General features: G+C 34.9%; 115 protein-coding genes, 1 pseudogene, 1 riboswitch and 1 other annotated feature (2 of these 118 only partly in view). Of the genes and pseudogenes, 71 read left to right on the top strand and 45 right to left on the bottom strand.

Translation table 11 applies throughout. The annotated features are described in order from the left end of the window. The 7 genes from msrA (C7437_RS03370) to C7437_RS03340 all read left to right on the top strand — a co-directional run. Positions 1-161 carry the end of a peptide-methionine (S)-S-oxide reductase MsrA gene (gene msrA / locus C7437_RS03370; protein WP_245909199.1) on the top strand. It extends 364 nt beyond the left edge of the window, so the window shows 161 of its 525 coding nt (coding positions 365-525); its start codon lies beyond the left edge, outside the window; the stop codon is at positions 159-161. Then, positions 158-568 (top strand): peptide-methionine (R)-S-oxide reductase MsrB, encoded by a 411-nt coding sequence (gene msrB, locus C7437_RS03365; protein WP_111438216.1) that lies wholly within the window; start codon positions 158-160, stop codon positions 566-568. Before msrA (C7437_RS03370) ends, msrB begins: the two co-directional genes overlap by 4 nt. 88 nt (positions 569-656) lie before the next feature. Next, complete coding sequence (locus tag C7437_RS03360) at positions 657-878, top strand: YozE family protein (protein WP_111438215.1); 222 nt, start codon at positions 657-659, stop codon at positions 876-878. A 70-nt stretch (positions 879-948) separates the two neighbouring features. After that, a complete protein-coding gene (deoD, locus tag C7437_RS03355) occupies positions 949-1,653 on the top strand; it encodes a purine-nucleoside phosphorylase (protein WP_111438214.1) in 705 nt (234 codons plus the stop codon). Positions 1,654-1,748: 95 nt separating this feature from the next. After that, entirely contained in the window at positions 1,749-3,221 is a 1,473-nt protein-coding gene (locus tag C7437_RS03350) for a lmo1851 family serine protease (RefSeq protein ID WP_425450548.1), read from the top strand. Positions 3,222-3,338: 117 nt separating this feature from the next. Next, a complete protein-coding gene (locus C7437_RS03345) occupies positions 3,339-4,241 on the top strand; it encodes a CobW family GTP-binding protein (RefSeq protein WP_111438212.1) in 903 nt (300 codons plus the stop codon). A 215-nt stretch (positions 4,242-4,456) separates the two neighbouring features. Continuing rightward, on the top strand, positions 4,457-5,350 hold the full coding sequence (locus tag C7437_RS03340) for a CAP domain-containing protein (protein ID WP_425450547.1): 894 nt from the start codon (positions 4,457-4,459) through the stop codon (positions 5,348-5,350). A gap of 28 nt (positions 5,351-5,378) precedes the next feature. Here the strand turns inward: C7437_RS03340 and C7437_RS03335 are convergent, their stop codons facing one another. Next, positions 5,379-6,734 carry an MATE family efflux transporter gene (locus C7437_RS03335; RefSeq protein WP_111438211.1) on the bottom strand — a complete coding sequence of 452 codons (1,356 nt, stop codon included), beginning with the start codon at positions 6,732-6,734 and terminating at the stop codon, positions 5,379-5,381. 44 nt (positions 6,735-6,778) lie between these two features. On the opposite strand from C7437_RS03335, the gene C7437_RS03330 reads away from it, so the two are divergent. After that, positions 6,779-7,855 carry an undecaprenyldiphospho-muramoylpentapeptide beta-N-acetylglucosaminyltransferase gene (locus tag C7437_RS03330; RefSeq protein ID WP_111438210.1) on the top strand — a complete coding sequence of 359 codons (1,077 nt, stop codon included), beginning with the start codon at positions 6,779-6,781 and terminating at the stop codon, positions 7,853-7,855. A gap of 129 nt (positions 7,856-7,984) precedes the next feature. On the opposite strand, the gene C7437_RS03325 is transcribed toward C7437_RS03330, so the two are convergent. After that, a complete protein-coding gene (locus C7437_RS03325) occupies positions 7,985-8,530 on the bottom strand; it encodes a GNAT family N-acetyltransferase (RefSeq protein WP_111438209.1) in 546 nt (181 codons plus the stop codon). Between the two features lie 721 nt (positions 8,531-9,251). Here C7437_RS03325 and C7437_RS03320 point away from each other — a divergent pair. From C7437_RS03320 to C7437_RS03290, 7 genes are all read left to right on the top strand, one after another. Further along, a complete protein-coding gene (locus C7437_RS03320; RefSeq protein ID WP_111438208.1) occupies positions 9,252-9,926 on the top strand; it encodes a response regulator transcription factor in 675 nt (224 codons plus the stop codon). After that, on the top strand, positions 9,923-11,296 hold the full coding sequence (locus C7437_RS03315) for a sensor histidine kinase (protein ID WP_111438207.1): 1,374 nt from the start codon (positions 9,923-9,925) through the stop codon (positions 11,294-11,296). The genes C7437_RS03320 and C7437_RS03315 overlap by 4 nt, the downstream gene beginning before the upstream one ends. 262 nt (positions 11,297-11,558) lie before the next feature. Continuing rightward, positions 11,559-14,357 (top strand): 2-oxoglutarate dehydrogenase E1 component, encoded by a 2,799-nt coding sequence (locus C7437_RS03310; RefSeq protein ID WP_111438206.1) that lies wholly within the window; start codon positions 11,559-11,561, stop codon positions 14,355-14,357. A 62-nt stretch (positions 14,358-14,419) separates the two neighbouring features. Beyond that, the gene (gene odhB, locus C7437_RS03305) at positions 14,420-15,646 is read left to right on the top strand and encodes a 2-oxoglutarate dehydrogenase complex dihydrolipoyllysine-residue succinyltransferase (RefSeq protein WP_111438205.1); all 1,227 of its coding nucleotides are present in this window, start codon (positions 14,420-14,422) and stop codon (positions 15,644-15,646) included. Between the two features lie 106 nt (positions 15,647-15,752). Next, complete coding sequence (locus tag C7437_RS03300) at positions 15,753-15,950, top strand: DUF6501 family protein (RefSeq protein WP_111438204.1); 198 nt, start codon at positions 15,753-15,755, stop codon at positions 15,948-15,950. 46 nt (positions 15,951-15,996) lie between these two features. Next, a complete protein-coding gene (locus tag C7437_RS03295; protein ID WP_111438203.1) occupies positions 15,997-16,860 on the top strand; it encodes an AAA family ATPase in 864 nt (287 codons plus the stop codon). Between the two features lie 9 nt (positions 16,861-16,869). After that, positions 16,870-18,753 (top strand): vWA domain-containing protein, encoded by a 1,884-nt coding sequence (locus C7437_RS03290; RefSeq protein ID WP_111438202.1) that lies wholly within the window; start codon positions 16,870-16,872, stop codon positions 18,751-18,753. Positions 18,754-18,769: 16 nt separating this feature from the next. On the opposite strand, the gene C7437_RS03285 is transcribed toward C7437_RS03290, so the two are convergent. After that, positions 18,770-19,960 carry a toxic anion resistance protein gene (locus tag C7437_RS03285; RefSeq protein WP_111438201.1) on the bottom strand — a complete coding sequence of 397 codons (1,191 nt, stop codon included), beginning with the start codon at positions 19,958-19,960 and terminating at the stop codon, positions 18,770-18,772. After that, complete coding sequence (locus tag C7437_RS03280) at positions 19,932-20,609, bottom strand: 5-bromo-4-chloroindolyl phosphate hydrolysis family protein (RefSeq protein WP_111438200.1); 678 nt, start codon at positions 20,607-20,609, stop codon at positions 19,932-19,934. The genes C7437_RS03285 and C7437_RS03280 overlap by 29 nt, the downstream gene beginning before the upstream one ends. Before the next feature lie 520 nt (positions 20,610-21,129). On the opposite strand from C7437_RS03280, the gene C7437_RS03275 reads away from it, so the two are divergent. Together C7437_RS03275 and C7437_RS03270 are read left to right on the top strand one after the other, a co-directional pair. After that, positions 21,130-21,408: a DUF1033 family protein gene (locus C7437_RS03275; protein WP_111438199.1), complete on the top strand. Its 279-nt coding sequence runs from the start codon at positions 21,130-21,132 to the stop codon at positions 21,406-21,408. 190 nt (positions 21,409-21,598) lie between these two features. Then, on the top strand, positions 21,599-21,799 hold the full coding sequence (locus tag C7437_RS03270) for a cold-shock protein (RefSeq protein ID WP_111438198.1): 201 nt from the start codon (positions 21,599-21,601) through the stop codon (positions 21,797-21,799). 50 nt (positions 21,800-21,849) lie between these two features. Here the strand turns inward: C7437_RS03270 and C7437_RS03265 are convergent, their stop codons facing one another. Then, positions 21,850-22,509, bottom strand: a complete 660-nt coding sequence (locus C7437_RS03265) for a hypothetical protein (protein WP_111438197.1) — start codon at positions 22,507-22,509, stop codon at positions 21,850-21,852. 110 nt (positions 22,510-22,619) lie between these two features. Here C7437_RS03265 and C7437_RS03260 point away from each other — a divergent pair, with 110 nt between their 5' ends. Further along, positions 22,620-23,108, top strand: a complete 489-nt coding sequence (locus C7437_RS03260) for a YkvA family protein (protein ID WP_111438196.1) — start codon at positions 22,620-22,622, stop codon at positions 23,106-23,108. 30 nt (positions 23,109-23,138) lie between these two features. Here C7437_RS03260 and C7437_RS03255 read toward each other — a convergent pair whose 3' ends face one another. Continuing rightward, positions 23,139-24,734 (bottom strand): ABC-F family ATP-binding cassette domain-containing protein, encoded by a 1,596-nt coding sequence (locus C7437_RS03255; protein WP_111438195.1) that lies wholly within the window; start codon positions 24,732-24,734, stop codon positions 23,139-23,141. 237 nt (positions 24,735-24,971) lie between these two features. On the opposite strand from C7437_RS03255, the gene C7437_RS03250 reads away from it, so the two are divergent. The 3 genes from C7437_RS03250 (at position 24,972) to nadD (ending at position 27,104) form a co-directional block, all read left to right on the top strand. After that, complete coding sequence (locus C7437_RS03250) at positions 24,972-25,772, top strand: NUDIX domain-containing protein (RefSeq protein ID WP_170122301.1); 801 nt, start codon at positions 24,972-24,974, stop codon at positions 25,770-25,772. Between the two features lie 40 nt (positions 25,773-25,812). Next, entirely contained in the window at positions 25,813-26,361 is a 549-nt protein-coding gene (locus C7437_RS03245) for a cysteine hydrolase family protein (RefSeq protein ID WP_111438977.1), read from the top strand. Between the two features lie 98 nt (positions 26,362-26,459). Further along, positions 26,460-27,104: a nicotinate (nicotinamide) nucleotide adenylyltransferase gene (gene nadD, locus C7437_RS03240; RefSeq protein WP_111438194.1), complete on the top strand. Its 645-nt coding sequence runs from the start codon at positions 26,460-26,462 to the stop codon at positions 27,102-27,104. Positions 27,105-27,499: 395 nt separating this feature from the next. Here nadD and msrA (C7437_RS03235) read toward each other — a convergent pair whose 3' ends face one another. Beyond that, complete coding sequence (gene msrA, locus C7437_RS03235) at positions 27,500-28,018, bottom strand: peptide-methionine (S)-S-oxide reductase MsrA (RefSeq protein ID WP_111438193.1); 519 nt, start codon at positions 28,016-28,018, stop codon at positions 27,500-27,502. 117 nt (positions 28,019-28,135) lie between these two features. Between msrA (C7437_RS03235) and C7437_RS03230 the strand changes: the two genes are divergently transcribed. The 7 genes from C7437_RS03230 (at position 28,136) to C7437_RS03200 (ending at position 33,330) form a co-directional block, all read left to right on the top strand. Continuing rightward, positions 28,136-29,077 carry an LCP family protein gene (locus C7437_RS03230; RefSeq protein WP_111438192.1) on the top strand — a complete coding sequence of 314 codons (942 nt, stop codon included), beginning with the start codon at positions 28,136-28,138 and terminating at the stop codon, positions 29,075-29,077. A 73-nt stretch (positions 29,078-29,150) separates the two neighbouring features. Further along, positions 29,151-30,347 carry an AI-2E family transporter gene (locus C7437_RS03225; RefSeq protein ID WP_111438191.1) on the top strand — a complete coding sequence of 399 codons (1,197 nt, stop codon included), beginning with the start codon at positions 29,151-29,153 and terminating at the stop codon, positions 30,345-30,347. 5 nt (positions 30,348-30,352) lie between these two features. Next, positions 30,353-30,748 (top strand): sporulation protein, encoded by a 396-nt coding sequence (locus C7437_RS03220; RefSeq protein WP_111438190.1) that lies wholly within the window; start codon positions 30,353-30,355, stop codon positions 30,746-30,748. Positions 30,749-30,852: 104 nt separating this feature from the next. Further along, positions 30,853-31,074, top strand: coding sequence for a hypothetical protein (locus C7437_RS03215; protein WP_111438189.1), 222 nt, complete (start codon positions 30,853-30,855; stop codon positions 31,072-31,074). A 160-nt stretch (positions 31,075-31,234) separates the two neighbouring features. Then, a riboswitch (SAM riboswitch) is annotated at positions 31,235-31,342 on the top strand. A gap of 82 nt (positions 31,343-31,424) precedes the next feature. After that, positions 31,425-32,333: a homoserine O-acetyltransferase MetA gene (metA, locus tag C7437_RS03210; protein ID WP_111438188.1), complete on the top strand. Its 909-nt coding sequence runs from the start codon at positions 31,425-31,427 to the stop codon at positions 32,331-32,333. Positions 32,334-32,492: 159 nt separating this feature from the next. Then, entirely contained in the window at positions 32,493-33,068 is a 576-nt protein-coding gene (locus C7437_RS03205; RefSeq protein ID WP_211309982.1) for a DNA-3-methyladenine glycosylase I, read from the top strand. 49 nt (positions 33,069-33,117) lie between these two features. Then, positions 33,118-33,330: a hypothetical protein gene (locus C7437_RS03200; protein ID WP_111438186.1), complete on the top strand. Its 213-nt coding sequence runs from the start codon at positions 33,118-33,120 to the stop codon at positions 33,328-33,330. Between the two features lie 237 nt (positions 33,331-33,567). On the opposite strand, the gene C7437_RS16860 is transcribed toward C7437_RS03200, so the two are convergent. The 3 genes from C7437_RS16860 to C7437_RS03190 all read right to left on the bottom strand — a co-directional run bounded on the left by C7437_RS16860 (position 33,568) and on the right by C7437_RS03190 (position 34,654). Beyond that, entirely contained in the window at positions 33,568-33,744 is a 177-nt protein-coding gene (locus C7437_RS16860; RefSeq protein ID WP_170122283.1) for a hypothetical protein, read from the bottom strand. 231 nt (positions 33,745-33,975) lie between these two features. Beyond that, positions 33,976-34,248, bottom strand: coding sequence for a hypothetical protein (locus C7437_RS03195; RefSeq protein WP_111438185.1), 273 nt, complete (start codon positions 34,246-34,248; stop codon positions 33,976-33,978). Between the two features lie 127 nt (positions 34,249-34,375). After that, positions 34,376-34,654 carry a hypothetical protein gene (locus C7437_RS03190; protein WP_245909197.1) on the bottom strand — a complete coding sequence of 93 codons (279 nt, stop codon included), beginning with the start codon at positions 34,652-34,654 and terminating at the stop codon, positions 34,376-34,378. A gap of 285 nt (positions 34,655-34,939) precedes the next feature. Between C7437_RS03190 and C7437_RS03185 the strand changes: the two genes are divergently transcribed. The 13 genes from C7437_RS03185 (at position 34,940) to trpA (ending at position 44,576) form a co-directional block, all read left to right on the top strand. Then, on the top strand, positions 34,940-35,146 hold the full coding sequence (locus C7437_RS03185; RefSeq protein ID WP_111438184.1) for a DUF1657 domain-containing protein: 207 nt from the start codon (positions 34,940-34,942) through the stop codon (positions 35,144-35,146). A gap of 79 nt (positions 35,147-35,225) precedes the next feature. Then, complete coding sequence (locus C7437_RS03180) at positions 35,226-35,687, top strand: YhcN/YlaJ family sporulation lipoprotein (protein WP_111438183.1); 462 nt, start codon at positions 35,226-35,228, stop codon at positions 35,685-35,687. Between the two features lie 20 nt (positions 35,688-35,707). After that, positions 35,708-36,187 (top strand): stage V sporulation protein AC, encoded by a 480-nt coding sequence (gene spoVAC / locus C7437_RS03175; RefSeq protein WP_111438182.1) that lies wholly within the window; start codon positions 35,708-35,710, stop codon positions 36,185-36,187. After that, entirely contained in the window at positions 36,187-37,200 is a 1,014-nt protein-coding gene (spoVAD, locus tag C7437_RS03170; RefSeq protein WP_111438181.1) for a stage V sporulation protein AD, read from the top strand. Before spoVAC ends, spoVAD begins: the two co-directional genes overlap by 1 nt. A 2-nt stretch (positions 37,201-37,202) precedes the next feature. Beyond that, positions 37,203-37,553, top strand: coding sequence for a stage V sporulation protein AE (spoVAE, locus tag C7437_RS03165; protein WP_111438180.1), 351 nt, complete (start codon positions 37,203-37,205; stop codon positions 37,551-37,553). Positions 37,554-37,565: 12 nt separating this feature from the next. Further along, complete coding sequence (locus C7437_RS03160) at positions 37,566-37,772, top strand: DUF1657 domain-containing protein (protein ID WP_111438179.1); 207 nt, start codon at positions 37,566-37,568, stop codon at positions 37,770-37,772. 211 nt (positions 37,773-37,983) lie between these two features. Beyond that, positions 37,984-38,844, top strand: coding sequence for a DUF421 domain-containing protein (locus C7437_RS03155; RefSeq protein WP_111438178.1), 861 nt, complete (start codon positions 37,984-37,986; stop codon positions 38,842-38,844). A 215-nt stretch (positions 38,845-39,059) separates the two neighbouring features. Further along, positions 39,060-39,704, top strand: coding sequence for an alpha/beta hydrolase (locus C7437_RS03150; RefSeq protein WP_111438177.1), 645 nt, complete (start codon positions 39,060-39,062; stop codon positions 39,702-39,704). A gap of 153 nt (positions 39,705-39,857) precedes the next feature. Further along, positions 39,858-40,076, top strand: a binding site (T-box leader). A gap of 78 nt (positions 40,077-40,154) precedes the next feature. After that, positions 40,155-41,183: an anthranilate phosphoribosyltransferase gene (trpD, locus tag C7437_RS03145; protein ID WP_111438975.1), complete on the top strand. Its 1,029-nt coding sequence runs from the start codon at positions 40,155-40,157 to the stop codon at positions 41,181-41,183. Further along, on the top strand, positions 41,183-41,974 hold the full coding sequence (gene trpC / locus C7437_RS03140) for an indole-3-glycerol phosphate synthase TrpC (RefSeq protein WP_111438176.1): 792 nt from the start codon (positions 41,183-41,185) through the stop codon (positions 41,972-41,974). The genes trpD and trpC overlap by 1 nt, the downstream gene beginning before the upstream one ends. Next, the gene (locus C7437_RS03135; protein ID WP_111438175.1) at positions 41,971-42,573 is read left to right on the top strand and encodes a phosphoribosylanthranilate isomerase; all 603 of its coding nucleotides are present in this window, start codon (positions 41,971-41,973) and stop codon (positions 42,571-42,573) included. The genes trpC and C7437_RS03135 overlap by 4 nt, the downstream gene beginning before the upstream one ends. Positions 42,574-42,589: 16 nt before the next feature. Then, on the top strand, positions 42,590-43,795 hold the full coding sequence (gene trpB / locus C7437_RS03130; protein WP_111438174.1) for a tryptophan synthase subunit beta: 1,206 nt from the start codon (positions 42,590-42,592) through the stop codon (positions 43,793-43,795). Beyond that, positions 43,788-44,576, top strand: a complete 789-nt coding sequence (gene trpA, locus C7437_RS03125; protein WP_111438173.1) for a tryptophan synthase subunit alpha — start codon at positions 43,788-43,790, stop codon at positions 44,574-44,576. The genes trpB and trpA overlap by 8 nt, the downstream gene beginning before the upstream one ends. A 60-nt stretch (positions 44,577-44,636) precedes the next feature. Here trpA and C7437_RS03120 read toward each other — a convergent pair whose 3' ends face one another. Both C7437_RS03120 and C7437_RS03115 read right to left on the bottom strand, forming a co-directional pair. Then, entirely contained in the window at positions 44,637-45,878 is a 1,242-nt protein-coding gene (locus tag C7437_RS03120) for an MFS transporter (protein WP_111438172.1), read from the bottom strand. 76 nt (positions 45,879-45,954) lie between these two features. Further along, a complete protein-coding gene (locus C7437_RS03115) occupies positions 45,955-46,581 on the bottom strand; it encodes a LysE family transporter (RefSeq protein WP_111438171.1) in 627 nt (208 codons plus the stop codon). Between the two features lie 169 nt (positions 46,582-46,750). Between C7437_RS03115 and C7437_RS03110 the strand changes: the two genes are divergently transcribed. Continuing rightward, the gene (locus C7437_RS03110; RefSeq protein WP_111438170.1) at positions 46,751-47,119 is read left to right on the top strand and encodes a cytochrome-c oxidase; all 369 of its coding nucleotides are present in this window, start codon (positions 46,751-46,753) and stop codon (positions 47,117-47,119) included. 127 nt (positions 47,120-47,246) lie between these two features. Here the strand turns inward: C7437_RS03110 and C7437_RS03105 are convergent, their stop codons facing one another. After that, the gene (locus tag C7437_RS03105; protein ID WP_111438169.1) at positions 47,247-48,662 is read right to left on the bottom strand and encodes a DHA2 family efflux MFS transporter permease subunit; all 1,416 of its coding nucleotides are present in this window, start codon (positions 48,660-48,662) and stop codon (positions 47,247-47,249) included. A 292-nt stretch (positions 48,663-48,954) separates the two neighbouring features. Between C7437_RS03105 and C7437_RS03100 the strand changes: the two genes are divergently transcribed. The 3 genes from C7437_RS03100 (at position 48,955) to C7437_RS03090 (ending at position 51,021) form a co-directional block, all read left to right on the top strand. Continuing rightward, the gene (locus C7437_RS03100) at positions 48,955-49,758 is read left to right on the top strand and encodes a DUF4097 family beta strand repeat-containing protein (RefSeq protein WP_111438168.1); all 804 of its coding nucleotides are present in this window, start codon (positions 48,955-48,957) and stop codon (positions 49,756-49,758) included. 144 nt (positions 49,759-49,902) lie between these two features. Continuing rightward, positions 49,903-50,712 (top strand): YitT family protein, encoded by an 810-nt coding sequence (locus tag C7437_RS03095; RefSeq protein ID WP_111438167.1) that lies wholly within the window; start codon positions 49,903-49,905, stop codon positions 50,710-50,712. A gap of 135 nt (positions 50,713-50,847) precedes the next feature. Beyond that, positions 50,848-51,021: a transcriptional regulator gene (locus tag C7437_RS03090; RefSeq protein ID WP_111438166.1), complete on the top strand. Its 174-nt coding sequence runs from the start codon at positions 50,848-50,850 to the stop codon at positions 51,019-51,021. A gap of 57 nt (positions 51,022-51,078) precedes the next feature. Here C7437_RS03090 and C7437_RS03085 read toward each other — a convergent pair whose 3' ends face one another. The 3 genes from C7437_RS03085 to C7437_RS03075 form a co-directional block, all read right to left on the bottom strand. After that, complete coding sequence (locus tag C7437_RS03085; protein WP_111438165.1) at positions 51,079-51,498, bottom strand: universal stress protein; 420 nt, start codon at positions 51,496-51,498, stop codon at positions 51,079-51,081. Positions 51,499-51,667: 169 nt separating this feature from the next. Then, positions 51,668-53,119 carry a SulP family inorganic anion transporter gene (locus C7437_RS03080; protein WP_425450553.1) on the bottom strand — a complete coding sequence of 484 codons (1,452 nt, stop codon included), beginning with the start codon at positions 53,117-53,119 and terminating at the stop codon, positions 51,668-51,670. A gap of 453 nt (positions 53,120-53,572) precedes the next feature. Further along, the gene (locus C7437_RS03075) at positions 53,573-54,769 is read right to left on the bottom strand and encodes an acyl-CoA dehydrogenase family protein (protein WP_111438163.1); all 1,197 of its coding nucleotides are present in this window, start codon (positions 54,767-54,769) and stop codon (positions 53,573-53,575) included. Positions 54,770-55,179: 410 nt separating this feature from the next. On the opposite strand from C7437_RS03075, the gene C7437_RS03070 reads away from it, so the two are divergent. The 10 genes from C7437_RS03070 to C7437_RS03025 all read left to right on the top strand — a co-directional run bounded on the left by C7437_RS03070 (position 55,180) and on the right by C7437_RS03025 (position 65,862). Next, complete coding sequence (locus tag C7437_RS03070) at positions 55,180-56,130, top strand: VOC family protein (protein ID WP_111438162.1); 951 nt, start codon at positions 55,180-55,182, stop codon at positions 56,128-56,130. Positions 56,131-56,190: 60 nt separating this feature from the next. Further along, positions 56,191-57,054 carry an alpha/beta fold hydrolase gene (locus tag C7437_RS03065; RefSeq protein ID WP_111438161.1) on the top strand — a complete coding sequence of 288 codons (864 nt, stop codon included), beginning with the start codon at positions 56,191-56,193 and terminating at the stop codon, positions 57,052-57,054. A 45-nt stretch (positions 57,055-57,099) separates the two neighbouring features. Then, a complete protein-coding gene (tcuA, locus tag C7437_RS03060) occupies positions 57,100-58,602 on the top strand; it encodes an FAD-dependent tricarballylate dehydrogenase TcuA (RefSeq protein ID WP_245909196.1) in 1,503 nt (500 codons plus the stop codon). Beyond that, positions 58,599-59,612 carry a TRAP transporter substrate-binding protein gene (locus C7437_RS03055; RefSeq protein WP_111438160.1) on the top strand — a complete coding sequence of 338 codons (1,014 nt, stop codon included), beginning with the start codon at positions 58,599-58,601 and terminating at the stop codon, positions 59,610-59,612. Before tcuA ends, C7437_RS03055 begins: the two co-directional genes overlap by 4 nt. 164 nt (positions 59,613-59,776) lie before the next feature. Beyond that, on the top strand, positions 59,777-60,271 hold the full coding sequence (locus tag C7437_RS03050) for a TRAP transporter small permease (RefSeq protein ID WP_111438159.1): 495 nt from the start codon (positions 59,777-59,779) through the stop codon (positions 60,269-60,271). Next, entirely contained in the window at positions 60,268-61,542 is a 1,275-nt protein-coding gene (locus C7437_RS03045; protein ID WP_111438158.1) for a TRAP transporter large permease, read from the top strand. The genes C7437_RS03050 and C7437_RS03045 overlap by 4 nt, the downstream gene beginning before the upstream one ends. 169 nt (positions 61,543-61,711) lie before the next feature. Further along, positions 61,712-63,241: a spore germination protein gene (locus C7437_RS03040; RefSeq protein WP_425450546.1), complete on the top strand. Its 1,530-nt coding sequence runs from the start codon at positions 61,712-61,714 to the stop codon at positions 63,239-63,241. Between the two features lie 2 nt (positions 63,242-63,243). Then, entirely contained in the window at positions 63,244-64,434 is a 1,191-nt protein-coding gene (locus C7437_RS03035) for a Ger(x)C family spore germination protein (RefSeq protein WP_111438156.1), read from the top strand. A gap of 5 nt (positions 64,435-64,439) precedes the next feature. Continuing rightward, entirely contained in the window at positions 64,440-64,664 is a 225-nt protein-coding gene (locus tag C7437_RS03030; protein ID WP_111438155.1) for a hypothetical protein, read from the top strand. Between the two features lie 85 nt (positions 64,665-64,749). Beyond that, positions 64,750-65,862, top strand: a complete 1,113-nt coding sequence (locus C7437_RS03025) for a GerAB/ArcD/ProY family transporter (protein ID WP_111438154.1) — start codon at positions 64,750-64,752, stop codon at positions 65,860-65,862. 86 nt (positions 65,863-65,948) lie between these two features. On the opposite strand, the gene C7437_RS03020 is transcribed toward C7437_RS03025, so the two are convergent. Continuing rightward, positions 65,949-66,818, bottom strand: coding sequence for a hypothetical protein (locus C7437_RS03020; RefSeq protein WP_111438153.1), 870 nt, complete (start codon positions 66,816-66,818; stop codon positions 65,949-65,951). A gap of 409 nt (positions 66,819-67,227) precedes the next feature. On the opposite strand from C7437_RS03020, the gene C7437_RS03015 reads away from it, so the two are divergent. The 4 genes from C7437_RS03015 to C7437_RS03000 all read left to right on the top strand — a co-directional run bounded on the left by C7437_RS03015 (position 67,228) and on the right by C7437_RS03000 (position 71,500). Beyond that, the gene (locus tag C7437_RS03015; protein WP_111438152.1) at positions 67,228-68,184 is read left to right on the top strand and encodes a tyrosine recombinase XerC; all 957 of its coding nucleotides are present in this window, start codon (positions 67,228-67,230) and stop codon (positions 68,182-68,184) included. Between the two features lie 537 nt (positions 68,185-68,721). Further along, on the top strand, positions 68,722-69,105 hold the full coding sequence (locus tag C7437_RS03010; RefSeq protein ID WP_111438151.1) for a VOC family protein: 384 nt from the start codon (positions 68,722-68,724) through the stop codon (positions 69,103-69,105). A gap of 268 nt (positions 69,106-69,373) precedes the next feature. Beyond that, entirely contained in the window at positions 69,374-69,631 is a 258-nt protein-coding gene (locus tag C7437_RS03005; RefSeq protein WP_111438150.1) for a phage holin, read from the top strand. A gap of 981 nt (positions 69,632-70,612) precedes the next feature. Further along, positions 70,613-71,500: a site-specific integrase gene (locus C7437_RS03000; RefSeq protein WP_111438149.1), complete on the top strand. Its 888-nt coding sequence runs from the start codon at positions 70,613-70,615 to the stop codon at positions 71,498-71,500. 235 nt (positions 71,501-71,735) lie between these two features. Here the strand turns inward: C7437_RS03000 and C7437_RS17135 are convergent, their stop codons facing one another. Beyond that, positions 71,736-71,867 (bottom strand): (4Fe-4S)-binding protein, encoded by a 132-nt coding sequence (locus tag C7437_RS17135; RefSeq protein WP_245909194.1) that lies wholly within the window; start codon positions 71,865-71,867, stop codon positions 71,736-71,738. A 31-nt stretch (positions 71,868-71,898) separates the two neighbouring features. Further along, positions 71,899-73,569: a ribonuclease J gene (locus C7437_RS02990; protein ID WP_111438148.1), complete on the bottom strand. Its 1,671-nt coding sequence runs from the start codon at positions 73,567-73,569 to the stop codon at positions 71,899-71,901. Between the two features lie 147 nt (positions 73,570-73,716). Here C7437_RS02990 and C7437_RS02985 point away from each other — a divergent pair, with 147 nt between their 5' ends. From C7437_RS02985 to C7437_RS02975, 3 genes are all read left to right on the top strand, one after another. Further along, the gene (locus C7437_RS02985) at positions 73,717-74,094 is read left to right on the top strand and encodes an rRNA methyltransferase (RefSeq protein ID WP_111438147.1); all 378 of its coding nucleotides are present in this window, start codon (positions 73,717-73,719) and stop codon (positions 74,092-74,094) included. An 845-nt stretch (positions 74,095-74,939) separates the two neighbouring features. Continuing rightward, positions 74,940-76,484 (top strand): solute symporter family protein, encoded by a 1,545-nt coding sequence (locus C7437_RS02980; protein WP_111438146.1) that lies wholly within the window; start codon positions 74,940-74,942, stop codon positions 76,482-76,484. A 20-nt stretch (positions 76,485-76,504) separates the two neighbouring features. Continuing rightward, entirely contained in the window at positions 76,505-76,828 is a 324-nt protein-coding gene (locus C7437_RS02975; protein WP_111438145.1) for a DUF485 domain-containing protein, read from the top strand. Positions 76,829-76,898: 70 nt separating this feature from the next. Here the strand turns inward: C7437_RS02975 and C7437_RS02970 are convergent, their stop codons facing one another. The 10 genes from C7437_RS02970 to C7437_RS02925 form a co-directional block, all read right to left on the bottom strand. Next, positions 76,899-80,075: an ATP-binding cassette domain-containing protein gene (locus C7437_RS02970; RefSeq protein WP_111438144.1), complete on the bottom strand. Its 3,177-nt coding sequence runs from the start codon at positions 80,073-80,075 to the stop codon at positions 76,899-76,901. A 166-nt stretch (positions 80,076-80,241) separates the two neighbouring features. Beyond that, entirely contained in the window at positions 80,242-80,463 is a 222-nt protein-coding gene (locus C7437_RS02965; RefSeq protein ID WP_111438143.1) for a helix-turn-helix domain-containing protein, read from the bottom strand. A gap of 15 nt (positions 80,464-80,478) precedes the next feature. Beyond that, entirely contained in the window at positions 80,479-80,970 is a 492-nt protein-coding gene (locus C7437_RS02960) for a DUF2975 domain-containing protein (protein WP_111438142.1), read from the bottom strand. Between the two features lie 192 nt (positions 80,971-81,162). Beyond that, entirely contained in the window at positions 81,163-81,666 is a 504-nt protein-coding gene (locus tag C7437_RS02955) for a GNAT family N-acetyltransferase (protein WP_111438141.1), read from the bottom strand. 83 nt (positions 81,667-81,749) lie between these two features. Next, the gene (locus tag C7437_RS02950) at positions 81,750-82,853 is read right to left on the bottom strand and encodes a copper resistance D family protein (RefSeq protein ID WP_111438140.1); all 1,104 of its coding nucleotides are present in this window, start codon (positions 82,851-82,853) and stop codon (positions 81,750-81,752) included. Then, complete coding sequence (locus C7437_RS02945; RefSeq protein WP_111438139.1) at positions 82,850-83,398, bottom strand: copper resistance CopC family protein; 549 nt, start codon at positions 83,396-83,398, stop codon at positions 82,850-82,852. The genes C7437_RS02950 and C7437_RS02945 overlap by 4 nt, the downstream gene beginning before the upstream one ends. Before the next feature lie 195 nt (positions 83,399-83,593). Then, on the bottom strand, positions 83,594-86,026 hold the full coding sequence (gene parC / locus C7437_RS02940) for a DNA topoisomerase IV subunit A (RefSeq protein ID WP_111438138.1): 2,433 nt from the start codon (positions 86,024-86,026) through the stop codon (positions 83,594-83,596). Beyond that, a complete protein-coding gene (gene parE / locus C7437_RS02935; protein ID WP_425450552.1) occupies positions 86,023-87,990 on the bottom strand; it encodes a DNA topoisomerase IV subunit B in 1,968 nt (655 codons plus the stop codon). Before parE ends, parC begins: the two co-directional genes overlap by 4 nt. Before the next feature lie 197 nt (positions 87,991-88,187). Continuing rightward, a complete protein-coding gene (locus C7437_RS02930; RefSeq protein WP_111438136.1) occupies positions 88,188-88,868 on the bottom strand; it encodes a response regulator in 681 nt (226 codons plus the stop codon). 16 nt (positions 88,869-88,884) lie between these two features. Continuing rightward, positions 88,885-90,480, bottom strand: a complete 1,596-nt coding sequence (locus tag C7437_RS02925; protein ID WP_111438135.1) for an ATP-binding protein — start codon at positions 90,478-90,480, stop codon at positions 88,885-88,887. Positions 90,481-90,627: 147 nt separating this feature from the next. Here C7437_RS02925 and C7437_RS02920 point away from each other — a divergent pair, with 147 nt between their 5' ends. The 4 genes from C7437_RS02920 (at position 90,628) to C7437_RS02905 (ending at position 94,380) form a co-directional block, all read left to right on the top strand. Beyond that, on the top strand, positions 90,628-91,677 hold the full coding sequence (locus C7437_RS02920) for a DctP family TRAP transporter solute-binding subunit (protein WP_111438134.1): 1,050 nt from the start codon (positions 90,628-90,630) through the stop codon (positions 91,675-91,677). Between the two features lie 286 nt (positions 91,678-91,963). Continuing rightward, a complete protein-coding gene (locus C7437_RS02915; protein ID WP_111438133.1) occupies positions 91,964-93,241 on the top strand; it encodes a dicarboxylate/amino acid:cation symporter in 1,278 nt (425 codons plus the stop codon). Between the two features lie 214 nt (positions 93,242-93,455). Next, complete coding sequence (gene plsY, locus C7437_RS02910; RefSeq protein ID WP_111438132.1) at positions 93,456-94,061, top strand: glycerol-3-phosphate 1-O-acyltransferase PlsY; 606 nt, start codon at positions 93,456-93,458, stop codon at positions 94,059-94,061. A gap of 25 nt (positions 94,062-94,086) precedes the next feature. Further along, positions 94,087-94,380 (top strand): HesB/YadR/YfhF family protein, encoded by a 294-nt coding sequence (locus C7437_RS02905; protein WP_111438131.1) that lies wholly within the window; start codon positions 94,087-94,089, stop codon positions 94,378-94,380. A gap of 394 nt (positions 94,381-94,774) precedes the next feature. On the opposite strand, the gene C7437_RS02900 is transcribed toward C7437_RS02905, so the two are convergent. The 8 genes from C7437_RS02900 to acnA all read right to left on the bottom strand — a co-directional run bounded on the left by C7437_RS02900 (position 94,775) and on the right by acnA (position 105,095). Next, the gene (locus tag C7437_RS02900) at positions 94,775-95,071 is read right to left on the bottom strand and encodes a hypothetical protein (protein WP_111438130.1); all 297 of its coding nucleotides are present in this window, start codon (positions 95,069-95,071) and stop codon (positions 94,775-94,777) included. Next, entirely contained in the window at positions 95,071-95,496 is a 426-nt protein-coding gene (locus C7437_RS02895) for an acyl-CoA thioesterase (RefSeq protein ID WP_111438129.1), read from the bottom strand. The genes C7437_RS02900 and C7437_RS02895 overlap by 1 nt, the downstream gene beginning before the upstream one ends. A gap of 62 nt (positions 95,497-95,558) precedes the next feature. Beyond that, a complete protein-coding gene (locus C7437_RS02890; RefSeq protein ID WP_111438128.1) occupies positions 95,559-97,037 on the bottom strand; it encodes a class I adenylate-forming enzyme family protein in 1,479 nt (492 codons plus the stop codon). Positions 97,038-97,054: 17 nt separating this feature from the next. Beyond that, a complete protein-coding gene (fabG, locus tag C7437_RS02885; protein ID WP_111438127.1) occupies positions 97,055-97,795 on the bottom strand; it encodes a 3-oxoacyl-ACP reductase FabG in 741 nt (246 codons plus the stop codon). Beyond that, positions 97,792-98,691, bottom strand: a complete 900-nt coding sequence (phaZ, locus tag C7437_RS02880; protein ID WP_111438126.1) for an intracellular short-chain-length polyhydroxyalkanoate depolymerase — start codon at positions 98,689-98,691, stop codon at positions 97,792-97,794. Before phaZ ends, fabG begins: the two co-directional genes overlap by 4 nt. Further along, on the bottom strand, positions 98,692-98,820 hold the full coding sequence (locus C7437_RS17310; RefSeq protein ID WP_281269919.1) for a hypothetical protein: 129 nt from the start codon (positions 98,818-98,820) through the stop codon (positions 98,692-98,694). It abuts the gene before it with no gap. A 191-nt stretch (positions 98,821-99,011) separates the two neighbouring features. Then, positions 99,012-102,212, bottom strand: coding sequence for an AfsR/SARP family transcriptional regulator (locus tag C7437_RS02875; protein WP_111438125.1), 3,201 nt, complete (start codon positions 102,210-102,212; stop codon positions 99,012-99,014). Positions 102,213-102,386: 174 nt separating this feature from the next. Then, positions 102,387-105,095, bottom strand: coding sequence for an aconitate hydratase AcnA (acnA, locus tag C7437_RS02870; RefSeq protein WP_111438124.1), 2,709 nt, complete (start codon positions 105,093-105,095; stop codon positions 102,387-102,389). Between the two features lie 282 nt (positions 105,096-105,377). Here acnA and yfkAB point away from each other — a divergent pair, with 282 nt between their 5' ends. Together yfkAB and C7437_RS02860 are read left to right on the top strand one after the other, a co-directional pair. Next, complete coding sequence (gene yfkAB / locus C7437_RS02865; protein WP_111438123.1) at positions 105,378-106,487, top strand: radical SAM/CxCxxxxC motif protein YfkAB; 1,110 nt, start codon at positions 105,378-105,380, stop codon at positions 106,485-106,487. A 676-nt stretch (positions 106,488-107,163) separates the two neighbouring features. After that, positions 107,164-107,412 carry a GlsB/YeaQ/YmgE family stress response membrane protein gene (locus tag C7437_RS02860; RefSeq protein WP_111438122.1) on the top strand — a complete coding sequence of 83 codons (249 nt, stop codon included), beginning with the start codon at positions 107,164-107,166 and terminating at the stop codon, positions 107,410-107,412. 48 nt (positions 107,413-107,460) lie between these two features. Here C7437_RS02860 and C7437_RS02855 read toward each other — a convergent pair whose 3' ends face one another. After that, a complete protein-coding gene (locus C7437_RS02855) occupies positions 107,461-108,111 on the bottom strand; it encodes a lytic transglycosylase domain-containing protein (protein ID WP_111438121.1) in 651 nt (216 codons plus the stop codon). Positions 108,112-108,365: 254 nt separating this feature from the next. Between C7437_RS02855 and mscL the strand changes: the two genes are divergently transcribed. After that, positions 108,366-108,755, top strand: a complete 390-nt coding sequence (gene mscL / locus C7437_RS02850) for a large-conductance mechanosensitive channel protein MscL (RefSeq protein ID WP_111438120.1) — start codon at positions 108,366-108,368, stop codon at positions 108,753-108,755. A 26-nt stretch (positions 108,756-108,781) separates the two neighbouring features. Here the strand turns inward: mscL and C7437_RS02845 are convergent, their stop codons facing one another. After that, a complete protein-coding gene (locus C7437_RS02845) occupies positions 108,782-109,372 on the bottom strand; it encodes an SCO family protein (RefSeq protein ID WP_111438119.1) in 591 nt (196 codons plus the stop codon). A gap of 314 nt (positions 109,373-109,686) precedes the next feature. Here C7437_RS02845 and C7437_RS02840 point away from each other — a divergent pair, with 314 nt between their 5' ends. Continuing rightward, a complete protein-coding gene (locus tag C7437_RS02840) occupies positions 109,687-110,142 on the top strand; it encodes a DUF2621 domain-containing protein (RefSeq protein ID WP_111438118.1) in 456 nt (151 codons plus the stop codon). Positions 110,143-110,179: 37 nt separating this feature from the next. On the opposite strand, the gene C7437_RS02835 is transcribed toward C7437_RS02840, so the two are convergent. The 6 genes from C7437_RS02835 to C7437_RS02810 form a co-directional block, all read right to left on the bottom strand. Then, a complete protein-coding gene (locus C7437_RS02835) occupies positions 110,180-110,641 on the bottom strand; it encodes a CcdC family protein (protein WP_425450551.1) in 462 nt (153 codons plus the stop codon). Positions 110,642-110,660: 19 nt separating this feature from the next. Then, positions 110,661-110,990 (bottom strand): thioredoxin family protein, encoded by a 330-nt coding sequence (locus C7437_RS02830; protein ID WP_111438116.1) that lies wholly within the window; start codon positions 110,988-110,990, stop codon positions 110,661-110,663. Continuing rightward, complete coding sequence (locus tag C7437_RS02825; protein WP_111438115.1) at positions 110,987-111,361, bottom strand: response regulator; 375 nt, start codon at positions 111,359-111,361, stop codon at positions 110,987-110,989. The genes C7437_RS02830 and C7437_RS02825 overlap by 4 nt, the downstream gene beginning before the upstream one ends. A gap of 63 nt (positions 111,362-111,424) precedes the next feature. Further along, positions 111,425-112,135, bottom strand: a complete 711-nt coding sequence (locus C7437_RS02820) for a cytochrome c biogenesis CcdA family protein (protein ID WP_111438114.1) — start codon at positions 112,133-112,135, stop codon at positions 111,425-111,427. Positions 112,136-112,863: 728 nt separating this feature from the next. Next, the gene (locus tag C7437_RS02815) at positions 112,864-114,471 is read right to left on the bottom strand and encodes an amidohydrolase (protein ID WP_111438113.1); all 1,608 of its coding nucleotides are present in this window, start codon (positions 114,469-114,471) and stop codon (positions 112,864-112,866) included. A 1-nt stretch (position 114,472) separates the two neighbouring features. Beyond that, on the bottom strand, positions 114,473-115,024 hold the full coding sequence (locus tag C7437_RS02810) for a biotin transporter BioY (protein ID WP_111438112.1): 552 nt from the start codon (positions 115,022-115,024) through the stop codon (positions 114,473-114,475). Between the two features lie 207 nt (positions 115,025-115,231). On the opposite strand from C7437_RS02810, the pseudogene C7437_RS17430 reads away from it, so the two are divergent. Next, positions 115,232-115,343 (top strand): annotated as a pseudogene (locus C7437_RS17430) (YolD-like family protein) (it continues 181 nt past the right edge of the window).

Here is a 115,343-nt window from a genome sequence, read left to right as displayed (position 1 = left end):
ATAAAAAAATAGCGACAAAAATTCTACCTGCATCTGTGTTTTATGAAGCAGAAGATTATCATCAAGATTATTACAAGAAAAATCCAGCACATTATAATAGATACTTTGAAGGTTCTGGAAGAGCCGCATTTGTAGAAAAGTCGAAGGAGGTTTCAAAATGAAAGAAAAACTAACGGAAATGCAATATTTTGTTACGCAACAGAATGGAACAGAGCCACCATTTCAAGGGGAATATGACAAACATTATGAAGAAGGAATTTATGTTGACGTCGTATCTGGTAAAGCCTTATTCCATTCGAAAGATAAATATGATGCTGGGTGCGGGTGGCCAAGCTTTACTAGACCAATAGAAGATCAAGAAGTAGTGGAGAACGTTGATACAACCCATGGTATGAGACGTGTAGAAGTAAGAAGCAAAACAGCGAATTCTCATCTAGGTCATGTTTTTCCAGATGGACCAAAAGAAGAAACAGGACTACGCTATTGTATTAACTCAGCTTCTATGCGTTTTGTTCCAAAAGAAAAAATGGTTGAAGAAGGCTACGAAGAGTACATGAAGCTTTTTTAATGATCAATTGTAAAAGGCTCGGAGAAATAAATCTCCGTGCCTTTTATTATTAAAGGATTTGGGTTAAAAGAATTAATCGAGGTGAAGTATGAAGCAATCGTTTTATTTATATGCATTAAAATACCGTGGAGGACAAATGAAGGATAACAAATCCCAATTTGCTGATACAATGTTCCATCTACATGATTTCCCTAAATATGACTCTACTTTCGATTCATTATCCAACTATATTGAAGAACTAGCTCACCCAGAAATGCCTGCAGTTGTTTTTGATGAGCTCTGGGACTTATATATAGAGGAAAATAGCTAGCGATTTCATTGCATTTAATAATAAAAAAATGTATCATTAATCCGATAAGTATTAGAAAAGAGGTAATGAAATGAGTATTCACATTAGCGCAAAAAAAGGTGAAATTGCAGATACAATTTTACTTCCTGGAGATCCACTACGAGCAAAATATATTGCAGAAAACTTCTTGGAAGATGTTGTCCAATATAATGAAGTTCGTAATATGTTTGGATATACAGGAACTTATAAAGGGAAAAGAATTTCTGTCCAAGGTACAGGTATGGGAGTTCCATCCATCTCCATTTATATTCACGAATTAATGAACGACTACGACGTACAAAAACTAATCCGTGTTGGAACTTGTGGAGCAATCCAAAAAGATGTAAAAGTTCGTGACGTAATTTTAGCTCAAAGTGCATCAACAGATTCTACATTAAATAAAGTGCTTTTAGATGATATTAGCTTTGCGCCAACAGCTGACTTTGATTTACTTTATAAAGCCTATAATGCAGGTAAAGAAGCAGGGCTTAACTTAAAAGTTGGTAACGTATTTACAGCTGATTTATTCTATAATGACAATGCTCAAAATGAAAAATGGGCATCTTATGGTGTACTAGCTGTTGAAATGGAATCTGCCGCACTTTATACACTTGCAGCTAAATTTGGACGTCAAGCACTTTCTGTTTTAACAGTAAGTGATCATATCATTACTGGAGAAGCAACAACTTCTGAAGAAAGACAAACTTCATTCAACGATATGATTATTGTAGCTTTAGAAGCCGCAATTCAAGACTAACAAAGGTATAATGAAATAGACTGTCATCAAAATGGCAGTCTATTTTAGAATATTGATTTAATCTTCTGAGTTTTTTTATGAAAAGGGTGGAAAATTTGGACGAAAACCAAACGAATGAAAAAGTAGAATCAACCGAAGTAAAACCTGCATCACGCTACATTAAATTAAAACCATTCGCATTTTTAATTATTATTTTTACCTTAGTGGTAGCTACAGCTGGAGTAACCATGTTTTCATTAACATTTGGCGAAGAAAAAGCAGTAGAAGTTGTAAAACCTGAAAGAACAGAGTTTTCTAAGTTATATTTAGCATATGATAAATTAGAAAAAGAATATTATGCAGAAATTGATGAGGACGCTATTATTAATGGTGCTATTAACGGAATGATTGAAGCGCTTGGTGATCCTTATTCAGATTATATGAATCAAGATGAAGCTTTTCAATTTAATGAAAGTATTTCATCAAGTTTCCAAGGTATCGGTGCTGAAATTCAAGAACGAGATGGAGTAATTACTGTCATATCTCCTATAAAAAATTCTCCAGCAGAAAAAGCAGGGATATTATCAAATGATAAAATTCTTGCAGTAGATGGAGAAGATATTCAAGGATTTAGTGCTTCAGAAGCGGTCCTTTTAATTCGTGGTGAAAAAGGTACTGAAGTTATTCTAACGATTAAACGCGGGGACAGTAAAAACCTAGATATCAAGATTGTTCGAGATGAAATTCCTATTGAAACTGTTTATGCTGAAATGTTAGAAGATAATATTGCGCATATAAACATTTCAAGTTTTTCAACAAATACGTATGATGAGTTACTCGCTGCAATTAAAGAAATGGAAGAACTTGGAATGAAAGGCCTGGTATTGGATGTTCGTCAAAATCCAGGTGGCTTGTTAGAATCCGCGATCGACATTTCAAATCTATTTGTTGAAGATGGAAAGCCACTTCTACAGATTGAAGTTGATGGAGCAAAAGATGTAACTACAGCTTCGCCTGGTACACGTGTGAAAGTACCAGTTTCATTAATAATTGATGAAGGTAGTGCATCAGCATCGGAAATTTTAGCTGGAGCACTTAGTGAATCAGCGAATGTCCCACTTGTTGGATTAAAATCGTTTGGTAAAGGTACTGTTCAAACAGTAAATGATTTACCAGATGGTTCGAACATTAAAATTACAACTGCAAAATGGTTAACACCAGAAGGTAATTGGATACATGACAAAGGGATTGTTCCAGATTATAAAGTTGATTATCCAGCATATGCATCACTTGCTCCATTAGATCCGACAATAGTATTGTCAGAAAATCAAGTATCGGATGTAGTAAAAAATGCTGAGGAAATGCTTGCCGCTGTTGGTTATGAAGTAGGAGAAATTGATGGCAAATTCGATGCTGCTATGACAACTGCAGTTGAAAAATTCCAAACGGATAATAAATTAGCTGTAACTGGTGAACTAACAGGGGAAACTACTTATTCCCTAATGACTAAACTTACTGAAAAAGTGTTAAAAGATGATCCACAATTACAAAAAGCGAAAGAAGTCGTAAAAGAACTTCTTGCAAAATAGAAAAGCGCAAGCTCCTATCTTTGCTCTAATTAAGACAAGGAGCTCGAGCTAAAAATAAGTAATGAAAAGCTGGCCTAGACGGTCAGCTTTTTCAACATTAAAAGGAGTTAATAGTGTATGAAGGATGTTTATTTATTAAGTGGTTTTTTAGGAAGTGGGAAAACGTCGTTACTATCACATTTAATTGAACAATTTAAAGCGGCAGGATTAAAGCCAGCAGTTATTATGAACGAGCTTGGAAAACTCAATTTTGATAGCAGGTCCGTGGATGGTGATGTTCCATTAAAAGAAATGTTAGAAGGTTGTATTTGTTGTACAGGCTCTGAAAAAATGGAAGCTCAACTTCAGATGCTATTAGAAGGGGAGAATTTCGATGTTTTATTAATAGAAACAACGGGGGCTGCTCACCCAGTAGAAGCGCTAGATGCTGTTTTTTCTCCTTTATTTGCGGATAGATTAAATATGAAGGGAATTATCACAGTTGCTGACTGTAAACGTTGGTTAGACCGTGACAAATTAACTCCCCAAACGAAGATGTTATTTTTAGAACAAATACGTCATGCACATTTAATTGTTGCAAATAAAATAGATTTGTTAACAGAAGTAGAAGCTTCCGATGTAACAATGCAAATTCAAGCATTAAATTCAACTGCTCCAATTATTCAAACAACTAATAGTAAAATACCTTTAAATTTAATAACAAAATTAGAGGCTACATTTCATGAAAAAGAAATTAACCAAACCGCCATTGGCAAACAATTAACTTTATCTTCCCGATTACATACATTCAAAGAAGCGGTTAAACAAGAAGAATTTGAAGAGTGGGTAAGAAATCTTCCAGATACGATTTATCGAATGAAAGGGTATGTACCATTAGTAGGGCACAAAAATCCTTATTTATTTCAATATGCATATGGAATGGTTCAATGGCTTCCGGAATACATGAAAATGTCACCGCAAATCGTAATTATAGGAGATCAAGTGAATCAAATTGACATAATAGGCAGCTCCCATGATTAGACCTGTATAGCTTTTAAAAAGACTTATACAAAACTGTCAACAGAAAATGGTATGTAAAATTTAAGTTATGTGGTGAAGATATCCAATTATTTCAGTTAGGATTCTCTTAAACTATAAGAAATTCTCCTAAATGGTTCAACTGGTATATTTTATAATAATTTTCTCGCTGATTTTGTGGTTACAATGGGTGTACACAAAAGAAGGAGGAATTGAAATTGAATAAAAAATATTCTATTATGGCTGGCATACTTGCCACTAGCTTACTATTTTCTACAAACACAGCGGATGCATCGATGACAACTGGAGATTCAAACATCACTTCCCAAGTTAAAACATCGACCACATATAAATGGGTTTCTCTAAATAATCTAACAGAAAAGTATAATTGGAGATTTGAAACTAATCTTACAGGTTTAGAAGAAGCGAAAAAATTAGCTGAGAAGATTATTGCAGAGAAGAAGAGTCAAGTAGTAAATACACCAACTAAACAAGAACCAGAAGTTAAAGCACCTGTTATACCAGAAAAAGCACCAGTCGTTGAAACACCTGTTATACCAGAAAAAGCACCAGTCGTAGAAACGCCTGCACCAACAAAAACGCCTGTTGAAGAAAAAGAAGTCCCGGTAGTACCAGTTAAAGAAGTACCAGAAGTTGTAGCACCAGCTCCAGTTGAAACAGAGAAAGCACCTGTAGTAAATGAGCAAGTTACAGAAGAAAAAGAAGAAGTACAAGTATCGTCTGAAATGCAAGCAGTTGTGAACTTAACTAATAATGAACGTGCAAAAGCAGGTCTTAAAGCATTACAAATTGATACAAAGTTAACACAGTCAGCTCAAGCAAAATCTCAAGATATGAAAGACAAAAACTATTTTTCTCATACGAGTCCAACATATGGATCACCTTTTGATCAAATGAAATCATTTGGAGTTTCATACAAGTCAGCTGCAGAAAATATTGCAATGGGACAACGTACTGCTGCAGAAGTAGTAGATGGATGGATGAATTCAGCAGGCCATAAAGCAAATATTATGAATGCGTCTTATACACATATCGGAGTAGGATTATCTGATAGTGGATATTACTGGACTCAACAATTTATAAGTAAATAATTATCAAAAAAACCAATCTAGTTTTAAACTAGATTGGTTTTTTTGATAATTTCTTTTGTAAAAATATGAGTCGTGAAACGAGTGTAATGGCCCCTAAAGATAATCCTACGATAAGGCCGATCCAATAACCAAATCGTTCGAATGATGTAAAGTTAGCTAAGATATACCCTGTAGGGAGTCCGATGATCCAATACGAAATGATCGCCATAATAAATGTAACAGTAACATCTCTGTATCCTCTTAGCGCTCCTTGTACTGGAGCTTGGACGGCATCTGAAAGTTGAAATAAGGCTGCAAAGAAGAAGAACTGAACTGTTAATGTGATCACATATTCGTCATCTGTATAGATCGATGCAATTGGTTCTCTGAAAATCAGCAAAATGGAAGAAGAGATAAAGCTAAACATAACTGCTGTTGCTACACCTAACCAACTATATGTTTTTGCATCTTTGTAACGTTTAGCTCCAACCTCATGTCCAACTAAAATGGTAGCCCCCATAGCGATACTTAATGGGATCATATAAAGAAGAGAGGTGAAGTTCATTGCAATTTGATGAGCTGAAATAACTGCTGTGGAATAAGCACTCATGAGTATGGTTACAGCAGAGAAAATTGTAGTTTCTGCAAAAAGAGATAGTCCTATAGGAATGCCGATTTTCGACAAAGTGCCAATTTTTGCAAAGGATGGTTTACTCCAATTTTTAAAAATTGCTATTTCAGTAAATGGTTTATTTCGATAAACAATCATAATCGCTATGATTAGAACGAGCCAATATGTGAGTGCTGAAGCAAGTCCGGCACCAGCACCTCCTAATGCAGGGAACCCAAATTTCCCGAAAATAAAGATATAGTTCAATACAATATTAATCGGTGCTGAAAGCAAAGTAATAAACATGGATACGCGTGTTCGCCCTAAAGCATCGATAAAAGATCGAAGAACACTAAATAAAAATAATGGGATCAAACCAATACTCATCATATACAAATATTTCTTCGCTACAATGCGTACACTATCTTCAAGAGGAATAAGCTGAAGAATTGGGTCAATTAATAGAATAATCGCGGCAAAAACTAGGAAAGCCAATACAATAGCTATATAAAATCCTTGTTGAACAAAGGTACGTACATCTTCCTTCTTTTTTGCACCCATTAATTGTGCTACAATTGGAGTAATTCCTATTAAAATACCAGTTAGACCAGTGTAGATAGGAACCCAAATAGATGATCCGATGGAAACACCAGCTAAATGATAGATACTATATTTACTTGTCATTAAAATATCGAAAAAGGTCATTAAATAGAGTGCGACTTGTGTGACTAATATTGGGACTACAATTTTAATCATATGAAAGCTTTTATCGGTTAGTGTTTTCGTTTTGTGCAATTTGCATACATCCTTTTAAGTTTTAAATAGTTAGGAGATTATTAATGAATAATAACACAATTTTATTAACAGGTGGAGGTACTGCAGGACACGTATCGTTAAATCAAGCGATTATTCCTGAATTAATAAACAAAGGATATGATATACACTATATAGGCTCATATGATGGTATTGAAAAGTCGTTGATAAACGATAACTTTCCTTCCCTTCCATATCATGCAATTTCAAATGGAAAACTAAGAAGATACTTCTCTTTTAAAAATTTCTCAGATCCATTTAAAGTGTTATATGGGACGATGCAGGCACTTAATGTATTAAGAAAAGTTAAACCTTCTCTTGTTTTTTCAAAAGGTGGATTTGTATCTGTTCCAGTAGTGTTGGCTGCTAAACTATCACATATTCCAGTAGTCATTCACGAATCTGATTTAACGCCGGGTCTTGCAAACAAGATAGCTGGCTCATTTGCAGAGCATATTTTTACTGTGTTTGAAGAAACGGTAAACTATTTACCGATGGAAAAAGCGTCTGCTATTGGAGCGATTATTCGACCGGATCTATTTAACGGGAGTGAAAAGGTAGCAGAACAGCTAACTGGTTTTGATGCAAATAAGGAAACCATTATTGTCATGGGTGGTAGTCAAGGAGCAACGAAAATTAACAATGCTATTAAAGAAAATCTGGAAGCCTTAACAAAGGATTATCAAGTGATTCACTTATGTGGAAAAGGGAATCTAGATCTAACATTACAAGGGACATCAAATTATATTGCTTTTGAATATGTTACAGATGAGTTACCTCATTTGTTGAAAATAGCAAACTATGTAATTAGTAGAGCAGGTTCAAATTCTATTTTTGAATTTTTAGAATTGAAAAAACCGATGTTGCTTATTCCATTATCTATTCATGCAAGCAGGGGAGATCAAGTATTAAATGCAAACTTTTTCAAAAAAATGGGTTATGCAATTGTATTAGAAGAAGAAAATTTAACGGCAAATACATTTATCCAATCTGTTACGGAGCTTGTTCAAAATAAAGAAGAGATAATGGATAAACAATTTACTGCAAAATCATCTAAAACTCCGATGCAATTTACAGAATTACTGCTTACTTATAAAAAATAAAGAAAAAGCAAACGTTTAAAAGAAATCCTTTTAGACGTTTGCTTTTGTTCTAAGATAAGAAAACATATAAAAATCCTGCATAATATGTCTAGCTACAGCGCCTTGCCCCGACAGGAGCTTCCGCATTTCTTATATCGCTTGTTCTTCTTCGTTATTTTGTTGCAACATTACGAAGTGGAACAGATCTTTTGGAATATAGAATAATTCGTAAACATCCCCATTTTTGTTGATTTCTTGATAGATAGCAGGATGTGTTTCATTTGCACTCATTGCGTATTTTAGCTTTTCTGTTGCACGAATACTTTTTGGATTGTTTTTTCTAATACGAAGAAAAACTGTGTGTATACCTAACTCATAAAACAGTTCTTCAAGGAATTGTTGTTTTGCTTTTTTATTGTAACCAAGTCCTTGAAATGGCGTTCCCAACCATGTACCTAAAAAGCCAGCACCATTTTCTACATCAAAAAGATTAATAGTGCCAATAGGCTGACCAAAATCACTAATAATTGTTCGGGTGATTGTTATCCCTTTTTCTTCTTCTTCCATTAACTGTTTAGTAGCAAACCAATATTCATCAGGTGAAAAAGCCTTATGACGAACATAGGTCATGACCGTTGGATCCGACATTAATTCATAAAGAGAAGTACATTCGTGCAAATCTCGTTTTTTAATCAAAAAAAGCGCCCCCTAAATAGAACCGTAAATGAGCTGTGTCATCCTAGTCCCAGAAATTTTTCACTTCAAAGTGCATAAAAAATTTCGGGGTAGGAATCGAACCTACTAGGACCAGCTCAAAAACTGGTGGCGCACCATTTGCCTTCCCTCGACAAATTAAAATTTGTCTTATAAAATTATTTGCTTTAATAATATACTAAGTTTTTCCCCGTTTGCATAGTGTTTAAACATGTTTTTTTTGTTAATTTTTAATGTAAAATTATTTTGAAAATTGCATCAAAATAACTTGTTTCTTCTAACTGAAATACATATAATTAATGCAGACGCTATAAGGGGTTAACGCATAAAATGGTTCAATCATTTTCAAGACATTTACTGTAATTTATTATATGATTTTGATGATGATTTTGCTTCCCTTTTAGAGTAGAAAAGTTGAAAGAAAATATTGGTAACTGCTATCTTAATATATGATGAATAAGCTTAATATATTTACTACTAGATGAAGCCGTTCATGTATTATGAAACGGTTTTTAACAGATAAGAACATATATAAAATTTGTGCATAATATGTCTAGCGTAAGCCGCCTGTGCTCCTGCGCGAAGCAGGTCATGTCTGTTATGCCACAGGATGTGGCGTTAATAACAGACCTTCCTCATCCCCATTTGCCTGCCTTACGCAGTGATAGGCGCTTGCGCTTTTCTTATTAGAAAGGGGAAATACATGACTAGACATATCCTTTTAATAGAAGATGAAGTAAATATAGCGAATTTTGTTGAACTTGAATTAAAGCATGAAAATTTCCAAGTAACTATTGCTCATGATGGAAGAGTAGGTGCTGATCTAGCGTTAGAGAATAATTACGATTTGCTATTAGTAGACGTGATGCTCCCTAGCTTAAATGGATTGGAAATATGTAGAAGGGTTCGTAAGCAAAAAAATACTCCCATTATATTAATAACTGCAAGAGATGCTATTATAGACCGGGTCTCTGGATTAGAGGCGGGAGCAGATGACTATGTTGTGAAACCATTTGCAATTGAAGAATTATTAGCAAGAATTCGTGCAGTTTTAAGAAGAGTGGAAGTAACAACCGAATCGAATTCGAATTTGTCTGTTAAAGGACTTACGGTTAATCAGAATGCGCATCAAGTAGTTTATGATGGTGTTGAAATTGAATTGACTAAAAGGGAGTATGATATGTTAGTTTTCTTGATGGAAAATGCGTATAATGTATTAACGAGAGATGCTATATTAGAAAAAGTTTGGGGTTATGATACAGAAGTTGAAACAAATGTAGTTGACGTGTATATTCGTCATTTAAGAAAGAAACTTCCACTGGAGGTCTCATCGATTATCGAAACTGTTAGAGGCGTAGGGTATGTGATGAGAGAATGAACAATTGGACTTTACAAAAAAAATGGACATACAGTGCAGCTATATCTATTTTCATAAGTTTTTTAGCCATGTGCATTATTTTATATTTTTCTATATTTAATTGGATGTTAATTTCTGAAAAGAAGATTGCTCAAAATACATTGAATGAAGTTGTTGGTTTTTTTGAATCTAGAGGTCCGATTATTTCTATACAAGACATTCAACGTAATAAAACTTTATTAAATCAATTGGTGAATCAAGAGCAATCAGTACGGATACTGAACTCAGATGGAATCGAAATTCTTCGGATTAATGATGCAAGTGATTTTCCGAACTTCTCATCCGAAGTAGCTTTTGAATTTGAATTACAAAATATTAATAATAAATTGCTCTATCATAATACAGCTGAGATCGATTTTGGATCCTTTGTTGGTTATTTAGAAATATCTCACAGTCTACAAAATTTTTCGCAATTAATGAACTATATATTAATAGCTATGATTATTTTCGCGTTAATCGCATTAGTCCTTTCAGCTTTTATTGGGTATTCATTGTCAACTATATTGTTAAAACCTTTAAAAGAACTTCGTGATGAAATGCAAGAAGCAAATCAATACAAGTTTTCAAAAGAGATTACTTTCCAATATACAAATAATGACGAAATTGGAGAGCTCTTAACTATTTACAAACAACTTATGAATGAAGTTTCTGAAACTATAACGAAGCAAGATGAATTTATTCATAATGTTTCACATGAATTGAGAACACCTATCCAAGTAGTAGAAGGTCATTTATCTCTTTTAAATAGATGGGGGAAAAATGATAAAATAGTATTAGAAGAATCATTAGAAATATCCCTATCTGAAATACAAAAAATGAAAAAAATGATTGAAGAAATGTTGAAACTTGCAAAAAGAGAGAATTCAAATGAAGTTCTAGAGACTGATGTATCCAAAGTATTATTAGGTCTCCAAAAGAAATATAAATCTTTAAAACCTGAAGTAACGATTATAATTGCATCAGATTTAGATGAAGTCTTGCCTGTTCCTCAAACTGCTCTAGAACAGATTATTCAAAATCTAATAGATAATGCCATAAAGTACAATGAAAATAAACCAGAAATTAACATAGAAGTTACCAAAAGTAATCTATATTATGTGATTTCGATTGAAGATAATGGTGTAGGAATCTCTCAAAAACATTTACCTAAAATATTTGAAAGATTTTATAAAGTTGATGCATCAAGAACAAAAATAAAAGGTGGATCTGGGCTCGGGTTAAGTATTGTACATGCACTCGTAAAAGAATATAACGGAATTATTAAAGTAGAAAGTAAGGAACATTATGGAACAAAATTTAACATTTTATTCCCTAAAATGACAAATGAATAAAAAAAACAGTGGAAATTGAATAAAATAGTTTAAATTCTCATTTAAATTACTAAAAAGCATTGTTTTTTCCCCCCATAGTAGTAAGATAGATATGGAAAAATTGTTCTTTTTCGAGGAAGCTTTCAGTCCTTTCAAAACAGTGGTAAACTATAAATATGTACAAATTATGAATGGGAAAAAGTGTATAAAAAATATTTTAACTTTATTTTCATGCTGAATTTATCAATGCCTAGATGGCAAAATATGTTGGAGGTTTTTCTAAATGTCGAACAATCAATCACCTTGGTCAGCTTTTTCTGGACCGAACCTTGGTTATGTAATGGAGCAGTATGATTTATTCTTACAATCTCCGGAAGAAGTGGATGCTGAATTAGCAAGCTTATTTAAGCAGTATGGTGCGCCAGTATTACCTACTTCAACAAATAGCTCAACTTCTTCTTCAGATTTAGCACCGAACAATTTCGGTAAAGTTTTAAATGCGATTAAGTTAGCAGATGCTATTCGAACTCATGGACATTTAACAGCTAATATCTATCCATTGAATGATGGTCCAAAAGTGAATCCAAAAATTGATGCAAGTACGTATGGATTAACAGATCAAGATTTAAGAGAAGTACCAGTTTCATTACTAATTTCTAAAGCAGCAAGTAATATTACGAACGGTTTAGAAGCTATTGAACATTTAAAATCTATTTATACAAACAAAATTGCTTATGAAATCGCACATATAGTTAATGCGGAAGAGCATGCATGGTTACAGGATAAAATTGAAAGTAGCGCTATTCAAAATAAACTGTCTCCTGAAGACAAAAAACAATTACTTAAACGTTTAACAGAAATAGAAGGTTTTGAAAAATTCATTCATCGTACATTTGTTGGGGCAAAGCGTTTCTCTATTGAAGGTTTAGATTCATTGGTTGTATTAATGGACGAATTAGTACGTCAATCCGATACAACAAATACAAAACAAGTGAACATTGGGATGGCCCATCGTGGTCGTTTAAATGTATTAACTCATGTATTACAAAAGCCTTATGAAATGATGTTCGCTGAATTTGCGCATGTACCGAATGAATCATTTTTACCAAAGGATGGCTCATTAGAAATATCAGAAGGCTGGTATGGTGATGCAAAATACCATAAAGGTGCTACATTCCACTCACAATCAGGATTAACGTTAAAATTAGCTTATAATCCATCACATTTAGAAGTTGTGAGCCCAGTAGTTACGGGGCAAACTCGTGCTGCTCAAGAAACAACAAATGTAGCAGGTTATCCGGTCCAAGATAAAAATGCAGCTTTTGCTATTTTAGTACATGGGGATGCCGCATTCCCTGGACAAGGTGTAGTAACAGAGGTATTAAACTATAGTCGTGTTCGCGGTTTCCAAACTGGCGGTTCTATCCATATTATTGCCAACAATATGATTGGATTCACAACTGAACATTTTGACTCTCGTTCAACTCACTATTCTTCAGATCCAGCAAAAGGATATGAAGTGCCAGTTATTCATGTAAATGCAGATGATCCAGAATCAGTTATTGGTGTAGCTAAATTTGCTTACGAATATCGTCAAAGATTTGGGAAAGATATTGTTATTGATCTTCTTGGATACCGTCGATATGGCCATAATGAAATGGATGAGCCTTTAGTTACAAACCCAGTAATGTACCATGCAGTTCATAAACATCCAACGGTTCGTGAAATTTATGGTCAACAATTAGTGGATGAAAAAATGATTGAATCGAATGAAATAGAAACATTAGATGAATCAGTATTTAACGATATGCAAAAAGCTTATGACCGTGTTAAAGAGCTTCCGCAATCAACAGTTCATGAAATTGTTATTCCGGCCGCTGTATTAAATGGTATGCCAGATGTACAAACAGGTGTAGAAGAAAGTAAGCTTGCGAAGATTAATGAAGAATTATTAACTTGGCCAAATGAATTTACACCATTTAAAAAGCTTGAAAAAATCTTGAAACGTCGTGAAGAGCCGTTTAACGGAAAAGGTAAAGTGGATTGGGGACATGCAGAAACACTTGCATTTGCAACTATTTTACAAGATGGTAATTCCATTCGTTTAACTGGTCAAGATGCTCAACGAGGAACTTTCTCTCATAGACATTTAGTTTTACATGACGCAGTAACAGGTGATGAACTGACACCAATTCATCATATTAGTGAGTCAAATTCATCTTTCGTAGTTCATAATAGTCCTTTAACCGAATCAGCAATTCTAGGATATGAATTCGGATACAATTTAGAAGATAATAATTCATTATCTATTTGGGAAGCTCAGTACGGCGATTTTGCGAACATGGCGCAAGTGATGTTTGATAACTTCATCAGTTCAGCGCGTGCTAAATGGGGCTTAAAATCAGGACTTGTTATGTTGTTACCACATGCTGCAGAAGGTCAAGGAGCAGAGCATTCAAGTGCCCGTTTAGAGCGTTATTTAGAACTTGCAGCTGAGAATAACTGGACAGTTGCGAATCTATCAAGTGCAGCAAACTATTTCCATGTTTTGCGTAGACAAGCTATAAAATTAAAAGATGAATCAATTCGTCCGTTATTAATTGTTTCACCAAAATCATTGCTACGCCATCCATTAGTTGGAGCGAGCGTTGCAGAATTAACAACAGGGAAATTTGAACCTTTAATCGAGCAACCAGGTTTAGGGAAACAAGTTGATAAAGTTGAAAAAATCGTATTTGCTAGTGGTAAATTAGCAATTGACTTAGCGGATAAAGTAAAAGATGGTTCTAGTTTTGACCATTTACACATAATTCGTGTAGAACAATTGTACCCATTCCCGGCTAAGAAAATAGAAGAAATTTTAGAGCGTTATCCAAATGTAAAACAACTTACATGGGCTCAAGAAGAACCTGAAAATATGGGTTCTTGGAACTATGCACTTCCAAGATTATTAGATTTAGCAAATGATAAAAAAGTAACTTATGTAGGCCGTATTCATCGTTCAAGCCCAGCTGAAGGTGATATGGATACGTATAAAGTAGAACAAACACGTATTATTGAAGAAGCATTAAATAGTATTTAACTTCATTTAGCAAATACGCTAAGCGAAATTGATGTAGAGATAAATTAGAGGAGGAAATTTAAGTGGCAGAAATCATAGTTCCAGAATTAGCAGAATCAATTACAGAAGGTACAATCGCACAATGGTTAAAACAACCAGGTGATACAGTTGAAAAAGGTGAATTTATCGTTGAACTTGAAACAGATAAAGTAAACGTAGAAGTTATTTCTGAAGAAGCTGGAGTTGTAAGTGAATTACTATTTGCTGAAGGTGACACAGTTCAAGTAGGAGAAGTAATTGCAATAGTAGGAGCTGGGTCATCGGCATCAACACCAGCATCAACACCAACACCAACGCCAGTAGAAAAAGCGCCAGAAGCACCTAAAGCTGCTGCACCAGTTGCAGTAGAAGCTACTACTGAACAAGATCGTACAATTGCAAGCCCGGCAGCTCGTAAATTAGCTCGTGAAAAAGGCATCAACTTAAGTGAAATTTCACCAGTTGATCCAATGGGTCGCGTTCGTGTACAAGACGTTTCAGCACATAATTCAACACCGACACCAACTGTGAAACCACAAGCACCAGTTGCTGCAGCAGCAAAAGAAGATGATGGACGTACAACTCGTGAGAAAATGTCTCGCCGTCGTCAAACAATTGCAGCTCGTTTATTAGAAGTTAGACAAAGTACTGCAATGCTTACAACATTTAACGAAATTGATATGACAAACGTGATGGCATTACGTTCTCGTAAAAAAGATAAATTCTTCGATGATCATGATGTTCGTCTTGGATTCATGTCATTCTTTACGAAAGCAGTAGTTTCTGCACTTAAAAAATATCCATACGTAAATTCTCAAATTGATGGAAATGAAATTGTGAAAAACAATTTCTACGATATCGGTATTGCTGTTTCAACTGATGGTGGATTAGTTGTGCCAATCGTTCGTGATGCAGATCGTAAAAACTTTGCTGAAATCGAAGGGAATATTGGAGAACTTGCTAAAAAAGCTCGTGATAACAAATTAGCACTTTCTGATATGTCAGGCGGATCATTTACTATTACAAATGGTGGCGTATTCGGTTCATTGCTTTCTACACCAATTCTTAACGGTACGCAAGTTGGGATCTTAGGAATGCATACAATTCAAAAACGTCCAATCGCTGTTGGTAACGAAGTTGAAATTCGTCCAATGATGTACGTTGCTTTATCTTATGACCACCGTGTAATCGATGGGAAAGATTCTGTTGGATTCTTAAAAACAGTGAAAGAGCTTCTTGAAAATCCTGAAGATTTATTACTAGAATCTTAATACACTTTATAGATACAGACGCTCATAAATTGAGTGTCTGTATTTTTTTTCTTGATTGAAAATTTTTGAATACTTCCGTATACTAATAAGAAAAGGAAGTGTTTAGATGATACATACGAATTGGATAACTACACCAACACTTAAAACAGTTACATGTACACAAACAGAGGCTAAAAAGTTCTTAGTAAGCAATGTTTTAACAGTTGGGAAATCATATGAAGTAAAAAATGAAACAGAAGAGTTTCTATTTGTCGTTGACAATACAGGTAAAGTTGGCGGATTTTACAAAGAATATTTTCAGTAAAAAGTCGATGAATTTCATCGGCTTTTTCTTTTAAGGAGAAAACAATATGATAGATTTAGTTGGAAAAGAACAACAGATTCGATTGGATAGAATCCATAATGACGAAGATCAGCGATTAATCGGTGCTGGAGGTTATCTGTCTCCTAATGAGTATTTATTGGAAGATGTACAAATTGCAGTTTCACTAAAAAAACCTGTGCTATTAAAAGGTCCAACTGGTGCCGGGAAAACAAAGCTAGCAGAAACAATTTCAGCTTTTTTCAAGCAACCTATTCAAAGTATAAATTGCTCTGTAGATCTAGATGCAGAAGCATTACTGGGCTTTAAGACAATTGTGTTGAAAGATGGACTTAACTCTATTGAGTTTGTAGAGGGACCCGTTATTGAAGCAATGAAAAAAGGGCATATTTTGTATATAGATGAAATTAATATGGCGAAATCAGAGACTTTACCTATTTTACATAGCGTCCTCGATTATAGGAGAATGCTAACAAATCCATTCACTGGTGAAGTTATATATGCGCACCCTGATTTTTCTGTTATTTCTGCTATTAATGAAGGGTATATTGGGACGACTCCGATGAATGAAGCATTAAAAAACCGCTTTGTTTCTTTTTCTATCCCTTATATTACTGGCGATTTACTAAAAAGTTTATGGAGTGATTTATTCCCAAATGCACCGAGCGAATTACATTTCCTCATGTTAAACTTAGCAGAAGATCTAATGGATCAGGTGAAGCAAGGGTTGCTCTCTGAAGAAGCTGCTTCTATCCGAAGTTTACTTTATGCAACAGAACTTGCACAGTACATGGAACCAATGCGAGCAATTACATATGCGATTGCCGAAAAACTAGAAGATGAACAAGAGAAAAAATTAGTATTGGAATTAGCTTCATCTTGGGTAAAGTGAGGGATATAGATGACCTCTGTTAATAGATTTATACAATTTAACAATGAAACGATTGATGCAAGACAATTAATGCATTATGAAAATCTTGCAAGGGCACTTTCCAAACACAACCATGTAATAATTAATGAACGAAAGCTAATGGAGTTTCAACCGGTAGAACAAACGATTGCCATTAGTGTTTTTTGGAGACATCGCGAAATAGATATTATGCATGCAGGTAGGCTTTCTGATATATACCTATTAATGGAAGGCTTTTGGAAGCATTTTGATATTCATGCTTGGGAAGATTTCCAATCAACAAGATCACCGATACTTTCTAAGCTACTGGATCAGCTTGTTTTACTAATGGAAGAGTTTCGGTTAATGGAACTGATTCAGAAAAAGAGAATTGGGACTGTTAAGCTTTTTAAAGTGAGAGTTCAAACGTATTTGGCTTTTCACAAACAGCAGCTACGTATAAATAGTCAAAAAGGATTCCTCGCTGATGCATTTTTGAATTATGTCTTTATTGGAATGTATGAAGGGACTATGCATACTACTGGACCAAGGGATTTTGATAAGGCTGACATTTTAATACAGAAAGTATATGAGTGTAAGAGCACAGAATCTGTTACAGAGCTTGTGTATCAACTGTACGATTTAATGCAGGATATTCTATTGCACGATACGAAATTACAATATTATGCTATTTTATCGGCTTCCTCTATATCAAACACTGATTTTCATTATCATCAAGGGATGAAGGAAAGTGAACTTGGGGAAGAAGAGAAGAAAGATACTATAGAAGAAGTGTTTCGAAGTTGGCATAGAGAAAATAAGCAAGAAACTGGAGTTCATTTGCAATATGAGCTTGAACATGGTCGAGATGGCAAAGCGGATTTAGATGGGGCAGCTGAAGAAGGAAGAGAAGGTCATGAGATTACAGAAATTGGACAGGGACAATCTACCGGAGATTCGAGAGAAATAAATCAGACCGAAGTTTCAAACAAAAAATCAGATTCTATGAAAAAAGCTGGAAAAGAATTTGGTAAGGAACATGTAAATGTTGTTTACGAAGAAAAACGTATGGAAGTATTAGCTAATAGTCAAAGCAAGCAATTGCTTCAACGATATAGACAAGAACAAGCACCCTTTGTTAAATCCTTTGTTCAAGAAATGAAAAAAAGAATGGAACAAAAAAAGGTTGATAAACGAATCAATTTAACGAAGGGGAGATTATCCTCTAAGCAAACAGTTCTTTGGACTGATGAAAGGCCAAAGCCTTTTTATAAAAAAAATGCACCAAGTCAGCAACTAAATGCCGTATTTGGGCTTTTAGTAGATGGATCTGCTTCCATGCAAGATAAATTAGTGGAAACAAGGAAAGCAGTTTTGTTATTTCACGATGTGTTAAGAGAGTTAAAAATTGCACATGAAATTGCTCTACATTATGAAGATGCTTTCGAAGCGTCCGAAGAAACACAACCGAATACATTCGAATGGATTCATAAATTAGAAGATGGGCCAAGTGATAATGGTCAAGAGATTTTATCAATTGAATCACATGAAGATAACCGCGATGGATTTTCATTAAGATGGATGGGGAAACGGTTAGTTAACAGGCCGGAAGCACATAAATTTATATTAATGTTTTCAGACGGAGAACCTTCTGCGTTTGGATATGCTCAAAATGGAATAATGGATACTGCTGAAGCAGTAGTAGAGCTCGAGCAAAAAAAGATTTCCGTGTTACACTTATTCTTAAATGACACTGAGGCCAGCGAAGAACAATTAAAGCTTTTTCATTTAATATTTGGAAAAAGGACAGCAACTGCTTCTTCGTTAGAAAAATTTTCAGATGAGACATTGCGCATGTTGAAAAAAATATTACAATATGTCGTGAAAAGTACTTAAGAAAACCGCTCTTCGATTAAGAAGGGCGGTTTTGTGATTGATCAGCAATAAGGAGTAGTCTTTGTTTAAGTTCTTCTTCCATACGACCAATTTCAATTTCGGCAGCTTTTCGTTTAACTCGTCCATCTGCTTGAATACGCATGGTTTCTTCAATTGTTTGTAGGAGATTTTCTTGTGTTTTCTTAAGTGTATCTATTTCTACGATACCACGTTCATTTTCTTTTGCTGTTTCAATGCTATTAACTTTTAACATTTCAGAGTTTTTTAGCAATAAATCATTGGTGGTTCTTGTCACTTGTTTTTGTGCTTCCACTGCTTTTTGCTGACGATTAAGTGTAAGTGCAATTGCTATTTGGTTTTTCCATAGTGGAATGGAAGTCATAATAGACGATTGTATTTTCTCTGCTAGTGTTTGGTTTGTTTGTTGAATCATTCTAATTTGCGGAGCACTTTGAATCGTAATTTGTCGGGATAGCTGTAAATCATACATACGTTTTTCTAGACGGTCGACAAACTGAGCCATATCATTTACTTCTTGGTATGCCATTTGGTCATTTGAGGCTTCTGCTTTGCGACGAAGTTCAGGAATTGTTCCACTGATTATTTCATCTTTTTTTACTTCCGCAGCTGCAATATAAATGTTAAGTGCTTGAAAATATGCTTTGTTTTGATCATATAATTTATCTAACATTTGGACATCTTCTACTAGGCCTCGTTTAGAATGTTCTAATTGAATCCCGATTCGATCCACTTGTGTACTTAATTTTTGGTATTTCGTCATCAGTTCTTGAACGGAACGGTTCACTCGACTAAAGAGTTTTTTAATACCAGTTTTTTTCTCCATGGATAGCTCTTCCGGATTAATTTCGGAAAGCTTTTTCATCAAGTCACCTAAAATATCCCCAACAGGACCAATATCTTTTTTCTGCACATGGTCTAACATTTGATGTGAGAATCGGGAAAGTTCTGTCTGTGCATTAGCTCCATATGTTAAAATGGCTTCGTAATTTCCAACAGGAATTTGGTCAGCCAATTGGTGTGCTTTTTGTTGTTCTGATTCGGACAAGCGATCAATCAGCTTAGTTGGTAAAGGTTCGCTAGTTGTAGGAGCGATAGTATTAGTTGCAACCTTATTAAGATCAAATGGATTGGCTAATAATTCATCCATTAGTAAATCATCATTTGTATTCGATAACTTTTCGCTCATCTTCGGATTCTCCTTTTAGATATAAAGGTTGTTCTTTCTTATGTGTAGATAGTTTTACAAAGTCTAGCTCCATTTTAAGTTGTTCAATGTCTGATGCTAGTAACCCTTCTAAATCTTGTTCCATAATAGAATTAATAGATTGTAAAGTTTCTCGTGTATCTTGCAGGGCGATCTTGATGTCAGTACTTTTAACTGGTTGTGATACTAGTAATGTATATTTGGATGTCAGTTCAACTGCAGAGTCTAAATGCGCATAGAAAAATTTCTCTGCTTGATAAAACTTACGTGGATTCGATTTCACTAACGAAACGATTCTTTTAGCAAGTCTATTCATCTCAAAAAGTTGTTTAAATGAATTGAAGGACCTAACTTTTGTATAGTGCTTGTTTAGAATGGATATTTTGGTATTAGCTTCCTTTAGTTGTTTTCGAATATGAAAGTATTCAGATGGAGTTAACTGATGTTTTTTCATGATACGTCGGTGTTGTATTTTTTTGATAGTAAAATTGGATATAATATATATCCCTATTGCTAAGCCTGAACTTATCCAAAATCCTGTATTTACCATAAAATAGAGGATAGACCAAGATGTAATCATTACTGGAATATTGATAATGTGTCGAATGAATGTTTGAATTATACCACTCATTATTAGTTACCTCCTTATGCTGCTACATTACATTATACGAATAAAAGGGAAGAAGGTTTCACTTTAGAACAGAGTATAAGTTATACAACATCGGATTCCATGAAAGTGTATCCTTTCCACTCTTCAAAAATTTCAATTTCGAAAGCATTATTTAACGTAAATGGAGAGACTCCTTTTTGAATATAGATTAGAAATTCATCCAAGCTATTTTCATTTCCTTCAATATCTATAAAAACCCCATTATTCTCGATAACCTTGCAGACACCTTTTAAACTTAGTTATTGTGCTTTCTGTTTGACGGGAAAACGGAAGTCGACGCCATGAATATCTCCATGCATTTGAATGTGCGCTCTTTTTTTCAAGTAACTCGACTCCTCTCTCGAAAACTATATACCTTTATTATAGCTTAACTATATATTGAAGGACATTCATTTGATTTTGGAAAACAAAGCAGATAATTAGACTTTTTATGTTTTAAATGTAAAATATGAAGTAATAATAAAGGTAAGAGGCGATTAATATGTTTGAGATTATTTATATGAAAGCGGATTTTGAACCTTGGTGGGCTTTTGAAGGTTGGGAAGAACACATCATAAAAAAATCTACATTTGATAATCAACAAGAGGCCCTAGTCTATTTAAATGAATTGCTTACTGAATTTCGAGAAAAGTTCCCTAAAGAGAAAGGGAAAGATGAAAAGTATTGGGCATTTTGGTCTGAAAAAGAACAGTGTTTTTGCGAGTCATGTGACGAAGATTTACAGTTATATCACGGAATCATATGGAATGAATTAGAGTAAATGATTTAGAATAATCAAATTATTTATTGACAATATTTAGCCAAATGATATAATTATACTAACAATTACAAGAGAAAACAGTATTAGTTATTCACATATCCTATGTAGTGATCGATGTGATATCGGTACTTCATGGAATATGTGAATATTTTTGTTTTCACGTATTGATTAAATTTTTGGAGGTAATAGAATGGAACAAGGTACTGTAAAATGGTTTAACGCGGAAAAAGGATTTGGATTTATCGAAGTAGAAGGTGGAAATGATGTATTCGTACATTTTTCTGCAATTCTAGGAGAAGGCTTCAAATCACTTGAAGAAGGACAAAGAGTAGAATTTGAAGTAACAGAAGGAAACCGTGGGCCACAAGCTGAAAATGTAACGAAACTATAATAATCGAAAAGAAGCTGTCTCAAAGTATCACACTGAGACGGCTTCTTTTTTTACTTCACTTTTTCTATCGTTGATGAAATAATAGTTTCCTGCTCTCCTTCATACATAATAAACTCACTTTTTATTTCGCCAAATTCTTTTGCAAAATATTTCCGATTTACGTTCCCTTGTTCTTCTTTTTTCTCGATAACAATTACATCTGTAAACATTTGAAGAGGAGTTTCAACAGTTTCACTTGTTGAAGTAATAATCCAGTCGTTAAATTCTGTTCCTACTTCAAGGGGAGTAGATAAGTAAATCCCAATTTCTGGCATGGCATCTAATTCTTCTACAGAAGGCATCTGTGCGTCATATGCTTCTCCGATTTCAGCTAGTAAACTAATTTTATCAGTCGAAATTCGATAAATCCGTTGCATGACAGTACCGCCATTATCTTCATAGGTTGCAACATAGTTTTCATTCATCCACTGTGTTTTTAAGGAGTAAGAGGCATACTCATTGCCATCTCCGAGAAACTGCGCTGTTGAACCATCTGTTAAGAAGAATTGGTTTAAATTAGTTTCTGGTGGAACTAGTTCAGGTTTGTCAACTGTTGATGTAGGAGTTTCACCTTCTATTGGTTCTTTAACTGTATCATTGTCAATCGATGGATCTGCTCCACAACCAAAGAGAAAGAAAAAAGGGAAAACTAAAAAAACTAATTTTTTCATAAACTTGTACCTCCTTATCTTATCTATGCATTTGACGTTTAAACTGTAATTATGTTTCAAAATCATTTATTTTTGGTATAGTAGATAGATAAGAGGGAGGAGAGAAGTAAATGAATACAGAACTAAAAAAAGAACTGCCAGCTTTAAAAGAACAGCAAGATTTTTATGTGAATTTACGTTCGAAAATTGCTAATTACTTAGAAAGTAAAACGGGAAGAGCAAGTAAACTTTCTCCTTATTTATTATTTGCTCCAGATTTATTTCATTTATTAGTAAAAGCGATGTTGGATAATCGCATAGATACGAAAAGTAAAACACTGATTGGTAGTGGAATTTTATATTTTATTACACCTATCGATATTTTACCTGAAGGGCTAATAGGTCCTGGTGGATTTATAGATGATATTATTGTGGCTGCTTTTGTTGTAAATATGCTACTAAATAAATTTTCACCAGAGATTATTGAAGAGCATTGGGCAGGGGATGTAAAATTATTGACTGCACTTAAAAAAATAGCTGAAACTAGTGATACATTGCTTGGAAAACTTCCAGCAAGATCATTACTTGGACGTTTTATAAAGACATCAAAAAAAGCGTAAGGCATCGTAGCCTTACGCTTTTTTTGATTTTTACTGTTTATCGCGCCATTCTAAGAATTCATCATACGTTAACTGTTTGTCTAAAATAGATCCGTCTTCACGAATTTCAATCACACGGTTTGCTATTGTTTGGATGAACTGATGGTCATGAGATGTGAAAATCATTGCACCTTTAAAAATAGTTAAACCATTATTTAGTGCTTGTATCGATTCTAAGTCTAAGTGGTTTGTAGGTTCATCTAGTAATAATACATTCGATTCAGAAAGCATCATTTTAGAAAGCATACAACGAACTTTTTCTCCACCGGAAAGTACAGAAGGTTTTTTCTTCACTTCTTCTCCAGAGAACAGCATACGACCTAAGAAACCACGTAAGAATGTTTCGCTTTGATCATCAGGTGAATATTGACGTAACCAATCTACTAACGAAGGCTCATCTCCTTCGAAGTATTTTGCATTATCTAGAGGGAAGTATGCACGAGTAGTTGTTACACCCCAACGGATAGAACCTTCTTGTGCTTCCTCCTCTTCAGCGAGTACACGAAGTAAAGCAGATTTTGCCAGCTCATCGCCAAGTAGAATGATTTTGTCGTCTTGGTTAAGTGTGAAATTCATTTTAGAGAATAGTTTTTTATCTTCTATTGAATAACTTAAATCTTTCACTTGTAATACATCATTACCAATGTCGCGTTTCATAGAGAAGTTTACAAACGGATATTTTCGTGAAGATGGTCTAATATCATCTAACTCAATTTTATCCAACATTTTTTTACGAGAAGTGGCTTGTTTCGATTTAGATGCATTTGCACTAAATCGAGCAATAAACGCTTGAAGTTCTTTAATTTTTTCTTCTTTTTTACTGTTTTGATCAGAAGCCATTTTCGAGGCAAGCTGACTTGATTCATACCAGAAGTCATAGTTCCCAACATAAACTTGAATTTTACTGAAATCTAAATCCGCAATATGCGTACATACTTTGTTTAAAAAGTGACGGTCATGGGATACAACAATTACAGTATTATCAAAATTGATTAAGAAGTCTTCTAACCATTGAATAGCTTTAATATCTAAATGGTTAGTAGGCTCATCTAGTAAAAGAACATCAGGTTTACCAAATAATGCTTGAGATAATAATACTTTTACTTTGTCAGAACCTGTTAACTCGGCCATTTTCTTATCATGCATATCATCTGAAATTCCTAATCCTTGTAATAGAATAGCTGCTTCAGATTCTGCTTCCCATCCGTTAAGATCGGCAAATTCTCCTTCAAGTTCAGCGGCACGCATACCGTCTTCATCTGAAAAGTCTTCTTTTGCATAAATAGCATTTTTTTCATTCATTACTTCATATAAACGTTTATGACCCATCATTACCGTTTCAAGAACAGAATACTCTTCATATTCGAAGTGATTTTGTTTTAATACAGCCAAACGGTCATCTGGGTTCATAATAACATTGCCTTCTTGTGTCTCAATGTCACCAGCTAATATTTTAATAAATGTTGATTTACCTGCTCCATTTGCACCGATTAACCCATAACAGTTACCCGAATTAAACTGTATATTCACGTCTTCAAATAGTTTACGATCTCCGAAACGAAGACTCACATTACTTACTGCAATCATGGTAGTACCTCCTAAAATTCACAATGGTCTTATTATAGCATGAAGTTTAAACAAAATCTATAAATGCTTGATTTCAAAGGGGTTAAAGATACTTCAATTAGTGAGTGGATCCAGAATAAACTAAATAAACGGATAATTATCTTGCGTTAAAAAGATAAAGGTGTAAAATAACAATTAACAAGTAGTTAATTAAAAAGAGGGTTAATAAAGTACCTAAAAGAAGGGCAGACAAAAATAATGGGGAAATATAAGACAGAAGAAGAAATGCTAGAGAATTACGATATAAAAAATTATAAAACGCCAGATGGATACACAAGCGACATTGCCGTATTTACTATTATTTCAATCGAAGTAGAAAAGCACAAACCTCCACTAAAAGAGTTGAAGTTGATGTTGATTCAGCGAGCAGAAAAGGATGCTGAAGGGGAACCAAATGTAGAAGGTGGTAAATGGGCATTACCAGGTGGATTTGTTCAATCAGATGAAACAGCCATTGAAGCAGCCTCTAGGGAGTTAGAAGAGGAAACAGGGATAAGCGGTCTCAAGATAAAACACTTCGGTACATATGATAAGCCTGGACGTGACAAACGGGCTTGGATAATCTCGAATGCCCATTATGCAATTGTGCCTGAGAATCAATTAAGTAAACGAAAAGCAGCGGACGATGCATCAGATGTTCGATTATTCACCTTAGAGGAAATTAACCAGTTAGGGCTTGCTTTCGATCATGAACAAATTATTAAAGATGCCATTTGGATTATTAAAAAAGATATGGCATTAACTATATTAGCAAAGAACTTTTTACCGAAAGAATTCGTGTTGTCAGAATTACAGGGTGTACTACTCACCATATTAGATGAAGCATGGATCAAATTAGATTCTCAATTTTTTAGAAAAGCACCAACACTACCATTTATAGAGAAAGTAATGTTTAATGGAGAGTTTAAAAAATCAAATAAATGGTCTAAAAATAAGGCGCAATTATATAGTTTTACCGATTTTGAGCCTTTTGTTTCCATCTATCAGGCAAACTATTAATTTTCAGTTTATTGATTAACTATAAAGGAGCGGATGAATGATGAAAAAGGCATTATTAAACGTTGATTATACGGTGGATTTTGTAGCAGACAATGGAGCATTAACTTGTGGTAAACCGGGACAAGATATTGAAGGAACTATTGTACAATTAACGGAGGATTTTATTTCGAATGGTGACTATGTGGTGTTTGCTATTGATACACACCAGAAGGATGATCAGTACCACCCCGAATCGAAGCTATTTCCACCTCATAACATTGAGGGAACGAAGGGCAGAGATTTGTACGGAGCACTCAAAGAGGTATACGAAAACAACAAAACTAGTGAGCGAGTCTATTGGATGAACAAAACTAGGTATTCTGCATTCGCGGGTACGGATCTAGAACTAAAACTTCGCGAAAGACAGATTACAGAAGTTCACCTAGTTGGTGTATGTACAGATATTTGTGTACTGCATACAGCAGTGGATGCTTATAACAAAGGCTTTAAAGTAGTTGTGTACAAAGATGCTGTCGCAAGCTTCAATCAGCAAGGACACGAATGGGCTTTAGGTCATTTTAAAGATAGTATCGGTGCAGAGATCAGATAGAAAAAACAGCTCATTATTTCAACTTCACATTGGAAGAAGATTTTCAGTCCAATCAAGATAAAACGGTACAACTAATTTGGATTACTTGGAGGAAACTTATGGCTAAGATAGGAATTTACGGGTCATCCTTTGACCCCATCACCAATGTGCATCTTTTTACGGCGAGCACTATAGCGAATCGTTGCAAGTTAGATAAGGTAATATTTTTACCTTGTTCCAATAAAAGAAAAGATAAAGCGCTGAAAACTGAGGACGAACACCGTTGGAATATGGTAGAAATGGCGATTGACTCTGATGAAAAATTTATTTTAGATGATTTTGAAATGAAGCAAGATGCTTGGAACATCTCCAGCTACGATGCAATGGAATACTTAAAGAAAATATATCCAGAGGACGATTTATATTTCATAATGGGTGCAGACTTGTTAGTCGATATTGTGGAAGGCAAGTGGGGAATCGCAGAAAAATTAGTGAGCGAAAATAAATTCATTGTTATGGCTAGAGACGGTATTGATATGTTGAAAGTGATAAGTGCTTCTCCTTTGCTACGTAATAACGACGATGGAAGCACTTTTCACTTAATCGATAAGGGCATTGCCATGGAAATCAGTTCTACCTATATTCGTGATGAATTTGCTAATGGCGGGGAAGCAAAATACCTCTTACCTACAAATTGCTATAGCTATATTAAAAAGAATAAATTATACGGGTGGGAAAATTCGTCCGAGGAAAGTCAGACATAGAAAATACAATAAGATTAGGCTATGGCAAAGTGAGTGGTTGATTTATATAGAAAATTGAGCTTGGAGAAATATTTCCAAGCTTTCTTGTTTTAGTCTCAAATGCTCCAAGAGTTCGTGGCTAAAACAAGAAAGCGGTCCTCAAACGAGCCTATGAAAAAATATTCCCAAACCTCAAAAAAGCCCAAAACTCACATACGACATATTTTTAAATAAGTACAAAAACAGGAGAAAAGTCTCTTTTGGCACTTATTTTCGGATAAGTCGTATAGTCATATTTGCTATATTTTATAAAGCATGATTTATATATTAAATCAAAATATTAATCTGCATTTTTAAAAAATTATTAGCTACAATAAAAGCAGGCAACTAACACAAAATAGTTAGTTGCCTGCTTTTTAATCCCGGTTTTTACTTAGAAATTCGTCACGTCCTGATTGTTTACGGTCTTCTTCATAGTGACTCGGATTCTTTTTATAAAAGTCTTGGTGATAATCTTCAGCTTCGTAAAAAGTTTTCGCTTCTCTTATTTCTGTTACGATTGGTTTTGAAAATTTACCGCTAGTAGCAAGTTGTTGTTTGGACTTTTCTGCAAGGACTATTTGTTCAGCGGAATGAGTGAAAATGGCTGCTTTATAATTCTCCCCACGGTCTTGGAATTGTCCTCCAGCATCTGTTGGATCTATTTGTTGCCAAAATATTTCTAGCAGTTGTTCATATGGGAATATAGCGGAATCATATTGAATTTCTACTACTTCCAAATGACCAGTTGTACCTGTTTTTACATCTTCATAAGTTGGATTATCTATATGTCCACCCATATAACCAGAAGTTACTTTATGTATACCATCCCACGAATCAAATGGTTTTACCATACACCAAAAACAGCCTCCTGCGAATGTTGCCTTTTCAATCATTGAGACCCCTCCTTAAACTTCATAGAATAGTGTATCACTTGACATTATTATGTACAAAAATATGAACCTAAATGGCTTTAATACGTTATTATAGATAGATAAAGGAGAGATTTATGTATGGGAGAGTCAGAACAAAGACAAACGAGACATATACGAAAAAGAAAACTAAGAGTGGGAAGAGTATTTAGCTTAATACTAGTGCTCTTATTTCTAGTCGGTGGTGTATATACAGTTATTCAATACATGAATGGCTATAATTCTGCAAAAGGAGAAATTGTTACTTCTAGCAAATTCACTGGAGACACATGGAACGATGGAGACCGTGAGAATACTTTAGTATTAGGAATTGACTCACGAGGGGAAGAACAATCTCGCACAGATACAATGATGCTTGTTTCCTGGAATAAAGAGAATAACGATGTAAAAGTCATTTCTTTTATGCGAGATATTTATGCAGACATTCCAGGATATAAATCATATAAATTGAATACGGCATATTATTTAGATGGAGTTCAATTAGTTAAAGATACGATTAGCGGTATGTTCGATGTGCCGATTCATCATTATGCACTAATAGATTTTAATAGTTTTGAAACATTAGTAGATATAGTTGCTCCTAATGGTGTGCCGATAAATGTTGAAAAAGACATGTCTGAAAAAATTGGGGTTACTTTGACTAAGGGGCAACAGAACTTAACCGGGAAAGAATTATTAGGTTATGCTCGTTTTAGATCGGATGAAGAAGGTGATTTTGGACGAGTTAACAGACAACAAATCGTTATGGAAGCATTACAAAATGAAATTCTGTCAATAGGCAATCTAGCGAATATACCTGAATTTATAGGTGCAACAGAAGGCTATATTGAAACGGATCTAACCAAAAAAGACAAAATCGACAGAGTTATAGACGCTGTTACTAGTGGTAAGCTTAGTATGGATAAATTAACTGTTCCAACAGAAGGAACATACTACTATAAAGATTATTCTCATGCTGGATCAGTCATTGAAATTAATTCGGAAGAAAATAGAGCAACTATTCAAGAATTTTTAGGGAAATGATGATTAATTTCCATTGCTAATCTTTTTATTACTCCGTAAAATAAGGTTATTAAGGAAAGGAAGTTTATTTTATATGGAACCTAAAAAACCTTCTTTTTTTTCCACGAGATACATACAATTTTTAGGTGGACGTAACACTGTTTTTACACTAGCACTATTATTATTTATAGGGCTAGTAATAATGATTTATAATGAAATATCGTTTATTTTTGTTCCATTAACTGTCTTTTTAGGTAATGTTATTTTACCAATCATTTTAGCAGTGATCATTTATTATTTACTTAGACCTATTTTAGGTCTTTTAGAAAAGATTAAAATCCCAAGAATTTGGGGTATCTTAATTATCTTTCTATTACTAGTCGGCTTAGTAACATTGCTTGTTTTTCTCGTATTTCCATTTTTAAAGTCACAGTCTATTAGATTGGTTGAAGAAATACCTTTCTATTTTATGCAACTAATTGAATCTTTGGATGGCTTTTTAAGATCATCTGCAATATTCTCTGATTATTATTTACAAATGGAGACAGATATTACTACAGTGTTAAATGATTTACCAACTGAAATAGGACAGTTTTTCCAAAGTACCTTGACAGGAATTGCATCTGGTATTTCTTCTCTCGTTGGTGTATTAACTAGCTTCATATTAGCGATAGTCACAGTTCCTTTCATTGTCTTTTATTTATTAAAAGATGGAGAGAAATTACCTAAATATGTAATGAAATTATTTCCACCTCGCATGCGGGATGACTTACAAGCTGTTTTTACAGGCATAGATAAGCAAATCAGTTCATATATTCAAGGACAGATTTTAGTTTCTATATGTATCGGCTTTATGATTTTCATTGGATTCTCCATTATTGGAATGGACTATGCACTATTATTAGGAGTAATCGCAATGGTAACAAGTGTTGTGCCTTTCTTAGGACCAGTAATCGCAATAACTCCAGCTGCAGTAATCGCGCTAGTAACATCTCCATTTATGTTGATTAAACTAGCTATAGTTTGGACAGTTGTACAATTTGTGGAAGGGAAGTTCATTTCGCCGCAAATTATGGGGAGATCATTGCATGTTCATCCTATTACAATTATCTTTGCGTTAATTACTGCGGGATCATTATTTGGAGTGCCAGGAGTTATTTTAGGTATTCCAGGATATGCAATATTAAAAGTAATTGTTTCACACTTTTATGTATTATTCAAAAAGCGTTATAATAAGTATGAACCAGAAGTAGAAAATCAATATGAGTATACAAATAACAAGGTGGACTGAGAGTTATGACAAAGAAGTTTGAATCTTCAATAGAGGTAGAGACGATTAAGATTGATACAGTGGTTGATCATCCATATATTGAGCATGGTATCAATTTATCTGGAACCATTTATATTAATGGGGTACATGATGACAAATCGATAAACAATATTAAATTAGAAGTTTTCAAAGTAACGGGTGAAGTAACGTCTAAAATGGTTTCCAAACATTCGATTGAATTAGTAGGAGCAGTAGCATCTAAAGATATGCAGATGATCCCATTTGAGATTATGCCGGATGAAAGATGGATTCCGGATGCAGATCAAGAGATGTCAAAATTGATTTTAAGAACGACTGTGCTATTTGAAAATGGTTCAGAATTCACAGATGAAGATGAGATAAACTTCGACATTGATGAATAATTAATTTAAATATACAAAAAACTCTAGTGTGAATTGCACTAGAGTTTTTTGTATATTTTTTTAATAAAAGTCCAAGCTAATAAAAAATAGGGAGAGATTGTATCATGAAAATACTTTCGATACTCATGCTCATAGCAGCATTAACACTTTCAGCTTGCGGTTCTGAAAGGAATTCCAATCAAGAACCAAAAGTTGAAACGCAATTGGATAGCCAACCTGAAAATGTTCCTAACACTGGTAACAATGAGCCTGAAGAAGAAAATGATGTGGGAATTCCAGAAAATGATGAAAATAAATATAACGATGAATTATTTGAAGGTCCATAATTGTTGGTACTTTTCAAAAAACAACAGTAACTAGCTAGCGAACAAATTCAAACTCTAATTGCCAATTATTCTTAGCATTACTTACCTGAAAATTGTTGCAATATTAATTTTATCATGCTAATATTTATTAGATTAGTTAAAATTGTATATAATTAAATAATTCTTATCACGAGAAGCTGAGGGAAATGGCCCTTTGAAGCTTCAGCAACCTCTGACTTTGTCAGAAAGGTGCTAACTCCTACAAGGCATTTGTCTTGAAAGATAAGATTAGAGATTTCTCGATAAACCCTCTTTTCTTATCAAACAGAAAAGTGGGTTTTTGTGTAGAAATATAAAAGGGGATAGACAAAATGCCGATTAACATACCTAAAAAATTACCTGCTACAGGACTACTGGAAAAAGAAAAAATATTCGTCATGGATGAGGAACGTGCATTTGAGCAAGATATTCGTCCTCTTAATATTATTATTTTAAATTTAATGCCGGAGAAAGAAAAAACAGAACTACAATTACTTCGTTTATTAGGAAATACACCACTTCAAGTAAATATTACATTCATGAACACTGCGACACATGAATCAAAAAATGTGAGTAAAACGCATTTAGATACATTTTATAGAACGTTTGAACAAGTAAAACATCGGAAATATGATGGAATGATTATTACAGGTGCACCAATTGAACATCTAGAATTTGAAGATGTGAATTATTGGCAGGAAATGGTACAAATAATGGATTGGTCTAAAACAAATGTTACATCGGTTTTACATATATGTTGGGGTGCACAAGCAGCACTTTATCACCATTATGATATCGGGAAATTTGAGTTACCAAAGAAATGTTCCGGTATATTCAAACACCGATTATCTGATTATACAGTAGACTTAGTTCGTGGATTTAATGATGAATTCAATGCACCGGTTTCCCGCTACACATCAGTTTCAATGGAAGAGATCAAACGCGATCCAAGATTGAATTTACTATCCATTTCCGATGATTCAGGAGTGTTCTTGGTCGTTTCTAATGATGGAAAACACGTGATGATTACTGGGCATTTTGAATATGATGCAATTACACTTGCAGAAGAGTATGATCGAGATATAAGTAAAGGAATAGACATAGATATTCCTGAAAATTACTTTCCAAATGATGATCCAACCGCGCGACCTTTAAATACATGGCGTTCCCATACACATCTTCTGTTTTCAAATTGGTTAAATTATTATGTATACCAACAAACACCATTTGAGTGGGAATGAATTTCAAAAGAGTAGTTATTCCTTATTAGGAAATAGCTACTCTTTTTGTTTATCTCTCAGTAAAGTGAGAGGTTGACTTAATGGAACGTTTGTTCTATTATAATTCATAAGAATAGATGCTCATTTAATAAGTAAGTAAAAAAGGGGATGCTATACATGATAAAAAGATGTACATGGGTAACAACAAAAGAGCCTTTATATATTGAGTATCATGATCAAGAATGGGGAGTACCAGTATATGATGATCGATTACTATTTGAAATGTTATGCTTAGAAGGTGCTCAAGCTGGTCTCAGTTGGTGGACAATTTTGCAAAAAAGAGAAAATTACCGCGAAGCTTTTGATAATTTCGAAGCAGAAAAAATTGTTCATTATACAGATGAACAATTGCAATTATTAAAAGAAAATAAGGGAATTGTTCGAAATAAATTAAAAATCCAAAGCGTCGTAACGAATGCAAAAGCATTCTTAAAAATTCAGCAAGAATATGGTTCGTTTTCTAGTTATATATGGAGTTTTGTAAATAACAAACCTATTATACTCGATTGGGAGACAGTGTCAGAAGTTCCTATTTCAACAGAAATAAGTAATAATATGAGCAAAAGATTGAAAAAAGATGGTTTTAAATTTGTAGGTGGTACAATTTGTTATTCTTATATGCAAGCGGTGGGAATGGTAAATGATCACACGTTAGAATGTTTCTGCAACCCTTCTAATGTAAATACTAAAATGTAGTATAGTATAAGAGTGGATTAGTCCAATTGAAATAAGGAGTGACATGAACTTGACTATATGTAAGAATAAGTATTTTTCCGGTGTTTTATGGATTTTAGCTATTGCTTTATTAGCAGTGTCTTTATTAACGCATGCATATAGTTATTTCAATACTAAAGAAATAAATTTATTTAGTACAGAATGCTACGAGAATGATGGAGAAGTCATATTAGAAATCCACAATAATATTACGGGTGAATATTCTTTTGAATGTAAAAAATAATGGCCTTATTTTTAGGAACTTACGCTAATTAAGTTCTTCATTGCTTATTTAACTGAATTGCAGAGCTATTTAATATTGAGCAATATGAAATATCATTAATCCTCCCAAAGTAATTGGGAGGATTTTTTGACTAATAAATGACCCTGTGTCAGATAGATTCACGTTAATTTAAAAATGTGAATAGTGTGATTTCCATATAATTTTCTGACACAGGGCACAAAAAACACATTAGACCAGTTATTTCTGTTTTCTTTTGTTAGATTTCTTTTTATTAATTTCGTTCGTCACCTTATTTTTAGAAATAGCAACAAATTCTTCCGCAAATTCTTCGTCAGGGTTATTCGTAGGATTTTTATATAGCTCAAAACTATTATGCGTTCTGACATTCATTGTCTTATCATTATTTTTACTCAAAGATATTCACCTCCTAAAGCCTAACTTGCACTTTACAGAGTGTTTTATGCTTACTAATTCAGTGTATCAACTTATTATTTAAAATAACTTTTTCACCTAGCTTTTCTTCTTTCTTCATATCTAAATTTCCCCAATTTAATTCAAGTTGCAACTTTATTGACCTTTTACTTCTATACCGTCTATTGTTCAATTGAATTTTCACTTTATCTCTCAGTTTCTATTTGGATCCCTTTATTTATTTCTATAGGCTATAAAAGCTGTTTTTAATGCGGCATAATTGCCTACTGATGCATAGCCATAAAACCAGCCCATGAAAAGACCTGCCACTAAATTATATCGATGGCTAATGAAGATAGAAATTAATAAGCCTAGTATTAATGCAATTAGTGGTACAAAATTTTTGGGGATTTTAAAATATATTTTTATTAGTTGAGTTAGGATTATTATTACTGGAATAGCTATCAAGATATCCCAAAAGTTTGTATGGATTATTGGGAAATTCATATAGTCACCTCTTATACAGAGTGTCCCAATTAATAAAAGTCTAACCATAAAGTTCCCAATTTTGTTCGTAAAGAAAATAATAATCTCGACAGATGTAAAAAAATGATTTTAACAATAGTTACTTATGCTAAAGATGATAAGTGTTCTGATTACTTACTTGCTTTTTTAGTTTTTCAAATTCACTGGTTAAATAGTCGATCTGTTTTTGCATATTGTTATTATTTCCATTTCCATTTTTTTCTTCTCGTGCTTCTTCTATTGCGAGGACTGCAGCCAACGTGGCAAGGGCATCTCCAAATGTAGTGATTACTCCTGCTATGACAGCAAGTTGAGCACTTTGACTGTCTGTTTGGAGGTTTTGTTTATCTTGATTTCCAGAGTTATGAAACAAATTATTTTTCTTCAAACTGTTAACCTCCAATAATATTCACCATTTTATTATTAATTTATGCAAATCTGTACTTTTTCGTGAAAAATCGACAGTTTTCGCTTGTGTAATTCTACTAATATTGCTGCTCTATAAAACTCCTTTAAGTTTCCATTATTATTACATCAAAAGTCGAACAGTATAAATTTTTTACAAAACGGGTAAAATGTTCAATGATTCATTTAGCCCAATTGACAACCAAAAATTGGTGATGAATACTTTTTTATAAAATTTGAAATTTAATAAAATAAGGAGGTGTATTTCATGACAGTAGTAAACGACATTAAGACTGTTCTAGCAGGATTGAAAACTGCCCAAGCTAGCTTTGAAACATTTGCTTTAAGTACAGATAATCAGCAAGCGAAGGCGCTATATCAAGATGCTGCTATCAAAACTCAAGCCATTGTTGACAGTATTGAACCACGTCTTCAAGAAATTCAACAAGAAGAACCTCAGTACAGACAGGAATAATTAAAAGGAGGCAAAAGGTTGGTTGAATTAACCAACCTTTTATTTCTAATAATAAACGATATAACACAGAGGTGAAATCATGATTTCCAAAATAAAAAATGTGAAAGTTGCTCTCTTAATATTAATAGTAATCGGATTATGCACAGGTTGTAATGGAAATCAGTATCAGGATGCCAATGGGGATTTGAATGTTTCACAGGTGGGTAAGCCAATCAGCCAATCCGTTGCTAATCAAGTAACAGAAAACGTCAGCATGGAAGAGGAAATTTCAGATGTGCTGGCAGTAAATTCAGATAAAGAGCTATTAGTGGCTATAAAAGTCAAACAATTTGATCGTTTTCATTTAAAAAAAATTGAGAAGAACATAAAATCAGATCTTAAAAAACAGTATCCAGATTATTCAATCTTAGTTTCAGCTGATCAAAAAATGTATTTTGAACTTGTTAAATTGGATGAAAAACTTCAAAAGAATACTTTGAAGATGAAGAACTTAGAAAAAGACATAAAAAAGATTAAAAGTCTCATGAAAGAACAATCATAGAGAAAGAGAGGCTTGCTATTATGTCGAATAATAAAAAGAAGCAATTAACGCCAGTGCAACAGGAATACCAAGAACTTCAAAAGAAACACGAAACAAAAAGGCCAATCGTTCGAAATTGCATAAAAGCTTTTTTAGTCGGTGGACTTATCTGTCTAATCGGTCAGCTAATTTCAACATTTTATATTTATTATTTTAATTTTACAGATTCAACAGCAGGTAATCCAACAGTGGGAACTTTAGTTTTTATTGCGATGCTTCTTACGGGATTTGGAGTATATGATAGAATCGCACAATTTGGAGGTGCGGGAACAGCAGTTCCAGTTACTGGATTTGGAAACGCTATTATATCAGCTGCTATCGAACACAGGACAGAAGGATTTGTATTAGGCGTAGGTGGTAATATGTTTAAACTTGCCGGATCAGTGATTTTATTTGGCGTATTTTCCGCATTTGTAATTTCTTTGATCAAAACAATTTTTATACAGTGGGGTGGTTTCTAATGTTAGCAGGCCATCGTACATGGATCTTTGATCAAAAACCTGTGATTATTTCCACTGGAACAGTTGGAGGACCATTTGAAGCAGATGGAGCTATAGCAGATGATTTTGATCTTCTGCATTCCGATTTATGGCTCGCGCAAGATTCATATGAAAAAGCACATAAAATACTTTTTGAAGAAGCTTGTCAAAAAGCACTCGAAAAAGGAGAAATTCAAAAAGAACAAGTTCAATTTCTACTAGCTGGTGATCTGATTAACCAAATTACCCCTACAAGTTTCGCTAGTCGAACTATTGGAGCTCCTTATTTCGGTTTGTTTGGAGCCTGCTCAACATCTATGGAAGGATTGGCTCTAGGTGCCTATATCATAAACACAAATGGGGCTAAATATATATTAACAGGAGCTTCAAGTCATAACACTGCTGTTGAAAAACAGTTTCGCTATCCGACAGAATATGGTGGACAAAAACCGCCTACTGCACAATGGACAGTAACGGGAGCAGGGGCTGCTTTGTTAAGCAATATCGGAGAAGGACCACGTGTAACTTCTGCCACGATAGGCCGCGTCATTGATATGGGGCTGACAGATCCTTTTAATATGGGAGGGGCTATGGCACCTGCTGCGGTTGATACCATTGAAGCGCATTTAAAGGAACGAAACGTGGATCCCTCTTATTATGACTTAATCGTAACTGGTGACCTTGGAAAAATAGGACATGAAGCATCGCTTGAAATATTCAAAAAGCATGGAACTCCTATTACAGAAGAACAATACCAGGATTGTGGACTCATGATTTATCGCGAAGGACAGCCTGTTTTGGCAGGAGCCAGCGGTGCGGGTTGCTCTGCGACAGTGGTATACGGCCATTTATTAAATCGCATGAAAAAAGGTGAATTTAAGAGAATGTTAGTAGTAGCTACAGGTGCTTTACTATCACCGCTAACCTTCCAACAAAAAGAAACAATTCCTTGTATTGCTCATGCGGTATCAATTGAATACGGGGGGGAAGAATAGATATGATCTTTTTTTGGGCTTTTGTTGTTGGTGGCTTGATTTGTGTTATTGGTCAAATTATGTTTGATGTGTTTAAACTAACACCAGCACATACGTTAAGTACCCTTGTAGTGTCTGGTGCTATTTTAGATGGGGTAGGTTTATATGAACCATTAATTGATTTTGCTGGAGCAGGAGCTACCGTACCAATTACAAGCTTTGGTAACTCACTCGTACACGGGGCGATGGCAGAAGCTGAAAAACACGGCTTAGTTGGTGTACTCACTGGGATGTTCGAAGTGACGAGTTCTGGTATTTCATCTGCCATTGTGTTCGGCATGATTGGTGCTTTAATATTTAAACCTAAGGGATGAGGAGGATGACCGATGACTGTAGTGTCGGATGTAAAACAGTGTTTAGCTAGTCTCAAAGGTGTAGAAGCTAGCCTATCCAATTTAGCAGAACGAACACAAGATAATGAATCAAAAAAAACCATACATGAAACGATGATATTAGTAAGCGAAATAGTGACAGATTTGAAAAAAAGGGTTGGAGAATTGGAAAATGAAGAATATCAATATAAAGGTTATTAACTTTTTTCAGCAAAAGTCTCCGACTCAGTATAGTCCACAAACCCCTGCTGAAAAAAGTTAATGCCTCGGGCGGATGTCACAGATTTTAAAAGGAATTTCTCGAGCAAGCTCGAGAAAAATCTGGGCGCACTGTTTTCTGCGGAGCTGAACGAAGAGAAGCGGAAGCAAATATACCAAGGTGAATTTGATATATACAGGAGGTCTTTAAATCATGCCTGAATGGCTAGATGTCGCGGTTCGATCCGTAATGTTTCTTGTTTTTCTTTTTTTCGTTACCAAGGCGCTAGGTAAAAAACAAATAGCTCAACTTTCTTTCTTTGAATATGTAACTGGAATAACCATTGGAAGTATAGCCGCAGAAGGTATTATGGGATTAGATGGAAATATGTATTTAGGATTGTTAGCGATTGTAATTGTTGCCTTGTTACCATTTCTAAGTGGACTTATTTCTTTAAAAAGCAAAAAATTCCGCGATTTTATAGAAGGCAAGGGAACCATATTCATAAAAGACGGAAAAGTTATGGAAGATAATTTGAAGAAGGAAAGATATACAATCGATGAATTGTTAGAATTACTGCGAAATAAGGATGTCTTTCAGGTGTCTGATGTGGAATTTGCAGTTTTAGAGGCAACAGGTGATTTATCTGTCATGCTGAAGAAAGAGAATCAACCTTTAACACCAAAGGATTTAAACATGAAAGTAGCTTCAATTAAGGAGCCTCAGACTGTCATTATGGATGGCAAGATTTTGGATGAGCCACTAGCCACCATTGGGCATAGTCGGGGATGGTTAAAGACAGAAATAGACAAACTAGGGGTTACAATTGAAAACGTATTTATTGGGCAAGTAAATTCTTATGGGGAATTAACGGTTGATGTTTTTGATGATAAGCTACAAGTTCCATCTCCACAGGAAAGGCCTTTAATGCTTTCTACAATGAAAAAATGCCAAGCAGATTTAGAATTATTTGCACTTGCAACAGAAGATAAACTTGCTAAGCAGCTATTTGTAAAAAACAGTAAAAAACTGCAAAAAGCAATTGATCAAGTTACTTATATTTTAAAAAGTTGAGAATATCTGATTATGGCTCATAGTTATTGTACAAATAAGATAGGTAAAGTAGTTGATCCTCCTTACCTATCCTTTGATTTATTAAACCCCTATTATATTTTCCCATACATATGTATGTAATTACTGATAATAAATGGCTAGTGAGTGAAAAGACTAGTATCTGTAGGATTCAAAATGTTAAGATTGGAGAAATTAGTCACGAAAGGAAGTTATCCATGAATTCAACATTTACTTTTGTCCACAGTGCACCCAAAACAACAGACGTAACCAAAAAATACCCAGCAATATTTCTAATACATGGAATGGGAAGCAATGAAAATGATTTGGTTGGACTCGTTTCTAGTTTAAAAGAGACATGTCATATTTTCAGTATTCGCGGACCAATTGCTCAGCCACCTGGTTATGCTTTCTTCACAATTGAAGGCTATGGTAAACCTCATCGTGCAGTTTTTGATCAAGTAATAAAAGATCTTCAAGCATTTATTGAAGCTAATGTAGAAGAGCATTCAATAGACCCGGAACAATTATTTTTACTTGGATTTAGCCAAGGAGCAATATTATCGCAATCCCTAGCACTAATTATGGGGAATAAAATTAAAGGAATCGTTGCACTTAGTGGATATATTCCAGCATTCGTGAAAGAAGAGTATGCAAGACAACCTGTAAATAATTTGAATGCATTTATCTCCCATGGCGAACTTGATCATGTGCTTCCGTATGAATGGGGAGTGGCAAGCAAAGAGTATTTTACAGAACAAGGAGCGAACGTTACATTTAAGAGCTATCCCGTAGCTCACGGGGTAGCTGCTGACAACCACCGAGATTTACTTGCGTTCTTGAACAAAAATTTAGTTGAATAAGAAATCAAGAAACATGTTGAGCAAATAAAAATATAATTTGACAATTTGAAGTATTCCCATTATCATTAAATTAACTTTTATGTTCGGGTATAGGTAGAAGGTGCTGAGAGCAGGACCGCCTTTAGAACAGATGAGCTGAGAATAGTATAGCTGAGAAATTGTTTGAATAAGAATAGTAACATTTGTATGCGATCTAGAGAGTCAGTGGTTGGTGAAAACTGATTCGCATCTGATGTGAATGGACTTATGAGAGCTATCTTGAAAACATTCATTTGTTTTAGAGGTAGACGTATTTCCTACGTTACAGGGATATAAAGTGGGAGTGGAAAAGCTCCAACAAGAGGTGGCAACGCGGTCAATACCGTCCTCTTCAAAGGGATTTATTCGATTCCTTTGGAGGGGACTTTTTTGTACCCAAAAATAGTTGAGATGAGTAGAGGAGAGAATGAGATGAGAGAATTTATTGAAAAAATAAGTAAATTAGAGCACTTAACATATAAAGAAATGGTCGAGGTATCCAAGTTAATATTCAATGAAAAAACCGAATCGCAACAGATTATTGATTTTCTAGTAGCGCTTTCTAAAAAAGGAGAAACTTCTCAAGAAGTTGCGGGACTCGCTACAGTGATGAAGTCATTTGCACTGGATTTGCAAGCACCTGAAGGTAATTACCTGGATAACTGTGGTACAGGTGGAGACGGTTTGAACAGTTTTAATATAAGTACCACATCTGCATTTGTAATGGCTGGTGCTGGCGTTTCTATCGTGAAGCACGGGAATAGAAAAATTACGAGTGCTGCTGGAAGTTCTGATGTGTTAGAAGCTCTCGGAATTCAAACTTCTATTAGTAGAGATGCAACGATGGATTTACTGGAACAAGAAGGACTGACATTCCTATATGCTCCAAACGTACACCCTAAATTAAAACGAATCGGTGAAATAAGACAACAAATAGGAAAGCCAACTATCTTCAATATGGTTGGTCCACTTACAAATCCAGTGTCGTTAAAAACACAATATACAGGGATTAATAGAGCTAACTTTACAATGGAGTATGCAGAAGTATTGCGGATTCTTGGAAGAGAAAGAGCAATTGTTGTGTGTGGTGCAGATGGGATGGATGAAGCTTCACTTGCAGGAAAAAATTCTTTTGTATTACTTGATAAAGGAGATTTAATTCCTTTTACACTTACTGCTGAAGATGTAGGTTTGTCCTATGCTCCAGTTAGTGCAATACGTGGGGGAGATGCGAACGCAAATGCTGCGATTATGCGCTCTCTATTAAAAGGAGAAAGAAATGCTTATTTCGATACGGTGCTTTTCAATGCTGGAGTTGGCTTCTATGCAAATGGAGTGGTAGGCTCTATTCAAGAAGGAATCAAACTGGCAACGGATACTATTTTGTCTGGCAAAGCACTAAAAAAATTAGAAGCAGTAATTGAATTTAGCAAAAAAATCGCTCAGCAGGAGGCAGTATAATGACTACCATTTTAGATAAAATATTACTAGAAAAAAAGAATCAGGTGGAAGAAATGTTGAAAGAGAACCTTCCAGAGAGAAAAAATATTCCAAAACGTCCTTCGTTATTTGAAAAAATGTACCAGTCTGAACATCTACAAATCATTTCAGAGATTAAACGTGCATCCCCGTCTAAAGGGCTAATCGCAGAAGGTGTTGATCCTGTCAAACAAGCAAAAGAATATTACAAAGCTGGAGCAGCATGTATTTCTGTTTTAACAGATACTCCTTTTTTCCAAGGTACCTTTGCAGATTTAGCTGCAGTTGCGGCTGCAGTTCCAATGCCTGTATTATGTAAAGATTTTATGATCCATAAAGTACAATTTGACCATGCAAAAAATGCTGGTGCATCTGTAGTTTTATTAATTGTAGCAGCGTTAAATGAGGTAGATTTACAAGACTTTTATTCCTATGCAACTGATTTAGGACTAGAGGTGTTAGTCGAAGTGCATGATGAAATAGAATTAGCGAGAGCATTAAAATTAGGAGCAAAACTAATAGGTGTAAATAATCGTGACTTGCGTACGTTTAAAGTGGATTTAAATCGTACGGCAGAAATTGCAGCTATTTTCCCATTTGATGAAGAACGTGTATTAATTAGTGAAAGTGGTATTTGGGAAACGGAAGATGCCGAGACTGTAGCGGAGTACGGAGCGAGTGGAGTATTAGTAGGTGAATCACTAATGCGAAGCGGTGATGTAGAAAGTGCTATTCGGTCTTTACAAGTAAAACGTGGTGGCATATCTAAATGACAAAAGTAAAGATTTGTGGTTTAAAAGAAAAAGAGCATGTCAAAGCAGCGGTAGAAGCAGGAGCAGATGCAATTGGCTTTGTTTTTGCAGCAAGTAAGCGAGAAGTTTCAATCGAGCAAGCACGGGAACTTGCAAAAGAAGTTCCACCTGGAGTTTTGAAAATTGGTGTGTTTGTAAATCCAACCATGCAAGAGATTGAAACTGCTGTTCGAGAAGTACCATTAGATTTCGTTCAGTACCATGGCAATGAAACACCCGAATTTATCCAATCAAATAGTTTTCCTTCTATTAAAGCACTATCTGTTCGTAGCGAAGAGGATATAGATGTAGCGAAACAGTTTAACACGGATTTCTATTTATTTGATGCACCAGGAACGGATTATCAAGGCGGTAGTGGCTTGACCTTCAATTGGCAGTTAATGCAAGGGCATAGTATACCACAAGAGAAAATTATATTAGCAGGTGGACTAAATCCCACAAATGTCGAAGATGCGATAAAGCGAGTGAACCCATATATGGTGGATGTGTCTAGTGGAGTTGAAGTTGAAGGCAGAAAAGATAGTGAATTGATTCGTGCGTTTATTCGCGCTGTTAAATAAGAGGAGAGATAAAGTAATGATAAAAGCAGATGAGCATGTAAAAGCTGGAAGATACGGCCGATTTGGTGGACAATATGTTCCAGAAACATTAATGACAGCACTAAACGAATTAGAACAAGCATATGAAACGGCAATTGCGGACCAAACATTTGTAGATGAAGTAAATTATTATTTAAAAGATTATGTTGGTCGTGAAACGCCTTTATATTTTGCAGAACGTCTGACAAAACATATTGGTGGGGCAAAAATTTACTTGAAACGTGAAGATCTAAACCACACAGGTGCACATAAAATCAATAATACGATTGGTCAAGCATTACTTGCCAAGCGTATGGGCAAAAAGAAAATCGTCGCAGAAACTGGAGCGGGTCAACATGGTGTGGCTACAGCAACTGTTTGTGCATTATTCGATTTAGAATGTATTGTTTTTATGGGAAAAGAAGATGTTCGTAGACAAGAGTTGAATGTATTCCGTATGGAACTACTTGGTGCAACAGTTATTTCAGTTGATCAAGGTGCCGGCACGTTAAAAGATGCTGTGAATGAAGCACTTCGATATTGGGTATCAAATGTAGAAGACACACATTATATTTTAGGGTCTGCGCTTGGACCACATCCTTTCCCTATGATTGTTCGTGATTTTCAAAGAGTAATAGGGTTGGAAACGCGTGAGCAGATTCTTGAAAAAGAAGGTAGATTACCAGATGCGATCGTTGCATGCGTTGGTGGGGGTAGTAATGCAATCGGTATGTTCCATCCTTTCATAGAAGATGAACAAGTTGCCTTATACGGTGTGGAAGCTGCTGGGAGTGGAATATCAACTGGACTTCATGCTGCGGCAACTGCCGAAGCGAAAGAAGGTGTATTACACGGGGCATACATGTATTTATTGCAAGATGAAAATGGTTTTATCCAAGAAGCACATTCTATTTCCGCTGGCCTAGATTATCCAGGTGTTGGACCAGAGCATAGTTATTTACATGATATCGGCCGTGTGAAATATACATCTGTTACAGATTCAGAGGCACTGGAAGGATTACAACTTCTTTCCAGAAAAGAAGGAATTATTCCTGCGTTGGAAAGTTCACATGCCATTTATTATGCAGCAGGTTTAGCAAAAGAAATGGCCCCAGAAGAAATTTTAGTAATCTGCCTATCTGGTCGTGGCGATAAAGATGTTCAAACAGTACGTGATGAGCTAGGAGTGAAAAGAAATGACTAAGATAAAACTAACTGCAGCGATAGAAAAAGTGAAAGCAAATGGAGAGAAAGCATTTGTTCCATATATTATGGCTGGTGACGGCGGCTTGGAAACTCTATCTACAAATATACTTTTCCTACAAGAAGCAGGTGCCACTGCAATTGAAGTTGGAATACCATTTTCAGATCCAGTAGCAGATGGTCCGACGATTCAGCTTTCAGGCCAACGTGCACTTGCAAAAGGTGTAAATTTACGTTTAATCATAAAAGAACTTGAAACTTTCCATAAAGAAGTACATGTCCCACTTGTTCTTATGACCTATTACAATCCATTGTTAAGTTATGGGTTGGAAAAATTTGCAGAAGATTGTGAGCGTATTGGTATTAGTGGACTAATCGTACCTGACTTACCAGTGGAAGAAATGGATGATCTTCAAAAAGCACTTATGCAAACAGATGTAGCAATTGTGCCACTTGTATCTTTAACGAGTCCCTCTGAGCGAATTGCTAAAATTGTATCAGCTGGTGAAGGGTTCATATACGCAGTGACTGTAAATGGTACAACGGGAGTCCGAAATGGATTTAATGATCAGTTAGAGCAGCATTTAGCAGAGCTGAAAGAACTAAGTCCGCTGCCTGTACTTGCAGGGTTTGGTATATCTACTCCAGAACAAGTGAAGTCCATTGGGGCACTAGCTGATGGAGTTATTGTAGGTAGTGCGATTGTGAAAGCATTCAATGATCAAGATTTGGATAAGATACGCGAGTTGATACAAGCATCAAAAAATAAAGTAGTAAATTAAACTTCTTAAAAATTAATAAAAAAGGATCGATAGGCAAAAAATGCATATCGATCCTTTTGCTTATGTGGAACTCTTTTTGTTTTCAATTTTCTCTATGTTAATGAATTTTATAACTAAAAACAACAAAATTAATCCAAGGATACCTCCAATTATATAACTTAAGTTGAGGTAGTTTTTCATCACAAGAGCCATAATTGGTGGTCCAGCTGCAACACCGATAAATCGTGCAGAGCTGTAAAAAGAGGAGACCGTACCTCTTTCTTCCTTACGAATATTTTCTGTAATAATTGCGTCCAATACAGGAAGTAATGCACCAATTGCGATACCTACAATACTAGTTACGACTAATAGTAAAATTAGCCTCTCTTTTGTAAAGCCAACAAAAACGACACTGATGGAAGTAGTGATCAAGCACAGAATCATCATTCTTTTAATTGTCTTTAAATTCCCTTTAATATTTCTACCAGTAATAAACGAAGATATACAAAGCGATAAAAGCGGAATGGCTAGGACAAATCCTTTTTTAATTCCCTTAATATCATGTATTGTCTCCAAACTTTCCGATAAAAAGAATAGCATGGCAAATAAAATAAGCATGACAAAAATCCCGTTAAGAAATACGGTAAATAGCCATTTCCCTTCTGATTTAAACGTTTTCTTGACGTTTTGTATGAATATTTTCAACTTTACTGGCTCATCTGTTTCTTTTGGAGCTTTAACAAAAAAGAAGATAAGGAAAATAGAGATTAAGCTGAAAAAGGAAATGGAGAAGAATGGTAAAAACCACAAAAGTGCTGCAAATATAGAGCCAAGAATGGGACTTAATACTTTTCCGAATGTATTTGATGTTTCAATAATTCCTAAACAAGAGCTAGTTTTCTCGTCATCATCTTTATACAAATCGCCCACTAGTGGTAAAACAATTGGCATAGCCCCAGCTGCTCCAACTCCTTGTAAGACTCTTCCAATAATAATCCATGTAAATGGGTCATCCAATTTCCAAGACGCAAATCCAGCTATAAGCCCACCAATTAATGCAAGGATTAAACATGGTAGGATGACTTTCTTCCTCCCAATACGATCCGATAAATAACCGGCAATTGGAATAAGTAAGATCGCGGCAACTGAATAGCTAGTAATAATCATGCTCGTTTGAAAAGAAGAAATTCCAACTTTTTTTTCCAATATGGGAAGTACCGGAATAAGCATAGAATTACCAAGTGTCATAACTAATGGTATGGAGGCCAAACTAATAATACACCATGAACTTACCTTGCCTTCTTGTTTATCTGTATTTTCCATCATCACACCTCAACTACTTTTTGTTGTTAACGGTATGATGTCCTTGGTTGTACTTAATATGCTCGTAACATAATAGTTAAAAAATGGAGTGATAGGCTTGTATCCCAAAATATATGCCAAATCCAATCATAGACAGTGAAGAAATAAGGGAAATTAATTTCAAAAATCGAATAGATAATAACTTTCTAGATCCACTGGATACAATGGACATTATAAAATCAACTAATGCAACTCCAAGTAAAATGGTCAAACTGCAAATAATTATTTGAAATTCAGATAATTTCCCTGCTCCGCCAACAAGAATAGATCCATATATCCCTAACCAAAAAAGAATTGTTAATGGGTTGAGTAATGCCATCAAAAAACCGGATAACATGGAATGTCTCAGTCTAATTACTCTTCGAAATTTTGAGTCAGTAGAAATAGAATGAAGAGTTAGTAAATTTTCTATTCCGGTATACATAAGGACAAAAAAACCAAATGACCAAAGAAATGTTTTCATATAAGGAGAATCAATGAATTGCGCAACTCCAAAATAGACCATAAGCATATAAAGAACATCTGTTACTATTGCACCTATTCCGAAAAACCAAGCGTGATAAAACCCATTTTTTACACCTGTATTTAATAATGTTGCTTTAACTGGGCCAATGGGCGCTGCTAAGGATACACCTAAAAAGAAATATGTAAATAGAGAATTCATAATGTAGCCCTCCGTTAAACTGATCTATTAGTATCATATTCAGCGAGAGGGAAGTGTACGACTACTAAGCGGATTTTTAAATTTTTGTTATTTTTAGAATACTATAAAGTGTCTATTAATAGAATATACAATGACTAATAATTCATTTTTAAGGAAGGAGGAAGTAAGAATGGGTGTCAAATTAATTAAAATTTCGGTGATCTATTTTACGATTGGTGTACTGTTAGGTTTATATATGTCTATGGAACATAATTACGAGCTAAAAGGAGTACATGTACACATTAATTTGATAGGTTGGGCTTCATTTGCATTAGCGGGGTTTGTATATCACTTATTTCCAATCACAACTAAAAACTTATATGCAAAGTTACATTTTTGGAGTGGGAATATTGGACTTCCATTAATGATGATTGCACTTACTGCCCTTATTTTAAGCGGCAATGAACAAGCAACCATTTTTGTAGCAATTGGCGGAGTGCTAGTAGTGTTTAGTACCATTATGTTCGCTCTCAACGTTTTGCTAAATATTCGTTCCTAGTCTTAAAATAGTAGAGGTATTAAAAAATAGGCTATTTGTTGATATTATCTTTGATTGAGTGACGTAGGTTTGTATCAATATTAATAAAAAAGTAGCAGCCGAATTTATATTCTTCGGCTGCTACTTTTTATGCTCGTGCTGATCTGATAAACAAGGACATTATAAATCCAATAATTGCTAGTATCAAACCAAAAATGAAGGCATCTTGAACGCCTGCTGTTAATGCAGCGCGATCTGTTGCATTTGATACCGTTTCTAAATAAGTAGACTGAGAAGCAGACATGATGGTTATGGCAATGGCGGTACCAATTGCACCAGATACTTGTTGTAATGTATTCATTATAGCGGTTCCATCTGGATACAAGTGTCTCGGTAACTGATTAAGCCCATTAGTTTGAGCCGGCATCATTACCAAAGAAACACCAATCATAAGAAATGTATGCATAATGACTACCATAATAATTGATGTTTCTGTTGTGACGTTGGACAGAAGCCATAACATAATAATCATTATGATGAATCCAGGTGTAACAAGCCCTCTTGGTCCATATTTGTCGAAAATACGCCCAGTAATTGGAGACATAAAACCATTTAATATTCCACCAGGTAGTAACACAAGTCCAGCAGTAACAGCTGTTAAGGCCAATCCAGTTTGTAAGTATAATGGTAATAGAATCATAGATGACAAAATGACCATAAAGGTAATAAATACGCTTAATAAGCCTAAAGTAAACATAGGATATTTAAAGACACTTAAGTTAATCATTGGTTGTTCCATTTTAAGCTGTCTTAGAGTGAATAAGACGAGTGCTATAATTCCGATAACAATTGTTGAAATAACGATGGTACTACCCCAACCATTTTCTCCCGCACTACTAAAACCATACACAATTCCACCAAAACCAATCGTCGAAAAAATAATTGAGAAGATATCAATTTTTGGTTTGGTAATAGTAGATACATTTTGCATATATGCGATCCCGAAGAATAACGCAAAGAAAAGAAAAGGTAAACAGATCCAGAAGATCCAGTGCCAGCTTAAATTCTCAATAACAATTCCTGAAATAGTAGGACCGATAGCTGGTGCAAACATGATGACTAATCCCATTAGGCCCATTGTGGCTCCTCTTTTATGAATCGGGAAAATCAATAAAATTGTATTAAACATTAAAGGTAACAATAAGGCTGTTCCAATTGCCTGAACCACACGTGAAGCTAATAATATACCGAAAGTTGGTGCAAGTGCTGCTATTAGTGTTCCAACGATAGAAAATATTAATGAAGCAATAAATAATTGGCGAGTAGTAAACCACTGCATTAAGAGACCCGATACAGGTACTAATATCCCCAAAGTTAATAGATAACCCGTTGTCAGCCATTGAACATCGGAAGGAGTAATACTAAATACTTGTATTAAATCTCCGAGTGCCATATTTAAAGCTGTCTCACTAAATAGTCCAATAAACCCTGCAATTAAAAAAGAAATTAGGATAGGGGTCGTTTTAAAGACTTGATTGTGTTGCTCTGCTGGAATTGATGACATGTAAAGTTTCCTCCAATAAATTACTTAATCGACCATATTTTAATAAATTTTGCGAATGATTTGTTCTTTCCTTCCACTTTTTGTAGATATTTATAATATCACATCTTCTAAATTATACCAACTGATATATTACTATAAAAGGAGAATTGTATTTGATTTGTCAAACTCAAGTTGTGGGAAAGTGGGATTATACGACCTAAGGCTTAGTTGAATTCACTTCTCCAGACCTTATGGAAGGTTTTAATAGAAATTTATAATGATAGGTACCAAGAAAGAAGGAGGGCAAAAGTAAATGGATTATAAAAAAATTGCAGTCATATGTATATTTGTATTAGTAGCTGGAGCAGCAATTAGTATTGTCTTGGATATGAGAGACAGATTGGTAAATAAATCAGATGAGATAGTAATTGAGGATAATTCTTACCAAAATATTGATATTTTATCTGATAATGCTTCTGTTGAGATTTTACCTATTAAAAGCCAAGAAACAAAAGTAGAGATCAAAGGGAAAATGAAGAAAAAGTCAAATTACAACTTTCATGTAAATGTCGTAGGGGATACACTTCAAGTTGAGTTTACAGAGAAGAGATGGAACTTTATACAAATTGGTTTTCTGTCGAAGGATATAAAACTGACTGTACATGTGCCTAAGAAAGAATATAGTCAACTGAAGGCAGAGCTTGATAATGGTCGAATAATAGCTACTAACTTACAAGTGAAAGATGTCGATGTAGAAACGGATAACGGGTCAATTGAACTGAAAAATATCGATGCAAAAACCGTTCAAGCTTCATCTGATAACGGTCAAATTATCTTAAAAAATGTAGAAGGTACATTGCAAGGAGAAACTGACAATGGGCGTATTAAAGTAACTACAAAAAAAATGGAAAAATCGATTGATTTGAAAACGGATAATGGTCTTATTGAAATACAGACAGAAAAAGAACCAACAAATGCTACGATTGAAGCAAATGTCAATTTAGGTAAGGTAGATATTTTTGGTGAAAATAAGTCACAAACAGTTTTCGGAGACGGAGATATCTTGATTAAGTTAAAAACGGATAACGGGAAAATTTTGGTAGAAAAATCTAAATAGTGTTATTAATTCAGAACTAGTTGACACCTATTTGTATCTTTGTTAAATTAACTTCATTCAATATAATTTAAAAAGATACGAGTGCGATTACTCGTCGGGATTATAGGGCGAGGTTTTTCACGTGTACGGGAGGTCTATTCTTTTTTGAAAAATTTACTCGTTGTCTTTAGTTCTTTAATTATTGCATTTGCTTTTAACTTTTTCCTCGTTCCACACGAAATTTTGAGCAGCGGGATTAGTGGGATTGCCATTTTACTTGGCATATTAACACCATTTGATACAGGTATATTAAATTTAGTTTTAAATATTCCATTGTTAGTATTAGGTTATTATAAACTTGGGAAAAAAATAACGGTTAATACACTTATTTGTGTAATTTCATTATCCTTTTTCTTATTTATACTACCATCAGAGCCTGTGACTGAGAATGTTTTACTTTCATGTATATTTGGTGGAATTATTGGTGGCATTGGAATTGGGCTAATCTTAAAGTATTCAGGAACATCTGGTGGGATGGATATTATAGCTATCATTATTTCTCGAACGAGTAGTATTAGTGTAGGCCTTCTTTTAACTGGTATGAATACTGTCATTGTTTTAATATCAGGAGCAGTCTTTAATTGGGAAATAGCGCTATATACACTATTGTCTATTTATTTAACTGGAAAAGTGATAGATACGATTTATACAAACCATGAAAAATTAACGATGCAAATTGTTACTACTGAAGGAGAAAAAATCCGCAGTGAACTGCTTAGTACGATTTACCGCGGCGTGACTATAACAGAAGGTTATGGCGGCTTTACATTAGAGAAAAAGTATATTTTAATGATGGTCGTTACGCGATATGAAACAATGATAATTAAGAACATTGTTCGTAAGCATGATACAGCAGCTTTTATCAATATTATGGAAACGGTAGAAGTAGACGGTAACTTTGCTCGGAATATCTAAACATTTAATAAACTATTGCCTGAACCTCATAGGCGATAGTTTTTTATTTTACATAAATGATTGACAGATACTCTCTGCTGTTATATATTATATTAATAATAAATAATTGTTATATAACAGAGAGGAAGAGACAATATGAAAATGTATCAAGAAGGTTATGAACGATATAGACAAGCGTGTGAAGAATACGGGATGGAATCGATGAATATTCATTTATTTGTAAGACAATTATCAAGAGATCAATTAAATTCGTATAATCAAATTGCGAAAAATATGAATGGGAGTGAAGATTACGATAATTTACAATAAAAGTATATAATAAAACCCTGCCACTTCAACTGAAATGGTCAGGGTTTTATTAATTCCTTATTTTACGATTAGTACTGGACAGTTGACTCTTTTTACAATTTTATGACTGACGCTTCCTAATACCATTTCTTGTAAAGAATTTAATCCTCTTGAGCCAATGATTACTAAGTCATAGCCATTTGCATTTACATACGTAATAATTGTCGGACCCGGTTCCCCACGTAAAATACTCACCTTGTATGTGATATTTTTTGATGAAAATAATTCTTCCACTGGAGTTAGTTTTTTACGACGCGAAAATTCAAGTTCTTCTTTTCCTTGAGCGTGAAGGATATCATTTTTAGATTTTGAGTAATCTACTACATAAACAATCTCAATCTGACATTGATGATTCAACGATGCAATTTTCACCGCTTCATTTGCGGCTCTTAGCGAGTTTTCTGAGCCATCAACAGCTAATAATAACTTTTCATACATATTTAAGAACACCTCCAGGACTAATTCCTTCATATTATGTTTGAATGCTGAAAAAGTGAAACTTCAATCAGTGGGGATTTTCTCCATCCCCACTGATTGTTAGTTGAACCATTTGGGCGTTTATGGGCAGTTGATCTCCCACTTACGCATTGGTGCTTTGGCCAAGCGTTTAAGTGGAAGTCTTACTGCCCGTTAATGCGGGATAAATAGTTAGTTTTTCAACTAGTTTCTTACTAGTTGAATCCAATCCTTCTATCATGACGCTATTGTTATTTTCACGGTACTTCATAATGACTTTGTCAATCGCACCAACGGCAGAATCATCCCAAATATGTGACTCGGAGAAGTTGATGACAATATTTTTTTCTATGACAGTAAAGTCAAATGCATCAATGAAATCCTCTACAGAGGCAAAAAATAGTTGCCCTTCTATGTCAAAGTGTATGTTGCTATTTATGACTTTTTCCGTTATGTTGATTTTCGCAATTTTAGCAACAAAAAAAATGGTGCTAAGTATAACCCCGGCAATCACACCTTTGGATAAGTCATGAGTAGCAACAACAATAATGACCGTCGCTAGCATGACGAATGCATCAGTTCGAGGAGCTTTTCTTAAATATGTAAAAGAAGACCAATCAAATGTCCCAATACAAACCATAATCATAATACCTACTAAAACTGGCATTGGAATTTGTACAACTAAATTACCAAAAATAATAATTAATAAGATTAAAAATAATCCTGCGACAAAAGTAGAGAGTCTTCCACGTCCACCTGATTTTACATTGATCACAGATTGGCCAATCATTGCACAACCAGCCATACCACCGAAGAATCCAGTAATAATATTTGCCATACCTTGTCCTTTAGACTCTTTGTTTTTATTGCTATCTGTTCCAGTCATATCATCTACAATAGATGCAGTCAGTAAGGATTCCATTAAACCAACGATAGCTAATGCAATGGAATAAGGGAAAATAATAGCAAGCATTTCTAAGTTAAAAGGTACGTTCGGTATAAAGAAATCGGGTAATGAACGAGTAATACCACCTAAATCTCCGACAACTTTCATATCAATTCCAGCGTATAGCGTAACTGCTGTTAAAGCAATAATAGCAATTAGTGGAGCGGGTATTGTTTTTACAAAACGAGGGAGCATATACACAATAACTAAGGTAATTAATACAAACAAATATGTAACCATGGATTCACCTAGAATATGTGGCACTTGAGCCATGAATACTAAGATTGCCAACGAGTTAACAAAACCAATCATGACTGCACGGGGAATAAATTTCATCAGTTTAGCAATTTTAAATACACCAAACAATATTTGAATAATCCCTGTCAAAATAGTTGCTGCAAGCAAATAATCTAGTCCGTGCTCTTTTACGAGCGGAACCATTAATAGCGCCATTGCCCCTGTTGCTGCTGAAATCATTCCTGGTCTTCCACCTACAAAAGAAATGGTTACTGCAATGATGAAGGAAGCATATAAACCTACCATAGGATCCACTCCTGCAATGATGGAGAATGCAATAGCCTCAGGTATAAGGGCTAAAGCCACAACTGCACCTGCAAGGATATCTGCTCTCACATTAGAGAACCATTCTTTTTTCATTCTTTCTAACACTTCTTGGTACACCTCATTTAGTTTTATTCTATTAATCGATAACAATTTCTTAAGTTTATCATTTTTAATGATTTGAGCAATACAAAATTATAAAAGGGTTATCTTCAAAATTTTGAAGGACTTATTAAGTAAGGGCAACGGCTTAATACAGAACTAATTGGTTGTGGAAGGTACTTTGGAATCGATTTTCGCAAGGTTTTATACATAAAGTTGGATTAGTGGATTAGGCGAAGATTACAGATGATTTAATTGAGGAGTTGGTGCAAAGTAAAAAAGATCTATAAGGAGTTTAGAAGAAAAAACTGACAAGGTAAACTCCTCCATCTTAGAATGACAAAATGGAGGAGCCGTATATGATGACCCGCACGGACGGATCTGTGAGAAGAGCATGAAATAATTTTCATGCGCCTACTCTATTCAATTAATTAATATGATGTTTCCTTAGTAGCGGACAGCATTAGATTCTAATCCAGCTAGTACACGGCCATAGTTTTCTTTTGTAATGATAGGTGATAGGGAACGATGTGAGTGTAAAGTTGAAAAGTCTCTATAGATACGTTGAAGGGGATGCCCATCGTATACATATCCAGATCCACTTGCTTCTAAGATTAAATCGAGCGCCTCTTTTAACACTTCATTTGCATATCCAATATCAGCTAATGTCTTAACACGTTCATGTCGATCCATATATTTTTTTTCGCTTGCCCAGCGGTCTAATTCATCGGCTACTCGATAAAAATGCATTTGAGCCGTATCAATTTTTAATGAGGCTGATGCCAAAGTTGCATGTGTACTTGCTGCATCTTTGATAAAATCAACACCCATGTGTACAGCACGACGATTTGGCAAAGTTTCTCTAAAAAATTCTAACGCATATTTGACAAGACCTAAAGCTGGAAGTCCCAATGATAGGATTAGTGATGGAAATAAAGCTGTATGATATAGTGGAATATCACGTAAATGTGTAGATTCAAAGTTTCCATCTAGTGCTTCAACGAAAGAAGTACAGCGATGGTCAGGAATAAAGGTATTATGCATTTTCACACTGTTACTACCAGTTCCTTTTAATCCTAATACATGCCAGTCATCCATTATTTCTAACTCATCAAAAGGTAAAGTCATTAATATTTGATCAACAAGATTTCCTTCATCATCGATGATAGGCATACCGAAGTAACCCCATGTTGCATGTAAAGAACCTGAGCAAAACATCCAAAAACCTTCTTCTATCAAATATCCACCATCCACTTTTTTCGCAATACATTGACGTGGCTCATACACTCCTGCAAATAGTACGCTATCTTCTTTTCCATCAAAAATTTCTTTATGCGTTTTTTCTGAAAATGATTGCGCTACCATAAGTTCGCGAATGGCGCATAAGGCAACGATCCAACCACTTGAACCACAGCCTCTGGAAATCTCTACAATTACTTCGCTATAAGTACGCATGCTTACTTCTTGACCGCCATATCGTTTTGGTCGAAGCATTTTAAACAATCCAGCGTCTTTAAATTCTTGCATAGAAGCTTCTGGAATTTGTCTTATCTTTTCCGTCTCATTTGCTCTTTCTCTTAAACCACTTACAAGACTTCTAGCTTTTTCTACTATATCTACTTCTTTTTGTAAGACCTTATTCATATTAAAACTCCTCCACTCTTTTTTTAACTAATTTAAATTTATCTAATTATTTGAAATATTGTAACGATAAAAAGCATTTGAAAACTTGTATGAATTTAAATAATAATTACTAGTTTTTAATTTGAGACTTATAAAGGTGACGCGTGTGCCACCTATCTAATAGAAGGGGGCTAGTTTGTCTAAACAATGGAAGTAGAAGGATAAGTGAGGAAATCAGATACGTGAAAGTGACAGTAAATTCCCTTAACATGAAAGATATAACGAGATAGGATATGTAAGTCAATTATTGAAATGTGTATATTTTTATTGGATTTTCTAAAGAGATTTCAAGGGTTTTTTATCTAGTAAAATTTTTTGAAATTTCTTACAATATGAATTAGTACAGAACGAAAAAATGGGAGGAACTGTTCATGAAACCAGAAATAGCAAAATTAGGATATTTGTCTTTAGTAACTTCAGATTTAGAAAAATCACTATGGTTTTTTAAAGAGGTTATTGGTTTAGAAGAAACTACTGAAATTAATGGGGTACATTATTTACGAGCATGGGGGGACTTTCAACACCATACGCTCTCTTTAGAACAAGGAGATCGTGGATATGTCCGACATATCGGTTTTAGAACAAAGGCACCTGAACATGTTTTGGAATTTAAACAATTGTTAGAAGATGGTGGAATTGAAGTAGAACAAATTAAAGCATGGGAAACACCAGGAATCGGTGAAGCTATTCGTTTCCCTTTACCTAGTGGACATACATTTGAATTGTATTATGATATTACACGTCCAGAAGTGGAGGAACATCGTCGTTCTGTATTAAAGAACCAAACGTATAAATCTTGGGCAAAGGGTATTTCACCTCGAAGATTTGACCATGTAAATATTCATTCCTCAAATGATTCAGCTGAGGCTTATGACTTTTTAGAAAATGTTCTTGGATTTAAAATGCGTGAGTTTTTAAGAGGAGATAATGGAGATGTAATTGCTGGTTGGATGAGTGTTACACCACTTGTACATGATGTAGCACTTGTGATAAAGCCAGATTTACCAACACCAGCTCGTTTACATCATTTATCTTATTGGACTGATGATTCTCAAGACATTTTACGTGCAGCAGATATTTTGAGAGAGCATAATCTGGAATTTGTAGGTCCAGGGAAACATGGAATAACACAAGCAATGTATCTCTATGTTATGGATCCAGGAAGTGGATGCCGTGTGGAATTATTTAGTGGAGGATATTTAATTTTTGAACCGGATTGGGAGCCTATTGAATGGTTAGAAGCAGAACGTCCTCTTGGCAACACATACTGGGGAGACAGTATTCAAGATAAAGAGTTAAACAAGATAACAATTGAAGCTTAATCGTTAGAAAAAAATGAAAACACGAAATATGTAACATAAACATTTGAGGAGGAATTATACATGATTAATACATCATTAGCAGAAAAAGCTCAAATTAAAAGTAAGTTAGTGCAAACCGAAAATTATAGTAACTGGTTGAATTATTCTGGGGAAGCAAATGAAGAAACGGTACTATTTCTTCATGGCTCTGGACCTGGAGTGACAGCGAATGCAAATTGGAGCTATGCACTGGAAGCACTTGGTCAACAATATCATTCCTTAGCTCCAGATTTATATGGTTTTGGTAATAGCAGTCATCCAGACGTACCACTAAAAAATCGTCAAGCTTGGATGGACTGCTGGATAGAGCAAATTATTGAACTGATGGATAAATTGAATATTGAAAAAGCGCATATTGTTGGCAATTCACTTGGGTGTTCCGTTGCTTTAGAATTATTGCTTGAATATCCAGAACGTTTTGACCGTGTTGTGCTAATGGGCCCAGGAGGAACACCTAATACGAAGGTGAGCTTCGAGTTAATGCGTGCTAAGCATTTCTATGAAAAACCGTCTAAGAAAAAGCTACAACAAGTGATGCAATGGTTTGTTTATGATGTAGAAAAAATGCAACCTGTAATTGATGGATTAACAGATTCACGTTATGAGAATGCAATGCGTGAAGAAGTACGTCGCTCCAATGACTCTATTTTTGCAACGGCAGCAGTTCCTATCCCAACAATTGCATTAAATCGAATTCCGAATGAAGTTTTATTGGTACATGGAAAAGAAGATAAGGTATGTTCTGTAGATTCGAGTTACTATTTATTAGAACATTTGAAAAAGGCACAATTACATGTATTTAGCGAATGTGGGCATTGGACTCAAATTGAACAAAAGGAAAAATTTAATTCTTTAATTCAAAGTTTCTTTTCAGGAGTCATTTAATATTGTAATCAAAGTTATAAGTCAATAGAGGGGAGATTGAATATTTTGAACAATCCATTAACTATGACGACTGATGTTGTTATTATTGGCGCAGGAAATGCCGCAATGTGTGCGGCATTATCCGCACGTGAAAGTGGAGCAGATGTCGTCGTTTTAGAAAAATCACCTGAGTCTTTAAAAGGTGGTAATACCACTTATACACATGGGTCTATACGTTTTGCTTATAAGGATGCAAAAGATATTCAAGCTATTATTCCCGAATTAGATGATGAAGAGCTTAAAAATATCGATTTTGGCACTTATGCGGAAGAAGAGTTTTTTGATGATATGTGTCGTGTTACAAATTATCGCACGGATGTGGAGTTAGCATCCATATTAACGAGCGAAAGCTTTCCGACGATGAAGTGGTTGACAACTCATCAGATTAAATTTATCCCGATTTATGGACGCCAAGCATATAAAATAGACGGTCGCTTTCAATTTTGGGGAGGCATGGTGCTAGAATCTGTAGGTGGAGGTCAAGGACTTGTAAATAAATTACATGAGCGAGCACTATCCCTTGGTATCCAGATTTTATACGAGTCACCAGCCATTTCTTTATTGACAGACGATCATGGGATAACAGGAGTCGTGTATAAACAAAATGGCATAAGAAAAGAAGTTCATGCAAAAGCCGTAATTATGGCCTCGGGTGGATTTCATGCCAATATCGCTATGCGTACAAAATATCTAGGCAGCAACTGGGATTTAGCACACACACGAGGTAGTCGTTTTAATACTGGCGAAGGTCTCGAAATGGCACTTAATATTGGTGCCCTTTCAGCAGGAAATTGGTCCAGTGCACATGCTGTAGGCGGAGACAGATACTTACCCGATTTTGAGGAAGGCTTTCAGCGTTTAAGTTATCCGTTAGGTATTGTTGTTAATGAGAAAGGTAAGCGCTTTCTTGATGAAGGAGCAGATTTCAGAAACTACACTTATGCAAAATATGGAAAGTTAATATTAGAGCAACCTAATCAAGCAGCTTGGCAAATTTTCGATCAAAAAGTAAAACCTCTATTACGAGAAGAATACAAAGGTAAAAAAGTCACTAAAGTGGTAGCGGATACACTTGAAGAATTAGTAAATAAAATGGAGGGTGTGGATCAGGAAGCTTTCCTCCAAGAGATGAAAGAATATAATGCATCCATTAGGAAGGATATTCTATTCAATCCAAATATTAAAGATGGACGTAAAACAAATGGCTTGCCAATTCCTAAAAGTAATTGGGCAAATACAATCGATGAAGGCCCATTTGAAGCATATGCAGTTACTTGTGGCATTACATTTACATTCGGTGGTTTAAAAATTAATACAAAAGCTGAAGTACAACATAATTTATATCAATCTATTCCAGGATTATATGCAGCTGGCGAAACTGTCGGTGGATTATTTTACTCAAACTATCCAGGAGGCGCAGGTCTTATGGCTGGATCTGTATTTGGTCGAATTGCAGGGGAAAATGCAGCAATCTTCACACGTGAAAAAATGAGCGAGGTGCAGGTATGAGGAAGTTACTTAGTCTACTAGTTTTAACCTTAGTGTGTACATTATTAGTTGCTTGCAATAATTCAAAAGAAAATACTTCTGCAGAAACTAAAGAGAATATCGTGTTACGTTATGGCTATGCTGCTCCAGCGACAGATCCTTCTGGATTAGTAGCTGATAAAATCGCTAGTGATATTAGTGAAGAAACAGATGGTGCTATGACAATCGAATTGTTTCCAGGTAGTCAGCTCGGTGGAGAAGTAGAAATGGTCGAGCAAGTACGTGCTGGCACAGTTGATGTTGCATTTGTGACAGGTGGTGCTGTATCCAATTTTGTAAAAGAAATTGGTGTACTTGATATGCCGTTTTTGTTCGATGATTTAGATCATGCACATCGCGTATTAACAGGTGAAGTCGGTGAACTATTTAAAGAAAAGGCAGAAGCTGAGGGAATTAAAATACTCACCTATATGGACTTTGGTATTGGAAATATTGCCAATGTAAAAAAAGATGTTAAGAGTGTGGAAGATTTAAAAGGTATGAAGATGCGTACGCTTGAAAATGATATTTTTATCGATACGTTTAAAGCACTTGGTACAAATCCAGTGCCGATACCTTTTCCTGAATTATATACATCCATGCAGCAAGGTGTCGTAGATGGGACAGACCCTGTCAACGTTACTATGACAGGTGGTAAGTTATATGAAGTAACAAAGCATTTGTCAAAAGTTGGTTTAAATTATCGCGTCGGCATTCTGGTGATGAATTTGAATAAATACAATGAGTTAGACGAGGACATACAGTCTAAGTTAAATGACGTTATATCCAACAGTACTGATTACTACCATGAGACTATTTATCCAGAGTATGAGGCCGGTGCTGAGAAATTAATGAAAGATAATGGTGTTAAAATTATTGAAAAAGAAGATATTGATATCGAAGAATTTAAAAAAGCAGTCGAGCCAGTATATGAAAAACATGAAGCGAAATTTGGAGATATTATTTCCAAAATTAAAGCCGAAGCAAAGTAATAAGTAAAGGCTTCTAATATTATATTAGAAGCCTTTTACTTATTACTGCCTAACTTCAGTGCCTTGCCCATAGAGGTTAAATGTGAATCTTTCTATTTACTTGTCGGGGTAGACATAGGCGCTTGCAATTTTATTACCTAATTGAAATCTTAAGGAGGATATTTATGTACCTTTATCATGGATTTATTCAACGACTCAATAAAGCGACTGAATTTGTAACCATGTTTTTTCTTATTATGATGGTTGTATTAATATTCGTGCAAATTGTATCACGAGTTATAATAGGTTCTTCCTTTTCCTGGACAGAAGAAGTAGCAAGATACTTAATGATTTGGGTAGCATTTCTGGGTGCAGGTTTTGCCTTTCAATATGGAGCACATATGAGTATTGAAGTACTTTTCAAAAAACTAAATCTAAATATGCAAAATATATTCCAAATTATTAGTGCACTTCTATGTACTCTATTTTTTTTACTATTAATCGTTAAAGGAATTGAGCTCATTAAAGGATCGATAAATGTATACTCGCCTGCTTTAAAACTTCCTATGGTAATTGTATATGCTGCTATTCCAATAGGTGCATTTTTACAAATATTAAATGTCATTGATATTACATGGAAATTTTTAAAAAATAACAGTAGAGGGAGGACTAATGAATGACAATTTTGTTATTTGGTTTACTTGTAATTTTATTTTTTATGAATGTGCCAATTGCTATTGCACTTGGATTATCGACAGTAGTTGTTGTTATCGTATCAGGAACATTAGAATTGAGTACGCTACCACATCGTATGTTCACGACATTAGATTCTTTTCCTCTAATGGCGGCACCATTTTTTATATTAGCCGGTAAAATTATGGAACATGGCGGAATTTCCGAGAAAATTATCAATTTTGCTAGTAGCCTTGTAGGTCATATGCGAGGCGGGTTAGCACATGTCTCAATTGTAGCATGTATGTTTTTTGCTGCTTTGTCTGGTTCTGCCGTTGCAACTACTGCTGCAGTAGGAGGAATTCTAATACCAGCAATGGTGAAGGCGGGTTATAATCGAGAGTTTGCTGCATCTGTACAAGCTGCAGGAGGTACAACAGGTGTAATTATTCCTCCAAGTGTTCCTATGGTGATGTTCGCTGTTACGGCAGGAGTTTCTGTAAGCGATTTATTTATTGCAGGGATTGTTCCGGGTATTTTAGTAGGGTTATCATTAATGGTATGGACATATATCTATAGTGTGCGTAAAGATGTTAAAATAACTAGTAAATTAAGTTGGAGCAAAGTTAAAACAAGTTTTTTAGAATCAATTTTAGCAATTTTAATGCCTATTATCATTCTAGGAGGCATATATGGCGGGATTTTTACACCTACAGAAGCATCGGTAGTAGCTGTTGTATATGGATTAGTCATTGGGAAATTTGTCTACAAAAAGATTACATTCTCGATTTTGAAGAAAATCTTATTAGATACTATAACCGTTGTATCCGCTTTATCATTGATTATTGCATCTGCATCATTTTTTGGTTTTTATTTGACAATCGCACGTATTCCACATGAACTAGGTCTATGGATTAGTCAAATGGAATTGCCTACATTGGTGATTATGGGTGTTATTATCATTTTATTATTAATAGTCGGCATGTTTATGGATGAAATATCTGCCATTATTATTTTAACTCCAATTTTACTCCCGGTTGTAGTTGCTGCTGGTATAGATCCCGTCCATTTTGGATTGGTGATGATTATTAATTTAGCTATTGGTTTATTGACACCACCAGTAGGGTTAAGTCTATTTGTTGCAGCAAAGGTTGGTAATGTTAATCACGAAAAATTACTAAAACCTTTATTACCTTTCATCATAATATTAGTGATAGATGTGATAATACTATTTTTACTGCCACAATTAAGTATAGGTATTGTAGACTTAACAAAATAAAATTATTATTCTAATGTTAACAAGTTATATAATATAAATGCCAAGAGATGAAGTGGTCTCCTGGTATTTTTTTATTCACATTAATTTCTGTACGGGTTGCATAAATCAATTCTTATAAGGAAACACTATTCCAGAGAACTAATATTTATAAAGAATGAGGGAGATGTTTTTGAAAAAGACCCCATTAAATTCAGAGCTTCAAGAAAACATTCAACATATAAAAAAGAAACTAGGTGAAAGCACCGATGTCGTTATTCGTGAGATTCGAATCGGTAAAGAAGGAACATTTAAAGTAGGGATCTTTTATATTGATGGTTTGAGCGATACAGCTTCTTTACAAAACTTTGTGATAGAAACATTAATGATAGATATATCCATTTCACAAATAGAAAATGAGGAATCTCCAAATCTGAATTTAATGAAAGCTTTGAAAGATTTCGCGATGACCGTAGGAGAAATTAAAGATGTCGCAAATTTTGAAGATTTATTCACTAGCCTTTTATCTGGGGATGTTATTTTACTAGTCGATGGATACTCGGAAGGTTTGATCATTGGCAACAAACGCTGGGTTGAGCGTGGTGTTACGGAACCACAATCTCAAAGCGTGGTAAGAGGACCTCGGGAAGGATTTTCTGAAAATATTCGTATAAATACTGCGTTAATACGTCGGAAAATTAAAGATCCATCATTGTGGATGGAGTCTAAAGAAATTGGGAGACTTTCGAAAACAAATGTAACTATTATGTATGTTAATGGTGTAGTAGATGACAAAATTGTTAAAGAACTTCATTCAAGATTGGATCGTATTGACATTGACGGAATACTAGAAAGTGGAGATATTGAAGAATTTATACAGGATTCGCAATACTCTCCTTTTCCAACGGTATATAATACGGAGCGTCCTGATACTGTAGCTGCTGCGCTTTTGGAAGGACGAATCGCCATTTTAGTAGATGGTACACCGTTTGTATTAATTGTTCCTGCATTATTTGTTCAATTCTTTCAGTCTTCAGAAGACTACTACCAACGCGCAATCATGGCGAGTCTTATTCGACTTTTACGTTTCTTTGCATTTGGAATATCATTACTTGCTCCTGCTTTATATATTGCAGCAATTACGTTTCAGCAAGAGATAATACCACCACCACTCCTCATTAGTTTGGCTGCTCAGCGAGAAGGTGTTCCATTTCCAGCTTTTATTGAAGCCGTTATTATGGAAATCACCTTTGAAATTCTGCGCGAGGCAGGATTAAGAATGCCAAGAGTTATTGGTACTGCAATGTCTATTGTGGGAGCATTCGTTATTGGTACTGCTGCGGTAGAGGCTGGTATTATTTCAGCTGCAATGGTTATAGTTGTGTCAATTACAGCTATATCTAGTTTTGTATCCCCAACCTATGACATTGCAATTGCTGGAAGAATATTACGCTTTCTTTTTATGGGAATTGCAGCTTCATTTGGATTGTATGGGATTATGGTGGCTTTAATTGCTCTAATTCTGCATTTGACTAGTTTAAGTTCTTTTGGTGTCCCATATATGGCTCCTTTAGCTCCATATAGTGCATCTGGACAAAAGGATACATTTATTCGTCTGCCAATATGGAAATTACTTAGTCGACCCAAATATATTTCAAAAAATAGTGTTAGGCAAAAGTATACGGCACCAACTAGTAAGGACAAAAAAGGAGCTGGAGTTTAGTTGTGAATAAAAGGATATTATTTCTGACTATTCTTTGTCTTATTCTTACTGGTTGCTGGGATAGAAATGAACTAAATGAGCTTGCCATAACAATGGCGTTAGGGATAGATAAAGTGGATGATGAATATGTGGTATCTGCTCAAACTGTTATACCTGGAGAGGTGTCTTCGATGAAAGGAGGACCTGGTGAATCGCCAGTAACTCTTTTTCAAGCAAAGGGAGCTACAGTGAATGACGCAATTCGGAATTTGGCAAAACTATCTCCTCGGACTGGATATTTTGGTCATCTACAAATAGTGGTGATAGGTGAAACATTGGCACAAGAAGGGATTTCAAATACTTTAGACTATCTGTCAAGGTATTTTGAAATTAGGTCTGATTTCTACCTTCTAATTGCAAAAGAGACGGAAGCCGGGAAAATATTGAATGTTCAAACCGTTTTAGAAAGAATACCGGCTAATACTATATTTAATATACTTCATACCTCCCAGCATAGAATGTCCAATACGAGTGCTGTGACTTTGTCAAAACTAATAGTTGATTTAGAGCGAGAAGGAAAGGAAGGAGTAATAACTGGGATTTACATAATGGGAGATGAGGAAAGTGGATCTAGTAAACAAAATGTTGAATCGATCACTCCTACTACGCAGCTAAAAATGGATGGGATCGCCGTTTTTAAAGAAGACAAATTAGTGGGCTGGTTGACCGATGAAGAGGGAATAGCGTATAACATTATAACGAATCAAGTAAAGAATACGCTAGGGACTTTGTCTTGTCCTGAAGGGGGAAAAGTGACTATTAATGTAGATAAGCTCACTTCTAAACTCAAAAATACAATTGTCGATGGAAAGCCCGAAATTAAAATAGATATTCAAATATTCGGTAATATAGGAGAAATAGATTGTGAAATTGATGTTACAAAAAAGGAAACGGTAAAAATGTTGGAGAAAACTTACGAAGAACAAGTGGAGAAAAATGTAAATGAAACGATACAAGTAGTTCAAGATGATTTTCAATCAGACATTTTTGGATTTGGAGCAGCCATTCATCAAAGTAATCCAAAGGAATGGAAAAAGATCAAAAGTCAATGGGGTACTGAATTTTCTGAAATAAAAACAACAGTTAAAGTGAAAGTGAATATTCGTCATTTTGGTACAGTCAATAATCCTATTCAAGAAAATATAAAGGATTAAAGAATATGCTGAATAGTTTAGGAATTTTATTGGTAGCTACAGTCATAATTTTTGTAGAAGTTCCACCTCTTTTAGAAAAAAAACAAAAGAAAGAACTAATAATATTTACGATTATCCTTATTATAGGAGTCACTTTAAGTATACTACGATCTTTTGGTATAAATATTCCAAATCCACTAGATTTATTAACGTTCATTTTTAAACCAATGAATGATTTAATCCGTGTTTAAAAAAACTTTTATTGCGACGAGCTTGCACAGGATCAAATACACCAAGACTTATTTGATCCTTAGCTTATAGAAAGGGGGGGATACGATGCAAAATGGTAAAATTAGCTCATTCCAATTTTTGGTTTTGGTTATATTTTTTACGGTTGGTACTAGCATCCTACTCATCCCAGCAATTTTAACTAGTCAAGTAAAACAAGATGCCTGGATAGCTGCCATAGTTGGACTTTTAATTGGCTTATTATTTATTTGGCTATTCACTTTTATTGCTTCATGGTTTCCAAAACTTACATATATCCAAATAAATGAAAAAGTATTTGGTAAAATATTTGGTAAAATGATATCTATTATCGTAATATTAGTGGCTATAATTTATACAACAGTCTTAATATCTTACTCTGGAATTTTCTTAATTACGCAGTTGTATCCTAAAACACCCTTGGTATTTCTAAATCTACTAATGGTATTAATTATGGTTATGGCAGTTCGTCTTGGTTTAGAAACAATTGCTCGTACAGCTGAAATTTTAATATTTGTATTTCTCTTTCTTTTTATCTTTTTAGCAGTAAGTATTTCTCCGCAAATCAATACCGAAAACTTAGAGCCTTTTTTTCAGGCTAACATAAATCCACTTTTTAAATCATCTCTAGGTTTAGCGGTTGTGACATCAGTCAATTCCATTTTTTTATTATTAATTTTCCCTGCATATGTAAAGGAAGTGGAGAAAGCAAGGAAATATTTTTTTGTTGGAAATATAATAGGTGGAATTGTTATCGTAGTTATTACATTATTATGCATAATTATACTAGGTTCAAGTACAACTGCTCGTCAGATTTATCCGAGCTATACATTAGCTAAAGTGATAAATATTGGAGATTTTATAACACGGATAGAGTCACTAATGGCATCATTATGGATTATGGGTTTATTTTTTAAGGTATCCATTTATTTTTATGCTGCCACTTTTGGTTTATCTCAAATTTTAAATATGAAGGATTATCGTCTTTTAACTTATCCCTTAGGACTAATTATTATTGTGCTTTCTGGCATCATTTTCCCTAACATCGATTATCAAGAAACATTTACCTCAGAAACTACTGTATCAATTTCATTGGTTATCGGATTATTCTTCCCACTTTTGCTAGTAGCTATTTATATGATAAGAAAGAAAAAATTGAAAAAAGATCCCGATCACTCATGAAAAGAATATAAACTTTTCTATGAAAAAAGAAGCCAATTCATATTCGAATTTTGGCTCTTTTTAATGTCCTTATTCATAATTTTCAGTTATTTAGCTAACTCTTTGGTTTCAACTTCATTTGATTGGCGAAGTGCATCGTTTGTTTTGCGTGCTGTAGCTAATTCATCATACAATGCGCGAATTTTTTCGTTATATTGATCGTTCATTTCTACATTTCTTGTTTGGTATGTACGCTCTAATTCAAGGATTGCTTTGTCTCGTTCTAAGTCTTTTTTATCTTCTAGCATTTGTAATGCCTCTGCATGTTGCTCTTTCAGACGTTCAGCGGTTTCTTCCGCTCTTGTGGCTTTTTTATTAAAGGTATCGGCTTGTGAATGTATTTCTACAAGTTGCTTTTTTGTATTGACTTGAAGAGTATTTAGTTGTTCCTTAAGTTCATTATTTTCCGTATCATGGCTTTTATATCGCGCTACTAACCCACTTAAAGTATCATTTTTTTCTTTGTATTCTTCAATCAGCAATTGGTTATTTTCACTTACTTTACGTGCTTCCTCTAATTGCAGTTGTTGAATGATATCTGATTCTTTCACTTTTTCTAGTTCTTCTACTGAAGTTTTTACTCCCTCATTCGCAGCGGCTAGCTTTTGCTGTAAGTCTACAATGATACTCTCTTTACTAATTAACTTATCCACATATTCTTTAACAGCGTGATCTTTTAAAGAAATCGAACGCTGAATCATGTTTGCAATTAATTCATAGATTCTCGTTGTATGGTGCTCCAGTTCGCTTAAATCTTGCGTGTAATCTGATGAGCCTTGTTTAATTGCGTTTATTTCATATAGGGATACAGCTTTTTCAAACCAATCTTTTGCTGTAATGCCGTTTGCTTCTATTACCAACTTCACTTTATCATATACTTCATCGCTTACTTTAACGCCAAATGTTTTATCTGCCATTTTATATCCCCCTTTAATAGTTAACTTTAAAATATTATTTTATCAATAGGTTAACCTAGTTATATAGGTTAACCTTATCATAGTTTACGGTTTTCTGCTTGTCAATTTTCATGTATGTTTACTCCGTTTTGGAAGTATAAGGAGAGGTTGATAAGGTTTTTATGCACATTCCCGGCCCGCAAACGAAAATATTTACATTACGCATTCTAAAGAGAGTTATGTACAAACATACGTGAAATGAAAACTAAAAGCGTCTCAGAGTGAATTTGAAGCACACCTATTTTGAAGGGAATAATACATAAATTTACCCTGTTTGACGCATAAATTCATTGTTTTTTAAATAAGGTTCCCAAATACATATTTGGGAACCTTATTTTGTGATAAACTAGGAGGTATGAGGTGAGCGAAATTGGAAAGACAAGTTCCTAAAATTTTAAAGGATTTTTTAATTTATTTAACAACAATCAAAGGAAAGTCGTTTCGGACAAGAAAAGAATATGAATATGATATTTCCTTATTTTTACGGTTTTTAAAAGCCATGGAAAATGATATTGAGTTAGCGAAGATGGATGGTATTTCGATTAAAGAGGTTACTATCGAATTCATCAAAGAGATTTCATTAGAAGATATTTATCTGTTTTTAGAATTTTGTGAAGTTCAACGTAAAAATAGCGCGGCTACAAGGGCGAGAAAAGCAGCTACACTTAAATCATTCTTCAGATATTTACAAGGGAAAAGACGATTGCTTGATTATAATCCTGCAGATGAATTAGAAACACCTAAAATAGGGAAGAAGAAGCCAATTTATATGAACCAAGGGGAAGCAGAACAATTTATTGCTGGCATTAAGAGAACTAATCATTATTTTCGTAATTACAGCATGATTATGTTCTTCTTAAATTTGGGACTACGTGTTTCAGAGCTCTGTAGTTTAAATTTAACGTCTATTCAGGACAATGTGTTACATGTAATCGGTAAGGGGGACAAAGAACGAACAGTGTTTTTAAACAACGCTTGTATCCAGTCTCTGGCTGTCTATTTGGAGAACGAACGTCCTTTGATCCAAGGAGAAAGTGCAAATGAAGCGCTTTTTTTATCGCAAAAAGGTACTAGATTAACACGACAAACGATCGCGAAAATCGTAAAGCAGATAAATATTGACTCAGGTTTAAATAAAGCGAAAATAACGCCACATAAGCTAAGACATACTTCTGCAACGCTAATGTATAAGAACGGTGCGGATATGCGAAGCTTGCAGCATATCCTCGGCCATACGAGTGTTTCGACTACACAAATATATACACATGTGGAAGACAAACAAATTCAAGATGTTATTGATAATAACCCATTTAATGTGACTAAATAGGTTTCCATAATATTATTATGGAAACTAACTACTACATAGCTAAATAAATGTTAATAATGCGTATTTTATGAGGATTGAACGTACGTTCGTTATTTTAGCATTCAATTTTTCCAATTATACAACTTTTAGTCTAATAATTATTAATCATTTGAAGAGCTAATTTATAGAAAAATAGATGAAATCACAATAAAGGTAGTAATTATCGTGGTTACAAACATAATTAATGAAAAATAGAGATAAAAATGCTTAATTTACGGGGTAGGGAACGTTTGTTCTTTTTATGTTTGGGTCGGAATTTAACCTAAGAGTAGGGCTCACGTTTATCCCACATTATTAGAAAACATATGTATTATTAAGCTATTCAAAAAGAAAAAGAACCAAATGAGGTTCCTCTCCTTCTACAATTTTAAATTGGAAATGGAAACAGTAATGTAGGTAATCAGGATTGCTATCGCTGTAAGATGGTACCAATGAAATGATATAATTTTATTGAAGTAAAAAAGCTGGAATTTCAATAAAATAGAAGGAGTGATAGGAATGATTAACACAGTCGGTCAAATTATGTTGTATGTAAATAACCAAGCAGAAGCAGTGAATTTTTGGACAGAGAAGGTCGGGTTTAGTGTAATTTCTGAAGAAGATAACGGGCAAGGGATGAAATGGATCGAAATCGCTCCAACAAAGGGAGCCGAAACAAGTATCATACTTCACAATAAAGAATTAATCGCAAAAATGCAGCCTGAGTTAAATCTTGGAACACCTTCTTTGATGTTTTTTACGGATAATCTCGATAAACTATATGAGAACTTATCAAATAATAATATCACAGTCGGAGAAATTGTGGATATGCCTTCTGGTAGAGTATTTAACTTTGCAGATAGTGAAGAAAATTACTTTGCGGTTATGGAAAAAAGTAAGTAAAAAGAAAGTAGTAAAAACACCATCCATAGCTGGATGGTGTTTTTATAATAGCTCCTCGTATCGTTATTTCTTGTCTTTAAACGGTTGATCCACAAGAATAGGATTACCATTTGGATCCTCAATTGTAAAATTTGCAAGCCCTACGCTTGATTAGTCAGCTGCAGTCAACATTTTGATAATCCCCTCAAATTGTCGAATAAGGACAAGCCACCAAGTCATAAGATAATAGTAAACAATCAGTAACCAAAAACTATTAGGAGGAATTAATTTGTCGGATCAACAGCATTCGGCACCATTTGATAAATTGATGATTATTCGTACTATCATTCTATTAATGGCTTGGTTAAACCAATTTTTAGTTATGAAAGGCTATACTCCTTTACCGATTGATAATGAGGAATTGCAAGTATTCGTTACATTTGCTTTGGCTTTTATTACATCGATCTGGTCCTGGTGGAAAAATAATGATGTGCGTTACAAAACACGACGTAATACCAAGTTTTTGAAAGATAAAGGTTTAAAATAATTAGCAGTACTGGGGTATATACCGATTTTAAATCGTTATATACCCCAGTACTTTTTATCTTTTATGCTAAAAGTGTGTATTTACAGAATATTTCGTTTGATAGAAAGGAGTGTTTAAGATTGGAGTGTGAATGATGAAAGAAGCATTGAGACAATTAAAAACCCGTAAAAAAATAACACTATAAGGCGTACAGAATACAGTCACCCGCTAGCATATTACAAGAGCAAAATATCCGAGAAGAACGGGAAGAAACAGTGGAAGATATTTTTTGAAACTGGATGATGAAATTGTAGATAGTGTAGAACATCGGTTGTTGAAAGAGCATTTCACCTCGTACTTAGAAATGTTGCTTGATCTATTAGACGATATTTGCCCTTTATTTTCACCTTGTTTGCGATCTTGTTTTTGAATTTTGAGTAAATAATTACTGTATTAAAATACAGTGTTTAACTCCTCTTACAAATCAAAACCTGCAACTAAGATGAAAAAAGCACTAGAACTACTACTTTTGAAAGGTCAAATTTTCGAATATAAAGTAATTTGGACTATTGATGACAGCAACGCTACAAAATAAGTATTGAATTTAAAAGTGAATCAATCGGATATGCAAAACCTGCTACTAAATATGTATGAAGATATAGGAAAAGAAAATAGATATTAAATAATTCAACAATGGAATTATTACTGGCTATGCCCAAATATGTTGATTCTTATTTTCCCCGTGTTATTCATTGCATGAGAAAATATAATATATATCTTCCTAGTCTTCAAAAGATAGTCATATCCAGTGTTTAAAGCACGTTCTAAAAAATAATGTGAATTCTGTATATCTTTTGAATTGGGTTTTGAGAATTAAATCTATAAATGAAATCTGGTTCATTGATTATTATATATTGACAATTTAGTATAATCTGAATTGTTTTATAAAATAAATGGGATATAATAAATATAGACTATGAGTGGAGGGGGAATCAGTAAGTTATGCCATATGGATATGAAAACCACCGGTTAAAAAATTATATAAGTCCTAATTCAATTGTGAATGAAGTAAGTTTAATTCGGTCTTTTTTGAAGTTTGTTGAAGATTATTATGATAAATCTGTTGCCCCTCATGAGATACGTCCCATAGATGTACGGAATTTCCTTGATAATGAACGGCGAAAACCAATAAAAGACAGTACAGTTAATCGAAAACTTATATATATTAGAGTCTGGTTTAACTACATGTGGGAAATTGAGAAAATCCCTGTAGATTTTATGGATAAATTTAAGTATGAAGGTCTTGATATTACACCACGATCACGTGTAATCACGTTAAATTACGCTGAGCTCTTAGAAAAGAAAAACGATGTATTCTTAAACCCAACCGTACTACTAACGGCCAAACTACTCTTTTTATTCGATATGAGAGGGATGCGTCGTCGAGATACCTTGCAAGTAACAATAAAAGATATAATTGATACTGGCGATGAATATACCGTTCATGTAGAAACAAAAGACGGTTCGGCCAATTATAAAGTAACTGATCCAGGAGAAATTAGTGTCTTGTTACAGGGAATTGAACGAGCAATATTTAGAAATACCAAATATCTATTTGCAGTAAAAAAGAAAGAGACAGGCGAGTATGTACAAGAAACATTATCCTCTACAACTATAACGAATAATGCGATTACAAAGGCTATTGGGTATCCGGTTTATTCGGAGATATTAAGGTACTCGTATGTGCATTATTTACACATAGAAAAAAAGTTAAAATTAGAAGAAATTGAGGAATTATTAGGGGCAACTAGAGAACGAGCTGCAAGTATTTTGAAAGAAGCACTTGTCCGAGTTAAAATTCTAGATTATAAAATGCAAAGAACGTCTTAAAAACAATAGCATTATTTATGTTATCAAATCACTAGCTAACTAAATAAACCAAACGGGAGTACCCCATAGTGAAAGTAAAGTATAAACTTTGCTTTCACTATGGGGTACTTTTTTTATCTTTATACATAGATAAAGGGGTAGACATACGAATCAGTTTCAAGCATTGATGATTCTATTTCTACGTAAATTAGTGCTTCGCTCGGACAGGTAGCAATGACTCGCTTTACATCTTCTCTTAGGCCACTATTGGTTTCCTACTCATATTGAATACAGAAGGCAAATATTTGATGCAGTTTGCTACATGTGTGCATTTTCCTGAATGGAAATAAACATCGATTTCATTTCCTTCATATTTTATATCCGACATTCGTTCATGTATTTTCGAGGCCTCTATTCATTTATATATCAATGATGATTGGGAGAATCATTGGTTTTCTTTTAGTTCGTGAATAGAGGAACTTTTCCAACGTTTTTTTTATATCTTGTTTCATGACACGTTGATTTCTATACATATTTGAAGAAGAATTGATGGTCGAACGTACAGATTCATTTACTTCGTTCATAAGCGCTTCAGCATCCGGACCATAAATGAAGCCACGAGAAATAGAATCTGGACCAGAAATTATTTTCCCTTGGGATTTACTGATTGTCGTTACAATAACGAGCATGCCGTCAGCCGAAAGAACTTTTCGATCACGTAAAATGATGTTTCCAACATCGCCTATACCGAAGCCATCGACAAAAACATTTCCAGAGTCAATAATACGAGTATGTGTTGCTACTGAATTCTCAATATCAACAACATCGCCGTTATTAATAACGAATATATTTTCTTTTTTTACGCCAACAGATTCAGCTAATATCCGGTGGTGTACGAGCATTCTATATTCACCGTGAATAGGGATAAAGTACTTCGGTTTCATTAAAGTAAGCATTAGTTTTAATTCTTCCTGGCAAGCATGACCAGAAACATGCATTCCTGTGACAGTGCCTGAACCATAAATAACTTTAGCACCTAATTGAAATAAATTATCTATTATTCGTGATACACTCTTTTCATTTCCTGGAATAGGGCTTGCAGCAAAGATGACCGTATCATCCGGTAGGACTTCTGCAGAGCGGAAGCTGGATGATGCTAAACGAGATAATGCGGCCATTGGTTCGCCTTGGCTTCCCGTACATAGAATAGCGACGTTCTCTGGTTTCATTCTGTTGATTTCACTAGGTTCTATTATTAGACCTTCCGGAACATCCAAGTAATCACGTTCTATAGCTACAGCTACAACGTTTACCATACTACGACCGAGAAGGACTATTTTACGGTTCGTTTTTATAGCTGCATTTACGACTTGCTGCACTCTATGCACATTGGAAGCGAATGTGGAGATGAATACTTTTCGCGTAGCATTTCTGAAAGCTTCTTCGATGTGATCGCCAACGACTTGTTCAGATGGGGTAGAGCCAGGTCTTTCCGCGTTTGTACTCTCTGATAGGAGTAATAAGACACCTTTTTGGCCAATCTCGGCCATTTTATGAATGTCCTGGGATTTATCACCCACTGGAGTCCAATCGAACTTAAAATCACCTGTATGAACGATTGTCCCTTGATCGGTATGAAATGCAATTCCAAGACAATCCGGAATACTGTGGCTAGTTTTGAAAAAGGTGGTTTGGATCGTCCCTAAATCGATTTCTGTATCGGAATTAATCATCACGAGCTTTGTATTTCTAAGTAATCCATGTTCTTTTAACTTGATTTCAATCAAACCTAAAGTTAAATTAGTTGCGTATATTGGTACATTTAATTGTTTCAGGAAGTAGGGGATACCACCAATGTGATCTTCATGACCATGCGTCACAATCATTGCTCGAATCTTGTTTTTATTTTCTTGTAAATATGAAATGTCTTGAATGATTAAATCAATTCCCAGAAGCGTTTCATCGGGAAATTTAGCCCCACAATCAATGATAACGAGATCATCCTCAGTTTCAATAACGTACATGTTTTTCCCTATTTCATTTATACCACCAAGCGCGAAAATAGATAGTTTTGAGTCTACAGTAACCAAGTATATTCCTCCTATTTACCAATCATATTAAAAGTATTGCCCAATTGATGGATTTTATAAGGAGAATATATAAAGGGAAGTAATACATTTGTATTTAAGAACATTCGTTTGTATAATAGGGAGGAGTAAAAAAGGAGTGGATTAATAATGTGGAAATTAGTTAATGGGAAGTTAGTACAAAGTGTCGATGAATCAAGAAGTGAATACAAAACTCGTATTAGCGCAGTGTTAATACAACAACTTAAGCTACAGGCTAAAGAAAGCAATACACATATAGGATATTTACTAGAAAGTGGATTTGAAAATATATTAAATGAAGATGCAATTATATTTGATAAAAAGAACCGTCCAAAAGATCGTGTAGATTTTAGAACAACTTGTGATAAAGACATTTTGAATAAACTAAAGATCTTTGCAAAGAAAAATACACTTAATTTAAATGATGTTATTGAAGCTAGTGTTGCTTATATAGATAAGAGCAAAGTAAAGAATGTAGATTGGAGATATAGAACGGAAATACAATGAGAAGAGAGTGATTTATTAAACTTTAAAATAGGGATGCCGTCATAATATCTATTATAGGAAGCTATATATCAATAATGAAGTATACTTTTAATATTGAGATATTTTAAAGAAATACCATATTTTAATAAATCCAATAAAATTGAATCAATTTCATAATTCTGAACATCTTCATCTAATCTTGATCATTCATACAGCCTACATGTTTGTTACTGCGTAAAATAATCATTATTTAAAGATGATTATTTCAGGTAATTTTGCAATAATTATAATCAATGCTTCTTAAAATTTGACTCATAAGCCTCCGTGATTTTCTTATGTCATTATCCTCCTATTTTAGTAATTACATCGTTACACATAATCTATAACCTCTACTAACTGAATCCAAAAATGACATTTTTTAATGAAATCGAGTATTTTCGACAAAAACATTAAAATAATTTAGTGGACAAAAATTATGTTTTTATGTATCATTTAATATTCTTTTTTTATTTTACTATTATTTATGTAATAACTCCTCATTGTTATAGTACAACGTAATTCTGTTTTATAACAAATATATTCTGCTTCAGTCATTTTTTTCTTATTTCAGTAATATTAGTAGGGTTTTTCTTCCAATAAAAACGCTTTCATTTACCCCCACTCACACTCAACTTCTACATTTCACACGCTAATAGAAGTTTAAATAGTGAAAATATTTGTATTGCATCTTAAAAAAATGTTTCATAGAATTGGTTCATACATAAGTGCATTAATCGGTTGAATTAGATATTAAATGAGCTAGAACAGAATTTTATCGATTCAAGTAGAAATGCAAAATAATTGTTAATTTAAAAGGAGTGTTAGAAATGAGTTTTATTACAGTAGGTTTTTTCTTAGGTATTATCGGTCTTACATTAATTGTTACCTACATTGCATCTAAACGGACTTCTTCAGCAAAAGATTTCTATACTGCTGGTGGCGGTTTAACAGGTTGGCAAAATGGACTTGCAATTTCAGGAGATTATTTATCCGCTGCGGCATTTCTGGGAGTTTCAGGAGCTATTGCGTTAAACGGATTTGATGGCTTCTTCTTCTCTATTGGTTATGTTGTAGCTAACTTAGTTGTGTTATACATGATTGCAGAGCCTTTACGGAACTTAGGGAAATTTACACTTGCAGATATGATTACTGCACGTTTTCCAGATCGACGAATTCGTGGAACTGCCGCGATAAGTACTATTACAATCGTAATTCTATATATGATTGCACAACTTGTAGGTGCTGGTGCACTTATTCAGTTATTATTTGGAATTGATTATTGGATTGCGGTATTAATTGTTGGTGTTATGATGACAACATATGTACTTTTCGGCGGAATGACAGCAACTTCTTGGGTACAAATTATTAAAGCTGTATTACTTCTATTTGGTACAATACTTATTTCCTTCTTAGTGTTTAGACAATTCGATTATAGTATTTTGAATATGTTCGAAGAAATGTCTACTTCAACTGAATTTGGTGAAAAATTCTTAAATCCTGGAATTAAATATACGAATAGTATTGATTCTATTTCTATGATGATTGCATTAGTTTTAGGAACTGGTGGTTTACCACATATTTTAATGAGATTCTTTACAGTAAAAGATGCAAAAACTGCTCGTAAATCGATTCAATGGGCAACATGGATTACTGCAATTTTCTTCACACTTACTATTTTCTTAGGATTTGGAGCCGCGGCATTTATAGGTATTCCAGAAATTATCGCAGCAAACCCTGCCGGTAATACAGCAGCCCCTTTACTAGCAGAATTTTTAGGTGGCGAAGTACTTCTTTCCTTTATCTCAGCTGTAGCATTTGCAACAATATTAGCAGTTGTTTCAGGCTTAGTTCTAACAGGTGCTTCTGCTATTTCACATGATATTTATGGTGAAATCATTAAAAAAGGTAAATTATCAGAGAAAGAACAAGTATTAGCAGCGCGTGTTGGATCAATTTCTATTGCAGCTGTATCTATTATATTAGCGCTAGGTGCTCAAACGATGAATGTGTCCTTCCTAGTTTCATTAGCATTTTGTTTAGCTGCCTCTGCAAATCTACCAGTAATCTTATATACGATTTACTGGAAAAACTTCAATACCACTGGCGCACTTTCGGCTATGATAACAGGAATAGTAACATCTCTTACTATTGTATTTTTTAGTCCAAATATTTGGAATCCAGAAGGTAAAGCAATTTTTGTTGGTGATCCATTAATCGATTTATCCAATCCGGCAATTATTTCTGTACCAGCAGGATTCTTAGCAGGATATATTGGATCTAAGTTATCGAAGAAAAAACAAGACCCACGTATTTTCCGCGAAGTAAAAGTAAAAGCGGCAACTGGTATTTCTGTAAAAGACGTTTCACATTAATTTGATTGGAGGAAACTTGGATGACAATTGCAAAAGAAAAAGTAATAGACTACGAAAAAATAGCAAACTTAGAATCTTTTAATAAACTAGTCAAAAGAAAAAATAGTTTTTTGTTTACACTTACGTTCATGTTTTTAGCAATCTATATTTCATTGCCAATTCTAACTTCGTTTACGACAATTTTACATCAAAAGGCGATTGGCGAAATTACATGGGTATGGTTGTATGCAGCTGGAATATTCGCTATGACGATTATTTTAGCCACTATTTATGTTAAAAAGGCAGCTTCATTTGATAAGGAAGTGTCTGCAATACTAGCAGAATACGAAGCAATGACTAAGTAAGTAATCAAAGAAGTCTTTCCTATTAATGGAAAGACTTCTTTTTTCATTTATTCCATTCGTATCAAATACTTCATTTTTTATTATTTTGCTCAAGATATTGGTAAATTGCCATCATTTCTTGCTTATTCAACTCACGAATGCGCTTGAAAATTAGAAGATCTGCAATAGGCTCAAGATTTATGCTTTCACTATGGACATCACTGACTTTTCCAGTTAGCCATGTTTCCACTGCTATGCCTTCAACAATTTCCTGAAGTCCCTCATCATTGATACCGCTCGCATGACAACTTACACAAGGTATCGTTAATTTAAAGACGCCATCATGAAGATTATCTTCCGTTATAACTTTCTTTCCTTTACAGAATGGACATGGATGACTTTTCTTTATTTTATTAATTTGGGTAACAAGTTTTTTGTAACCAAATGCTTCATAAACATATGTTAGTTTTTTGTATTTCCCATTAGTGAAATACTGATCGATGATATTTTCTCTCGTCTCAATAATATTGTCAAAATCACAAATGGTTACCTGATTATTGTTGCTGATGGATTCAATATTGCCTTTAATACTATCCCAGAATGGTAATACATTTTGCAATACCATTTCATAACCAGCAAAGCTTGCTAGTTCTAATTCAAGCATTTTCAGAGCGACTTGTGTTTCCCTAGGCAACAGAGAGACATCTTCCGTCAAAGTCATATCGCCTCCAACAATAGATTTCAATTTTACCAGTTCTGGTAACTCTCCTACTGTCTTTAAAACTTGATCAAGTGGCTGCTTTATAATCTCACGAATTTCTGTATCGCCAAATATGAGCTGTTTATGATGGTTTAATATAGAACCTTCGCAAATTGGGCATGTAATCATCTCTTTAGATGCTTTCATATGCTCTTTAATAATCGATTTCGAAATGAACATATACATTCCAATTATATTATTAAAGCCTTGCCATGTTCTTTGCGTCTTACCTGCTTTATCATAAAATGACTTTTCCCAATACCCGTATAAAAATATATGCCTTTCCTCATCTGTCATGTCATTATAGCTTTTACTAATATCATGACCAAGTTCATTTTTTATCTCATCAAATAGGAATTGTAATTTTGGATGTTGATAATATTTTAATACCTCCATCACGTCGGGATGCAATAGGCCATCCCAGAATGGTACGGTCTTGTCCTGAATAACCACATCAAAATCAAACTGTTCTATCACCCCGCGGCCCGAGCAGCTTGGACAATGATTGTCTTGATAATAGAAATCGAAGCTACTTGTATCTTTATTAGTTGGATGTGTTACCACAATATGGTTGATCAGACCACCGATTTCATAGAGAAAACTATATTGACTATACAAGTGCCTTTCCAGATCAATGGCGATGACAGGTGCAATTGTTTCAGACTCGTATTCGCCATATATCAACCGAGCCATTGATGATAAACTTTTTAAAATCCCGCCCTTATAGACGTTTTCTGCATTGTTAAAATAGGCAATATGATTTTCTTTTAAATAGTTAATTCCATTTTGTTGATTGATAGTTGAAGAAATTTGCAATGGAGCAACATTATCCGCACTGTTATGCTGACTATAATAATCATCATGACTGACAACATCCAGATGCTTAACTGGTGTAAGCTGTCTTTTTCCAAAATCAACGATAAAGTCAGAGTTTTCTAGCATATAAGAGTTATGTTCAATCATTATGATGGAGACACATTCATCGTGCAGTATAATCCTGATACTATCAATGAATTGATTTAAAATGTTTTGTGATAAACCTTTTGAAGGCTCATCAAAAATAAATAACGTATGTGGGTTTCTCGAGTTGGCAAACAGTTCTGATACTAAATGGACACACTGAAATTCACCATTCGATAAGGATTGTGTTTTTCTTTCCAATGTCAAATAACCAAGACCAAGTTTGATCAATAAGCTCAAGCGTTTATGAGCGATATCTCCATTAGGTAGTTCATCAATAATATCTTCAATCGAGCGCTGAAAAATATTATCAATTTCTTCACTATATTTTGTAAGTTTCTTTTTAATATCAAGAAAAGTCGCAACTGTTGAACGACTGGTAATCGATTGGTTTCGATTTTGCCCCACCATTACCAGTTTATCTTTTGGATATCGCTTCACAAAATCTTTGGCTATACAGTCATTAACAAGTGTAGATTTACCACATCCAGACTCCCCCGTAAAAGTAATAATTCTATTTTTGGGAATTTGAATTTCAGCCATTTGAATATTACGGCTGTAAAGATCATGAAAATGATAGTATTCTGTTGGTATTGCATGATTTCGTTCACAATTGGTTGGTTTTGGACGTGGGGATTCTTCCACAATTTCCCCTCCGTATTTACCACTTCCAGGTCCAAAGAACAATTTCTCATCTGTGGTGTCTAGCACTGTGTCTGAATGATCAATAAGCCAAATTTGATTTTTATAGCCTAATTGTTTGATCTGCTCTAAAATTTTAAGTAATGTTTGGTGATCAAGACCCACGGAGATTTCATCAATAATAATAACTGTATTTTCACTTGTTGCTATGAATTCAGCCAAGTAAAGTCGTGTTAATTCTCCACCTGACAATGTACCCATAATACGATTAATTGTTAAGTAACCTATATTCATATTGATAATATTCTTAAGAATATGTTGTTTCGCTTCACTAATATGTAATACTTCAGCTAATGAAAGAATCAATTCAATACTTAAGCTGTTGATATCGGAAATACTATGTGGTTGATCCAATAATTCTATTCTTTTTTGTAGAACTTCTGGATTATAGCGCTTGTCCTCACACTTTTTACATTCAATATTTTTGGTAGTACCGCGCCCTTTACACGCAGGACACCAGCCTAATTCATTGTTAAATGAAAATACTTCTGGAGATAGATTAAATTTTTCAGCAAGCCGCACGCGAATCTCTGTAAACACGCCAGTATGTGTTCCAATTGTTGAACGCGGATTGGAAGAAATGGATGACTTTCCGAGAAAAAGTACTAAAGGTATTTCTTCCATTTTTATAGCACTGAAATTGGTTTCCATAATATTTGGAAATAAATACTGATATTCAGCTTTTGGTAATAAGGAAACCAAACGTTTTTTGGATTCTTCACCAATTGTTTGACAAAAAGTTGTTTTACCAGATCCAGACAAGCCAGCAATGCCTAAAGATTTATCTACAGGTAGTATTGCATCTAATTGGTTAATATTGTTCGCAATTAATTGATTTATTTTCATTTTGTCATATCAAATCCATTCTATCTATTAGTGATTTCAAAAAAAGTTTGTTGCATTTTAAATACTATTTTACACCATATATAAATGTAAAAGTCCAGTTTCTAAGTTTTAACACTGAAAAATTGGACTATTATAGTTACTCCTGAAAAACGTTTTTTTCTAAGTTTTATCCTAGTGTATCCTCTTCACTTCTGTATTCTAACAGATCTCCTGGCTGACATTCTAAAGCTTTGCAAATAGCTTCTAATGTGGAGAATCTAACCGCTTTTGCCTTTCCATTTTTCAGGATAGAAAGGTTAGCCATCGTGATTCCAACCTTTTCCGTTAGTTCCGTTACACTCATTTTTCGTTTAGCAAGCATCACGTCAATATTGATTATTATTGCCATATTATTCACCTCAGCTTAGACTATTAAATCATTTTCCTCTTTTATATCTATTGCTTCTTTCAAAAGCCTTTGAAGAACAGCAGCGAAAACCGCGATTACCAAGGAAGCAAAAATAGGAACCATTCCGACAACCGCTAACCCCGGGGCATCATCTACCTCTGCCATGATAAAAACAAAAGGGAGAGCTAGAATATATAAGCTACTAATGATAATGGCACAGGTTTTAATTTTCTTTAAAGCTCTTACAGATAAATCCGAGAAGGCTTGGCTCTTATCAATATAGCTTAATAGGTTAAAAGATTGATACAATGCGAAGTAAAATGGGATTATTGAAATATACATTACCATTAAAAGTCCGTATACCACATAAGCTAATTCTGATCCTTTTTCTATTGCTTCGTTCGCTTCACCAGCTATTTGGGGCAATAAAAAAATACACATCGCAAGTACGGGAATTCCCATAAGAATTACAGCTAACTTTAAAAAGATTGTTGATCCTCTTTTCATAAAAAGTACCTCCTATATTTGATATATATATTTTATAATACCTTATAATTTATCGTTTATCAATATATAGTTATTGTATTTCATTTGTTTGTTGTTATTTTAGATGAATATAAAAACGCTTGAGGTATTTTTCATAGGGCCTCAAGCGTTTTATCTTTTTATTCTACGTATACGTTTTATCCACGTCAGTTTCTACTCTACACCAACCTCATTACTTCTACGCTCAAGTAATACTACATCACGCCAAGCGCCATACAATCTACCCATTTGTTTTCTTGTTCCCACTTCTTCAAAACCAAACTTTTTATGTAATTTTATACTTGCCATATTTTCTGGGAAAATCATTGCTTGTAAAGTCCAGAAACCATTGTGTTCACTTTGCTCGATTAAATAAGCTAATAGTCTACTACCAATTCCCATTCCCTTAATAGAGTTATTTAAATAGATGCTTACTTCTGCAACACCCTCAAATACTTCTCGATTTGAAATAGGACTTAGTGCAACCCACCCTACTACTTCCCCATTAAGTTTAGCAACATACCTGCATTTTTTGTTATGTGCTGAATCCCATTCATCCCAAGTAGGTGCTGTTGTTTGAAATGTTGCATTTCCTGTGTGAATGCCCTCTATGTAAATTGCTTTAACTTGGTTCCAATTCTCTGAAATCATTTCTTCTATTTCGAGTTTATTTTCCATTAAGATTCCCCATTTTCAGTAAAATAAAAAGCATTTCTAAGATACATTATACACCGTTAGAAATGCTTTTTAAAGTTCTTTATCTACACTTGAACGCTTAGTAATAAAGCAAAATAGACTGATATTACGACGAATATGCTCATGATAAATGAAAATATAGGGCCCATTTTTTTAAAAAATGACATAATACTAAGAACAAAGAATACACATGCAAGCAACAATAGTAAAATACCATTCGTTTGAAGCGAGAATTCGACGTTTAAACCTGCGTAAACTACTCCGTCGTAGAATTGTGTGAAAAGAATCGAAACCCCTTCAGAACTCAAAATAGAGCTTAAATTATGGGGTGGTGATGACTGTCCCATTGCACCAGTTGCTGCAAAAATTCCGAGAATGATAATAAACTCCACTTTTGTCCAAGGTCTTGGATTAAAACTTGGGTCTTTTTGAAGCTTTTTCTTCATAACAATACCATTGATAAAAGCATACCCAATCAGTGGGATAATCAATAGATGTTTGATCAGTAAGCTTTGACCATACGAAATCATCCAGGAATCAGGATATTGACTCCACTCTAGAGTGAAACTCATTAAGGACAGGCCCGTAACAATAATAATTCCGAAACAAAAGAGTGCAGTAACATGAAACCAATTTAAGAAATTAGACCAATTTTCATAACTTCTCGAAAACCAGCTTACGACAAATAATATTCCAACCCAAACTACGACACTTGTAAAATGAACAATATGTGTAAGAAATCCTTTCATGCCATGAACCGAGTGAGCATGCGTAGACCATCCAATGCCCATTATTAATACTAATAGTAGTAAAATTCCTATAACTGAATACAATATATCTGTTTTATGATCAAATAAGTATACAAATACCCCTAAAATAATGGAAAAAATCAATAAGTAAATCCATGACTTACCTACTTCGAAGGTTAATAATACAGAAGTTAACGAATCAATAATTCCATAATCCTCATACAAAAAAGTTATTAAGCTTAATAGTGGCAAAAAAGAAAAAACGGCTATGCCTGCTGCAGCTATCAGTTTATATTTCTTTGCAATAATTACTTTCGGTTTCAAATCAGCTGGAATAATTGAAAATATATAATTTCCCATTAACAAAGCAAAACAAAGGTATAACAATGTCTCGCTAATTGTTGAAAGAAGAAACATCATTTATTCTTTCTCCGCATCATCCAAAATACAGCACCAGCAACCACAACAACTAATGCAATAATTAGACCGACTGATGAGTTATTAGCAGCTTCTTCTACTTCAGGTTCAGTAGTTTCAACTGTAGTAGCCTCATTTTCAGCTATTTCTTCGATTGTAACAACTTCAGTTGCGATTTCTTCAGTATCTTCCACAACTGGTGCATTTAATGTAAAAGGAATTTCCCCTTTAATTGGATGGCCATCTACTCCAATAATTTTCCATTGGATTGAGTAGCTCCCATTTTCAGTATTCCTATCGATTATTCCAGTCATTGTATTTTCAACAATCGAAATATTACTTACTGCAACTTCTTCATTTGTATCATTTACTAATTTAAAAGAGCTTGTTTCTTCTATTTTTGTCTCAAAAGTTAATATTATCTCATTCAATGCTTCTGTTACAGAACTTCCATTTGCAGGATTTGAACTTTCTAACCCTGTGTGTGCATATGCTTGGTTACTAAATAAAAACAAGCAAGCGAGTACTACAATAATATTTTTTTTCATATTCTTTCCTCCAAAACAGTTATGTAATTATAAAACAGGACCATCATACTTATACCATAAACTTATGAAGAAAGAATGAAATTTGCCTTTTTTCTTCAATTAGTGAAACTTTTCAACAGCAACATACAAAATAAAAAAAGCATTTCTCAAAAGGTATAATACCTGATGGAGATGCTTTTTATATTGCTTCACCTATTATTGGGGTTCGGTAGGTTGTTTCCGTACACGGACTAATTGCCCATCTTTTTCGGCATCTATGACTAACGATCCATTTGAATAACGATCGGATGCGCGTATTGTATTTGTTTGGATAACTTCTTTGTTCCCTTTGTCTGTCACTATTTCTAACGCTTCATTTTTTTCCGTTAAAACAACGGCAAATACTCGATGTGCATTTGTCTTTAGCTCACGAAGTGTCACTACACCACGTTTTGCTCGACCACCTGGTTCTATTTCATGCAGCGACATTTTCTTCACCGCACCACGATGAGTAATTAAGATAAGATCTGATTTAGTATTTTGTGGAACGACATTCACACTTACTACATAATCCAATTCCTTCAAACTAATCCCTTTTACCCCACCAGTTTTTAAACCAGTAATCGGTACTTCATCTAAAGAAAATCTGACAGAATAACTATAATAAGTTGTCATCATCACTTCATCGGACGGACTAACTAATGAGACAAATAGCAATTCATCTTCTTTTTTCAGATTCATCGTATTAATAGGACGTGTATATCGTTGTACGACGTAATCTGATAGGAGAGATCGTTTGATTTGTCCAAGTTTTGATGCTGTTAAAACACATAAATCCTGATCAAATGAACCGATTCCAAGGACATGAATAATAGTTTCATTTGTATCTAATGGAACAATACTCGAGATATGTTGTCCCAAATCCTTCCAACGAATATCCGGTAATTCATGAACTGGTTGATAAATATAGTTCCCTTTTGAAGTGAAAAGAAGTAAGTGGTGCTGCATATTAATTGATTCTTGATAGAGTAAGTAATCAGATTCTTTCATAGCAAAGTCCTGTCCATTCGATGCATTAAAGGATCTGACACTTGTTCGCTTAATATACCCTTCTTTTGAAATCGTGACGATTACTTCTTCACTTGGTATTAATACATTTAACGTAACTTTTATTTCTTCAATTTCATTCTCAATAGTTGATTTTCTAGGTTCTGCAAATACTTTTCTGACTTCTAGTAGTTCTTTTTTTATTACATTTAAAAGAACAAATTCTTTTGCAAGAATATTTTCAAGTTGTCTTACTAGTAAATTTAGTGCTTCCTCTTCTTGTTGAAGCTCTGTTATATCTGTATTCGTTAATCGATATAGTTGCAAAGAAACAATCGCTTCTGCTTGTGCTTCTGAGAAATCGAATGCCGTCATTATATTCGTCTTTGCATCACGTTTATCTTTTGAAGCACGAATAGTTCTGATGACATCATCCAGAATAGATAATGCCTTCATTAGGCCTGCTACGATATGCAGTCGTTCCTTCGCTTTTTTCAAGTCAAATGCTGTTCTACGCGTCACGACTTCTTTTTGGTGATTGATATACGAATCTAACATTAAAGGCAGTGTCATCATCGTAGGACGGCGGTTATGGATCGCAATCATATTGAAATTGTACGTTATTTGTAAATCGGTGTTTTTGAACAAAAATTGCAGAATCCCATGTGCATCTACTTCTTTTTTCATCTCAATAACAATACGTAACCCCGTACGATCAGATTCATCACGGACGTCAGCAATACCATCTAAACGCTTATCATCATGACGTTGTTCATCTATTCTTTTGACAAGATTAGCTTTATTTATTTCGTATGGAATTTCTGTAATGACGATTTGTTGTTTACCGCCTTTAATTGTTTCAATTTCCGTTTTAGAACGAACGACGATTTTACCTTTACCTGTTTCATAAGCTTTTTTAATACCATCTACACCTTGAATAATCGCACCAGTTGGAAAATCAGGTCCTTTGATTACGGTCATTAATTCATCTACAGTTGCAGCAGGATTTTCGATACGCATAAGCACTGCATCTAGCGCTTCATGAAGTGCATGAGGTGGAATATCTGTCGCATAACCGGCAGATATTCCTGTAGAACCATTCACTAATAGGTTTGGAAAACGTGCTGGTAACACAACCGGCTCGTGATCTGAATCATCAAAGTTTGGGATGTAATCGACTGTACCTTTATTAAGATCACGTAATAATTCATGCGAAATAGCAGAAAGTCTTGCTTCTGTATAACGCATTGCTGCTGGGGAGTCTCCGTCCATCGAACCATTATTACCATGCATTTCGACTAACATATGTCGAAGCTTCCAGTCTTGGCTCAAACGCACCATTGCTTCGTAAACAGAACTATCACCATGCGGATGATAGTTACCGATTACATTACCGACTGTTTTAGCTGATTTTCGGAATGGTTTATCGTTTGTATTTCCTTCTTGGAACATAGCAAATAATATACGTCGTTGTACCGGTTTCAGTCCGTCTCTAGCATCAGGTAGGGCACGATCTTGAATGATGTATTTACTATAACGTCCAAACCGATCGCCAATTACTTCTTCTAATGGTAAGTCTTGATATCGTCCGGTTTGTGTCATACTAATTCATCCTCCACGTGTATTCTTTCATTGTCTAAAATATTGGAATCGTCTTCTAAAGAGAAGTTTACATTTGCTTCTATCCACTTACGACGAGGTTCCACTTTATCGCCCATTAGTGTCGTTATATGTTTCTCAGCTCGAGTACCGTCTTCAATTGTTACCCGAATTAATGTACGTGATTCAGGATTCATCGTTGTATCCCATAATTGGTCAGCATTCATCTCTCCAAGCCCTTTATAGCGTTGAAGTAAGAAGCCTTTACCAACCTTTTTGGATGCTACGTCTAAATCTTTTTCTGTCCATGCATATTCGAACACTTCTTTTTTACCTTGCCCTTTATAGACTTTATAAAGAGGTGGTAATGCGATATAAATCTTCCCATTCTCTATTAATGGTTTCATATAGCGGTAGAAAAATGTGAGTAAAAGAACTTGAATATGTGCCCCATCTGTATCCGCATCGGTCATGATGATGATTTTATCATATGCAATATCCTCAATTTGGAAATCAGAACCAACACCTCCACCTATTGCGTGAATGATTGTCGCGATCTCTACATTTTTCATAATATCCGCAATGCTCGCTTTTTCTGTATTAATAACTTTTCCTCGTAATGGTAGAATTGCCTGGAATGTGCGATCTCGCCCTTGTTTTGCTGAACCTCCAGCAGAATCTCCTTCGACAAGATAAAGTTCATTTTTAGCTGCATTTCTTGATTGTGCAGGGGTTAGTTTACCAGATAACAATTCTGAACGTTTACGTTTCTTCCCGTTTCTAGCATCATCTCTTGCTTTTCTAGCGGCTTCTCGCGCTTGTTGGGCACGAATAGCTTTTCGTATAAGTGAAGATGCTATCTCTGAATTCTCTTCTAGCGTGTATTTAAGTTTTTCAGAAATGACGGCATCCACAGCAGCTCTTGCTTCACTTGTTCCTAATTTCCCTTTTGTTTGCCCTTCAAACTGTAAAATATCCTCTGGAATTCGAACAGATATGATAGCAGAAATACCTTCTCTAATATCAGAGCCGTCTAAGTTTTTATCTTTTTCTTTTAGTAAACCAGTTTTCCGAGCATATTCATTAAAAATTCTTGTTAAACCAGCTTTTGCACCTGTTTCGTGTGTCCCGCCATCACGAGTACGAACATTATTTACAAACGATAAAATGGTTTCTGAGTAACCATCATTAAATTGGAATGCAAACTCCACTTCGATCTCATCATGTGCGCCTTCCATATAGTAAACTGGATGTAAAACATCTTTTTCTTCGTTTAAATATGCAACAAAGGCTTCAATTCCTGTTTCAAAATAGAAAACATCATGAGCATCTGTACGTTCATCTGTTAACTCAATTTTTAAGCCTTTTAAAAGAAATGCGGATTCTCTTAATCTTTCACAAAGCGTTTCATAATTATATTTCACAGTAGAGAAAATCGTCGTATCCGGTAAAAAATGTACAGAAGTACCTGTTTCTTTTGTTGTACCGATTTGTTTCAATGACTGACTTATTTTCCCGCCATTTTCAAATCGTTGGATAAACTTTTTGCCATCTCGGTGGATAATTACTTCCACAAATGAAGAAAGTGCATTCACAACGGAAGCACCTACACCGTGGAGTCCACCACTTGTTTTATAGCCACCTTGTCCAAACTTCCCACCTGCATGTAATACAGTAAAGATTACTTCTGCTGTAGGAATCCCTGTTCTATGCATACCTGTTGGCATACCACGTCCAAAGTCACGAACTGTTATACTTTGATCTTCATGGATTGTGACGGAAATATGATCTCCAAATCCTGCAAGACTTTCATCCACTGAGTTATCAACGATTTCATATACTAAATGATGTAATCCTCTTGCATCCGTAGAACCTATATACATACCAGGTCTTTTACGAACGGCCTCTAAGCCTTCTAATACCTGAATATCATCATCACCATAGCTATTTACAACTTCATTTTTAATCAAATACGTTCCCCTCCAAAAAACAAAACATCTGTTCTATCTATTCTTTAAGACTACAAACAGATTGTCCTTATGTCAATATTTAAATAGCATATAGGCAAGAATCTAATTGTAAATAAATATTGAGTAGATTGCAATCGAGCTAACTATTATTTTCCATACCTTCAGTTGTTATTCCTGCAAAATATTTCATATTACTAAATAATACGGTACTGATTTACAGGCCTTCCTACTCCACCGTATTGTATGTCAATTACCACTTTTTGTTGTTTTTCTAAATAATCTAGATAACGACGTGCTGTTACTCTGGCTAAGCCAATACCAGTTGCCACTTCTTCTGCAGAAACGGCAGTTGTTTGTTTTTCAATAAATAGGACGATTTTTTCAAGTGTTGATGCATTTAATCCTTTTGGTAAATGAATGGCATCTTTTAAAGTTGCATGGGATGGATGTAATATTTCATCCAACTCCAGTTGTGTTAACTCTTTTTTCTTCTCAGTTTTAACATGGAACTGTCGATAATTTTCAAATGTTTGTTCCATCCGTTTAAAAGTGAATGGTTTCATAATGTAGTCAAATACACCTAATTGCAACATCTGTTGAATCGTTTTCATGTCATTTGCTGCAGTTACGGCTATGACATCTACCAGTGCGTCTCTTTCCCGCAGATTTTGTAAGGTTTTTATCCCATCGAGTTCTGGCATAAAAATATCCATTACAATTAAAGTAGGTTTAAGCTGTTTCGCAAGTTTCAGTCCTTCTACACCGTTGTTAGCAGTTCCAATAATATGAAAGCCCTTCACTTGTTCGATGAATTGGCGATTTACCTCTCGAACCATGGGGTCATCTTCAATCAGTAAAACATGAATGGGAAGCATATATAAAAACCTCCTTTTACATATAAAAAGTAATAAAAAAGCTCGATCCTTCTGTAGGTTTACTCGTTACCTCAATTGTTCCTTCTGCTTTTCTAACTATTTCTCCAATTAAGTATAACCCTATCCCGTGATTCTGCTTTCCTTTTGTTGAATATCCATTTTCAAAAATAGATGATAAATTATCTGGGTCTATTCCGATTCCGTTATCCTCTACTAATATTGATAAGCTCTGTTCATCTTGATCGATGCTGATGAAGACTTGCTTTTCTTCACATTCAACTTGTTGCAATGCTTCAAATGCATTTTCGATTAAATTACCGAATAATACGACGAAATCATTAAAATCTAGTTGCTCTGGTAAATATAATAGTTGACTGTTCATATCGATTTCTACCTGAATTCCTAACTCTTTTCCATGATTAATTTTACTTAATAATAATCCAGCAATATTTTCATTTTTAATACGTTCTTCAAAGAATTGAGAAAGTTCGTCTTGCTTTTCTTTTAATTCTACTATGAAATCGACTGCTTGTGTGAAATGACCAAGCTGAAGTAATCCAGCAATTGTATGTATTTTGTTTTTATGCTCATGATTTTGAATGCGCAACGCTTGGACAAATTCTTGCACACCAGTTAATTCCTCTGCTAACTTCTTCACTTCTGTACGATCTTGAAATATTGCAATAGCTCCAACAGTTTCATTATTCACTTCTATAGGAACTCTATTACTCATTATTGTATGATGATTAACGTATAGTTCTCTGTTGTAAATTGGCTTATTAAAATCTAGTATCTCAGGTAACCGGGTATCGGGTAGTATATCATAAATACTCCTTCCGATTAGGTCATTCTCGTTGACGCCTAGTATTTTGCGGGCTTTTTTGTTGAAAATTGTTACGTTTAGTTCATTATCAATCGCGATAATCCCTTCATGCATGGCATTAAATGTTTCCGTACGTTCTACATAGAGTTTGGCAATTTCAAGTGGTTCTAAACCGAACATTTGCTTTTTCACATGCCTTCCTAAGACCCATGCTCCCCAAGCACCAAAGAATAATGACAATACCGTGACGATGATAATTTCGGTTCTAATGCTATCGATTATGTCCAATATTGTCGGTAAACTATAACCCACAACAACTACTCCGATTTGTTTATGTTCATCATTCATAATCGGTGCAAATGCCCGTACAACTTGCCCAAGTTCTCCTTTTACCTTGGATATATAGTAATGCTCCACAAACGCAGCATTTTCATCTACTGTAGTAGAAACTTGACCAATTCGTTTTTTTATTGGATGCGACAATCTTCTATGTTCCATATCAAGCACCACAATATAGTCCGCTTTATTAATAACTCGCACACCTTCAGCAGTTTGGTTGATAGCCTCCGCTTTTTTATCAAAGGGTTCGTTACCACTTAGATTATCTCGAATTTCTGGAAGTTTACCTACAGTCCGTGCGACAAGCATTGCTTTATCTTCAAGGTCCTCTTCTTTCGTATTCATGATATTACCTAAAACGAAAATGCCTGCAACTAAGAATGAAAAGATTATGATGAAAAAAGTGAGTGACACGATTTTACTATTAATCGATAGTTGTTTTAATTTCATCATGGCCCCCCTGTTCAAATTCTCCTTGGTGTTATTGCTTCTGTGCAAGCTCGTAGCAATAAAGTTTGCTGCATGAAGTTAAGATATATTGTAACATTCGCGGTATGTTAAGATAGAAAGAAAAACTAGAATATTGTGGTGATCTATATGCGCGTGTACATTACAACTGCTTTATGTACGTTAGTTGTCCTTATTGGATTAATCGGATATCAGCAAAAATTTTGGCAAGATGCTTCCCTACCCTTTGATGATGAGCAAGAAGGTTTAAATGATCAAATTGTTTTGAATTTTAGTCATGTTGTAGCAGAAGATACTCCAAAGGGACAAGCTGCTAGCAAATTTGCAGAGTTGTTAGAACAAAAATCAAATGGACGAATTCGAGTTGTCATTTATCCCAATGGTTTGCTCTATAGTGATGACGAGGAATTTGATGCTCTTCAAAATGGAGACATACAAATGATTGCACCGACTGTATCGAAACTAACAAATTTATTTCCTACTTTTCAAGTATTAGATCTACCTTTTTTATTCGAAACGGATGAAGAGGTGGAAAGAATCCTAACAGGACCTCTTGGCGAGCTCTTATTAAATCAATTGAGTAGGTTAGAAATGAAAGGTTTAGCTTTTTGGAATAATGGCTTTAAGCAACTATTATCTGAAGATGAACTAATACTCAATAGAGAAGATTTTAAAGGGCTAAAAGTTCGAGCAATGCCGAGTAAAGTACTTCAAATGCAATTTACGTTGCTTGAAGCAACACCAATTACTGCATCATTTGATGAGATATACAGTGAACTAGAAAATGGCTTAATAGATACTCAGGAGAATACTGTCTCTAACTTGTATTCTAAAGGATTTTATAAGTTACATAAAAATCTAACGATATCAAATCATGGTATTTTAAGTTACGCTGTCATTTTAAATGAGGATTTCTATAATAGTTTACCATCTGACTTACAAGATGCTGTAGTAGAAGCTATGAACGAAGCAACTGAATGGAATTTCAACCATTCGAAACAAATGAATGAAGCAAATTTAATAAGCTTGCAGGCACTAGAAGGTGTTCATATTGAAAATCTTTCTCTCGAAGAAAAAGAGAAATGGAAAATTCTTTTTGAGCCAATTTATACTTATTATCGGGATGAAGTCAGTAGTAATTTTTTAAAGGAAATTCAAAATGAACTATTAAAAGAATAATCGTTTTAGACCACATGAAAGTATTGAAATGTGGTCTTTTTTTGTTCTAAAAACAAAACTGTACTAGTACAAAACTATTTTCATTTTCTGTACTGATAAGTTTTGTTTATCGTCAAAATGATTGACACCACTGTGTTTTGAGAACATTTAAAATGAATAATTCGAAAAAGACCAAAATGACCAAAAAGAACATTATCACCAAAATATATGAAAACGTTTTCTTTGCATTTATGATGTTAGCAATAACAAAAAACACATACAAGAATGGAAAGAAGGCTTAGGAAACATGAAAAATATACTTAAAAATTTAACTGCACAAGTAATTATCGCAATTATTCTCGGTATTCTTGTAGGAGCAATTTTCCCTGCTTTTGGAGCAGACTTAAAAATATTAGCTGACATCTTCATCAAAATGATTAAAATGCTGATCGCTCCAATTATTTTCCTAACGGTTGTAATCGGAATTGGTAGCATGGGAGATTTGAAAAAAGTTGGTAAAATAGGTGGGAAAGCACTTCTCTACTTTGAAATCGTATCCACTTTCGCTTTAGCTATTGGATTGATCGTAGTAAATATTATTAAACCCGGTGAAGGTTTAGACACTTCAGGAGCTAAGGGCGGAGATGTATCCGCTTATACATCTGCAGCTAGTCAAAGTGAAGGGTTATCTGGGTTCATAATGAGTATCATTCCTGATAATTTCTTCGGCTCTTTAGCAAACGGAGAATTACTTCCCGTTCTGTTTTGTGCAATCCTTTTTGGTGTAGCCTCTGCTTCATTAGGAGAAAAGGCGAAACCAGTCATTACTTTGTTTGAGCATGCTTCTGAAATCTTCTTTAAAATTATCGGGATGGTAATGAAAATATCACCAATTGGTGCTTTCGGAGCCATGGCATACACTATTGGTAATTTTGGACTTGGTTCTTTATCGAAATTAGGAATGCTGATGATTTCTGTCTATGCAACAATGTTTCTATTCATCATCTTTATCTTAGGGACTATTGCAAAATACTTCGGATTTAGTATCTTTAAATTTATCGCATACATTAAGGATGAAATTTTCTTAGTAATTGGTACTTCATCTTCTGAATCTGCACTTCCTTCTATGATGCGTAAATTAGAAAACTATGGTTGTTCAAAACAAGTAGTCGGGTTAGTAATTCCAACTGGGTATTCGTTTAATTTAGATGGTACTTCTATTTACTTATCGATGGCAGCGTTGTTTATCGCTCAAGCGTATGGTGTGCCATTAGACTTGTGGCAGCAAATTACGTTACTTGCGATTTTAATGCTTACATCAAAAGGTGCCGCAGGAGTTACTGGATCAGGATTTATCACTCTTGCTGCAACACTAGCTGCCTTCCCTATGATTCCTGTAGAAGGAATGGCTCTACTAATAGGTGTTGACCGCTTTATGTCAGAAGCGCGTGCGGTTACAAACCTTATAGGTAATGGTGTTGCAACAGTTGTTATTTCAAAATCAGAAAATGAATTTGATCCAACTGGCGCACAAAATAGAATACTTGAAAAAGAAGCTTTGGAATCCGTTCCAGTGCACACTTAATACGAAAGTGTTAGTCATAATATGAAGCCATCTGATTTTTACAGTCAGATGGCTTTTTTTATTGCATATGAAAGTATATAACTTTTCTGCAAAGTATCTGTCTAGCGCAAGTCGCTTGCGCTTTTCTTGACATTTACATTGAATAGATGTTCATCTACATGGTAAACTAACATAGCTACATATATTATTAGTTTCATAACTAAAGGAGTACTCTATGACAATAATCATTTTACTATTACTAGCATATTTAATAGGTTCCATCCCTTCAGGACTTTGGGTTGGAAAAATATTTTACAATACGGATATCCGTGAACATGGCAGTGGGAACCTAGGTGGAACAAATACTTTCCGCACATTAGGGAAAAAAGCTGGTTTAGTCGTTACAATTATGGATATTCTAAAAGGAACAGCTGCTACTATATTAGTATCACTACCCTTTTTTGAAGCAACGAATGTCCATCCTTTAGTCCTTGGTATCCTTGCAGTTATCGGGCATATGTACCCTGTATTTGCTGGTTTTAAAGGCGGAAAAGCAGTAGCAACTTCTGGTGGTATTTTACTTGCCTATAATTGGCCACTCTTTGTTATTTTAGTTATTGGATTTTTCATCGTATTAAAACTTACAAAAATGGTTTCTTTAACATCTATGATTCTTTCGGCGATTGCCCTTATTTATTCCATCATATATTACTTTACAATAGATAACGATTGGCCTTTAATTGCCCTTATTTTATTGTTAAGTGGATTTATCTTTTATCGTCATCGTTCAAATATTAAACGTATTAAAGAAGGAACGGAACCGAAAGTAAAATGGATTTAACTACAAAGAAAGCTAGGTGCTTAAGATGAAAATCTTCATATCTCCAGAAGCAGTTGAGTGGTTCAAACATGAAATGGAAGCGAAAGCGCAGGATACGATACGCTTTTATGCTAGATATGGTGGTTCTAGTCCTATCAGTGATGGTTTTTCACTTGGCATGACAAAGGATATTCCTTTCGAGCCATCTGTTACTGTAATCATTGAAGAGATTTTGTTTTTCATTGAGGAACGGGATGAGTGGTATTTCGATGGGCATGATTTGTATGTTGATGTTGATCACCAATTAGAAGAGCTTGCGTATTCATACAAAAAAGCGTGATGAAATAAATCACGTTTTTGTTAAAGAATAAGAATTTCATCGACTTGGAATGCAGAAAGTACGATTTTTTCTAGATTGCTTTGGACAGTATTTTTACCCTACACTTTTACTTAAAAGAAAAGCAAAGGCCAAGAAAGCGACTGCGTCACTTTCTTGGCCTTTGCTCTTTTTAGTAATCGTGTAACCAATAACTGTTCGCCGCTCTCTAAAAATAATCGAAATCATCGTGTGAAAAATTTGGTTAAGAAGAGAGGAGCCGCGTGCTTACCTAAAAAGGACGCCGAAGATGATATTTCGGCTTTAATGTCCCCTCTTTCTCGTTTATCCTATTACCATATGTTTCGTCCAAAGCGAACCAAAAACGTCCATTTAGAAAAGGGCGCTTCCGGTTTTCTTATTTAAACCGATTAAGTTGTTCTAATAGTCCTTCATTCTTCATAATCGCGTATTCATGGCTTCCAAATAAATCGAAATGAGGATATGCTTCTTTGTGATCTATCCATTCTTCTTTCAGATCATATTGACGACCCCATTCGATTAAAGTCGATACATTCGCACACCCTACTTTCGTAACCGTCTTGCACCCAGGAAAACGATCATCTATCCAGTAGTGTGTTAAAAATGCAATTTCTTCTCTTTCTACTTTTGCTTTCCAAGCGTACAATTCCGTACGTGTAATTCCAAAAGCCATTATTCAACATCCTTCGAAATTTCTATGTATTTCGCGTCCCATTCAGGATTAACTTTTTTTAGAGAAATTGGTCGCATATTGTCTTTTTTAACAATAACGTGTTCAGTAGTTGCAGTAGATGCTATCGTTCCATCCTTGTGTTCGACAACGTATCCATATGTCGTTCGAAGTTTTCCATGAGCTTCAACCCATGTTTTCACGACTACTGTTTCCCCATATTTCACCGCTGTTTTGTAGTTTATATTCACATTCGTCACCGGAGAAATATAGCCATCTGCTTCCATTCCCGCATAAGTAAACCCTATGTCTTTTATTAATTGTGTACGCCCCAATTCTAGCCAAATAACATAATTTGCATGATACACAACACCCATTTGATCGGTCTCTGCATACCTTACTTCAATTTCTTTTTCACTAATAAACATTTATCAGTCACCTCCCTTTCATTATACAAAAAGGACGACAAAAAAGCTGAAAAGAAAACTTCTTAGGTCTTCTCAGCTAACGCTAGTAATTCTTTCTTGTCTATCTTTCCGACATCTGTTCTTGGTAATTCATTTAGTATTGTTACTTTTTTCGGAACTTTATAGCTTCCTAGAGATCGCTTGCAATGATTGATGAATATGTCTCCATTAATTTCTGAGTCTTTCTTACAGGATACAAAAGCATGAACATATTCACCCCATTTTTCATCTGGCACACCAATGACAGCTGCTTCTCGAATAATGGGCTGCAACATGAGGCATTGTTCCACTTCCTGTGGATAGATATTTTCGCCACCAGAAATAATCATTTCTTTTTTTCTACCGACAATGTAATAGTCGCCATCTTCATCTACTTTTGCAAAATCTCCTGTTTTCAGCCATCCATCGACAAGCGTTCTATTCGTTTCTTCTTCGTTATTCCAATACCTTGTAAATAAATGTTTCCCAGTTATATATAATTCCCCAATTTCATGTTCTTTACAAATTCCTCCGGATTCATTGATAATTTTTACTTGATTAAACTGCATGCACTTTCCTACAGAACCTTGTTTTACCGTAGCAATTTCTGGTTGAATAAAGAAATTATTTGGACCGGCTTCAGTTAACCCATAACCTTCTTTGAAAAGCAGTCCTCTTTCAGCAAACTTCTGGTAAATAACTTTGGGGCAAGGTGCACCTCCTGATAAAAACACTTTAACTGTTGGGAAATTCGCAGTTTTGAAATAGTCCGTTTCGATCATTGCTTGATACATTGTAGGAACAAATAAGGAAATCGTAGTTTTGTATGTATTCATGTATTTTAGCGCTTCTTCTGCTTGAAAAAGGTTTCCAATAACAACCGTACCCCCTGCCATCAAGACAGGAATACATAGTGCGTTTAACCCACCTGTATGAAACATCGGCATGTAATTTAATGTGCAATCTGCTTCACTTAATCCCCAACTAATAATCGTGTTAATCGCATTCCAGCTCACAGCTTCAAAAGAGACAACTGCTCCTTTAGGTCTTCCAGTCGTCCCTCCGGTATAGATCATCAACCAAGCATCCGTTGCTTCCCAGCTGGTATAATGGACAGGTTCTAAAGAAGATATATTCATGTTAGCGGTTAACAGTAATCTCTCTATACTTAACTTTTCACTAACCGCTTGATGTGCATGATCATGTATAAGAAGAACAGGCTCACAGTCTTCTATGATAAATTGTAATTCTCTCTTACTTTGACGGAAATTGAGTGGTACATAAATAAGTCCAGTCATCCCACAAGCAAAGAGAATCGGGAATAGTTCTATTCGATTTTGAGATAACACGACAATCCGCTCACCTTTTTTAAACTGGCAAGCTTGAAAATAATGAACCCATTTCAATATATTATCATCTAAAGCAGTATAGCTCCATTGATCCCCAGTGTGACTGTCGATTAAAGCAATTTTCTTCGGTGTTAATAAAGCCCGTTTGTAAATCCAAGCCTGCTCCGGATACACAATTCCTGCTCCTCTCTCTACATCATAATTCCACCATCTACATGGAGGACATGCCCATTTACGTAATCAGATTCATCTGATGCTAAAAATAGATATGCATTCGCAATATCACGAGATTCTCCTAAACGCTTCAGAGCTACTACTGAAGTCATTTGATCAATAGCTTTCTCAGGCATTTTGGCTACCATGGCAGTTTTTACAAAACCAGGTGCAACTGCATTAACGTTAACGCCTTTTTTACCAAATTCCTTCGCCCATGTTTTCGTCATACCGACTACTGCTGCTTTAGAGGCTGCATAATTTGTTTGCCCAAAGTTCCCATAAATCCCACTTACGGAAGAGGTATTAATAATTTTCCCGTGTCCTTGTTCTAAAAGATATGGGACAACAGCTTGTGTACAGATAAATACACCTGTCAAATTGACGTCTAATACGCGTTGAAAGTCCTCCAACGTCATTTTTGTTAGCATAGCATCACGAGTGATACCTGCATTATTAATTAGGATATCAATCTTGCCAAAATGTTCGATAGTTTTCTGAACGAGTGTTTCCACGCTATCTTGTTTAGAAACGTCTACTTGTTGGAACAGTACATCATATCCTTGATCCCCAAGTACTTTTGCTTGAGCAGCTCCAACTTGTTCATCAAAATCAGCTAAAACTACTTTAGCTCCTTCTTCCGCAAATCGTAAAGCTGCTGCTAACCCAATCCCATTTGCAGCCCCCGTAATAATGGCGACTTTCTCTTTTAATCTCATTTTCTTTTCTCCTCACGTAGAAACTTTTCTATTTGACTTGCTAATTGCTCCAAATCGTCTACTAATGGAGAGTGTCCACAATTAGTCAGTGGAATATACATTGCATTTTCTCCTAGATCAGAAACAATCTCTTGCGTCATTTCTTCCGTTACGATGTAATCTCGATCTCCTCTTAAAATTAAAACCGGAATCGTAATGTCTTTTGCTTGATTCGTACCAGCAGCCACTTCATTTGGATGATTACTTATGTTGAATGTGTTTAACGCATGATAAACATCCGCTAAGTTTCGTTGAGTCAGCATATCGTCAATATATGCATCATAATGTTCCTCGCATGGTCTATTATGTGTATAGATTGCTGCGTTCCAAACGGATTTTAATCCCTCCCTATTTTTCGAATCGTACAATCCTTGCATGACAATCGTCTTCGAAGGATCCTTCTCTACTTCTTCAATCGTTTTTAGTCGATAAGCAAAGTTCGGAGTTCCAAAGAGATTCGTACCAAAGAATGGATATCCCCGAGTTGATGCTGAGGCAAGTAAAATTAACTTGTCGCAATAAGTCGGATAATCTGCAACGAACTGCATGCAAACCGCTCCTCCAGTAGACCATCCAATAAGATAAAACGATTGTATCCCTACTAAATCAACGAATTCTTTTAAATCATCCGAAAAGTCCTTCATATGACGGACCCTAGTATTATGGGTAGACTCGCCAAAACCTCGTAAATCGGGTGCATATAAAGTATACTTTTCATCTAAACGATCCATTAATAGGTCCCAGTGCTTAGAAGATGTCATATTTCCATGAACTAATACGATTACTTCTTTACCTCCTGGACGTACTCTGTAAGCAATGGATTCCCCGTTTTTTAAAGAAACGTTTTGTAGACTCATTTAACCATGCCCCTTTCCCATTTTGTTTTTTACGACTTCCAATGGAATATTAGAAAGTGAAGCAATTTCTTTTGCGGTCATAAAATGATTCGGCATGTAAACACCTGTGCGCACAATTCCTGCTGTCATTTTAGTACCTCCTTATTTATCCTCTGATTTAGATTACTCGACTGGAGTTACAAAAGAGTTACAAAAATGTGTGATTTTTCACACATTACTGCGACGAATGTAACCGCTCCAAATTGGAAAGCATCTATTGTTTATCCAACTATCCTTTTCCAAACAAAAAAAAGCAGAAAAGATTTCTCTTATCTACTCTGTCAACCATAACTAGTAATCATTTCATACATTTGAATCGTTATTTGCATAGGTTCAATATTTAATTCTTGCTTTAAGCATTTTACACAGCGATTGTACCACTTCACAGCGTACGCTCTATTATGAAGTTGATAGTAAGCAAACATCAATAATCGATAGGCTTCTTCCCATGTAGCATCTATTCTAATTAGTTTTTTTGCCCAGTAAATTGTACCTTCAAAATCGTTTAATCTTGTACATGTTTGAGCCAGTCGCTCTAACAACAGAATATATTCATTTTGGATGTTTTCACGATCATTCGCAATCCATTCAATCATTGGTTTGTCTTCGAATAACGCACCTTTGTATAATTTCTCTGCTTTTAATAAGGTTTCTTTTGCGTGTAAGGGATTCACTTCATTCATTCCTTGATCTCTATACCTTTTGAAGTAGTCAAGATCACTTTCTACATGTGCCGTAGGATTTATCCGATACATAGACTGTTTCCGAATAACAAAGTATGAGTCCTCACGAGCTGATCGTTGTGGTTCAATGACTTTCAGTAATGCATTTAAGGCTACTTTAAAGTCACGATTGATTGTCGATTCATCTCCATCACCCCATATCGCACTCATAAGCTCTTCTTTTGGGACAAATCGATTTTTCTGCAAATAAAGATAGGCTAATAATTCCTTTGACTTGTCTCTCCGCCATATGCGGTCGCTAATCTCCATATTCCTCTGAAATAGAGTAAATGGTCCTAGGAGTTGAATGGATAATTGAAAGCCTGGGTATTTTACGTTCGTATTAATTTGCAATATGTCTGAAAGTATTTTAATCTCTCTGGAATGCGGTAGTAACAAAAAGGCTTTTTGCAAAATTGGAAAAAGAATCTGTAAATCCATTGGCCCGAACAATGTTTTCTTTTGTATAAAAAATACAAATTGCTGTTCCGTACATAAATAAGCAAATGCTTGTGCATGTTTAGCAAATGGCTCATCCTGTTCAAGATAATGATAAATCATCATCAACCAATAATGCGTAATCATTTCACCATAGACATCACCACAGCCACTCAATTGGCGATTTGCTTCCAACCCCATCTGTAAGGCCCTATCCATATCACGGCTTTCATAGTACACCATGGTCAACACAAGAAGTAAGTAAGCAGATAGCCAGAAATCATTTCCTCTTTCTGTCTCTCTTAACCCTTTTTCAGCATAAGAAATCGCTTCTTGTATTAATCCCTGCCTAGATTTTAAAATTGAAAGCCCCATATAAGGTTCTGCTTTTCCTCTGGAGACATTTAACTCTTCCATTCTATTTACCGCAAACAAGTAGTAACTCTCTGATGTTTCTAAATCGAAAGTTCCTTCTAATAGTTCCACATGTCCTTTTCGAATCCATCCAACGGCTTCTAAAAAGCCTGATTGTTCCCGTAAACCAATTTCTATGCCTCTTAAAGCAGCTCTTTTCGCAGCCTCTACATCTCCTGTTAAGCTATAAATAAATGATAATAGCACTTCTGTTTCTCTATGTGAGTCCACTAGGCAAAGTTCATTACCCAGTCTATTTTCTAAAATAGATGTAGCCTGTTGTAATTTACCACTTCTTAAATAAATTCGTGCATCTAAGTTCCTTTCACTTAATATATGTGCTTCGATTTTTTCTTGTATTACCCATTGACTCGCTTCATTTGCCTTGCCTAAGTTTACAAGATTCTCGGCTAATAGACATTTCAACTGAACTCTTTCTGTATTATTCATTTGAGAACTTTGATCTGCCCAGTGGACCGCATCAATTAAGTAATCTTTTGCAAATCCAGGCTGAATAGTATCTAAATAAATATGAGCAAGTCCTGCATTTGCTCTACTAAGATATTCGATATCTTGTTCTTCCTCTGCGTATATTAGGCACTGTTCATATGACAGTTTCGCTTTGTCATAGGAAGCTCTATACCTATGACACTCTCCTTCGTAATAGTAAAGGACATATAATTCTTCTCTCAATTTAGGAGAAAGCTGTTTTAACAACTCTAATAACCAATCAAACTGTCTTTCTTGAATGATTCTAGCGGCAAACTGACTAATGGTATTACCAAGAAAATATTCATCTTTTGTCTTATCAGCATGATAAATGGCTAGCATCATATTATTTCCCTTACTATAATTTATGCTTACTTTCTTTTGTATTTCATTATATAAAGTTCTATTTACCTGTAGCCATGTTGATTCTAAAAAAGTTTGGAAAACAGGATGAAAACGATATGAATTCCCATCACTGTTCATACGAATAAAAGCATATCGTTTTGCTAATCTTTCTAAGTTTATCGCTTCTTCCCTATTAAAGAATTCTTCTATCAAAGGAGCAGTAAATACAGGGAAAATACTAAAATTTAGCATTGATTGTTGATCTTCTTGTGACATGGATAAAAAGACTTCGTTTGATAAATAGGAAAATAAGTCTTTCAATGCAGAATCATATAACTGTTCTAGCTGCTTCCCTGTTTCAACAAGTTGCAGAGCAATTAGATGAATTGCAATTGCCCAGCCTTCCGTTCGCTTCCATATTTCCTTCGCTTCTGCCTCCGTTATTTGTTTATTAAAATAATCCTCAAAAAATACTTGAATCTCATCAACAAAGAACATTAAATCTTGTTGAGTGATTTCCACTAATTTATTGTTTAATTTAAATTTAAATAAGATAGACCATGATGGGCGAGTTCGTGAAGCAATGAGTAGATGTATATGGCATGGAAGGAACTCCACTATTTTCTCTATAACATGATTAATATGATACACATGATCGACTAAATGAAAATCATCCAAAACTATGTATAAAGGCCCTCCGATTTTCTCTAACTCATTACTAAATAATGTATACCACCGCGTAATTTCTTGTTCTGTTGGATCCTTAGAAAGTATTTCTTTATGAATGAAACATTCCCCAAAAAGAGGAACAACACGACGAATACTATGTACCAAGTAACATAAGAACAGGGAAATATCATCGTCTTCTTCCGTAATTGTATACCAAGAATGGGGAAGACTTGAATCATAAAAATATTGTGCAAGTGCTGAGCTTTTGCCAAAACCAGCTCCGCTATGTAGTAAAAATAATGGACTCTTTAATTTTAGTTTCTTTATGAGTGAGGATCTTCTCATATACGAAGATGATGGGATAGGCGGGATTAGTTTAGACAAAATAATAGTAGACATTCCCATCCCGCACTCTCCCCTTTACAATAATTCTCACTTGTTATATTCTACCATAAAAATAGTAAGAATATGTAAACAATTCACTCTTTTTAATATATGTAAAAAGAGAGTACCTAATTCCTTATGGATTAGGTACTCTCTAACATTATTTATAATCAAGATAAGCGCTTATGTTTGATCTTAAGCTTCAAGTACTTTGTTACGAAGTACCATTTGTAAGATACCACCATGACGGTAGTAGTCTACTTCCACTTCCGAGTCAAAACGAGCAAGTGCTTGGAATTGTTTTACCGTACCGTCTTCTGCTTTTGCAGTAACAGTAAGGATATCACGAGGTTTAACACCTTCTGCGATATTTACACTGATTTCTTCTTTACCTGTTAAACCAAGTGATTCAGCATTTTGACCATCCACATATTGAAGTGGAAGAACACCCATCATTACAAGGTTTGAACGGTGAATACGTTCATAGCTTTCAGCGATAACTGTTTTAATGCCTAAAAGGTTTGTACCCTTAGCAGCCCAGTCACGTGAAGAACCCATTCCGTAATCTTTACCAGTTAGAACTACTAATCCAGTACCTTGTTCTTGGTATTTCATAGCTGCATCATAGATGTATTCGATTTCGCCTGTTGGCCAGTAAGTTGTGTATCCACCTTCTGTACCTGGAGCTACTTGGTTACGAATACGGATGTTAGCGAATGTTCCGCGCATCATTACTTCATGGTTACCACGACGTGAACCATATGAGTTGAAGTCGCGAATTTCTACGCCGTTTTCACGTAGATATTTTCCTGCAGGTGTATCTTTACCAATTGCTCCAGCTGGAGAAATATGGTCAGTTGTGATTGAATCACCGAACTTCGCGATTATGCGTAAACCAGCAAGTGTTTGGATATCTTGAGGTTCTTTTGCTAATCCTTGGAAGAATGGTGGATTTTGAATGTAAGTTGATTTGTCATTAAATGAGTATAGAGACTCAGTTGATGTTTCAATTGCATTCCATGCTTCGTTTTCGTCGAATACACGTGCATATTCTTTTTGGAATAATTCACGAGTAACTACAGAAGAAAGAACTGCGTTTACTTCTTCAGTTGAAGGCCAGATATCAGCGAAGTATACTTCGTTACCATCTTTATCTTTACCAAATGAATCATTTTGTAGATCAACATCTACTGAACCAGCTAATGCATAAGCAACTACTAATGGTGGTGAAGCTAAGTAGTTAGCTTTTACAAGTGGATGTACGCGTCCTTCAAAGTTACGGTTACCAGAAAGTACAGAAGTTACGAATAAATCTTCGTCAATGATTGCTTTTTCGATTTCAGGAAGTAATGGACCTGAGTTACCGATACAAGTTGTACAACCATAACCGACTGTGTTGAATCCAATTTCATCTAGGTATACGTTTAAGCCTGAATCTTGTAAATAACCAGTAACAACTTTTGAACCAGGTGCTAAAGAAGTTTTTACATATGCAGGAACAGTAAGACCTTTTTCAACAGCTTTTTTAGCTACTAAACCAGCAGCGATCATTACATATGGGTTAGATGTATTCGTACAAGAAGTGATTGCAGCAATTGCTACAGCACCAGTTGGGATTTCTACATCGCCTTCTGCAAATTTAGCAGTTGCCGTTTTATCGAATTCTTTTTCCGGTAATCCGAAACCTTGTGTTCCTTGTGGAGCAACAACTGATTCACGGTAACGAGCTTTCATGTCAGTAAGTGGAATTAAATCTTGTGGACGTTTTGGTCCAGAAAGATTTGCCACGATATCAGAAAGATCAATTTCAATTACTTTTGTATAAACAGGTTCTAGAGTTGGATCAAAGAACATATCATTTGCTTTTAAGTAAGCTTCTACTACAGCAATATGTTCTTCTTCACGACCAGTTAAACGTAAGTAGTTAAGTGATTCTTCGTCAATTGCAAAGTAACCACAAGTTGCACCATATTCAGGAGCCATGTTAGCAATTGTTGCGCGGTCAGCAAGTGGTAATTTAGAAACTCCAGGACCGAAGAACTCAACGAATTTACCAACCACACCACTTTGACGCAATACTTGTGTTACTTTAAGTGCTAAGTCAGTAGCAGTTGTACCGTTAGGAAGATCTCCTACCAGTTTAACTCCGATAACTTCAGGAATTGGGAAGTATGAAGGTTGTCCAAGCATACCAGCTTCCGCTTCGATACCACCAACACCCCATCCAAGTACACCAAGACCATTGATCATTGTTGTATGTGAATCAGTACCTACTACTGTATCTGGGAATGTTTCAAATGTTCCCTCAGCAGTTTCGTTTACATGTACGATTGGAGCTAAGTACTCTAAGTTAACTTGGTGAACGATACCAGTAGCTGGTGGTACAGCACGGAAATTATCGTATGAAGTTTGAGCCCATTTTAAGAAGTTATAACGCTCTGCGTTACGTTCAAATTCAAGGTCCATATTCGCTTGTAATGCTGATGCAGTACCATATTTGTCAACTTGTACCGAGTGATCGATTACAAGGTCAACTGGGATTGCAGGATTAATTTTGTCTGGATTTCCGCCCATTTCTTTCATTGCAGAACGTAATGAAGCTAAATCTACTACTACTGGCACTCCAGTGAAATCTTGTAGTACTACGCGAGAAGGTTTAAATGGTACTTCCGCTTCTGTATCTGCGTCTTTACCCCATTTTGCTAATTGATTTACGTGATCTTCTTTGATTACATAACCGTCGTATTGACGTAAAACAGATTCTAATAAAACTTTAATTGAATAAGGAAGGCGTGAAACGTTTGCGATTCCAGCTTCTTCGATTGCTGCTAAACGATAATAGTTATACTCTTTACCATTTACCGTGAATGAAGCGCGGCTATTGTGTAAATTACTTACTGCCATTTGTATTCCTCCTAATATCTATTGAAAAGTGACTATCTTTTGACTTTTCTCCATTACTAATCATACTTGAAGTAAGTCGATAAGTAAATTACATTAAAATTATTATCGGTGATAAGTTTTACTTATGACCTTTTATCTTTTCTATTGTTTTTTCTAATAGAGGAACTTGTCCGAGTATTGGAAGTTTCAATGTTTTACTTTTTTAACACAATCTTTTTCACGACTGTTATTTTCTTTTTCATGAAAATATGAGAAAATGTACTATTGGAAAGGAAGTTTAATATGATTGCCACAAAAAATATGACAACACGAAATGACCCATGGGAGGCATACATGGATGTAGAGCAGTATGGGAAGGTGGCTTTATCTAGTATTGAGTTTACTACCACTCACCTCTGTAATATGAGATGCGCTCACTGTGCTGTAGGTAACACATTAACTAATAAAGATGCTAAAGCACTTCCTATAGAGCTATTACTGCAAAGGTTAGATGAGATACCTACGCTAAGAACAATCAGCCTCACTGGAGGAGAGCCTATGCTTTCTCTTAAATCAGTAAAAGGATATGTACTCCCATTATTGAAATATGCTCATGACAGAGGAGTAAAGACTCAGATAAATTCTAATCTGACATTAGACTTAGAAAGATATAAACTTATAGCTCCTTACATAGATGTATTACATATCTCTCATAATTGGACTACAGAGGATGAATTTATAGATACTGGTTTTGCTATGATGGAAAGAAAGCCTACTAGAGACCAAAGAAAAGCATTGTTTGACAGGATGATAACTAACTCTAAAGCATTAACTGATATGGGAGTATTTGTATCTGCTGAGACCATGCTAAATAAAAATACACTACCCTACTTAGAAAAAATTCATAAGCAAGTTGTTGAGGAAATGGGCTGTCAAAGGCATGAGATTCATCCTATGTACCCATCAGACTTTGCAAGCGCATTAACAACACTTACTTTAGAAGAAACCCATCATGCGATTGAGCAAATATTAAATTTTCGGGATGAACATACATGGATGCTTTTTGGCACACTGCCATTTTATCCATGTAGCTCAAATGAAAACAGTATAAAACTGCTTAATCGTTTAAAAAACACTAAAAATGTCTCTACCCGAAATGACCCTGATGGCAGATCTCGTTTAAATGTAAGTATCTTTACAGGTGAAGTAATTGTGACTGATTTTGGAGATGCACCTAAATTAGGAAATATTCATACGGACACATTGCCAGCAATATTTGATAAATGGCTTACTTCTCCATTATCTAAATCACTTAATTGTCACTGTCCTGCAGTTAAATGCCTAGGACCAAATATTTTAGTGAAGAATATGTATTACAAAGACGATGTATTTGTCAGCGGATCGGTGAAATAGCATATGTAAAAGGAGCTGTCTTTATAAAGACAGCTCCTTTTTATTTACTGTCATTTAAGGAACAGAAAAAAAGACAGCTAGAAACTGTCTTAAGATAAGATCATTTTTACTGAATAAGTATAAAATCTGCTGCGAAGTTAAAAATAACTAAAGTATGGAGAACAACAAACCATACCCCTTGCTTATTAAGTCTTTTATTTACTTGAACATCCATAATATTCTCCACCCCTTCTTTTTTTCTATTATAATACATACTCTATTAAAAGGCAAAACATTTAGAATATTTAGTTTAAATTATTTTACTAGATTTTCTATTGAATTAATTCAAACTGTTTACGAGCAAAAAAAGCCGGTTATTCGGATAGACAAAACGTCATATAGTTCATTTGTAGGTACTAACCTACACCAACTTCTTAGAGTCCATCATATGGAGGAAGTCATCATTCAGGGGTAAGTTACATATATTTGTGTGCAACATACAGCAGTGGCTGTCTCTAACTTAGGGTATTCGATTGTCATTCGTAAACATGCTAGTTGCGAGTTTTAACAAACAAGGACATATATGGGCTTTACAACACTTTAAAAACCTACAATTACATAAAATGTTTAAATCCCTTTCTACTTGGTTATATAAAGAGTGTTAAGTAAATAACTATTAGTAAAGGAGATGGAAAAAATGGGATTTATATTATATTTAATAATCGGTGGTATTATAGGGTGGTTAGCAGGACTAATTTTAGGTAAAGATATTCCAGGCGGGATTATTGGTAACATCATTGCTGGTATTGTTGGTGCATGGATTGGTGGGTTAATCTTCCCTGATATGGGTCCAGTGATTTGGGATATGGCAATTATTCCGGCTTTAATCGGTGCAATTATCTTAGTAGCGATTTTAAGCTTAATTTTAAAATCAATGCGTAAATAATTATTGTAAAAAGGATGGCCTCATTTAGAGGCCATCCTTTTTAGTAGCTTATTTAGTTGACGCTGCTTGGATTCCTTCAAGCTGCGATTCATATAAATTGTAAAAATGAAGCACATCTTCTACATACTGATCGCTATGGTTATAGTTAAATATTGCTTTTTCTATTTCCCCGTCTGCTGCTCCGCCCGCTGCAAGATAATTAGCAGCACTGAAGATTGCATCTTCCAAATCAAAAGGATCGGCTTTTCCATCTTCATTGGCATCTACTCCGTACCCACCATACTCTTTAATGATTGCAGGGTTTACTTTGTCTTCTTCTGGTATATCCCCTTGCCCCAAACCTCCACAACTAGGATGAGACCAACCTACAAATGTACAAGGCATAAATTGCATATGCCCTTCTGCCCCAACCGGAGATAGCAAAGGTTCCATTGTGGAAAACTTTGTTTCAATTCGATGATGTGCAGCAAGTAAAGTCCAAGGAACCCCATATACCTCTTCCGCATCTTGATAAATCGTTATATATTCTTTTGGTACGTCCATTGTTGAATCCTGCTTTAGAAAATTTATACTTTCAGGTATCTTTTGTAATTCTTGCCAGCCTATGATTCCTAAAATATATATCGTAACTGTGACTGGAAGGAGTAAAACAATCATCCAAAGTTTCGTTTTGAACGAGCGATTCTTTTTTGGTTTCATTTATTTTATTCACCTATTCTATTATACGTAATTTTTATATTCCATTTTTTATGTTCTAAGGATAATGGTTAGTTGAAGAAATCGCCTCGCAAATAATGTCACTTTAACTCACATAAACTACATTTCTAAAAAAGTCTACTACACCTACTACCACAATATCATAAATTCACTATAAACAGAAGTTTAAGAATGTCGAATGACGCTATACAAAGTACTTTTTATTTTGTAGTATAACCTTATGGAGATGAAAAATTATGTTGAAAGATTTTAAAGAGTTTGCGTTAAAAGGAAATGTACTAGACTTAGCAATTGCAGTTGTTATTGGAGCCGCTTTTGGTAAGATTGTTACATCGTTAGTTGAAAATATTATTATGCCAATAGTTGGACTATTATTAAATGGTGTTAATTTCACTAATTTATCTTTTAAATATAATGATGCTGAAATATTATATGGTAGTTTTATACAAACTATTTTTTACTTTGTAATTATTGCTTTCGCTATTTTCATGTTTGTTCGACTATTGTCGAAATTTAAACGTAAAGAAGATATTGTTGCCATTACAGAAGAAGCTCCTCCAGTAGATTCGAAAGAAGTATTATTGGAAGAAATTCGTGATTTGCTTAAAAAACAAAATAACGCATAAAAAAAAGAACCTTTAGGTTCTTTTTTTTATTTCCCATCTTCTATTAATGTTTCTATATCAATAACAATTTCTTCTTTTGGTACTTCTGTTGCGCCGTTATAACTTTTCACTACTACGCCATTTTGATCTACTAGAAAGAATGATACGCCATGAATAACTTGGTCTGTACTAGGATCATCTTTTACTAATGTTTTAAATGACTCTGCAGCAAATTTTGAAATATGCTCTTGTGAATAACCAGTTAAGAGCTCCCATTTACTTTCATCTACTACATCATAATTTGCTAAATAATCTTGTAATACTTCTGGTGTGTCAACTTCTGGATCTATACTAAACTCGACAATTTTATAATCTACAATGCCCTTTTCTTCCAGCGTTTGTTGAATATCTGTCAAATTAAATGTCATAGGTGGACATACAGTCGTACAATTTGTAAAGATAAAGGTTGAAAGCCAGACAGTTCCTTTTAAATCCTCTAGAGAAACATCTTCCCCGCGGTGATTTTCATATGTGAAATCTTGAATTTCCCAGTTCGTTTGTGCTTCGAAATTTCCGCTACCACCACATCCTGCCAATATTACAACAGCAATGGATAGAATAGCTAATAATTTTTTCATTTATAAGACCTCTCTTTTTTCTTTCTAGCCTTATCTTAACGAAACAATTTTGTTCATTCAACTACATTGTCTTTCAAATTTCAACACTTTTGTGAAATAGGCCATCACTTTAGTGCTATCAGTGCATTTTTATATCGCCGATTTCTTTCCCTTGACTGGTTTAATCTTTTCTGTACCGATGTATGGTGCAAAAAAATGTGTATCACCTCTATTTCACCAGTTAGATAGAAACTTTTTGATAGAAAGGATACAATAGAAGTGAAATCTTTCTTAGAACATCTTATACTTAAGAGAAGAAAAACGAGGTGAATAGATTGTTAAGTGGTTGGTTCTTATGGTTTATCCTATTTTGGGTAGTTGTATTAGTTACACTAATGGCGATTGGCGGCTTTTTTATGTTCCGAAAATTCTTAAAAGCTCTGCCTAAAAATGATGGGAAATCTGATTTAGACTGGGAAGAATACTATGTGGATCAAACGATTCATCTATGGAATGACGAGCAGAAAGCGTTATTAAATGAACTCGTAACTCCTGTGCCAGATTTGTTTCGCCCTGTTGCTAAACAAAAAATTGCAGGCAAGATTGGACAACTAGCATTGGACGAAAAAGCGACGTCTATTACGCGTGAGTTGCTAATAAGAGGTTATATTATTGCAACGCCTAAGCGAGATCATAAATTTTTACGTAAAAAGTTGGCGGAGCTAGGTATCGACGTAACTCCATATAACAAGTTTTTCGAGTTGTCTCAGGATAGAGTAAAAACAACATAATAAAGAGGCTGTTCCATTTAAGGAGCAGCCTCTTTTATTATACTATTACGGTTCTTTGTAATTTCTTAAATTGCAAGTACATGGTGATCCTCCAAGGAACAATCATACCAAATGCTAAAATCCAAAACATCCCGCTAAGCGTGCCTACATCTATTGTCGAACTAAGGACTATTTTTGCAATAACTCGTATAATAAGTAATCCGAATAAGATAAATATAAATGCTTTTGTTTGTTTTAAATAGATGTCGCCATCTCTTCGTTCAAATTTAGATGACCTTATGAGTACGATGGAAAAGATCATTCCTACAATAAGTGCTTCTAAAAATTCACTTAATGTGACACGAAAGAAAGGAAGCACAAACATAAGTGCACCTGTCGACATGAATAACGGCGGCAACAAGATCTTTTTGACACTCGCTGGTTTTTTAGCAGACTTCGCACGAACAATCGTTACAAAAGTTCCCATTCCGAGTGCAATGACTGTTGACACGATGATCATAAGATTTGGCGAGATTTTTTCAAACATAATCATTCTCCATTAATTCTATTTCTTTTAATGCATGACGTAAATCTTGAATAGGAACGAAACGAGCAAATCGAGTAAATTCTTTTTTGTTTTTCCACAAGAGAACTACAGGTGCAGTGAACAATGATAACTGCCCAGCTAATTCTTTTACTTCTGCTGCATTTACAACGTAAAATGGAATGTTAAATTCTTCCTCTAATGGCTCCGCTTGGGGATATAACCCAGCGCATACAGAACAATTGGTCGTTTTTACAAATAATAAGAATGGCTCGTCTTTACTTGATAAATTTAACCAGTCGGAATAACTCGTTAACTGTTTCATAACCCATCATACTCATCTGTTACATTAGTTAATACTTGTATTATCTGTTCTGGATTAAATGGCTTCGTTACGAAATCTTTGGCGCCACGTTCAATAGCATCTACTATTAACTTTTGCTGACCTAAAGCAGTAACCATAACAATTTTAGCGTTTGGATCTTCTGATATAATCGCTTCGACCGCTTCGATTCCAGTCATACCAGGCATCGTAACATCCATTGTTACAACGTCGGGTAATAAGTTACGATACATTTCGACTGCTTCTGCTCCATTTGAAGCTTCCCCAATCACATTAAATGACTGATCTTCTAGCATTCTTTTAATTGTGGTACGCATGAAAACTGCATCATCCACTACTAATACTGTTTTCATCAACATAACTCCTCATCATATTAAATATATACTTGAATTTAGATTTGAAACAATTTTTCCTTATTAAAAACCAGTAAATCCTCCGAAAATTGGACTTAAAATACGAATAATATAAGTTAAGCCATCAAAAAACAATAAAAGTCCAAGAGCGATCATAATATAACCGCCAACTTTCACGATTAAATTACTATTTTTACGTATCCAGTTAAGACGCGTGACAAAGAAGGACAATATGAAAAATGGAATTGCAAACCCAAGTACATAAGCAAGCATATACCAAATACCAGCATCAGGATTTGAACCAGCCATTACTATAACAGCTGCTAAAATGGGTCCTGTACATGGTGTCCAACCTGCAGCAAAAGCCATCCCTATTAAAATAGTTCCTAAATACCCAGCCGGACGATTTTTAAAATGAACTTTTTTTTCTTTCATTAAAAACTCTGGCTTAAATATTCCAACGATGACTAAACCAAATATGACAATGAATATTGCTCCAACTTGACGTAGTAGATCATCGTATTGAATGAAAAATGTACCTACCAAAGATGTTGCAAATCCAATTGCAATAAATATGATTGAAAATCCTAGTAAGAAGAATAGTGTATGAAGCATTCCTCTTTTTTGCATTAATTTCTTGTCTGTTTTTATTTCTTCTAATGACATCCCTGTAATATACGATAAAAATGCAGGATATAATGGGAGCGTACAAGGTGATATGAAACTTAAAAACCCTGCACCAAATGCCAGTAGTAAATTTATATCGGTACCCACGGCAGTCTTCCTTTCCGATTTACTGTCCCTATCGTACCAAATTTTTTAGTCTTTGACTCTACAATTGCTTGTGACAGCTTTCCGACTCTTTAAGCAACGTCTTCTTCTTCTCCATTGGAAAATACATTTGTATATACTATTGGGCTTTATCATTTGTATTTAATAAGATAAGACTTTTCAAGTTTAGCAAATCTACATCCTTTGCGAAAGATACAAACAACAAATAATTAAGAAAAGCGGAAGCGCCTATCTCTGGCCCGACAGGCAAATGGGGAATTGTCACTTGAGTGGCTAAATCCTGGACGCGATCACAAAAGTCATCCCAAATACTTGTACTTACATGGCTGTGAATTCACCAAAAACTAATTAGGCACCTACAATTGCGACACACTTAACTTTTCTATTTAAATTTTTAATCCTGATTTATAAAATATAGCAAAAATGACTATACGACTTATCCGGAAATAAGTGCAAAAAGGGACTTTTCTCCCGTTTTTTCGCTTATTTTAAAATATGTCGTATGCAAGTTTTGGACAATTTTTGAAGCTGGTGATTATTTTTTGGTAGGTTCGTTTGAGGAGTGCTTTTTTGGTCGGAGCCGGGTGTTCTTCGTATCATACCCCTTTATAGTAGAAAAATAAGAAAACCACAAGCATCCTTTTTCTACACGGACGTTGTGGTTCCCTTTGGACAAACTTTTCCTATTACATTAGTAAAGATGCTTCTCCTCACGTCTTACCAAAAGCCTTAACATGATGATTCCTATTCTTTCTTGCATAAACAATTCGACCATCAATTACCGTATAGGCGACTTGGATTTGTGGGATTTTTTCGACTTCTACTGTAAAAATATCTTCCTCAAATACGGTGAAATCTGCGGCATATCCTGATGCAATTTGTCCACGAATATGCTGTTGTCCAATTATTTCAGCAGCACCAACCGTATACAGTCGTACTGCTTGATAACGTGAAATTTTCTCCTGTGCGCCGAAACCGTCATGCGTCTCTCCAAAGTTTCTTCTTGTGACGGCAGCATAAATACCGTGCAAAGGATTTGGCACTTCAATGGGTGCATCACTGCCACCTGCTACAATAAGTCCCCTATCAAGCAGTGATTTTAGAGGGTGCAAGCCCTTTGTTCGCTTTTCACTTAGTCGAGCAAGCACTTCATCATATACCTCTTGTACAAACTGTGGCTGCATATCAATAGCGACTGGTAATTTTTCCAGTTTACCAAGAATTTCTTCATCCACTAAGCTACAATGAATGACTCGATCAAGCTGTCCCTCTCTAGGAGGATATTTGGCAAATACGTCTAAAATTAAGTCAATCGCTAAATCTCCGATGGCATGAACAGCTACGGTATTTCCATAGAGACGTGCGAGCTGAACAAATTGCTCTAGTTGCTCCTTCGAATGCATCAGCATACCGCTATTTTCAGCGTCATCCTCATACGATTCCCTCAGTGCCGCTGTTCTGCCCCCAAGAGCTCCATCGACGAATATTTTCATCGCACCAAACTCCAAATAGGGGGACTTTTCCTCATGGAAGCTAGCCTCAAACACTTCCTGAAACACCGAATGATGCTGCAATAAATGCACTTTAAAGGATTGCCTTTCTACGACGATTTTTTGAAAAGCATCAATTGGCTGATGCGGCGGACCGTAATAGCTTAAATCCTCTGAATGCCCACCCACAAGCCCATACGAATGCAATGATGCAATCGCCTTTTCAAGCACATCCTCGATATAATCCGGGGTGATATGTGGCATATGATTGACAATCATATAAAGCGCTGCATCCTTTAATACGCCTGTTAATTGTCCATTTACCTTGTCAATAATGCCGCCCTTTGGTGATGGTGTCATATCTGTTATTCCCACATACGCCATCGCTTTTGAGTTTGCTAAAATTAGATGATGACAGCTTCGTTTAATGATTAGATGCGCTTCACCAAGTGCATCCAGCTCTGCTAATGAAGGGAATATCGGCTTGTCAAAATTCGTTTCATTCATCCCAATAGCAATTACCCATGCATCTTTGTGCACACCGTTCATTCGTAATCGAATAATTGCTAATAGCTCTTCCTTATTGGTAACATTTGACACATCAATATGCTTTAACTTTTCTCCGTAGCCAAGTATATGTAAGTGACTATCGACAAAACCTGGATATAACACTTTCCCTTGTAAATCTTTAATAGAAGTAGCTTGTAGCAACAAGCGGTCGAATCTGCCTGTTGCCACAATTTTCCCTTTATGTTCAAGCACTGCTTCGACAGTTTCACCGATTCGTGCCATCGTATAGATCGTTCCACCAGTCCATAAAGTTGCCATTTTAAGCCGTTGCCTGAATGAACTGCGTTGTTTTTAAACGTCGACGTACAGTAACACCAAGCCATGCAGCTAGTACTGCTTTTAACAGTCCTACAATAATAAACGGTGCTACTCCACCTATAAATGCTGCTGTCCACGTTAAGTCAGCTACAATTTTTAACCAAGTAGTTCCAAATGCTAATGTTATTACCATACCAATTACATTCGCCACAATCGCATGTGGAATAGTGATACCAAATTTTTTCAAATAAAGCCCCATAATAAATGCTGTTGGCAAAAACCCAACAATATAACCGCCTGTTGGCCCAACTAAAATCCCTAGTCCCCCAGACATACCACTGAATACTGGCATCCCTACTGCTCCAATTAAAATATATAATAATACTGCTAATACCCCTGATTTCATGCCTAAAATTGTAACCACTAAACCGATTGCCAACGTTTGCCCCGTAATTGGTACAAGTGGTAGCGGAATCGTCACCTGTGCTAGTACGGCGATAATCGCTGTCCCTATTGCCGCTAATACGTATTGATATGTACTTCCCTTTTTCAAAATGAACTTCCTCCCTTTTATGCGTTAACTTATTATAATTTATAGTTAACACAAAGATAAAACAATTAAATAAGATTGTCAATGAGTTTTTTTCCAATTGCCTCTTTTTATTCTATATGTTAAATTTAAAATGGAACAAATGTTCTTTAAAGGGAAAAGGAGATGCACGAATTTGATTAGAGATCGTGGTTCGAAAAATGGGTATCTATGATGCTCCCGGAACATGTGAAATTGCTGAAGGAATATAATGAAAGTTTATTAAAAGTAAAAAAACCGATACTAGATGAACAAAAACTACAGGAATTTAATGAAATAATTT

Source organism: Psychrobacillus insolitus (assembly GCF_003254155.1).
Classification (GTDB): Bacteria; Bacillota; Bacilli; order Bacillales_A; family Planococcaceae; genus Psychrobacillus; species Psychrobacillus insolitus.
The sequence above is the reverse complement of the archived record's forward strand: the minus strand, read 5'-3'. Positions and strand labels throughout refer to the sequence as shown.

Bases quoted from the DNA above. Each gene is read 5' to 3' on its own strand.
- msrB (WP_111438216.1), top strand. From the start codon at position 158: ATGAAAGAAAAACTAACGGAAATGCAATATTTTGTTACGCAACAGAAT.
- C7437_RS03360 (WP_111438215.1), top strand. From the start codon at position 657: ATGAAGCAATCGTTTTATTTATATGCATTAAAATACCGTGGAGGACAA.
- deoD (WP_111438214.1), top strand. From the start codon at position 949: ATGAGTATTCACATTAGCGCAAAAAAAGGTGAAATTGCAGATACAATT.
- C7437_RS03345 (WP_111438212.1), top strand. From the start codon at position 3,339: ATGAAGGATGTTTATTTATTAAGTGGTTTTTTAGGAAGTGGGAAAACG.
- C7437_RS03330 (WP_111438210.1), top strand. From the start codon at position 6,779: ATGAATAATAACACAATTTTATTAACAGGTGGAGGTACTGCAGGACAC.
- C7437_RS03320 (WP_111438208.1), top strand. From the start codon at position 9,252: ATGACTAGACATATCCTTTTAATAGAAGATGAAGTAAATATAGCGAAT.
- C7437_RS03315 (WP_111438207.1), top strand. From the start codon at position 9,923: ATGAACAATTGGACTTTACAAAAAAAATGGACATACAGTGCAGCTATA.
- C7437_RS03310 (WP_111438206.1), top strand. From the start codon at position 11,559: ATGTCGAACAATCAATCACCTTGGTCAGCTTTTTCTGGACCGAACCTT.
- C7437_RS03300 (WP_111438204.1), top strand. From the start codon at position 15,753: ATGATACATACGAATTGGATAACTACACCAACACTTAAAACAGTTACA.
- C7437_RS03295 (WP_111438203.1), top strand. From the start codon at position 15,997: ATGATAGATTTAGTTGGAAAAGAACAACAGATTCGATTGGATAGAATC.
- C7437_RS03290 (WP_111438202.1), top strand. From the start codon at position 16,870: ATGACCTCTGTTAATAGATTTATACAATTTAACAATGAAACGATTGAT.
- C7437_RS03285 (WP_111438201.1), bottom strand. From the start codon at position 19,960: ATGAGCGAAAAGTTATCGAATACAAATGATGATTTACTAATGGATGAA.
- C7437_RS03280 (WP_111438200.1), bottom strand. From the start codon at position 20,609: ATGAGTGGTATAATTCAAACATTCATTCGACACATTATCAATATTCCA.
- C7437_RS03275 (WP_111438199.1), top strand. From the start codon at position 21,130: ATGTTTGAGATTATTTATATGAAAGCGGATTTTGAACCTTGGTGGGCT.
- C7437_RS03270 (WP_111438198.1), top strand. From the start codon at position 21,599: ATGGAACAAGGTACTGTAAAATGGTTTAACGCGGAAAAAGGATTTGGA.
- C7437_RS03265 (WP_111438197.1), bottom strand. From the start codon at position 22,509: ATGAAAAAATTAGTTTTTTTAGTTTTCCCTTTTTTCTTTCTCTTTGGT.
- C7437_RS03260 (WP_111438196.1), top strand. From the start codon at position 22,620: ATGAATACAGAACTAAAAAAAGAACTGCCAGCTTTAAAAGAACAGCAA.
- C7437_RS03255 (WP_111438195.1), bottom strand. From the start codon at position 24,734: ATGATTGCAGTAAGTAATGTGAGTCTTCGTTTCGGAGATCGTAAACTA.
- C7437_RS03250 (WP_170122301.1), top strand. From the start codon at position 24,972: ATGGGGAAATATAAGACAGAAGAAGAAATGCTAGAGAATTACGATATA.
- C7437_RS03245 (WP_111438977.1), top strand. From the start codon at position 25,813: ATGAAAAAGGCATTATTAAACGTTGATTATACGGTGGATTTTGTAGCA.
- nadD (WP_111438194.1), top strand. From the start codon at position 26,460: ATGGCTAAGATAGGAATTTACGGGTCATCCTTTGACCCCATCACCAAT.
- msrA (WP_111438193.1), bottom strand. From the start codon at position 28,018: ATGATTGAAAAGGCAACATTCGCAGGAGGCTGTTTTTGGTGTATGGTA.
- C7437_RS03230 (WP_111438192.1), top strand. From the start codon at position 28,136: ATGGGAGAGTCAGAACAAAGACAAACGAGACATATACGAAAAAGAAAA.
- C7437_RS03225 (WP_111438191.1), top strand. From the start codon at position 29,151: ATGGAACCTAAAAAACCTTCTTTTTTTTCCACGAGATACATACAATTT.
- C7437_RS03220 (WP_111438190.1), top strand. From the start codon at position 30,353: ATGACAAAGAAGTTTGAATCTTCAATAGAGGTAGAGACGATTAAGATT.
- C7437_RS03215 (WP_111438189.1), top strand. From the start codon at position 30,853: ATGAAAATACTTTCGATACTCATGCTCATAGCAGCATTAACACTTTCA.
- metA (WP_111438188.1), top strand. From the start codon at position 31,425: ATGCCGATTAACATACCTAAAAAATTACCTGCTACAGGACTACTGGAA.
- C7437_RS03195 (WP_111438185.1), bottom strand. From the start codon at position 34,248: ATGAATTTCCCAATAATCCATACAAACTTTTGGGATATCTTGATAGCT.
- C7437_RS03185 (WP_111438184.1), top strand. From the start codon at position 34,940: ATGACAGTAGTAAACGACATTAAGACTGTTCTAGCAGGATTGAAAACT.
- C7437_RS03180 (WP_111438183.1), top strand. From the start codon at position 35,226: ATGATTTCCAAAATAAAAAATGTGAAAGTTGCTCTCTTAATATTAATA.
- spoVAC (WP_111438182.1), top strand. From the start codon at position 35,708: ATGTCGAATAATAAAAAGAAGCAATTAACGCCAGTGCAACAGGAATAC.
- spoVAD (WP_111438181.1), top strand. From the start codon at position 36,187: ATGTTAGCAGGCCATCGTACATGGATCTTTGATCAAAAACCTGTGATT.
- spoVAE (WP_111438180.1), top strand. From the start codon at position 37,203: ATGATCTTTTTTTGGGCTTTTGTTGTTGGTGGCTTGATTTGTGTTATT.
- C7437_RS03160 (WP_111438179.1), top strand. From the start codon at position 37,566: ATGACTGTAGTGTCGGATGTAAAACAGTGTTTAGCTAGTCTCAAAGGT.
- C7437_RS03155 (WP_111438178.1), top strand. From the start codon at position 37,984: ATGCCTGAATGGCTAGATGTCGCGGTTCGATCCGTAATGTTTCTTGTT.
- C7437_RS03150 (WP_111438177.1), top strand. From the start codon at position 39,060: ATGAATTCAACATTTACTTTTGTCCACAGTGCACCCAAAACAACAGAC.
- trpD (WP_111438975.1), top strand. From the start codon at position 40,155: ATGAGAGAATTTATTGAAAAAATAAGTAAATTAGAGCACTTAACATAT.
- trpC (WP_111438176.1), top strand. From the start codon at position 41,183: ATGACTACCATTTTAGATAAAATATTACTAGAAAAAAAGAATCAGGTG.
- C7437_RS03135 (WP_111438175.1), top strand. From the start codon at position 41,971: ATGACAAAAGTAAAGATTTGTGGTTTAAAAGAAAAAGAGCATGTCAAA.
- trpB (WP_111438174.1), top strand. From the start codon at position 42,590: ATGATAAAAGCAGATGAGCATGTAAAAGCTGGAAGATACGGCCGATTT.
- trpA (WP_111438173.1), top strand. From the start codon at position 43,788: ATGACTAAGATAAAACTAACTGCAGCGATAGAAAAAGTGAAAGCAAAT.
- C7437_RS03120 (WP_111438172.1), bottom strand. From the start codon at position 45,878: ATGGAAAATACAGATAAACAAGAAGGCAAGGTAAGTTCATGGTGTATT.
- C7437_RS03115 (WP_111438171.1), bottom strand. From the start codon at position 46,581: ATGAATTCTCTATTTACATATTTCTTTTTAGGTGTATCCTTAGCAGCG.
- C7437_RS03110 (WP_111438170.1), top strand. From the start codon at position 46,751: ATGGGTGTCAAATTAATTAAAATTTCGGTGATCTATTTTACGATTGGT.
- C7437_RS03105 (WP_111438169.1), bottom strand. From the start codon at position 48,662: ATGTCATCAATTCCAGCAGAGCAACACAATCAAGTCTTTAAAACGACC.
- C7437_RS03100 (WP_111438168.1), top strand. From the start codon at position 48,955: ATGGATTATAAAAAAATTGCAGTCATATGTATATTTGTATTAGTAGCT.
- C7437_RS03090 (WP_111438166.1), top strand. From the start codon at position 50,848: ATGAAAATGTATCAAGAAGGTTATGAACGATATAGACAAGCGTGTGAA.
- C7437_RS03085 (WP_111438165.1), bottom strand. From the start codon at position 51,498: ATGTATGAAAAGTTATTATTAGCTGTTGATGGCTCAGAAAACTCGCTA.
- C7437_RS03080 (WP_425450553.1), bottom strand. From the start codon at position 53,119: ATGAAAAAAGAATGGTTCTCTAATGTGAGAGCAGATATCCTTGCAGGT.
- C7437_RS03075 (WP_111438163.1), bottom strand. From the start codon at position 54,769: ATGAATAAGGTCTTACAAAAAGAAGTAGATATAGTAGAAAAAGCTAGA.
- C7437_RS03070 (WP_111438162.1), top strand. From the start codon at position 55,180: ATGAAACCAGAAATAGCAAAATTAGGATATTTGTCTTTAGTAACTTCA.
- C7437_RS03065 (WP_111438161.1), top strand. From the start codon at position 56,191: ATGATTAATACATCATTAGCAGAAAAAGCTCAAATTAAAAGTAAGTTA.
- C7437_RS03055 (WP_111438160.1), top strand. From the start codon at position 58,599: ATGAGGAAGTTACTTAGTCTACTAGTTTTAACCTTAGTGTGTACATTA.
- C7437_RS03050 (WP_111438159.1), top strand. From the start codon at position 59,777: ATGTACCTTTATCATGGATTTATTCAACGACTCAATAAAGCGACTGAA.
- C7437_RS03045 (WP_111438158.1), top strand. From the start codon at position 60,268: ATGACAATTTTGTTATTTGGTTTACTTGTAATTTTATTTTTTATGAAT.
- C7437_RS03030 (WP_111438155.1), top strand. From the start codon at position 64,440: ATGCTGAATAGTTTAGGAATTTTATTGGTAGCTACAGTCATAATTTTT.
- C7437_RS03025 (WP_111438154.1), top strand. From the start codon at position 64,750: ATGCAAAATGGTAAAATTAGCTCATTCCAATTTTTGGTTTTGGTTATA.
- C7437_RS03020 (WP_111438153.1), bottom strand. From the start codon at position 66,818: ATGGCAGATAAAACATTTGGCGTTAAAGTAAGCGATGAAGTATATGAT.
- C7437_RS03010 (WP_111438151.1), top strand. From the start codon at position 68,722: ATGATTAACACAGTCGGTCAAATTATGTTGTATGTAAATAACCAAGCA.
- C7437_RS03000 (WP_111438149.1), top strand. From the start codon at position 70,613: ATGCCATATGGATATGAAAACCACCGGTTAAAAAATTATATAAGTCCT.
- C7437_RS17135 (WP_245909194.1), bottom strand. From the start codon at position 71,867: ATGTCGGATATAAAATATGAAGGAAATGAAATCGATGTTTATTTCCAT.
- C7437_RS02985 (WP_111438147.1), top strand. From the start codon at position 73,717: ATGTGGAAATTAGTTAATGGGAAGTTAGTACAAAGTGTCGATGAATCA.
- C7437_RS02980 (WP_111438146.1), top strand. From the start codon at position 74,940: ATGAGTTTTATTACAGTAGGTTTTTTCTTAGGTATTATCGGTCTTACA.
- C7437_RS02975 (WP_111438145.1), top strand. From the start codon at position 76,505: ATGACAATTGCAAAAGAAAAAGTAATAGACTACGAAAAAATAGCAAAC.
- C7437_RS02970 (WP_111438144.1), bottom strand. From the start codon at position 80,075: ATGAAAATAAATCAATTAATTGCGAACAATATTAACCAATTAGATGCA.
- C7437_RS02965 (WP_111438143.1), bottom strand. From the start codon at position 80,463: ATGGCAATAATAATCAATATTGACGTGATGCTTGCTAAACGAAAAATG.
- C7437_RS02960 (WP_111438142.1), bottom strand. From the start codon at position 80,970: ATGAAAAGAGGATCAACAATCTTTTTAAAGTTAGCTGTAATTCTTATG.
- C7437_RS02955 (WP_111438141.1), bottom strand. From the start codon at position 81,666: ATGGAAAATAAACTCGAAATAGAAGAAATGATTTCAGAGAATTGGAAC.
- C7437_RS02950 (WP_111438140.1), bottom strand. From the start codon at position 82,853: ATGATGTTTCTTCTTTCAACAATTAGCGAGACATTGTTATACCTTTGT.
- C7437_RS02945 (WP_111438139.1), bottom strand. From the start codon at position 83,398: ATGAAAAAAAATATTATTGTAGTACTCGCTTGCTTGTTTTTATTTAGT.
- parC (WP_111438138.1), bottom strand. From the start codon at position 86,026: ATGACACAAACCGGACGATATCAAGACTTACCATTAGAAGAAGTAATT.
- C7437_RS02930 (WP_111438136.1), bottom strand. From the start codon at position 88,868: ATGCTTCCCATTCATGTTTTACTGATTGAAGATGACCCCATGGTTCGA.
- C7437_RS02925 (WP_111438135.1), bottom strand. From the start codon at position 90,480: ATGAAATTAAAACAACTATCGATTAATAGTAAAATCGTGTCACTCACT.
- C7437_RS02920 (WP_111438134.1), top strand. From the start codon at position 90,628: ATGCGCGTGTACATTACAACTGCTTTATGTACGTTAGTTGTCCTTATT.
- C7437_RS02915 (WP_111438133.1), top strand. From the start codon at position 91,964: ATGAAAAATATACTTAAAAATTTAACTGCACAAGTAATTATCGCAATT.
- plsY (WP_111438132.1), top strand. From the start codon at position 93,456: ATGACAATAATCATTTTACTATTACTAGCATATTTAATAGGTTCCATC.
- C7437_RS02905 (WP_111438131.1), top strand. From the start codon at position 94,087: ATGAAAATCTTCATATCTCCAGAAGCAGTTGAGTGGTTCAAACATGAA.
- C7437_RS02900 (WP_111438130.1), bottom strand. From the start codon at position 95,071: ATGGCTTTTGGAATTACACGTACGGAATTGTACGCTTGGAAAGCAAAA.
- C7437_RS02895 (WP_111438129.1), bottom strand. From the start codon at position 95,496: ATGTTTATTAGTGAAAAAGAAATTGAAGTAAGGTATGCAGAGACCGAT.
- fabG (WP_111438127.1), bottom strand. From the start codon at position 97,795: ATGAGATTAAAAGAGAAAGTCGCCATTATTACGGGGGCTGCAAATGGG.
- phaZ (WP_111438126.1), bottom strand. From the start codon at position 98,691: ATGAGTCTACAAAACGTTTCTTTAAAAAACGGGGAATCCATTGCTTAC.
- C7437_RS17310 (WP_281269919.1), bottom strand. From the start codon at position 98,820: ATGACAGCAGGAATTGTGCGCACAGGTGTTTACATGCCGAATCATTTT.
- C7437_RS02875 (WP_111438125.1), bottom strand. From the start codon at position 102,212: ATGGGAATGTCTACTATTATTTTGTCTAAACTAATCCCGCCTATCCCA.
- acnA (WP_111438124.1), bottom strand. From the start codon at position 105,095: ATGGCAGTAAGTAATTTACACAATAGCCGCGCTTCATTCACGGTAAAT.
- yfkAB (WP_111438123.1), top strand. From the start codon at position 105,378: ATGATTGCCACAAAAAATATGACAACACGAAATGACCCATGGGAGGCA.
- C7437_RS02860 (WP_111438122.1), top strand. From the start codon at position 107,164: ATGGGATTTATATTATATTTAATAATCGGTGGTATTATAGGGTGGTTA.
- C7437_RS02855 (WP_111438121.1), bottom strand. From the start codon at position 108,111: ATGAAACCAAAAAAGAATCGCTCGTTCAAAACGAAACTTTGGATGATT.
- mscL (WP_111438120.1), top strand. From the start codon at position 108,366: ATGTTGAAAGATTTTAAAGAGTTTGCGTTAAAAGGAAATGTACTAGAC.
- C7437_RS02845 (WP_111438119.1), bottom strand. From the start codon at position 109,372: ATGAAAAAATTATTAGCTATTCTATCCATTGCTGTTGTAATATTGGCA.
- C7437_RS02835 (WP_425450551.1), bottom strand. From the start codon at position 110,641: ATGATCATCGTGTCAACAGTCATTGCACTCGGAATGGGAACTTTTGTA.
- C7437_RS02830 (WP_111438116.1), bottom strand. From the start codon at position 110,990: ATGAAACAGTTAACGAGTTATTCCGACTGGTTAAATTTATCAAGTAAA.
- C7437_RS02825 (WP_111438115.1), bottom strand. From the start codon at position 111,361: ATGAAAACAGTATTAGTAGTGGATGATGCAGTTTTCATGCGTACCACA.
- C7437_RS02815 (WP_111438113.1), bottom strand. From the start codon at position 114,471: ATGGCAACTTTATGGACTGGTGGAACGATCTATACGATGGCACGAATC.